Genomic DNA, 115,343 nt, shown 5'->3' with positions numbered 1-115,343 from the left:
CCGGGAGTATTCAAGACAGGACTGAATTCGACATCGGCAAAACGTTCGCCGCCGATCACTTCATGCGTCAACCGGCTTCCGGTCGTCACATCGGTCAGTGTGACCGTAACATTGCGTCCCTCGTAGCCATTTGTTGTTGCCCGCACACGGATCAGTGGCTGATCTTTCTTATAAACCGATTCCGGATGATCGGTCGATTCAATCGCCAAATCGACCGGCTGAGAAACCGAGCCTGCCAGGATGCTGAAGATGGATCGCGATTGCCCCGAAAGTTGTTTCAGCTGAGAAAGCGGCTTTTCACCGGAAGTGTCGACCCCATCACTGACGACAATGGCAGCCGTGCAGTTTTCGCGAGCCGCAATTTCATCGAGGAGTTTTGTAAATGATGTCGATGCCGAGGTAACTCCATCGGCCAGAGCTTCGCGGGATCCAGCCAGATCTTCCCCAGCAGTTCCTTTGACCGAGCGGCTAAACAGAACAACTTCAACTCCAGAAATATCTTTGAGCCGGTCCAGCAAACCGATTTTTGGAGCCGACAAAAGTTGCCGAGCCAGATCGAACCGACTCATGTGGTGCGTTGTTTCATTATAAGAAATCGGACTATCGGTTTCATTGCTTTCAATAACTTTCTGGCCTTCTTCAGAGTCCGCTTCAGCCACAGAAGAAACGCTCGAATCTTCCAGCACATCCTTCTTAATCATCCCCAGACCAACAGCCCACTGTTTGCGTTCTTCATCGGTCGCATGCTCATCGACCAGATCCATACTTTGAGAAACATCGAGCGCAACCAGTACAGACATCTGCTCTTTGAACGAATTCGTCCAACTCATAGTCGGCTGTAAGGCCATCAGCAGCAGAACCGCCAGCAGCAGGACGCGGAGAGACATCAATGTCCAGCCAACTGGAGCAGAAACGAGCTTGCGTTCGTACTGGTATAACCAGACCACCAGACCGACAGCCGTCAGAAAACAGAGGATGAGCAAAGCTGCCCAGCCGTAGGATTCGAGGCCAATGTATGTCAGTCGCTGTGAAATCATGCAGTTATTCTGCTGAAGATGGAGGAACTCCCTGAGAAACGTCTATTATGGCGATTCTTCAACAATTTCGCAGCTAAGAAATTGCTCAAAGACAGGAAACATATCATTATTCGTGCTTATCGCACCAATTTCAATGCGTTTCTTAAAGCCGATGTCGCGAAAGACAGCGGATACAGTTTCTCGTAATACCACAACTTTGCAAAGTAAAAGCCAATTGGAGACGACTCAGCAATTTTCCCCAGTTCCACCTGATGAACCAGCCAGTTCACGCCCCGCTGGATAATTTCGGGATCGGATTTACAAGCGATCAGGGCATCGACAGCCAGAGCAGTCTCTTCGACGGATGAAATCACATCTTTTGCCCCGCCCCAGCCTCCATTCTCATTTTGAATCGAACTTAGAAACTCGCAACCTTTTTGCATTCGCGTTTTACGCTCAGACGAATTCGTTTCTTCATGCTCGACGGCATAAGCCAGTAAGACTCGGGAAGTTCCATAGACTGGATTTTCATCTTCTTTGGCAAATTGATTCCCAAACCAGAGTGGCAGCCACGCTCCATCCGGGCGTTGTTGACGATCCAGAAAACGAAAACCACGAGCGATTTGACTCTTCGATCCCGGTTGAGTCTCCATCAAGGCTCGCAAAACATGGGCAGTAATATCGGGAGAACTTCGATCAAAGGGCAATTTCCCCCATCCTCGACAAAATGTCGGCCAGCCGCCATCACGATTCTGCAGTGAGAGCAGCCAGACATTCGCGGCAATAATAGCCGAGTCAATCCGATTTTGAGTCGATGAATCAACTCGCACTTTCAAATGTGAGAGGGCAAGAATCGCTCCCGGAGTGTCGTCGGCATCGGGAACGCCGCCCGATAAATCGGTCCAGGCCCAGCCGCCGGGATCGGCATTTGTGTAAGGATGCACTTCCTGATATTGCTGATCGAGCAGCCACTTAACAATTGGCTCGACAGCTTCTTCAGGCAAATCATCATTCAGAGCATTCAAGCTGAGTGTCGTGGTCCAGGTCGCCAGATTTGTATCAATTGGCCAACTGCCATCCGGACGAACGGAGTCCTGTAGAAATCGAACCGCTTCTTTGACCACGGGTGATTCATGATGCCCGGCTGCGACCAGACTCATCGTCACAAAACTGGTCAATGGCGTGGCTTCGAGAAATCCGCCCGTCGTCGGCTGAATTTTTCTCAACTTTTTCAATGAAGAAGCTTCGGAGAAATTACGAACGAATCGCCACGGCAAAAACCAAGTTGGCCGTTTTCGATGTTTCAACACTCCAATCGCAATCAAAGCCGGCAGCGCATAACTGACAACCGGCAGGTTGGCCCACTTGTACCAGTTCGCAGGCAGACAAGCCATTTCAAAAGGGAGCTGATTAACCTCTCTCCAATCGACCATCCCACCAAGAGCCGCCTGCATCAGGATGGGAACGGAAAAAGTTCGGTCCCTGCCGTATCGCTCCCTAACAGCCTTTACCCCACCAATTCGCTCAATATATTGATCAGTGTTTATAAGATACGACTCATCAATCATGGATTTGAGCGAATCCGTATTCTTCGTAATCTCAAGCACAGCTCGAACGAGCATCGTCGTCGAGATATTGCTCAAACTTTTCGGAGTGTCTCCCCAGCCACCATCGTTATTGCGTTCAGAAAGTAACCAGCGTATGCCATTCGAAATCAGCTCTGGCAAAGCATTCAATTCAACGCCGGAACATTCCGCTCGCTGCACCTGAATCAATGCCATCACCGCAGTTGCGGTCGAAAGAGCCGAGGTCGATAACTCACCTTCCCAATGCCCCTGTTCAACACGTTCATTCAACAGGAGTTGACGACACGTGAGATACGCTTCCTGCAGACGAGAGTCTGAAGAATGTTGAGTGGTCAGATTAACGCCGACTAAGTCTGTCATGATTGCATAATAAGTTAAGGCGAGCCGTGCCAGTCATGGCACGGGTTTTATCATGATCTTTGTGCATAAACAATCGTGATAAACAGATCAAGAATGACTCGTACCCACCCGTCGCATGACTGCGACGGCTCGCCTGGTTTAATATTGTCCCGGCTTTCCGCTTTCCGCCATCCGCTTTCGTCTCAGAGAGACAACTCATCCAGACTATCCATCAAGTCATCAAGTTCATCTTTCGGTTTAGAACCTTTATCGGCCTGCCGTTTTCTCAATCCGACCTCTTCGCCCACCGCATCACGACCATCGGCGACCAGCTCCCGGTCGCGTTCCCGCACCGCGATATCGATACTGTTTTCCGCTCCGAACAACTTGGAAAGATCGATCTTAAACCCAGCGACTTCGCCGGGAGCTCCCGCAATGGCGGGGGTTTTGTGGCCGGGGAAAATAATCGCATTCTCGGGACAGACCCGACTGCAAGCCGGGCAGCCTTTTTTGCAGTTGTCCTGCGTTTCGACGAGAATCAAATCGCTGTCGGTCACGCCATACACACCGAACAGACAAAAATCGATACACTCCAGACAGTTCGTACAACGTTCGTAATCGATGACCGGATACCAGCGTCGCTTCACCGGTTCCGGCTCTTCGACTGCAGGTGCCTGTCCATTTCCATTTGTCTGGGCTGCCGGCGCCTCCGGTGTTCGCAGATATCGCTGCAACTGCTCCGGTTTCGGGCTCCCCTGAATCCAGCCCATCAAATCAACCGTCTCCACCGACTTCTCTTTGGCGATCCGCTGGATTTCATTGAAGTAGTCATCGACTGAAGAACTGACTCGCAGATCGATGCAATACAGTTTCCGCTTCGGCAATTCACCCATCCCAACACCGCGACCGGGAGATTCTTCAGCTTCGTCTCCCATCTCGTCGTCATCGACCTCTTCTTCAAGCAGCGTCATCCCTTCCTGACCGCGAACTCCCTGACGATGCAAAACCCAACGGGTTGGACGAGGGTATAACCAGGAGAGAACGACCAGATCGCCCGGCACCGATTTCAGAAAGAGCATCCCCGTATGTTCAGCATGCAAATCGTAAAGATGCGGCACGACTGCGACTTCGACCGTGCCGTCCATTAACAGACGGGCGGCCAGCGTTTCTTCCAGATCTTTATTTTTCGGATTCTTACTTTGCGACTGTGAAATCACGACCGTCAGTTTTTTACCAGCCATAGGTGGGACCAATTGGGGATTGAAGTTTCAATGTTAGATATTATCAGAGTATGCTGATTGTACGCGAGAATCTACCATTTCGGGAAATCGATCAGCCCAGAACCGTAAAAAGGCACTATTAATCATGAATTCTCCCACATGGGCTCTCTTTTCACTTCTGCTTGCAGGCATTTTCACCAATGAACTGCTGGCGGAATCGTCTGCGGTCATTCAACTGGGCAGCCAGTTTCAGGCTCAGGACACCGAAACCGACTATTCCAAGGCTGAAAACGAGGATCAGAAGGCTGGACTGGAGAATTTATCCTGGACACCTCAGCCCTTTTCCGTAGATCTCGAAGCAGCCGAGGAATCTTCTGCAGATTTTCTAGTCCGGTTTCCCTCTCCAATTTCCAGTCAACATCCGGAAAATGATCGAGCCTGCCTGGAATGGTATGCCGCCCGCGATGAAGCCGGACAGTTATTAAACCGACCGGCTATTGTCGTCGTTCATGAATCGGGTCGCAGCATGCCCGTCGGACGCCTGTTTGCCCGCACACTCAATCGACGGGCTTATCACACATTCCTGTTGCATCTGCCCAGTTATGGAAAACGCAGCTGGGGAACTAAGCCGACACCTGAGGAATTACTCGTGCTGATTCGGCAGGCGATTATGGATGTCCGTCGCGCTTACGATGCCGTGAAGAGTATTCCGATTATCGATCCCCACTGCATCGCCTTGCAGGGAACCTCTCTGGGCGGACTGGTCAACGCGACCGTTGCCGGAGTCGATTGCCAGTACGATGCGGTCTTCCTGATGCTCGCAGGAGGCGATTTCATGAGTATCATTGCCAACGGCCAGAAAGATGCCGCGAAAATGCGAAAGGAACTGGAAAAAGCGAATATCGATCCCAAAATCCTGCAGCCAGTTATCCACCAAATTGAACCAAACCGCTTCGCCTCGGGAGTTCAGGCCGAGAAAGTCTGGCTATATTCCGGCAAATACGATCAGGTCATTCCACTGGAGAACGCGATTTCATTCGCCAAAGCCGCAAACCTGACACCCACTCATCACATCCTCATGCCCGCCAACCACTACACCGGCATCATCTACATCCCCATGATCATGCAACACATTCACGAGCAGATGGAAACGGTTATGAAGTCGAATTCGTTACCAAATCAGCAATAATGGTGACCGTGTAACAAGCACGAAGCGCTAGCGAGTGAATCTGAATCGCCAGTATTGAGTGGCTGGAGGCCAGAAAATCACTGCATTATTTTTGCTGATCAATGAATATGCTGAAACTGATATTCCTTCAGCCATCAATGCCGGTCGATTCAAATTTTCGGCAATCCTATTATGATACGCACAGGGAAAATCCGTTCCGTTGTTCGTTCAGAAAACAAGTGCTGCCATGCTTTGGGAAATCGAAATCATCGCTCAACAACCGTATGTTGATCGTGAAGCCAGTCGTGTTGTGAGTGAAAGTGGCGGATTGGGCTGTTCCACGATCACAAAAGTCGCTTCCGCTCGAGTGTTTTTGATTGAAGGAGAACTGGAGCTGGCACAAGTCGATTCCATTCAACGACTCCTCACAGACCCCGTTACCGAACAGGCGACCATCAAAAGGCTCGATCTCGAAGGCTCTAGCGACAGTGCAGAATCTGAACAGACACAGGTTAACGTCCTCTTCAAGCCGGGCATGACCGACAATGTCGCCTACAGCACTCGCCGCGAACTTCAGGAGCGGGGCTTACCCGTGACTGATGTCGCCACCTGCCGGCGTTACTGGTTCGATGCCTCAGCCGAGAATAGCGAAATTCAACGCACAATTGCCAAAACACTCGCCAACGATGCCATCGAACGCGTTGTCCGCGGACCTCTTCAACTAAAAACCATTGCGATCGGGCACGATGTTCCCTTCGAATTGAAGACCGTCAAACTGGCCGGGCTGAGCGATGAAGAACTGATGACTATCAGCCGGGAGAATCTACTCTCGCTATCTCTGGTTGAAATGCACACCATTCAGGACTATTTCGCCAAACTGAATCGCGATCCGACCGATATCGAACTTGAAACCGTCGCTCAAACCTGGAGCGAACACTGTTCTCACAAAACCCTGGCTGGCCGCATTCGCTACACCGAAGGAGGACAAACCCGGCAATTTGAAAACATGCTCAAGGAAACCATCTTCGCCGCCACCGTGCAAATCCGGAAACAGCTCGGTGAAAACGACTGGTGCGTCAGTGTGTTCAAAGACAATGCCGGGATCGTCACGTTCAACGATAAATACGACGCCTGCTTCAAAGTTGAAACTCACAATCGCCCTTCTGCACTCGAACCTTACGGCGGAGCCAACACCGGCATTGGTGGCGTGATTCGCGATTGCCTCGGCACAGGATTAGGCGGACGTCCGGTCGCGAATACAGATGTCTTCTGTTTTGCTCCTCCCGAAACACCACACAGCGAATTGCCTCCCGGTGTTTTGCATCCCAAAACAATTGCCCGGGGCGTGATTTCCGGTGTTCGCGATTACGGCAATCGTATGGGTATTCCGACTGTCAACGGAGCGGTTTACTTCGATGACCGCTACATCGGCAACCCGCTCGTCTTCTGCGGAAATGTGGCTGTCATTCCAAAAGGAAAATCGGAGAAAGTCGTTTCGCCAGGCGAATATATTGTCGCCATCGGTGGCCGAACCGGACTGGACGGTATTCATGGAGCGACATTCTCCTCGGCAGTGTTGACCGATAAAAGCGAAGAAACATCTGGCGGAGCCGTGCAGATTGGGAATGCGATCACCGAAAAAATGGTGGCTGATGTCGTGCTCAAAGCTCGCGACCGCAATCTCTTTTCCGCAATAACCGATTGCGGAGCTGGCGGTTTCAGCAGTGCCATCGGCGAGATGGGCGAAGAGACCGGAGCCGAAGTCTGGCTCGATCGGGCTCCACTCAAGTATTCCGGACTTTCCTACATGGAGATCTGGATTTCCGAAGCTCAGGAACGGATGGTTCTCTCGGTCCCAAAAGAAAAATGGGAAGAGTTTGAGCAGGTTTGTGTCAGCGAAGGAGTCGAAGCTGTCATCCTGGGTCTGTTCACAGATACGAAACAACTCGTCCTCAAGTATCAGGATCAACTCGTCGGCAATGTCGCGATGGCCTTCCTGCACGATGGTCGGCCGCCCATCATTCGCGATGCAACTTATACACCGAAACAGTCCACTCCCGTTTCACTGCCGGAAGGAATCGACCTCAATCAAACGCTCCTCAAAACATTGGGTGCACCAAACGTCTGCAGTAAAGAGTGGATCATCCGCCAGTACGATCATGAAGTTCAGGGGGGATCGGTCGTAAAGCCTCTCGTCGGCGTGAAACACGATGGCCCATCCGATGCTGCCGTCGTTCAACCCGATTTTGATTCTCCGAAAGGGCTGGTCATTTCCAATGGAATGAATCCACACTACGGCGAGATCGATCCCTATTGGATGGCCATTTCTGCAGTCGATGAAGCGATCCGAAACTGCGTCGCCGTCGGAGCTGATCCGCAGAAAATCGCCGTCCTCGATAACTTCTGCTGGGGCAATACCGATCGCCCCGAAACTCTCGGTGCATTGGTTCGCTCGGCTCTGGGATGCCAACAGGCCGCTCTCGAATTCGGCACACCATTTGTCAGCGGGAAAGATTCCCTACACAACGAATTCACCTACGAAAAAGACGGGGAAACTCAGGTCGTTTCTATTCCTTACTCCCTGCTTATTTCCGCACTCGGCCAGATCGATGAAATTGAACATTGCGTGACAATGGATTTGAAATCAGCCGGAAATCGCGTCGCAATTGTCGGAACGACTCGCAACGAACTGGGCGGCAGTCATTTCAATCTGGTGGAGAACCTGAGTGGCGGCGAAGTTCCGATTGTCGATTTCGCGGAAGCCCGAAATATTTTTGCAGCAATCTATGCAGCTCACAATCAACAACTGATCCGCAGCTGTCACGATTTAAGCGAAGGTGGACTGGCAGTCACTGCAGCTGAGATGGCGTTTGCAGGAGAACTCGGCCTCGACCTCTCCCTCGAAAACATGCCTCACACAAGTGATCTTGAAGACATCGCCCTGCTCTTTGCAGAAAGCAACAGCCGCTTCCTGATCGAAGTGACGCCGGAAAATGTCGACCAAATTGAAACCCTGTTTAATGAGGTTCCTTTCGCCTGGCTGGGTGAAGTGACCGATTCCTCTGAAGTTAGCATCCGAAATGCATCTGGTAATATCGTGATTAATCAGAGTCTCGTCGAGCTGAAATCCGCCTGGCAGAAAACACTCGCTTGGGGATAGAACCAGGATTAAACGGGTAGCCCAGATAGCTCCGCTATCTGTGTGGACGAAGTCCACAAGAAGTCATCAGTTTGAGGGAGAATTTTCCCCGAAGTCTTTGTCCTTTAAACCTGTACGATTCCGGAATCGTCGTCGTCACTCTGCTCGGAGTCCACTTCTGTAGATTTTTCCTCAAGCACTGCGACAGGATTTTTCTCCTCGCTACGGCAGGCGACGTGTAGTGGAACGAAGGCTTCAGGAGGATATGTCAGCTTTTCAATTTCATCGTGGGTCACTTCCCCATTTTCGCCAAGCTTGACTTTCTGCACGTAAACATCCACCGGCACTTGATCTTGACAATTCGGACAAGTCCACAAGCCGAGCGTCCAGTCTCCTGCCTGAATCAATTCATCTCCGGATCTTAGGGGTAGCGTACTCAGATGTCCGGATTGAAGCTCGCTCAGTATTTCATATTCGGGGCGATACGGTCCGAATATCGCTTTCTCTTTCCAGGAATGACATTCCACACAAAAAGGCTCGGCTGCTGCTGATCGCATCATGGCAAAGGAAATTCCTGCGACAATCAACATTTCGACAAGCCAGTAAATGATGCTGCCCGTATATCCCAGATTTGCTCCTTCCCGACCGGCTCGCCCCGAAAGTTCCACTCCCTGCTCTGCCGAGTAGTTCATGAAATCAGGAAAGGAATCAATCTTAAACAATCGCAGGGCTTGCTCGTCTGCCTTTAAGCCATTGACCAGCTCCTGAACATCCTCCGGCTGATTCTCCAGATCTCTGCTAAGTTCATCGATATGAGTGGCGACATATCGGATCTCAGCAACTTCTTCGGATCCCACGGCAGATTCAATCGATGAATTGAACGATCGATAGTCCATATAGTGCATTGTCAGCATCGCAATTACGCCCGCAGCAAAACCGGCGATCGCACAGATCAGCGGATTGCGAATGCGGAATTTTTTAATCAGTCCCGAACCAACAAGTCCAACCCCCAATCCAATCAATGCGGGGAAAATTATTATGAACCAGAAAAACTGCCCCACAAAATGGGCAATCACACCGAGAATAATCCCTGTGAAACCCAACCCACCACATAACTGCATTAACGATCCAAACGACATCCCTCCGTCAACCTGATACATATGCACTTCAAATGTACCGAGCGGTTTAGGGATAAAAGAACTCTCAACTGCAGTGGATTCGCTCATAATCGATCACTTTCTTGAGACTTTGATTTGTCGAGTCGAAACATCCTCAGGGAATGTGTTTCCAGAACCGGAAATAGAACTTGACTGAGAAGAATGTATCAGAAAGTGAACCAGTATAAATTGCAACTCTCAGTTCAAATTAATCAAAATTCAAACCCAAAATTGTTCAACTCGATAATACGTAAAATCACAAGCACGAAGCGCAAGCGAGTGTGTCAACGGAATACGGACACACTCGCTTGCGCTTCGTGCTTGTAAAAAACTTTAACGGCTAAGCATTGACTGAAATCGACTCACCCAGTTGAAAAGCACGATTTCCAAGATGGCAGAAATCGGAACTGGCACGACCTGTAGCAAAGTCGGATGCGAGGGGTACATTCTGGCGAATGGCATCCACAAAGTTTTGCACGTGCGGTTCCAGGGTTTTGCTGGCTGGTTGTCCGACGGAATTTTTGCTGTCGTAAACTTTCCAGCCACTGCGGTCTATTATAAGAGTTCCCTTTTCACCATAAAACGCGACCCCATGCGGACGGCCTTCGTGACCTCTGCTCGACCACTGACGATGTTCCCATACGATTGCAGCATCGGGAAAATCGTATTGAACGTGCAAGGTATCGGGGGTATCGCGACCATCGTTGAGATGATAGCTTCCACCAGTTGCGGTCACACGATTCGGCAAGTCGACCTGCAAGCCCCAGCGGGCGATATCGAGTAAAGGGACGCCCCACGAGCCGAGTTCACCGGAACCGAACGGCCAGAGACAACGCCATTGAAAATGCCAGTCGGGACCTGCCAGTTCGCAAGATGATTCCGGCCCCAGCCAGAGCTTTTGCTGATGTTGAGAAAGCGGATGAGGAATCGATTTTTCCGTCGTGATCAGTTTCTGACGTTTCACACACGCCCAGGCTTTGACGTAACGAATCGAACCGAGTTCTCCAGAATGTAGATACTCCATCGCAGAGTGATAATGCTGTCCACTGCGATGCTGCAGTCCGACTTGAACCAGCACACCAGTTTGCGAAAGCATCTGTTGCAAGCGTTCGCCTTCTTCCGATTTGTGTGTGGTCGGAATTTCCAGATAGAGATGTTTCCCGGCGTTAGCCGCCATGGCGGACATCCAGGCGTGGTGATGATCGGGAGTGGCAATCACCAGTGCATCCAGATTGGGATCGTCGAACAAGAAATTCGCATCCTCTTCGCTACGAACCTTATTGCTCTCCAGATTCAATTCCCGTCCTGCCCGTGCACGCACGGCGGCATCGACGTCGCAAATAGAGGCAATCTCACAGCCGCTCGTTTGCTGAAAAGTCCGAGCCAGTTCCAATCCCTGATTTCGTAATCCGATAATTCCAACGCGTACTTTATCCGCCTTGGAAAGATCACCAGAGAAGGCGCTCACCCTTGCCTGGGAAATATGCGATAAACCGACAACTCCCGCTGCAGCGGTGGCGGCATTGCGGGCACTGTCCCCCAGAAACTGGCGGCGATTGAGTGGTGATGAGGTTCGATCTGGATTCGACATAAATTACTCAGCATCTTCCCGGCGTAACACCAAGACAGGACAATGGGCATGACGAATCACGCGTTCGGCAACCGATCCCAGCAAGGCTCGTTTGATTCCATGATAACCATGCGAAGGAATCACAATCAAATCCGCATTGATCGACGAGGCATAATCGGCAATTTCCGTTCCCGGATCACCCACACGATTCAGGACGGTTACGCCCGTGAAATTGTTCTCTTTGATATATTCGAGTGTATGAGCACGAGCCGCATTTTCTCGCTCGACTTCATCCACTGCTCCCCAAGCTGCTCCCGGACTGACGATATCCAGCGGAAACATCACATGAATGGCATGCACCTGTTCGGGAAGAGAAACCAGTTCGAGAGCCGTTTCGACTGCCCGTTTGGATTCTCCCGAGAAATCAATCGGTACAACAACAGATTTTTTTGGTAACCAGGTCATTATTCGCCGCTTACCTTTCATTAGATTGAGGATTGCAATACAAAATGTCTCATCGACATCTTCTTATATTCTCTCATGAACGGGCCATTTTTCAATCAGCAGCGACCGTTTCTGCATATTCTTTTTCAGAAATTGGAAAGCAAACAGAGATTATGACGATTCCCGCCACGATATCCCGAAAATTACTGGTTTTCCCTGCGATCGATTCTGCCCGATTACAAACAATTCAGAACATTTCCAGACACCTGAACGTCGTGAATGCGACCGACAAAGCAGAGGCCCTGCTTGAAATATCCGATGCCGATGCCTTCTATGGCAAGATGACACCTGAGTTATTGAGCCGTGCAAATGCCCTGCAATGGATTCAAACACCCACCGCCAGTCTGGAGCATTATCTATTTCCGGAACTGATCGCCCATCCCGCACAACTGACCAATATGCGAGGTCTGTTTTCGGATGTGATTGCAGATCATGTGTTGGGCTTTGTCATCACTTTTGCCCGAAACCTCCATCTTTACCGAGATGCACAGTCCCGAAATCATTGGGGACCAATTGGCGACGAGCACGCTCAAACTGACTTCCTCGGTGGCCCGGGAAATGTGACACCAGTCGATCTGGCTCACAAGCATCTTTCAGATTGCACGATGGGAATCGTTGGCGTCGGTGAAATTGGACGGGAAATTGCAAAACGAGCTCATGCATTTGGAATGAAGCTATTCGGAGTAGATCCAAAGCCGACCCCAATCCCCGACATTCTGGAAGAGATCTGGCCACTTGATCGCTTGCCGGAATTACTGCAGCAATCCGACTTCGTCGTCATCGCCGCTCCGCACACGCCGAGTTCCGAGAAACTGTTTGATGCTGACATGATTTCGCAGATGTCACCAGAAAGTTATCTCATCAATATCGGTCGAGGAGCGATTGTCGACCTGGCTGCACTGACAGACGCATTGCTGAAAAAGCAAATCGCAGGAGCGGCATTGGATGTTTTTGAGATTGAACCACTCCCCTCTGGCCATCCCCTTTGGGCAATGCCGAATGTGTTGATCACACCCCACATCGCAGCCGCTTCACTTCGAGTTCCGGAACGACATCTGCAAATGCTGCTGGAAAACATTCGGCGGTTTCTCAATGATGAGCCGCTATTAAATTCAGTCGATAAGCAAGCTTGGTGTTAAATATTGATTAGAGTGATGGGCAATAAATTACAGCCTGAGTGAAGCCAGTGGGATTTTGTCAAATTCAGATTTCACTCAAAAATGTCCGAACCTTTCCTTTTAAGTTTACGTCTCCACTGCAGATTCCAGTTTCATTTTTTGATCAATTTATAAATTAAAGTCCAATCCCATGTCATTTATTGCTCTGCTCGAATTTCTGCACGGTGAAGTATTTCACGGTGAAGTATTTCATTGTGAGGAATGCGGTATTCATCGTATGCGTAGATGACAGCAGTTAAATACTGCCCGAGAGCGATCAGGCTCGATGTCACTGCGATATCGAGCCTTTTTTATTGACTGTTTTCAGGGCGCGTTCGACTTCTGGTGAGGTCATCGGTCTTTCACACCGATCAGGCTGGGTTCGAATCCCGCACGCGTCAATCAGCAGATCGTGAGTGATTATTCATTAAATCGATGTCAGATCCTGTATCACAATTTTGATCAAGTCGATTCACGAACGACCAGTTCGGGTAGAATGACCCGAATTCTTTTCGATGAGGGGATGGGGCCTGCCAGCGATTCCTCGACCAGATTCAGAGCTTCCTTCGCGTAAGATGCATGACATTGGTCAATCGTTGTCAGCCCCGGTTCTATGACATCTGCGATATCCAGATTGTCGTACCCTGTTACCGCAATGTCCTCGGGAACCGAAAGTCCGTGACGATGCAAACCTTGAATGATTCTCACGGCCCATTCATCATTGGAGGCGATGATTGCATCAGCCTTGTTTTTCAAGACAAGATTCTGAATACAGTGATCCACAGCTTCAGAGGTCGGCTTCTGTGTTGCCTCGGGATTGGTCCAGATCAGTGAATTGGCAACTGGAAGCCCCCATCCTTTGACATTTGTCTTCCACGCATCACTGCGGATGGACATCAGTAGGTCGGAAGGAGACCATAACTGGAGGGCGATTCGCTTTCTGCCTCGCTCAGCAAGGTGGTCAACCAGCAGCTTGATCGCGTAAGACGTTTCAACACGGATACAAGGCTGGGTCTTCAGGATGGGTGATGAGTGCAGAATGATATTTTTCCGCTTCTCAAAAACTTTTTTCAGTCGCGGCCGGGTATCCTGCATCACGTCAAAGAGACACAGGATGGCATCCATCCCATGATCAATGAAATCGTCGAGATACGTTTTAATTTCATCCGCATCGTGATGGACCTGACCGATCATCAGTCGATAGCTACGAGCATGGGCTTCTGCTTCAATCGCAGCCAGACGTGCGGAGAAAACAGCCATATTGACCGTGTCGAGCAGGACTCCGATGAGCCGGGTGGGCATTCCCCGAAGCCTCTGAGCAGCACGGTTAGGACGATAGTCGAGCTCTTCTGCGATCTTCAGAATTTTCTTTCTGGTCGCTTCCGATACCCGTACACAGTCCAAACCTGAATTATTCAGGATATGTCCCACAGCTGCCCTGGAAACCCCTGCTTTTTCAGCGATATCCTGTAACCGGACCTTCCGTTCTCCATTCACCATGCGTCGCTTTTCGTCACTGTACGGTCAGTGATGTCGAGCAACAACAATGTGCTCCACCAGTGAATTTGACCGTTCTGATGCAAAAATTTCATCATAGAGAATAACTGAACGAATAATCAAGCCACAGACAAATGGACTTTGTCTTCCTAAACCTGTTCCGGCACTATGAACGGAGATCTGTACTCCCTTCGCAACAATTGATTGGCTGCATCATCGTTTGGGAAAACCTCTTTTGCCGGATCGATTTCCAGCGTCCGTCCCAACTGCACCGATGCTGTCTGAGAATTCACACCATTGGCTGCAAGATGTTCGTTCATCCGCTCAGAGGCCTCAGCAATGAGTGGCTGATCCTGAACTCGTTCTGGCAGTGATGAAAGGGCAATTGGCTCTCCCAACTGGTGAGAAATATTGCCCAGATGACAAAGCGCGGAAGAAAGATGGCCTGTCCGGACGCTGCAATTCAGATCTTTTGTTTTACGAGACCGAACGCCTTTTACAAAATTCTCGCGATGCAGTTGTCGCCCACCGTCCGGCCCTTTATCTCCAGTAATTTCGCGAATCGTTTTTCCGTTGTGGTCGATCACTTTACCAGTATCAAAACCGAGATAGGTCGCATCTTCCCCTTCGACAACGATTCCGTAACTAAGCCCCCTATATTTGCAGGAATCCCGTTTGCCTTCCGCTGTGGGCAGATCACGAATTTCAAATGTGATAGGGGCAGTGGCATAATCATAACTGAGAATGTGCGTATTCGGAGTCTGACCATTATCATCCCAGGCATATCGCCCGCCCACGCTCGTTACACTGGTCGGGAATTCCTCGGCTCCTACGACCCAACGGCAAAGATCAAGAATATGGGGGCCATTGTTACCAAGTTCCGCATTGCCATAATCCCAGAACCAGTGCCAGTCGTAGTGATAACGCAAACGCTCGAGTTTTGTTGAGCCAGGCCCGCACCAGAGATCATGATTGACCGTTGGCAATGGCTTCGGAGCGACTTCCGGTTTGCCAATCGATGCTCTGCGGGACAAGTAGAGACCTTTGACGCTTTTCAGTTTGCCGAGGACACCCTCTTCACGAATTTCTCTGAAGAACTCCTGCAGATGTGGAAAGCTTCGGCGTTGAATACCTATTTGTACAATTCGCTCATATTTCTGCGCGGCTTTCTCCATTTGACCTGCTTCCCAGATATTGTGGGAACAGGGCTTTTCGGTATAAACATCCTTCCCCGCCTGACAGCCCCAGACCGTTCCCAGTCCATGCCAATGATTCGGCACAGCCAGGACAACTGCATCGACATTCGGGTCATCATAAACGCGACGCAGGTCATCGTATTTTTTGAGTTGATAACCAAATTTCTTATCAAAATTTTCCGCCCTTGTCCCCAGGACTGCACTGTCGACATCACACGCCCCAACCACACGTACACCGGGAATCAAAGGGAAACCTTCCAGATGTGTCCTGCCGATCCCATTCAGACCAATGACGACCACCCGGAGTTCCTCATTAGCCATTGCTGAATATGCAGGAGTTCCCATGGATGTGAAGGCTGTTGCTGAGATCGCAGCCATAAACTGCCGACGATTGATTGAAACCATGCAATATTCCTTTTGACATAGGATTATGGGTAATGCAGCTGACTGATAAAAAATGGAGAATCGATCATTGATCGACAATCTTCAGAACACTTTCGAGATCGAATTCGTTGTTCACTCTACCTCAAGATATCACGTGGAATCATCATTGCATAGTGAAAAATTTCGAGAATCCGAGATCAGGTCATTGAAACAGAATATTGCGGGCCTCTCATCAATGACCTTAAAAACGATACCACAATGCAAAAACCGGAGGAAAGCGATTGCTTCCCTCCGGTTATACTTCGATCGAAATCAGCAGCCGAGATTACTCGTCAACTTTTTCGGTTTCTTCAGTCTCATCGGTACCTTCAGCTTCACCAGAACTCTCTGCGGAAGCTTCTTCAGTCGATTCAGCTTCTGCAGATTCTGTTTCTGTCGGAGCCTCTTCGGCTGCCGTTTCCTCGGCAGCAGTTTCGGCTTCCTGCTCGGCAGTTGGCATCTGGAAGAGTGGTCCGCCACTGGCTCCCATGCCCCCTTTGAGCTCGCCCGGAGTTGCGATCGGTTTGCCGGTTTCATCAACCTGCTGAACATCGTCCAGCTCGGCATCGAGACGTCGGCTCAGGCCGATCTTGCGATCGTCGAGGTCGAGTCGCAGAACGCGAACTTCGATTTCTTCGCCAACTTTGACTTCCTGTTCGGGATCGTCCACTTTGTGGTCGGCCAGTTCAGAAACGTGCAGCAGGCCTTCGAGTTCCGATTCCAGTTCGACGAACACACCGAAGTTGGTGATCTTCGTCACTTTGCCAGTCACAATTGTGCCTGGGCCGTATTTGTCTGGAATTGTTGTTTCCCAAGGATCGCCTGCGAGCTGTTTCAGGCCAAGTGCGATACGGCGACGGTCTTCGTCGACAGAGACAATCTGACATTCGATTTCGTCGCCCTTCTTCAACATTTCGCTGGCGTGCGAAATCTTGCGTGTCCAGGACATATCACTCACGTGCAACAAGCCATCGACACCTTCTTCGAGTTCGATGAAAGCACCGTAATTCGTGAGGTTTCGCACTTTTCCAGTGACGGTGGCACCAATTGGATATTTCTCGGTGACGTTGTCCCAAGGGTTGGGTTGCGTCTGCTTCATGCCGAGTGAAATTTCCTGTTTGTCGGTGTTGATATTCAACACAACCACTTCGACCTGATCGCCAATATTGACCAGTTCGCTCGGGTGATTAATACGACGTGTCCAAGACATTTCGCTGATGTGAACCAAACCTTCGATACCATCTTCAAGTCGCACAAACGCACCGTAAGACATGACGTTGGTCACTTCGCCGGTTACGCGACTGTTGAGCGGATAACGATCTTCGATGTTCTCCCAGGGACTTTTTGATTTCTGCTTCAAGCCGAGAGCGATTTTTTCTTTTTCGCGATCGACATTCAGAATCATCACTTCGATTTTATCGTCGATATTGACCATATTCGACGGATGATCGATGCGGCCCCAGCTCATATCAGTAATATGCAGCAGGCCATCGATTCCGCCCAGGTCGACGAACGCACCGAAATCGGCAATGTTCTTGACAATACCTTCGCGAAGTTGACCTTCTTCGAGTTTCTCGAGCAAATTGCGTTTCAAGTCGGCTCGGCGATCTTCGATCAACTTACGACGAGAGACAACAATGTTTCGTCGTGGCTCATCGATTTTGAGAACGATACATTCGATATCCTGACCGATGAAATCGGCGATATCGTTAGGACGGCGGATATCGACCTGAGAAGCTGGCAGGAAGACGTTCACGCCGATATTGACCAGCAAACCACCTTTAATTTTACGCACAACGTTACCGGTGACGATATCACCTTCGTTGCATTTCTCGATAATGCGTTCCCACTCGCGGATTCGGTCCGCTTTGCGTTTCGAGAGCAGGATCACGCCGTGAATGTCTTCCAGGTCTTCCATCAACACTTCAACAGTGTCGCCCGGTTCCGGCTGCTTTTCGTCTTCTTCCCACTCTTCGAGAAGGACCAGACCTTCGCTTTTTGCACCAATATCGACCAGAACTTCATCGTCATCGACGCGAATCACGCGCCCTTCGATGATTTCATTGGCGTCAAAACTTCGGGAGGTCTCATCGTATACCGAATCCATATCGGCATCTTCGCCAGTTAAATCGGCAAAGGATGTTCCCAGGAAGGAGTCCAGTTCATCATCTGTAATGGAAAATTCGCGGAGTAAATGCCTGTCAACCATGTGTTTCCCAAGCCAATTCCATATCGATTCCCAGAAAACCGATTGATTGGCCTAATTCGTTAAATAAAAGGTGAATTTCAATATGCTGTCAGAGACACATGCCTCTGAAAAAGACAGCAACTCGCTTTGCCTCTTTCGATGAAAAACCGGCTCGGGAGCAACGGTCACTTGCTGCAGGAGAGCGACCGGAGCCACGTTTCGATCAAAAAAAGAGTCGAGTGATGCAGTGTTATACCACAACCCCGTTCCCTCTGAACAGTCGACCCCGCCAGAACTGCAATGAAAATTAGTGGTTTTTTATAAAAAAGTCTTAACTTTTCCAAGAACTTTCTGCAATCGGGTGGCTGGGGTTGTAGCGAAATGCAGCCACAAGACCTTCGACTTTCTAAGGGCTTCACTACGCTCGATCCCTGCCACCCTTTTCTCTTGACAAGTAGTTGTTCTCATTTTATCGGTTGTGAGGCCCCCCTTATATCTCCCCCAATTTAACTCAGCCGCACTTTTTCACTCGGATTGATCGGCTTATCCGCTAAAGCCGTTAAAAACGGACACCCGTATCGATCGATCCGCCGATCAAACCACCAAACGGCGTCTGTATCGAGGTTTTGAGGTCAACTATGCGAATTGTCATACTGGGAATCTTCAGTGGTCTGCTCCTGGGATTGAGCGGCTGCCAATGCTATCGCACGACGGCCATCTACTCCTCAATCATCGATGCATACGCCGATACCAAGCTCGCTCTCGATCCGCTTTATGTCCCCGGTTTGGATGTCAGCCGCATTGGGATGCCCGACTGGAGACGATTCGGCTTCAATCGCGCCCTCTGCCCCTGCTCGAAGGATTGCAAGTGCCCAACCTGCCGCGGCTGCGATCCCGTTTATTATCCCGCTGAGTATCGCATGAAATACTGGGCCGCACTCTCTGAAAAACAGGATCGGGAGCAACGCGGCGAAATTGCTTTCCCAGAACCGTCAGAGACTCCAGAGGCAGAACTCATCCCGCTACCAATGCCCGTCAAATAGTAAAAACAAGCACGAAGCGCAAGCGAGTGAGTCAATCCGTCTTCAGTCACACACACTCGCTTGCGCTTCGTGCATGTGTAATAATTTCCCGAAATGCTTTTTCTGGACTGTCTGGTAGAACATTCCCCTCATTCGCTACACTCTCGAATTGAAGGTCAGGACCAGTGAAACTTCACCAGAGTTGTAAAATGTTTGCAATCCTGTCGGATTTACCACTTCTCTAAGATCAGGATTGCCCCTTAGAATATAAAATTGGTCGAGCCTTCAATGAGAAATGTGATAAGATCGACTGATTGAGTGTAGAACAAGGGAGGATACGCGTGGATTTGGATTCGTTACTTTTTGTCACGAGCGGCTGGCTCGAAGGGACAGGGAAAGAGTCGGACGTTGTCGTATCCAGTCGAATTCGACTGGCACGCAATCTGGCCCAGTTTCCGTTCCTGACGAAAGCAGACGATCCAACACGCAAGGAAATCGAAGGTCTCCTGCGTGATGCCGTTTCCAAAGTTCGAAAAGAGAACAAGAAGGCGAAAAAAGCGGCTGCCGAAACGGAAGGCGATCAGGGCTCACGAATCGCCAGCGAATCGGATCAACCTCCCGCCAAACCGCACTACTCCTACAGCGACCTGACCTATATCGATGTCGACACGCTTTCGAAAATCGACCGTCAGTTTCTGATGGAACGTCAGCTCATCAGCCGGGAGTTGTCCGAATCCTCTGGCCCCCGCGGTGTTGTCGTCGGTAACTCTCAGCAAACCAGTGTGATGATCAACGAAGAAGATCATCTCCGTATGCAAGTCCTTCGCAGCGGGTTCAATCTGGATGCCTGCTGGGAAGAAATGGATCAGCTTGACGATGCCATCGAAGCCCGTGTCGCTTATGCCTATCATGAACAGTTCGGATACCTGACTGCCTGCCCAACCAACGTCGGCACAGGTATTCGAGTTTCCGTTATGGTGCACCTGCCGGCTCTGGTACAGACGAAGGAAATTCAAAAAGTCTTCCAGGCGATGCAGAAAATGGGACTGGCCGTCCGTGGACTTTACGGCGAAGGCAGCCAGGCAATGGGAGACTTCTATCAAATCTCCAATCAAATCACGCTCGGCAAAAGTGAGCCGGAAATTATTGAGCTGATTAAAGATGTCGTGCCGAATGTCATCGACTATGAACGCCGCATCCGCAAAGCCCTCATCACCGAAAATCATCAGCAGTTACACGACCAAATCTCCCGCGCTTACGGTATCCTCCGCAGCGCCCAAACGATCAGCTCGGAAGAAACCCTGCACCTGCTTTCGAGCCTCCGTATGGGCGTCAACCTCGGCCTGATCGAAACCCCCGACTTATCCCTGGCCAACGAACTCTTCATCCAGACCCAACCCGCCCACCTGCAAAAACGCTACGCCAAAGAACTCTCGTCGGCCGAACGAAACACGGCCCGGGCAGGGTATTTGAGAGAACGGCTTGAGGCATCTGAGGAAGAGTGATCAGGACTTTGTAGGGTGCGTCTCGACGCACCTTTCCCGGTGAGTTATTATCACTGAATGAGCATCTATCGCCGATCACGGGACGGACGATATCTTTTCTTTTTTTCGGTCGTTACGCACAAGCGTCGACAAATTCTCGCGACTCAATTAGGACGAGAATGCTTGAGAAATGCAATTGAAGAAGTTCGAACACAACATCCCTTTGATCTGACAGCGATTGTCCTTCTCCCAGATCACCTCAATACGATCTGGGAATTGCCACAAGGTGATCAAGATTATTCCATGCGATGGAGGTTTATCAAATCACAATTCACCAAAAACTGGACTGCAGCCGGAGGTACAGAGGCTGCTGTTTCGCAGAGTCGCATCCAACGTAGAGAACGGAAATCTGACAGCGCCGGTTCTATGAGCATACCATCTCAGGACGAGGCTGATTTAAAAGATGTTTGGATTATCTCCACGTGAATCCTCTGAAGCATGGCTTGGTGAAAAGGATCTTCGAATGGCCTTGGTCCTCATTTCATCGATATGTCAAACTCGGAGAGTATCCAGCGACTTGGGGCAGCCAGGCGGAATGGTATGGAGATGAGTTTAAGAACTTCGAGTGAATGGTGCGTCAAGACGCACCCTACTTGGCTTCAAATCAATGGAAACAAAAGCCTTGCTGATTCGAGTCCCCTGAGGATCACGCTTTTTAGCCTCAGAGCCACATGTAACGTGATTGATAATTACATGAGTGAACAGAATCGGAATTCTTAGTGTGGCTGATCAGAATTTTTTTGTTTCTCTTTCGATGATTTTGTGGAATCATCTCTGAGCATGCGGATTGCGGGGGTTTCCAAATCATCGAGTTGGCCATTATTGACCGACCAGATAAATGCAATCACAGCTGATGCACCCAGTAAAAGAGCAATGGGTAAAGCGACGTAAATCACACTCATGACTGATTTTCTCGAAAAGCGGGATTGAGAAATGCAATTGTCAATACAGACAGAGAGCTCAGAGGCATGAGTATGGCGGCGATAATGGGATTGATCATCCCTGACATCGCCAATCCCGCAGCAATGATGTTGTAAGAGAGGGAAACGGCAAAGTTAAAGCGAATTGTCCTTACTGTTTTTTTGGCACCCTGCATCAATACAGTAATTCCCAGCAGGCCGGGGCGGTTGATGTAGACATCAGCTGCCTGCAAGCTAACTGCGGCTCCTCCATGGACTGCTATTCCCATAGAAGCCGCTGCAAGAGACGCACTGTCATTCACGCCATCTCCAACCATAATCGTCGTTTCCTGCCTGGACGAATTCTGGATAATCTCAAGCTTCTGTTCGGGAGAGATTTGGCTAAACGTCATGCCTGCAGGAATTCCCAACTGACTGCCGACTAAATTGACGACCTCAGTATGGTCGCCAGAAAGTATCCCCACTTTCCAGCCGGCTGATTTGAGTTGCTCAATGGCTATTGAAGCATCAGGACGAATCTGATCGCTGATCGCACAAATCGCTTTGACGGTTCCATCCACAGCAATAACGATCCCTGTCAATCCCGACTGATGGAATTGGTTTAATCGAACATTCAAGTCTTCGGAAATCGAGAGTGTCATTTTCTCGATCAGCTTTTCAGAACCAACAGCTATCGTCGCACCATTGATCTGTCCACAAACTCCGTAGCCGGGCAGCGAGTTCACGTCTTCAATGCGGTCTGTCAACGAGAACTCCTTTTTTGAGGCAAGGTCTCGTACGAGAGCAGTCGCGATGGGATGAACAACATTCTTTTCGATGGCGAAGATGATTGGGATTAACTCTGCCTCTCCCTGATACTCAACGACTGAGATCTTCCCCTCGGTAATCGTGCCTGTCTTATCGAGCCAGACTGTTCCCCGGTTTTGCAGTTGTTCGAAGACATCTCCGGATTTGACAAGAATCTGCTGACGGGCAGCTCGGGCTTGAGCAATCGCGATTGTAAAAGGTGTCGCCAAACCAAGTGCACATGGGCAAGCCACGATTAGTAATGTCATCGCATGATTAATTGCCAGCTCCAGACTGAAAGCAGCCCATCCCAAAAACGTGAGCCCTGCCAGCAGAAGTACGATGCTCACAAAGTATCCACCAATCGCATTTGCGAATTGAACGATGGGAGTCTTGGATTGAATTCCCGCTTCCACCAGACTGGCGATCTCTGATAATCTGGAATGAGCCACCAGGCATTCCGCCTGAATGACCAATGGACTGGAGATATTCATCGTTCCGGCTGAAACGTGATCACCAGCGATCACAGGTACACCGATTGATTCCCCAGTCAGGATCGAGCAGTCGACAGAAGATTTCCCGGAACGAATCAAACCGTCCACTGGAATCAAATCACCTGCTCTGACTTCGAGTTCGTCACCAATTTCAATGGCATCAAGCGGGATCGATTCCGTGATCTGTTGCCCCAGATTCTCTTTATTGATACGACGTGCATATTGGGGTGTTAGCGCCTTGAGCAGCGAAATTTGATGCACTGCTTTTCGCTGCTGCCAGAACTGAAGGTATCGGCCAATCAGTAATAGAAAAACCAGAACCGAAATCGAATCAAAATAAATTTCTCCACGACCAAGAACAGTATTAGCCAGGCCCAGCCCGTAACCAGCCAGCAAGCCGACGGCGACTGGCACGTCCATGTGCGATGTCCGAGTTTGCATTGCACGCCAGGCCGATTGAAAAAACAGAGAGCCTGGCCCAAACAGAGAAACCGTGGCAACGATTAAACTCGTCCAGCGGAATAAATGAAGGTGCTCGGTTGCCATTCCCGAAAACACGCCACTGTATAACGCAAATGCAATCATCATTGCATTGCCAGCGCAGGCACCGGCGACGGCCAGATTGATCAATCGTTTCCGATTTTCCTTCCGACCAATTTCTGCGAAGCGATCATCATCAACTGGATGTGGAGAGTAGCCCAGCCGATGCAATGTTTGTGCAATAACAGAGAGGGAAACGATTTCAGGATCCCACTCGATTGTGACTGTTGAATTGGTCAGGTTGACGCGTGAAGAAATCACCCCATCCAGGTATTGCGAAAGCTTTTCAATTGCAAAGACACAGCTCGAACAGTAAATCCCCTCAAGCAGCAGCCGAATTTGTCGCCGCTCTGGTGAAAGGGATCGAACATAACGCGTCTTAAACGCGTCGTGGTCCATCGAGGTATAATCGAGATCCCGATTGGAATGTTGCTGACGTTCTTGCAATGTATTTCTGAGTTCGTCGTCATCCTGCAAAATCAGATAAGCCGTTTCACAACCGTGACAGCAGAACATCCGGGTATTCTCGGGATGATACATCGAAGCTGGAACGGGCAATCCACAGTGCGCGCAACTGCAGTGTTGTTTTTTCTGTTCAAGATCGGTGCTTATTGATTCTGACAGCATGGTGGTAGCGGCTTTTCATTGGGGAGCTCTTCATCGGCTAGATCCTGATGACAGCAGGGCAGCGGTTGATTCTGAATCTCTTCAAGTGCCTCTATTGTCTTTTCGGAATGAACCTTCGTTTGATCCAGCGGGCTTAGGTCTGCAAAAGAGCGCACGGAAACCGTAAAAAGACCTCCAAGAATGAGAATCGCTGCTGTGCAATAGGGCACGATCGCTTTTGCAGAATCGGACAGTTGACTCATACCTATACTGAGTAACGATAGCGCGGGAATTGTTCCCATCCAGAAGGCCAGCATAATGATTGCGCCTGAAAATGGATGCGACGTTCCTATCGCCAGAATAACAAACGCATAGAGCCAGCCGCACGGCAGGAATCCGGTGATTCCTCCTATTGCCACGGCTCGAAACCCTGCAGAGAGAACTCGCGTTTGCTGATAGAATTTGCGAATAGTCGTTGTCAAAATAACGGGTAAAGAGAAATGGACGGAGCCTCGTTTTCGCAAATTCAGGATGGCAATGATTCCAAATAATATCATGGCCAGACCTGTCAGCCAGGCAGCAGTCTGTTGCCAGCCGAGAAGACGACCGCCCACATCAAGCCAACTTCCTGCCCAGCCTGCCATCACGCCAATTAAGGCATAAGTCATTCCACGGCCAGCATGATAACCTGTCAAATTTCTCAAACGAAAACGCACAGACGCTTCACTCGATCCTGCTGCCAGGATAACGAAAGGTCCACACATACCGACGCAATGCGCACTTCCGACCAGACTGGCCGTCAGTACTGCAATCGCGATTGAGATCAAATTTGGTTCCATGAATTATCGAGTCGCAATTTCCAAAGTGAATGAATCGAGATAGGAGTCGGAATCTCGATTTGCCTGAAGTTCAAATTGCCACAAACCAGCTTTCGTTATTTCCGCTTGTGCCTGATACGTCCCCGGAGCAATTTCTTCCAGAGGGATTGAAATCAATTGAGCCGCGTTGGCATGTCGATAGGCCTTCAAATGGATTTGATCAGCCAGGACCGGGGCCGATGTCGAATCATTCAGCCAGAGAGTCACTGTTCGATTTCCGTAAACATCGATCGGATCACTCACGTCAATCCTTTTTTGCCACCCGAGTTGTTCACTCGCATGTATTTCGTTACGAGTCTCATCCCAATTCAGAGCTTTCTGATGATAATCCGGGATGATTGCCATCGAAGGAGACGTTGTTGCCAGAAAAAATGCGATCATGCAGCAGAAAATCTGCAGACTCAACAGCCCGACAATCATTCCACTCCAGATCCAACGACTCGTACGTTCCGCTTGCTCGGCGGAGACGTCTATGGTCCCAGCAGTTTGCATTGCACCACTCTCCTGTCACCCGATTGACTCACGATTTCAAGATCTGCAGTCAACTGGCCGTATGTAAATTCATTCTTGGGGATTGTTACCAGAACTCCCACAGTTTCTGTGGCTCCACTTTCCAATACAATTGGTTGAGTTCGATCGATATGAACAGATTCAGGAGACAGAACATTGATTAAGAACTGATCGGTTTCATCCAGTCTATTCACCAGTTTTACTCGCATGGAATTTTCAACTTCGCCTGACTCCGTCACTATGAATGGGCTACCCAGATTTCGCATTAACGTCACATCGAAAGACTTTCTCGTCACGATATTGTAAGTCAATAAGCTGACCAAAATGAGTATTAAGGTCGGATAGATGACGACACGAGGTCGCAAGAACCGCTGCGACTCTCCATCCATCTCATTCTGGCTGGAGTAGCGGATCAAACCTTTGGGGCGTTTCACTTTATCCATCACCGCGTCGCAGGCATCCATACATTGCGTGCAATGAATACATTCCATCTGCAAACCTTCACGAATATCGATGCCGGTTGGGCAGGTTCGAACACACAAACCGCAATCCACACAATCTCCCTGCGTTTGATTCACGATGGGGAGCGATTTATTGATCTTACCTCGAGGTTCACCGCGGGTTCGATCGTAAGCCACAATCAAAGAACTGCGATCTAGTAGTACGGATTGGAATCGTCCATAAGGGCAGGCAATCAAACAAAGTTGCTCGCGGAAGAAGGAAAAATCGAACATCATCATGACGGTTGTGACCAGCATGACCAGAAAGGGCCCTGGATGTTCAAAAGGGGAAAGGCGGATCCACTGGGACAACTTTTCAACGCCAACAAAATAAGCCAGGAAGGTATGAGCCAGCAGCATCGAAAGGACAAGATAGATTGCATACAGGACCACATACCGCCAGCCACTGATGTTCTTGCCGGGAACCCCACCCCGCCCTTTGGTCAGCATCATAAGTCTTTCGATGGGACGATAGACAAATTCGAGGTAAACCGTTTGTGGACAGGCCCAGCCACACCAAACCCGACCTAATATCGCTGTCAGCAGAAAAATGGTGAGAAACAGACTCACCATAAATAATGCCAGTAAAAGTGTATCGGTTGGTAAAAATGTCAGCCCAAATAATGTGAACTCACGGCCGGTAATGTTTAGTAGAATTGCGGGACGGCCGTTGATTCTGATGTGGGGAAGAGCGACAAAGAGTGCAATCAGTAAATAGCCCACAATTCTTCGCGCATGCCAGAATCGACCGAGCGAAACTCGCGGATACAACCACCTGCGCGTCCCGTCTTTGTCCAGTGTCGAGAGAACATGTTCATCAGCATCCAAGAGCGCGTCATTCATCGTTTCGCTCCTCTGAAGATGCCATGACAAGGCTTTCCATAGCAATTCCAATCAATGGTTGTCATAGCAATCATGACCATTCGTATTTCAACCTGAACCCCGTTCCAAATGGAAAACGGATTTTCAATAAAATATTGAAGAATGATCTCCCGGGTGGCGGGGGCGCTCCGCTTTAGCGGAAGCCCCCGAAAGTCCAACGGTTCGGGGGCTTCTCTTCGAGAGCGCCCCCGCCACCCGTCGAAATTCCACTCATTGGTTTTCATAGAAATCATGCCTTTTGCATTTCCATTTAATTTTGTGGTTCGTCCCACGGTGGAATTGGTTTTTCTCCCTGTATGGGACTTTTCGCGGCTGCAGGATTCGTGCCTCTTAACGAGGCAACATAAGAGGAAACCAGGACCAGTTCGTTGGGGTGCAATCGAGTTTTCCAGGCAGGCATCGCATTGTTACCCGCTCCCTCACTGACCACCTTGGCGATGTCTTCAATCGTCTTTACGTTCTTCCATTTGTCGTCCGTCAGGTTCGGACCGATTTTTCCTTCCCCATTGGAACCATGGCAGGAAATACAGTGTGTTTTAAAGACAGATTCACCAACTGCAGACCATTTTGGATCGTCCATGTATGTCAGCAATGTTTGTCGATCTGGATTCAGTTCACCAATTTCAGAAAACTGCAAACGCAAGTTCGCTGCGACCGCCTGCTGGTATTCAACCAGCATTGAACGATCAACCTGACCGTTGTGGTAATAAATCATGTAGAGCACGCCGTAAAAGATGGAACCGATAAATATCATCTTCCACCAACCGGGCAATGGATTATCATACTCCTGAATTCCATCGTAATTATGGCCGGTCAATTCGTTGTCAGCATCAGGGGTCAATAAATTATCACTCATGCTTTGCTCCGTGTTCCATCCGACAACGGAATGTCGGCCTGTTTGTCGGTCGTTTTCTTGTCCGTAAAATATGTCTTGATGCTGACTGCTACAAAAACGAGTACGAAAAGAACAAGTGCACTCGTGGCAAATAAGCTGTAATCGACGTTGTTTAGAATTTCTCGAATCATTCCTGCTCCTCAATGACTTCTGTCGTCTCTGCCGGATCCATCTGGGGTTCTGCTTCTTCCAAAACTGCCGGTGCAGGAGTTTTGTAAATATCGGTGCCCAGTCGTTGCAGATAGGCAATTAGCGCAATGACCTGTTTATCCTGCAAATTATCTGGACCATTTTGAGCGACGATGGCTTTCGCAATCTCAGCAGCCTGCTTCTTTGCGATCACAATGGAATTCTCAAGGGTTTCCTCAGGATAAGGAGCTCCCAGATAACTGGCGGCTTTCACGCGATCGGGGATAGTCCTGAAATTCAGATCCTGTTTCTCCAACGCAGCAAACGATGGCATAATCGAACCTTTAATCACCGCTCCTGGATCGCGCAGATGGACGAGGTGCCAGAAATGCGACTGTTTGTTTCCTTCACGTGCCAGATCGGGACCAATTCGGCGAGAGCCCCATTGGAACGGATGGTCGTAAATAAACTCCCCAGGTTTTGAATATTCGCCATACCGTTTCGTTTCAGACAGCATGGGGCGGATCATTTGGGAATGACAATTGTAACATCCTTCGGACACATAAATATCCCGTCCTGCCAACTCGAGTGGAGTGTAAGGCTCGACAGTCGAAATCGTGGGGACGTTGGAACGAATCAGGAAGGTTGGAATGATCTCAAACAATGAAGCGGCGACCACTGCGACAATCACCCAGAACGTGAAGTAGATGGGCATACGTTCCCAGCGGCGATGCCAGGCCATTTTCGACCAGACATCAATTTTCTTACCAATCTCGAGCACAGCTGTTAATTCGGATTGGGGAGTCGGATCGTCCACATAATTCTTTGAAAGTGCCGGAGCCTGATAGACAGGTTCATCGTAGACTTTGGGGCGATTCATCCAGGTTCGGTAAAAATTGATAGACATCATCACGCCACCGGACAGATAGAGAATACCGGCCAGCACTCGCATCCAGTAAAACGGCATCAAAACTTGCGTGGTTTCCACAAAATCGGGATACATCAACTGGCCCGTTTCCTTGAGTCCAAACCACATCAACCCCTGAGTAATTCCTGCGACATAAATGGGAAGAATATAGAGCAGAATCCCCATCGTCCCGATCCAGAAATGCCATTCTGCGAGTTTTTTACTGTAGAGCGGCGTCTGAAAAATCCGCGGCATCAGCCAATACAACATGCCGAAGGTCATAAACCCGTTCCACCCAAGTGCACCACTGTGGACATGGGCGATTGTCCAATCCGTATAATGGGAAAGGGCATTGACGGCTTTGATCGAAAGCATCGGACCTTCGAATGTCGACATGCCGTAGAATGTTATTCCCACGACGAAAAATTTCAGCACGGGATCTTCAGTGACCTTATTCCAGGCTCCTCTGAGAGTCAGCAAACCATTGATCATGCCTCCCCAGGATGGCATCCACAACATGACAGAAAAGACAACCCCCAGCGAACTTGCCCATTCCGGTAGCGCCGTGTAATGCAAATGATGGGGCCCGGCCCAAATGTAAATAAACACCAGTGACCAGAAGTGCAGAATACTCAGCTTATAAGAGAAGACCGGGCGATCGGCAGCCTTGGGAAGAAAGTAATACATCAATCCCAGAAAGGGTGTCGTCAGGAAGAATGCAACTGCATTGTGCCCGTACCACCATTGCATGAAGGCATCCTGAACGCCTGCATAAATCGGATAACTTTTGAATAACCCGACTGGCACCACAAGATTATTGAACACATGCAACAAGGCGACCGTAACAATCGTCGCAATGTAAAACCACAATGCGACATACAGATGTCGTTCCCGCCTTTTGATGAGCGTCATGAAAAAGTTGACGCCGAAAAAACCGACCCAGACAACCGCAATCAACAGATCAATCGGCCATTCCAGCTCTGCATATTCTTTACTTTGTGTAATCCCCAGAGGCAGCGTAATAGCGGCACAAACAATGACGAGTTGCCAACCCCAGAAGTGCAGCTGGCTCAACAAATCACTCCACATTCGTGCTTTGCATAAACGCTGAGTCGAATAATAAATGGCTGCGAAGATGGCATTTCCTGCGAACGCAAAAATCGCAGCGTTGGTGTGCAAGGGGCGTATTCGACCGAATGTCAGATATTCCAAGCCAAATGTCAGTTGCGGCAGCACCAACTGCAGAGCAATGTAGATTCCAACCACAAATGCAACCAACCCCCAGACCAACGTTGCTGTGGCAAACTGTCTTGTGATTTTATCGTCATACTGAAACGACTCGATTACCTCATGTCGCTTAGTCTGTTCAGGTGATGAAGATTCCGTATGGCCGAAATCATCATCCGGTACTGCTGTCGCATTCATTTTTTGCCGTTCACTTCTTGAAAACGAATTCTGAGAATTTGAGTAAGGGCTCTATTCGCAAGCGACGTGCCAGTGCTGCGACTAGCTGACGCAGTTTGAATTTTGGCACAGGAATTCAAAAATCCTGCTCAAAATGTGGATTCGGGTACGCTTTGTCCAGAAATTTCCTGAATGATTTACACCGCTTCTATCAGACATGCATTAAGCGTTATGCGAACTGTGCCAGATCCGCACACCACTGTGCGGAAGGGCGCGCATACCAGTGTGCCCAAGCTGGTGTTCTGCCAATCAGAATTTGATTTGCGAAAGCATGTGTAGTGCTCTCGCTGACGCGTTTTGAAGTTGCCCTATTTTGATTTATTCCCGATCTCTGGGGCCTCCAGGGAAAGATTCATATTAGCAGGGTGCGTCTCGACGCACCTTTCCCTGTCTCCGAATTTGACGGGTATTGTTTATTCTCGTGCAATAACACTCGTAGAAAGGTGTGTTTAAACGCACCCTACTATTCCAACTATCGCAAAATGTCGTGTAAGTTCAACATCAGGGAGCAGTCAAGCTGAATGCGGAATAGCGATTTGAGAGCGACATTTAAAGCTCGAAAGAGCATTACCATTCTAAGCATCTTAACCCGACGCGTCAGCGAGGGGACGGCTCCCGAATAGGAATTGGGTTAAGCGATGATACTTAAAGCATGTCTGTTATTTATGAAAAAGCTGGTCAGCGAAGCAGAAGTTTTCATAGACAAGATGTCACTAATAATGAATTCCACGCTGGCCCCTCGCTGACGCGTCGGGTTATGATTTACCTTGATTTAATAATAATACGAACAGAATTTATTTGATCTCATCGCAGATTTCGTATTTTTCAAGGAGCCGATAAAGCGTACGTCGACTCACTCCCAATGCACGAGCAGTCATGGTTTTATTATGGTGATTGAGCTGATAAATCTGCTCGATATGCTGACGTGTCAGCACTCCCAGTTCGACCGCATCAGATGAGGGGGAATGAGTGCCTGCCTCCTGGTAATGAATGATATCATCTGGAAAATTTCTCAGTTCAAGAACATGATTATCTGAGAGAATTTTTGCACGTTCCACAGCATTCTTCAGCTGCCGGATATTTCCAGGCCATGGAAAGTTTTTTAACTTCTCCAACAGACCTTGCTCGCAAGTCCAATCAGGGCCAGCAAATTTTGCAATCAACAAGGCAATATCATCTTCACGTTCACTTAAAGGAGGCAATGAAATCGTCAGAATATTGATCCTGTAAAACAGATCTTCGCGAAATCGTCCTGCCTCCACCTCAGCCGCCAAATCGCGATTTGTCGCTGCAATGATACGAGCATTTGCCCGTCGCATTTTTGTCGAACCGACTCTGCGAAACGAGCCATCTTCAAGAACTCGCAGCAACTTGGCCTGCAATGTAATTGCCAGCTCTCCAATTTCATCGATAAAGAGAGTTCCACCATCAGCGATTTCGAATAACCCCTGTTTCGCAGTGGTCGCGCCAGTGAAAGCACCTTTCTCATGACCAAACATCTCGCTTTCAATCAACTGATCGGGCAGAGCCGCACAATTGACCGCGATAAAAGGCTGATCAGAGACTTTACTGGCCGCGTGAATCGCATTGGCAATGACATCTTTTCCCGTGCCACTTTCTCCTTGAATCAGAATCGTTTTATCGGTTTTGGCAACCCGCTCGACGAGTTGAAGAACTCGTTTCATGGCGGCGGAACCACCAATGATGTGCCCTTTCTCTGATGCCTGCCGCTGTAAGGCTCCCTGCAACTGTCGATTTTGCCGTTTCAGCAAATAGGTGGAATGAGCTTTCAGTGCAACCGCTTCTAGCTCTTTTAGTCGCACTGGCTTGGTGAGAAAATCGATCGCTCCAATTTTCATGGCTTCGACTGCGGATTCAATTGTCCCCACTCCAGTCAGCATAATCACTTCACATTCAGACTCGAGACGGTTCAACTGAGTCATCAATTCCAATCCAGATAAATCGGGGAGTTGCATATCAACAATCGCGACCGAAAATACCTGATTCTTAACTGCAGTTAACGCATCTTGAGCAGTCCCTACAACGTGTGGTTTAAAGCCACGTTGACTGAAAAATAGTTGGAGATCCTGCTGGATGTACTTGTCATCATCGACAATGAGCAGATCAAATTTTTCTGAAATGGTTGGCATAACTTGCTTGGAGCCTGGAATCGATCAGATCGAGTCCAGGACTTCTTTCAACTGGATGCGGTTAATCGGTTTATTGAGGTAGCGAAGGGGCGGATGAGGGGTGTTAAGTAACAAGTCCTCCGGGCACTGAAAAGCAGAGACAATCACGACTGGGATCTTCATTTTGTCCCAGATCAGTTCAATGGCTTTATCTCCATTCATAACCGGCATGTTCAAATCGGTGATAATTAAATCCGGTGACTCTAACTGGCATATCCGCACCAACTCTTCACCATCTTTTGCAATAGCTAGCACTTCATGCCCCAGGTGCGTGAGCATCCGCAGAAAGTATTCCCGCATATCGGGTTCGTCGTCCGCTACGACAATTTTCATACTGACTCCCGAATCATGCCTGGGGATTATTCCATTGAAAACTTTGGGTTATGCACCACCGGCTTCGCCAGTGCAAGTCAAGGCTATTTAATAAGTTACGATGCACTGGCAAAGCCAGTGCCACCCTCATATTCAATTGGTACGGACAACTGGAAATTCTCTGTTTAGTTATTGCTCAGGGGAAAATAAAGGCGAAACGAAGCTCCACCGAGTAAGCTGGGCGCAGTTTCGAGGACTCCTTGATGAGCCGTGACGATCCTTGATGCAATTGCCATGCCTAATCCTGAACCTTTAGGTTTCGTCGTATAAAATGGCTCAAAAATACGTCCCTCTCCAGCCGAACTGAGACCAGGACCATTATCCGAAATTGAAATTTCCACTCCCGATCGATCCGTTTCTTTAATCAATCGAATGTCAACCTGAATGATCACGGGATCGGAACAGGCTGCCAGCGAATTCTCGAGAAAGTTTCTCAGCACTTGTACCATGCGAAATCGATCGACTTCGACTTCGAGACCCTCAGGATCAATATTGATCAACAATTTCGCATCGCGATCCTTCCAGTCATGTTCTAACTGCCCCCAGGCTTGCTGTAGCAAAGTCTCCAAACTCCACCAATCCTTTGAGAGAGAAAGTGGAGATGCATAATTCCGCACTTCATCGTAAAGCATCTGCAAATCATCGATGGCCTGTTGGGATCGAATGATCAGACTCATGGCTGATTTATTGTCTTCTAACTCTAGCTCCAGCATTTCTGTGCAAGCCTGAATTCGCTGCAACGCATTTCGACTCTCGTGTGCCAAACCCGTAATCATTTGACCAATAGCAGCAAGCCGTTCTGACTGTAACTGACTTTTGTAACGTTCCGCTTCTTCGGTAATGTCGTGGAGAAGCCAGACTTCATCGGCTCCTGATTGAAATTTGACCTGCGAGATCAGTCGCTCCTGTCCATCGGCGCGTCGCAATCTCAATTGCCGATGATGAGTTCGTCCTTCTTTACCTGAACGGACCGAGTTTTCCACTCGATCTTCCACAACCGACTCATTCAGCACATGCTGATTCCATTCTTTCAGGTTTGTCAGTTCCTCTTTTGAGTATCCCGTCATCTGCTCGACGGCACTGTTAATTTGCATCGCATGATTCACAACATAGACTGCACCTGCTGGAAGGCGATCGACAAGTCGGCGAAGTTGCTGAGCTTTTTGAGCACGCATGAATTCGACCCGGGAGCGATGAATCGCATTGGCCAGCAGATTGGCAATGGAAAACAGAAAGTCATGATCGGACGATTGGAATCGATGTGGCTGGCGAAAATGGACTCCCAGCAACCCATAAACATCTTCTTCGCCGCGAACAACAACCTGTAGACTGCTCACGACACGTTCATCCACCAGAAGTGTAATCGGCTGAATTTTAGGCTGCAATTGCCAGTCGCTCGTTTCCACACAGCCTTTTTGTTTCAGTAGTTCTGTAATTCCGGGATCCACATTTCCAAGTTCAATCACTGATCCATTTGACTTTGTCACCCATCCCGACATGGATTCCATTCTCAGTTGATCGGCATCGGGTTCAAAAATGAACAACTCACACAAATCAGCCCGAAAGGCCTGAGACAAGTAAGCAATTGCCTGATCGTAAATCTCATTCAGACTCGCACCTGCCAGCGCTTCCTTACTTAACAGGGCTAACAGTTTTTGCTGATTCAGTCGCGCCCGATCAACCGGAACCTGACTCGATTGATACTCCTCCTGATAGGCATCTACCATTATCGCAAGATCGAGATCGAGCCTCTTATGCAAAGATTCATGCAGTTGTAATTTAACTTCTTCTGAAATCGATTCCTGATGGCATAAGATCCGACTCAAACAGGAACGGACACGAGCAAAGGCCGCGTTGACATAAAGTTGCTCTAAACCAATCTCGACATGCTTTTGCCCAATCTTCCAGCGCCTGTGCACGTAATCTTCATCATGTTTCGATTGCAGCATATCTGCCAGCCACAGAGAGAGGCTCTGTTTCAATCGCTCAATTTGAATCTCACCCCCCGTAATAACACGGGATGAAGCTGGATGCTTTTGGATTTCACGATAGAAATCCTGCAAAATCTCCTCCGTATGAGGAAGTAATATTCTGGACAATTGGTCGGAACAATCATCATCCGCCTCTGTCCATCCCACATAAGTTTTTAAATCTAAAAAACGAGTTAAAATGGATTCGGGTATTGCCATGACACAAATGGGACTCAAATTATTTGAAACGTACTTAGCCGATGACTGTCACTGAAAATGAAATAGAGTATAGCGACTCTTTGGATGAGAAAGAGAGTCGGAAAAAAATATGCCCCTCGTAAGGGGCATGCGTAGTCGGCAATGCGAGAGTCAAGAGAATTCATCGATCACCATATTAGCATCCGGAAACATAATATTCGTCAATTCCCAAGTGGAACATATGAAAACCCATCTGCCTGGAGGTTGACCAGAGAAGTTAATGCCGACACGGCTACGTCCACAAAGACAACAACCTCGTCCTGCTTAGCGTTTTTTCCGATTAACGACTGGCCGCACACTAATATCTCGACGCCCGCCTCGTGGAGTTGATGCAAACAATCGAGATTCGGATTGCCATTTGTCTCAAATCGTTTGCTGTAAATATCGGAGTTCAAAATGGTCAAAGTAGCCTCGCCATGCAACACGATTGCAATCTCGACCTGAGCCGGTTTCTTTCCTGCACCCTTGTAAATATTGACAAAACGAGCGACTTTCTCGATACCCGGATTCAATTTGTCCGGCGTGCCACCTTTGGTCACATCGACTAATATCTTACTGCCATCTCGAGGCTGTTGCGCGGCATTGGGGAGTTGAACGACTTTTCCGTACTCGGCAATCGCTGGGTAAGAGTACTCTGGATCGCCGATCTCTGCAGTCTCTGGAACAGAATGGTTTTTCATCGCTTCTGCAAATCCCCGCTCTACAAATCCAGAGACCGCTTTAGCATGAGCCTGAATTAACTTGACTACATACGGATCGTCGGAAGTCTCAATGACTTTCACTCCCTTTTCTGTGTCCTTATGAACGATTTTGATCTTATCCGTATGCTTGAACAGTTCCGCGAACAATGGGTCTCGCATACGGATTGGCTGCCTGTTCTCCACGCGATAGGCCATCCACTCAACATGATCTTTAATCTTTTCTGCGACTTCGGGCACATCCGACTCAGTCAGCGTCTCCACGCCATCTGGTAATTCTTTGACTGTGCGGACGATTTTGTCATGGTTCTGGAGCAGGTACTGAAAGACTTTGTGATCGACCTCGTGGCGTCCATCCGATTGGTGCATTCCGCGTCCATGCCCATAGCCCGGTTGCTTCTTTTTCGCTTGACTCCCTGGATCATCCTGTGACCATGCGGGATTGCTCAGGAACAGGAAAATAAGAGACGTTACCTGGAAGATTTTGGAAGTATTCATTGAGTTTCCCTTTAATCGGTTGCATTGTTGTCATGAGCCGAATAATTCGACCACAATTGAAATCCACCACTGATATTTGCGGCATCAAAGCCAAGCTGATCTAAAATTCGAGTGGCATAGTAACCTCGTTGACCGACCTTGCAGTAAGTTGCAATTTTTCTGTCACGAGGCAGTTCTGAGACTAGTTCGCGTAACGTCTCGATTGGGATATTCTTCGCCCCTGGGATATGCCCCGCAGCAAATTCTGCTGCAGTGCGAACGTCGAGCAACAGGAGACTTTCGGCTGAGTAAGAACTGAGAGTATCGACTTGAATAATTGGTTGATCTCCCCGGAGAACACCTGAAGCGACAAAGCCCAACATATTAATGGGATCTTTGGCATGGCCATATTGGGGTGCATAGCAAAGTTCAACTTCTTCCAAATCATAAACCGTCATGCCAGCCTGAATCGCGATTGCGAGCACGTCGATGCGCTTGTCAACTCCAGTTGTGCCGACACCCTGAGCACCGAGAATAATTCCCGTCTTAGGATCGAAGAGTAACTTCAACACCATCTGTTGTGCATCAGGAAAATATCCTGCGTGATCGGAAGGATGAATATAGATTTTTTCATAAGCCAATTGATTACGCTTCAGTGATTTTTCGCTCAACCCTGTCATGGCAGCGGTCATTCCAAAAATGCCGACCACTGCCGTTCCCTGTGTGCCTCGATAGGTCGAATCTCTCCCGAAGATATGGTCTGCTGCGATACGTCCCTGACGATTCGCCGGACCGGCAAGCGGAATTTGGATGGGTGTGCTTGAGACAAAACAACTGGTCTGAACGACATCACCGACAGCGTAAACATTGTCATCGCTCGTTTGCATATGTTCGTTGGTAATAATTCCACCACGTTCGCCACACTTGATACCGGATTCTTGTGCCAAGCGACTTTCCGGGCGAACGCCAATACATACGACTGCAAAATCAACATCCAGAGTTCCACCAGATTTCAGTCGGATTTCCAAGCCGATCTCTGTTTCGTCAAACGCTTCGACCGAGTTTCCCAGAAGCACATCAACTCCCTGTTTTCTCAGATGCGAATCGACTGGACCGATCATTTCCCGATCCCATGGAGGAAGAATCTGATCGGACAATTCCACAATGGTGACATCAATGCCACGACGAACCAGGTTCTCCGCAACTTCAATCCCTATAAACCCGGCTCCAACAATGACAGCTCGACGAGCTCCAGAGGTTGCATAGGTATGCATCCGGTCGGCATCATTCAGATCCCGGAGTTCCAGGATCCGAGAGCCATCGATACCGGGAACGGGCGGTCGGAAAGGTGAAGCTCCCGTAGCGATGATCAGTTTATCATAAGACTCCTCATACGATTCGCCGGTCTCCAGATTCTGAACACGAACAGTTTGTTCGATCCGATTGATCGACATCACTTCGCTGCGGATGCGAACGTCAAGCCGATGTCGTTCGCGGAGCATTTCGATCGGTGCAACAAGGAGTTTATCTCGTGACTTGATCTCGCCACCGACGTAATAGGGAAGACCACAGTTCGCAAACGAAGGATATCGCCCTCGCTCCAGGATAATAATCTCCGCATCCTCGCTGAGTCGTCGCGCACGTGCAGCAGCCGATGCTCCCCCAGCAACTCCACCAATAATCACTATTTTCATATTTAGCACCTGATCTATTGAAATACGGGATTCAACTCTGAACATTATGAAGTGTTTAGACTCGACCACGTAGCATTCCGTGCCAATACAGGGCTGGCAGACCAAATTTTTTCAGCAGGAACATACTGAACCGTTCTCTTGACTGGTCGAATGGAAACGTCTCGGCTGGTTGACCGCTGTAATCGAACTCGGCCAATACCAGACTATCGTATCCTGTTACGACAGGGCATGACGTGTAGCCATCGTAACTCGCTTGGCAGGGTTCCTGTTTCATTGTCGCGAGTAAGTTTTCGACCACAACAGGGGCCTGCTTTCGAATCGCGGCTCCTGTCTTCGATGTCGGTAAACTCGAAGCGTCGCCCAGGGAGAACACGTTGGCAAATCGCGTGTGTTGCAGCGAGTGCTTATCAACTTCAACCCAACCCCCCTCGCCAGCCAGTTCACTCTGGGAAACGAAGTCTGGTGCGCTCATTGGCGGTGTTACGTGAATCATGTCATATTTGATAACGATTTCATCATTCGTATCCATGTGGCGATAAATCGCTTCTTTGGAGGCAGCACGAACCTCGACAAGATTGTGGCGGAATCGGGTTTCGACTCCTTTACGGGAAGCGACTTTCTCAAGCACTTCGCGATATTTATCGACTGCAAACAGACGCGGTCCAGCCAGTGTAAAAATGACTTCGATGTTTTTGCGGACACCGGATCGTCGGAAATGATCTTCAGCCAAGTAACAGATCTTTTGGGGAGCCCCTCCGCACTTCACCGCCCCTGCCGGTTGCGTGAATAAGGCGACTCCTTCCTTCAGTTCACTGATAAACTTCCATGTGCTGGCGACTGTATCAATCGAGTAATTACTGCAGACACCGTCCTTTCCGACAGATTCTTTCAGGCCTTTGACCTGATCCCAGTTGACCTGAATTCCCGGAGCCACGATGAGATAATCGTAACCGATTGTCTCGCCCCCACGTGTGAAAAGGCTGTTGGCACCAGGTGAGAAAGAATCGACACGATCCTGAATCCACTTCACGCCGTAAGGAATCAGATCTGCTTCGTCACGACCCGATTCTACTGGCTTAAACATTCCTCCGCCAACCAAAGTCCACAGTGGTTGATAATAATGCTTCTCGGAAGGTTCAATAATGGCAATATCTAGCGAGGGATCTGCGTTTTTCAGTCGAGCGGCTACGGTAATCCCGGCAGTCCCTCCGCCAACGATGACGATTTGATGATGATCCATGACACGGGTTCCTTTAAGATTTTACAAATGATAAACAGGAGAATTACTTCTGCTCTTGGCTTGACGGGCTATGCTTTTCTGCAAGGACTCCTCCATAACATTTCGCAAACTGCAAGCCGAAGGAGAGTGCACGCTGAGTGTCTGGATCCCGCATCGCTCTCAACAGTCCAAATAAACCAACTCGTTTCGGAAGTGGATGCTCACAAGTTCCGCTCCGGCAACTGGCAAGTGCCGAACCAGCCATACCAACCGATTCAATCGAATGTTCGTTCATGACATCAGACTTAACCAAATAACCGATTCGATCGAGTTCCTCCCGTCGAATTTGCCCGCCTAAATACAAAACGGCATACAATCCCTGACGAACACTCTTTTCCAGATCAATGCCATCGTCCTTCAAGTCTCTGGCCCATTCGTCTAATACATCCACTGCTGTCGCAAACAATTCAGGAAATTCATCCAGCAAGGCGGTTCCGGCTTCCAGATTCGGCAAGCGGGAAATCAATCGCTCAATCGCCTGCAGATTCGCTGGCTCAGTGATCTGCACGAACAACTTCAGCAATTGACTCGCCCGATCTTCCAGATCGATCCCGTCTAGTGAGGCTTTGTGGCAAACGGCATCGAAGAAATCTGTGGCGATCGCAACCAGATTGGGCAGGTCGCCAGCTACCTGGAGCATCTGATCGAGCGATTCAGCTCGATCCAGCAGGCGATGCAAAGCTGCCGTCGTATGAGGATCGCTCAGCCGGTCGGCAAGCGAAGGTCTTTCGTGTGTCGTTTCCATGGAAATCTCATTGATGAATAGTGAATGAAAAGAGTGTCTAGCCAGTTCAGTGCGCTACTCGTCGTTTATGCCTTTGTGCTTGCCAAATCCTCTGCTTTCCACGCCGTATATCCACCAGTCAGATTCACGACATTCTTGAAACCAGCCGCCTGCAAAACGCTTGCGGCAATCGCCGAGCGTGCACCGCTACGGCAATGCACAATGAGTGTTTCGTCATGGGGAAGATCATCTAAATGATTCGGTAATCGACCAAGAAAACGATGTTCGGCTTGTTCGATATGCCCTTCGTTCCATTCATCGTTCGAACGGACATCGATTAACTTCACTTCGCCAGACTGGATTGCAGACGACAACTCTGCAGGGGTTCCGGATATGTATTTTTCATTTGCCTTGCCTGACGATTTGACTTCCGACGCATCGAAACCACCGATAATTTCTTCCACACCAATTTTATGCAGAACGCGTGCAGCTTCTTCAAGCTCTCGCGGTTCACAGATCAGGTAAGTCGGCTTGTCGTAGTCCACGAGCCATCCTGCCTGAGTTGCCAGCATTCCGATCGGAATATTGATGGTGCCTGCCACGTGGCCTTTGGCGAACTGCGGAGAGGGAGTCAAATCGATAACCGTTCCGGAAGTCAAAGCCTCATTCAGTCTGGACAGTTCCAGCATCTCATGATGGTGACCTTCGCCAAGAATGGTCGGGCCGGCTTTGTTGACATGCTTCATCACCGCGAAATACTTCGGAGCTTCCGGCTGATCCGACAGGATGTACTTCACAAATTCTTCTTCGTCTGTGAATTGCAGTGCAGGATTGAATAGTTTTTCGTATCCAACTGTCGACGACGGAATTGCACCCAGCCCTTTCCCACAAGCACTTCCCGCACCGTGTGCAGGCCAGACCTGTAAATAGTCGGGCAGTGATTTGAATCTTTCAGCAGATTTGAACAGATCGCGAGCCCCCGGCTCGGCTGTGCCCATGAGACCGGCTGCTTCTTCCAGTAAATCCGGTCGTCCGATCGACCCGACAAACACGAAGTCGCCAGTAAAAATCCCCATCGGCTTGTTAGCTCCCCCACCCTGATCGGTCAGCATGAAAGATATACTTTCCGGTGTGTGACCAGGAGTGTGCAGGACATCGAATTTGATGTTTCCAATCATGAAATGATCGCCGTCGTGCATCAGTTGGTGGTCATAGTCATCCAGATAAAGGTATTTCCACTCTGCCGGGCCTTCATCGGAAACATACAGTTTCGCTCCGACACGATCCGCCAGTTCCCGGGCACCGGAAACATAGTCAGCATGAATATGCGTCTCAGCAACTGCGGTAATTTTCAAACCTTCGCGATCTGCCATTTCAAGATACTGTTCGATGTCGCGACCAGGATCGACAATGACGGCGGCTTTGGCGCGTTGGCAGCCAACAAGATAAGAGGCGTGAGCGAGTTTCTGGTCGTAGAAGTATTTGAGTAACATGAGTCGATCTCCTTAAATAGTATGAACTGGACCTAGACAACAACTGATTTGAAAATCACGAATGCCGCAACCGCCACAACCGCGATCGAGAATATTTTTTGAAGAGTGGAGCCATTTAATCGAGTAGCGACGATCCCCCCCAGCCACATGCCAACACCCCCACCGACCAGAAACAGTAATGTTGTGTTTACCGGCAACGGGTTTCCATTCACCATGTGCGATACCACCCCGCTGATGCTGATGAGTACGATCACAAATAACGATGTTCCTACAGCACGATGGATTGCCATGCCGCTAAGCAAAACCAATGCCGGCACGATGATAAAACCACCGCCAACACCGAACATTCCGGAGAGCACGCCAGTCATCAAACCAACCAGCACCAGCAGTCGAGCACATTTGGAAGTCAATCGTAGCCTGCCGTCTTCATCGCGCTGGCAGGCACTACGGTCGGTAATATTCTTTGATTCCGAATTGCAAACTCCGCTGGCAATGCTCGGATTCTTGCTTTTAATCCACATCCGATAGGCCACAACCAGCATTAGCATTGCGAACATGACCAGCAAGACATTCTCTGGAATGAGCTTCGAGAGGTATGAGCCGAACGGTGCACCGATCATGCCTGCAACGGCAAACAAGAGGCCCGTTGGCAATTCCACTTCTCCACGAATTAATCTGTCCGTGGCACCAAACAAAGCAATACCGCCTACGGATGCTAACGAAATTCCAACGGCTTCCCGCGGCGCAATGGATAATCCGTAGACAAGCAGTGGAACAGCAAAGACCCCACCGCCACCTCCCGTAAGGCCTAATGCAAAACCAACGATACCGCCGAAAAGGATCGCTAGACCGAACATGTCTCACCATCCTTGCCTGGATTCAAAGTTAGATACCTAATCATCTTGACGACCTCGCAAAACCCGGCAATCAGTTACTCATCCATCACACGCACAAGCAACGAATTCTCTTTGAACCGCCAGTAATACGCACATGTATCCATAGCTATAAACATCCCAATATTGCGATATATACGCCCAAATAAATGGAATTTTGACTACAACCAATTTAACGATATTTAGCCCCATAAGGTAAAAAACGCCCCTCGATACATGCCATCAATTTTTCCAGATGCGGCTCGGCAACACTGTAATAAACGCGTCGCCCCTCCCGCTCACTCACCAGAAAACCACACCGCTGGAGCAAACGCAAATGTTCTGAACCGACGTTGTCTTGAATTCCGCAATCAGCAGCCAATTCTCCGACTGTGTAGCGACCGTGCAGCAGCATTTGAACAATGCGCAGTCGAACTGGGTGCGCCAAAGTTTTCAGACATTCTGCAGCTTCAGCAAAGTCCTCAACAGTGCCAGGAGGCTTGGAACCTTTGTTCTTATTCGTTTTCGTAGCCACTGAATTCTCCACATTAGACATACCTATTATATCGTTACCTCACGACATGTCAATGAGTCAAATTTAATGTTTTCATGACGATATTAAATTTTAACACTCTTTGACCACTCCGATTCGTTCACACTCCTCTCGCCAATAAATGGCAAACGATTCCCATAGTCGAGTCTTTTGAGACGACCTCCCAGCAGTGTGTAACCGCTATGAAATAAAATAAAAAATGATTTCCGAACACACTGCATGGTGTTCTCAATGAACTAATTCTGTCCACTGCTGTGAAAAGAACTCACCTCGCAATACATCAATGCCCCGAATAAACACGAATCATGAGTCCAATGGAGTGATTGGTACAAATCGTGCATAGTAGATACTCGGTTATTTTTCACGTCATATCCGACATTGCATTGATATGAACCGCGTATCTAGATCACCCAGAGCATATTCAAAAAAACTGAAGCGTTCAGCAGGAGCAAACACAGCGTTTTGGGGACATTTGGTGTTCAAGGAACTGCAGTCACCATTTGAAATTGGTCTAAAAGTCTATGGGACTGCCTGTACTTGATCCGAAAGTGTCTGTTTCTACGCCCAGTTTATGCAGCATGGTCAGGAACAGATTGCTCAGCGGTTTATTGTTATCGTGTTTGAAGGCCAGATGTTGACCGTGCTTGAAGTCGCCTCCGGCCAGAAGAATGGGAAGGTTTGTGTTGTTGTGGGTATTGGCATCGCCCATATTGCTGCCAAAGAGAATCATCGTTCGATCGAGCAAGCGGTCTTCGCCTTCGATGGTTTCAGAGAGTTGCTGGAACAATTTTCGAAGCAAAACCATCTGCTGCAGATCGGCATCTTCGAGTTGTTTCATTTTCTGCTCGGATTGGCCGTGATGACTCAAGTTGTGATAACCATCGGTCGTATTCTGGCCGGGATGTAACAGGAACGCGGGTGTTGCAAAGGCATCGACCATCAGCGTGACAATACGAGTTGAGTCTGTTTCCAAGGCAAGCCGTCCCATTGAGAGCATGAGGTCGAATTTTTCAAAGAACAGCTTGGGGTCGCGGATGTCATTCGGCGGCGTCTGATCGGTTGCAGGTTTAGCGCGCGTTTCCCACTGCCGGGCAGTCTCCAAACGTTCCTCAATTTCTCGGACAGAAGTCAAATATTGATCCAACCGAGATTGATCGTCGCGACCCAGGTTTTTTCGAAATTGTCGAGTGTCATCAAGCAACGTATCCAGGATGCTGCCCCGCTCCTCTAAGTGATAGAGTTGTCGTTGAACCTCAGCCGCGTTGCCTTGCAGGAACATTTTTCGGAACAATGCATTCGCACTGTCTTCTGCCGGCAGCAGGACACCATCACGCGTCCACGAAAGACTGCGGTTCGCTTTATCAATATTGACTCCCAGATTCAGTGTCGGAAAGCGAGTGACTGGTCCCATCTGCTCGGCTGCGAACTGATCGAGCGAGATCGTATTACGGAATCCACTTTTTGTGGGACCACGTGCGGCTGTTAGAAAACAATTCTCCGTGCTGTGTCCCCCCTCGACATCCGGGTGCGAAAGTCCGCTGAGGACCGTGAAGTCGTTCCGGAACTCGGTCAACTCTGCAAGGTACGGCGAGAGTTCGTACCCTCGACCTGTCCCTTCCGGAAAGAATGGTTTGGGGAGCACACCAAGATTATTCGAGATGAGCAGCATCCGCTGAGGGGGTTGTGAATCAGAGACCTTGGCCGAAGCGGACTGCAAACTGTCTAGCAGAGGCAGTGCCAGCGACACTCCCACTCCACGAAGAAAGCGACGTCTATTGATTTTCCTGTGGTCCATCAAAGACAACCCTCCTTGCCGAGAAAGATCCGGCTTTGCACCAATGCATGTATCAAATCGCGAACGCGAAAGTTGTTCGGTTCGCAGGCATCCAGTATTAATTCAATCTCATCTCGATCTGCAAACCGGACCGGAGTTCCAGTCGCATAGACAGTGAACTGATGCACGAGATTGCGGGCAAGTTGGCGGGGATCTTCTATTAAAAACTTTTTCAAGTCGTGAATATTTTCAAAACTGCGACCATCCAGCAACTGACCACTGGCATCGACATTCTGAGTTAACATATACGCAAAATCGTGACCAGCGCGATCGATTCCTGTGACGGGTTTCCCTGTCTCGAAACCTCGATATTGTGTTCGCCAACCTCCCAGGATGTCGAAGTTTTCCAATGCCAGGCCGACGGGATCGAACCGTGCATGACAACTGGCACAGGACTCCGATTTTGTGTGCAGCTCGAGCAACTCTCGAATGGTCTTCGCACCACGAATATCCGGCTCAACAGCGGGGACACTCGTCGGTGGCGGCGGGGGTGGTTGACCGAGCAATCGTTCCATGATCCACGCCCCACGAATGACCGGCGAAGTCGAAGTTCCGTTGGCTGTTACCTTAAGAATGGCTGCCTGGGTCAACAATCCCCCGTAAGGGCTGTCATCTGGCAACGTGATTTTTCGCAGGTTCGAACCGGAAATTGTTTCCAGCCCATAATGCTGGGCGAGTCGATCATTCACAAAAACAAAGTCTGCATCGATCAGCACTGTTGCAGGCAGATTATCGCGAATCATTGCTGTGAAAAATGTACGCGTTTCGCGATCCATCGATTCAATCAGATAATCATCAAAGCGATATTCGGGATGTAGTCGGATATCTGGTTCGTCACGACGAATATGTCTTAGATTGAGCCAATAGTCGGTAAAGTTTTGCACGAACCGTTCGAAGCCGGAACTGGCGATCAATCGATCTGTTTCCAAGCGAAGAGTTTCTGTATTGCGAAGCTTGCCCGTTTCGGCAAGAGACATTAATGAGGCATCGGGACGCGTATTCGTCAGAAAATGTGAGAGCCGGGAGGCAATCGCGTATTGATCGGAATTACTTGTCGCGGGATCTGATGGCTCTGGAAGATAAAGGAAATGACTGGAACAGAGGAAGGCTTTGTATCCGGTAAGCATCGCCTCTGCGAACGGACTTCCCATTTCAAGTCGTTCGAGAATCAGTTGTTCGTACCGGAGAATGGCTTCTTCCGAAACAGGTTCACGGGCAGCGATTTTCACAAAGCGTCGCAAGAGTCTCCGGGCATCATCGATCGGATTCTGTGAGACGACTTCAGTTCCAAACTCATCAAACAGCACATGGTGTGATGGGGGAGGCCAGGTCTCGGGGGAGATTGGACCTTCCACTTCCAACCACTGGAATGCGACTCCGGGTTGGCCACCTTCTGGAAACGGCGGATAACGATAGGTCGGCGGTCCCCCATTGACATTACGAGCCAGCGGAACCGGTAACCCAAGTAGACTGTACTCGAAGGTTTCCGTTGGGAGCAGTCGGATGGTCGTCTCGTAGACCTGAGATTCCGGCTCAATATCCATGATGCCTCCAGTTGCTCGGACATCCCCTGAGACATCTGCCCCGGATGGTTTCCTCGCGCGGAATGTCATCGGGACTGATCGTATCGCCGGTTTGAGTTGATAGCCTTCCGTTTGCAAAACAGCCCGAGCCGAAAACCGGACTCGATACTCCCCCGCAATCCTAGCGACGAAGCTGCGGGGATAGCCATAATACGGCCAGCTGGCCGATCGAAATAACGCCAGCTCGAGTGCCGGGTCATCTTTGAAGTCATTGAGTTCATTCGTAGCAACTGCCTTGTTATCTTTTGCAAAGAACATCGCTTCGCGCTCGCCGAATGTGCTTGTTGTAGAGAATAACTGCGTGCTGATCGCCCGATACTTCGTCACCGGTGGCGGTTCTGCACTGCTGATCATTGCCTGTCTTAAGGCCGCATCGGCCGCATCCAGATATGCTGTCAGTTGCACCCAGGACATATCCAGTGAAGTCGCTGATTTATTAAAACGATGTTCTTCGCGATCCTCTGGCAGCATGTCACGAATATCCAGATTTGGTAACTGCAGCACATCGCGAAGATTCTGCTGATACTCATCCCGATTCAGGCGTCGCAGCGGGCCGCGACCATTCGCGAGGACATCCTTCCGATCTTCCTCAGCAATCGCATCGCCAAGGATAATCACAAGATGATTGCGATCATCAACGGACAGAGTTCCCGCTTCGGGTGGCATCTCGCCTGCATCGACACGATCAAATATCCTCATCCAGCGATTCCGAGAATTACGATCCTTAAGATCGAAAGTCAGCGACTCCAGATCCAGTCCACTTTCTGCTGAGTAACTGTTGTGACAATCGAGGCAGTGATTTTCAATTAATGTGTTCAGTGCGGCTGGAAGTTCGGCAGCAGAGGCAGATCGACTCATGAAGCAGACTACGATCAACGCGACACAATCCAGACAGAGCGACAAATTGAAACGATTTAACATCGCTCGTCTAATCGGCTGAGGAAGAATTCGGATTATCACAGCAGTACTTCGACTCAAGCAATTATCTCCTGAATCACGTGCCCATGCACATCGGTTAAGCGTCGTTGTATTCCATTGTGGTAGTAGGTCAATTGCGTGTGATCGACACCCAACAGATGCAGAGCAGTGGCGTGAAGGTCGTAGCAGTACGTGGGTGATTCGACCGCTTTGAATCCCAGTTCATCCGTCGCACCGTAACTCATTCCTCCTCGAATCCCTCCCCCGGCTAACCAGCTAGTAAACGCTCCGGCATTGTGATCACGCCCCTTGCCTTTGCCTCCCTGGGCACCGGGTTGTCGACCAAATTCAGTCGTGCAGATGACGAGTGTATCTTCCAGCATTCCCTGTTGTTTCAGATCTTTCAGAAGGGCAGAAGCACCATTGTCCAGCACTGCTCCCCAGTATCCATGATCGCGGACAACATCCTCATGACTGTCCCAGTTGGGACGGATCTTCTTAGCGGTCGTGTTCTCAGCACCACAATAGATTTGTACAAAGCGAACGCCCCGCTGAACCAGTCGGCGAGCCAGCAGGCATTGTCGACCGAAGGGGCCAGACTCGGGATGCTCGATGTCATACAAATCCTGGACCGCTTCACTCTCGCGGCTGACATCGGTGACTTCCGGGGCACTCAACTGGAGCCGAGCCGCCATTTCATAAGCCTTGATGCGGGCTTCGAGCTCGCTGTTGGTCTGTCGCGACTTCTGATGCAATCGATTGAGTTGTTGTAAAAACTGAAGCTGCTCAGGATCGACCTGTCGAGAGTTCCCCGCAAATTCTTCAGGAGGGAACAGATCTGCTATCGGTTGTTTGGGATTCGAAGTCTCCAGCATCGTCGCCTGATGTTCTGCCGGCAGAAATCCTGCGCCCCAATTAATGATACCGCCCGGTGGCAAACCGCGAGGATCGGGCAGCACAACAAAGGCGGGCAAATCTTCAGCCTCGCTGCCAAGTCCGTATGTCACCCACGAACCCATGCTGGGAAATCCTGGCAGTGTGAACCCGGTATTCATCATGAAGCAGGCCGGACCATGCAGAGCGGTTTTACTGTGCATCGAATTGATAAATGCCAAATCGTCGACACACGTGGCAAGCTTGGGAAACAGATCGCTCATCCATAATCCCGATTCACCATGCTGCCGAAACTTCCAATGACTCGGCTGGCAATTGCCCGGCTTCGATGCGAAGAATTGAAGTTTCCCATCGGGATCAAACGGCTGACCGGCTCGTTTCTCAAGTTCCGGTTTGTAATCGAACGTATCAACCTGACTCATTCCCCCCGGGCAGAAGATCTGGATCACCCGCTTGGCTTGAGCCGGATGATGAATTTCCGCACCGGACTCACCCGCAATCATTGCAGAAAAAGCCAGAGCACCAAAGCCCCCGCCTGCTACTTTGAGGAAGTCTCGCCGCGAAGGTATTGCAGAGTGGTCATCTGGTTGATGTCCCGGTGTGTAACTTTTCATAATTTAGCTTTGTTAAGAATACTGGTCTCACTTCAATGGTGATTGACATTGAACCGCTAAAATCTATTTCCTTATGCTGGATCAGACCTCATAAACCGAATGAACGAATCTGAGAAAGATTAAAACCACAGAGACACAGAGTGCACGGAGAATACTTGTTTAATCAAAGCTTATACCCATTTCGAATGCTTGGTCATTACGGATCTTACTCCTTCAAAATTCTCTGTGCCCTCTGTGTCTCTGTGGTTCAAAAAATCAGTTCTGCTAAACATTCCTTATCTGTATGAGTTGCCTTCTAAGCCAGGACATCTCGAATCACATGGCCGTGCACATCGGTGAGTCTGCGTTCAAAACCATTGTGGTAATAAGTCAATTGTTCGTGATTGAGACCCAGTAGATGCAGAATTGTGGCATGGAAATCGTAAACCGTGGTCACGTTTTCGACGGCTTTGTAACTGAACTCGTCAGTTGCTCCGTAAGTGAAGGGAGCTTTCACGCCTGCTCCCATCATCCAGGCCGTGAAACCATCGGGATTATGATCTCGACCACTTGCCCCCGCTTGAAAAGTGGGCATCCGACCGAATTCTGTCATCCACACCACCAAAGTATCTTTCAACAAACCACGACGCTTCATATCACGCAATAACGCGGCACATGGCTGATCAAGAACAGGACCATGTTTATTGTACTGGTCGACAATCGCCTTATGACCATCCCAGTTACTGACCCCCTCCCCTCCAGTTTGATAGGCACCATTAAACAATTGCACAAAGCGGACTCCTTTTTCGATCAGGCGTCGCGCCAAGATGCAGTTATTGGCAAACTTGGCTTTCAGAGGATTGCTCGAATCATCGGCTCCATATTCTTTCAAAGTGGCACTGGTTTCTGTCGATAGATCGGTCACTTCAGGCACACTCAATTGCATGCGGGCTGCCAGTTCATAACTTGAGATCCGGGCAGCCAATTCCGAGTCTCCGGGGAACTGCTCCAGATGCCGTTCGTTGACACTCTTCAGAAAATTGCGTGTTGCTCGATCTGTTTTTGTGCTGGTACCCGGTGGGACCGATAAATTCTGTAACGGCTTGACGGCATTAAACTCAGTTCCCTGAAAAGCAGCTGGTAAAAAGCCGGGTCCCCAGTTATTGACACTCGCTTGCGGCGTGCCACGGGGATCAGAAATGGCGACATAAGCGGGCAAATTCTGGTTTTCAGTCCCCAGTGCCCACGTCGTCCACGCTCCCATACTGGGGAATCCATCGAGGGTATAACCCGTTGACATGAAATTCTCGCCGGGGCCGTGAGTGTTTGTTTTGCCTGTAAGTGAATGCAGAAAACACATGTCGTCGGCAAATTCGGCCATCTGCGGTAATAACTCGGAAATCATCTTTCCCGATTCCCCACGAGGTTTGAATTCCCAGGGACTCTTCGTCAACATCCCCTGCTTGCCCTGGAACGTCACAATATCCTCAGCTCCCGGCATCGGTTGACCATGTCGTTTGATCAACTCTGGCTTGTAGTCGAACGTATCGATCTGACTGCAGGCTCCCGAACAGAAGATAACGAGAACATTCTTTGCGGCAGCCTCATGATGCGGCTGCCGAGCGGCGTACGGATGAGCCGCATCAACCGCAGGACGAATAGGACCACTCGATGCTGCCAGCAATTTCTGATCGTGCAACAGACTGGCCAGCGCGATACTGCTCAATCCTGCCGTGGTGCCAGTGAGAAAGTTTCGTCGATTTAATAGTGAATTCATCGTTTCACCTCAGCTATTTATTGCAGACAGAGAATATTCTCTCGCCTGACTTCAGTATTTAATTACGGAATGAACACGAACTCGTTTGTGTTCAACATTGCCCGTGCAAATTGCACCAGACCTTCCTTTTGAATGAAGGCTGCACTCTCGTTGACCTCAGCTGCAGTTGGAGTTCGCTGAAAACAGAGTCGCCAGGCGCGAACGATTTGATCTTCCGGCTGCTCGGCTTCCTGCTGCAATCGCTCGGCGAAGAACTCAGCCTGCTGCATGATAAACGGGCTGTTGAGCAAGTTGAGCGCCTGTAAAGGAGTTGTCGATCGACTTCGCTGCGGTACCACCATGCTTGCATCGGGACAATCGAAGGCCCCGAATACGCCATCTTTTTCCTGACGAACTTTGGTCATGTAAATCATGCGTCGCCAATCTTCAGGCCCGAAGCTTTCTTTCGGGTGATAGTGACGCACGTTTTCCAACTCGACTTCAAAAGCACTGAAACCCGGGCCTCCCGCACGGTCCAGTTGAATCTTCCCGCTGACCGATAAAATTGAATCGCGAATAGGCTCGGCTTCCAAACGTCGCGGAGGAAACCGCCACAACAGTCGCGAATTCGCATCGACGTGCAACGACTGGCCCCGAGGTTTGTTGTCTTGCCTCCAGGTTTTGGAATTAAGAATCAGTCGATGAATATGCTTCAATGACCAATCATTTTCGACAAGTTCACTGGCAAGCCAGTCGAGCAATTCGGGATGAGTTGGCGGTGTGCCGTTCAAGCCAAAATCGCTTGGCGTATCGACAATTCCTGTACCAAAATGAAACTGCCATAATCGATTGACGATCACTCGAGCAGTGAGCGGATTCTCGGGGTCAGTCACCCAGTTCGCAAACGCCAGCCGACGCTCCTTCTCTTTGGCACCGACCTCCAAGTTCAAAGAGGTAAAGACTTCAATGGCATCCGGCCCAACCACTTCCCGTTTTGCATCCGGCTCGCCACGATACAGCCGATGCGTCTTCCCAGGTTGAGAAAAACGACCAATCCAGGCTTTGTTTCCCGTTTTAAAATTCACCATGCGTTTCTTGATTTCCGCCAATCGCTGCAACGATTGCTTCCCCGTGCGTGATTCGGCTTCAGAAACATTAGAGAAATCATATTTTGTTTCGCTCGAATTTCCGGGTGATAAACGATCTTCTGATGAAGCGACGAGTTGCCAAGACTCTGAATCGACGGCTGATTCGATTCGATAATCAATCGCTACTCGATCAGAATATTTTTCCTCTCGATCGCGCGCCCATTCGATCCGATCAATCAGAACAGGTTCAGGAAATTCAATCTGAACCCATCCGTCACGCACTTGTGCTGAAATCCAGCTGTTCGCGTTGCCATATTTTCCATCATTAATGTGTTCAAGACTATGCAAAGGATGCACGAAATCACCGGACGAAGTGGCTACTGCTCCGCGACTCGCCAGTGCGACGTTTTGCTGATCTGAAAATACTTCGAGTTCATCAATGCAAGCCTGACCCCCATTAGTCCCATTAATCGTAAAGCGAACGAATTTGGCTTCGCGTGGAGTAAATATCTCCACATTGTGCTTGGCTGAAACTGGAGGGAGTTGATCCTTGGGGATGAATTTTGCCAGAGAGGCTTCCAACTCTGTTTTCTCCCGCTGCAGCGAATCAACTTCCTGCTGCACGTTTTCAGCTAGAGGCAACGCAGCTTCCCCATGATTGACACCCGCGAAGATGGCCTGCATCGCGTAATAATCTTTCTGGCTGATCGGATCGAACTTATGATTATGACATCGCGCACATCCAGTCGTCAGGCCCAGCAACGCAGTGCCAGTCGTATTGATCATGTCATCGAGTTCATTCATCCGCTGGATTTGCGACAACTTCGGGTCCGATCCTTTAACCTGATCGTATGGCCCCGCAACCAGAAAGCTAGTTCCGACAGGAGAGCCGAGCGAATCTCCGGCAAGTTGCTCACGCACAAATTGATCGTACGGTTTGTCCTGATTCAATGCAGAGATCACCCAGTCCCGATAGCGCCAGGCACCGGGGCGCTCGCGATTCGTTTCGAAGCCATGCGTTTCCCCAAACCGCACCAGATCCAACCAATAGCTCGCCCAGCGTTCGCCATAATGTGGGCTGGCCAGTGCTTGTTCAACGAGATTCGACCAGGCCCGCTCATCGGTATTGTTCACAAAGTCATCCACCTGTTCCGGTGTTGGTGGCAAGCCGAGCATGATGAGATACAACCGACGAATCTGCACCCGGCGTTCTGCTTCAGGCGACATCTCCAAAGCGTTCTCTTGAAGTTGATGCTCAATGAATTCGTCGATGCTGTAGAATTTGTCTGAGCGTTTGACGGGCTGGAATGACCAGTGAGTGAGTTCCTGAACGTCTTCTGGAGGCCCATAATGATCGGGGGTTTTTGCTCCGGCTTGAATCCACTGGGCAATCAGATCAATCTGCTGATCGGATAGTTTGTCATCCGGAGGCATCGTGCGTTCCGGTTCCTCGTGCCGGATCAGTTTCAATAAAAAGCTGGCTGCGGGATCGCCCGGCACGACCGCTGGTTCCCCGGAGTTCCCGCCACGGAGTAAGTTCGCCAGTTTGTCGACTCGAAACTGACTGCTTTGATCGTCCGGCCCATGACAATCAATACAATGAGCCTGCAGAATGGGCTCGATATCATTGACAAAGTCCACGGCTTGCGTAGCCCCTGAAGTCACGAACAAAGATAGTGTCGGAATTAAGATTACGATTGCAGTTTGCCACCAACATCGCTGATGGCACTGAATTGAACAGGTTGTCCGCTTGGAGTTGTTAATCGACATACAAAAACTCATTGGTGTTAAAGAGTGATCGACAAAGAGCGAATAGTCCGTATTGTTTGACAAATGAAATCGCGAATTGCTGCTCCTGCCCCTGCGGCAGTCGACAAAGTGACAATTCAAAAGCCCGGTTCACTTGCCCGGCAACATCCTCGCCCGCTTCTGTTTCAACGCGTCGGGCAAAATATCGCGCCTGCCGCAGCATGAAATCGTTGTTGTACAGCGCAAGAGATTGCAGCGGCGTTGTCGTTGTCATCCGCTTAGCCGTCAAATTGGCGGGATCGGGGCAATCTAATGTCGTCAAAAAACGATCCGGCGGCGTGCGGACGATATAACGGTAGATACTGCGTCGAAAGAGAGCCGGCTCATCTGCGGTGATGTATTGATAGATCGGTGCGTAAGCTTCCTGGTAAGTGAAGTCTTCAAAACCGGGACCACCACGCTCTGAATTCAGACTGCCACTCACCATCAAGACAGCATCCCGAATTGCTTCGGCTTCGAGTCGCCGTGGGTTCTGTCGCCAGAGAAATCGATTGTCAGAATCGATCATCATGCCGGCTGCATCCTCATTATGTCGTGATCGTTGTTTGTATGTTTCGCTGTTGAGAATCAGCCGGTGCATCGCCTTGAGCGACCAGCCTTCCTGCTGGAGTCGCATCGCGAGCCAGTCGAGCAATTCAGGATGCGAGGGGCGATCGCCGCCGAAACCGAAGTCGCTGGGTGTATTGACGATTCCCTGCCCAAAGTGCCAATGCCACAACCGATTCACGATCACCCGCGGCGTGAGTGGATTCTCTGAATGCGTGATCCAATTCGCCAAAGCCACACGGCGTTCGCCTTCCGCTGAATCAAGAGTCCCTAAATCAGGCTCCAGCATCGAAAGCGATTTCAGTGCTCCCGGCGCAAGCGGTGGACCTGAGGGCGACTCGGAATCACCACGAGTCAGTAAGTACACTGGAGTTGAGTCTTTCTTTGCAACCACACCATAAAATTTCGGCGGTGCTTTGAGCGAAGAAAGTTGCTGCTGAGTCGAGATTCGTTCGAGTCGCAGGTCTGTTAATCGCTGCTGATCTTCCGTACTCAACTCAGCGGATTCATCCGGCTTCAAAACGGGATCGCCAAACCCGATTTGATCGTGCCCGTATCCATTTCCACCATCTGTGGAAACGAGCGTCAGGAATCTTGACGTGAGTGGAATTTCGAGATCGATCTCCTGCAGGCCCTGATCGCGTCCCAGTTGCAAAAACTTCTTGACCAAATTTCCGTCAAGAAAAATCCATGCATCAGCGCGAAAGCCACCCGCAGCACCAAAATATCCGACCTTTGCTGTGAATCGCAGATTTGTTTTCCGATGAACTTTGCGGATGGCTTCAACATCAAAGGTAATCCCCGAGTTCGCATGCAGTCCAAGCAGACTGTGTCCCTCTTTTGTGAAGTCGATGCCGCCCAACTCTGGCGAATGCTGACTGGCAACGGGTCCATTTCGAATGAGATCCCATGCGGCACCCGATGTTTTATTCAAACGGGAAACCGTCAGCCCAGTCGAACTGACAGTGATTTCAGTATTACCATCTTGCCCATCTGGAATGAAAACTCCATCGATGAATTCTGAACTGGTGGTAACAAAATTGTTTGTCACAACGTTTTCAAGACCACTTAAGTTGCGGACTTGAATTTCACCGCTGCGTGCATCAATTCCCTTTCGGAAAGTTCCAATACCCAGTCCATTGCCGCCACCGACCATGTCGGCGAGATTAAGGCCGGAACCTTCCAGTCTGCCAATTTCATTGTCAATTTTATTTAATTGTCTGGTCAATTCGGTTTTGCTATTTTCATAGCGACGCATTGCTCCATCACTGGCGACACGATCTTCACGCTTAATCCCCGCGAATACCGCTCGTAGCTGGTAATACTCTTCCTGGGTAATGGGATCGAGCTTGTGATCGTGGCAGCGACAGCAGTTGATCGTTGTGGCCATCGTGCTGGTCATGACTTGCGTCGCCATATCATCCAGATCGAGAGACCGCGCCGACCTTCTCAGTTCCTCGCTTTTTGTTTCAACCTGACCGACGAAATCCCAAGGCCCTGCTGCCAGAAAACCTGTCGCGATGACAGCATGCTCATCCTCGGGCCATAAGACATCCCCGGCAATTTGTTCTTGCAGGAATCGATCGTAAGGCTTGTCTTTGTTGAGGGAGTTAATCACGTAGTCTCGATACCGCCACGCACTATCGCGGCGTTTATCGCGTTCAAAACCATGCGTATCGGCATAGTGTGCCAGGTCCAGCCAGTGCTGCGCATAACGCTCGCCGTAGTGCGGCGAGTCCAACATACGATCGACTAACTTCGTGTAGGCATCCGGATCCGGATCGTTCACAAACTCTTGCACGTCCTCGGGTGTGGGAGGCAGGCCGTGCAAATCGAAAGAGAGCCGTCGTATTAATGTCCGACGATCAGCCTGGGGACTCAACGAGAGACCATTCTCACTGAGCTTCGCTTTTAAGAAATCGTCAATGTGTAACTCTGGCGAATTTTTAATATGACGAAGCGGCTGTAACGACCACCAGGAATAATCCGCTTTAGACTTCTCTTTCAACACAACGTCATCCGGCCAGATCGCTCCCTGTTGAATCCATTTTCGAAGCAAGGTCACATCATCATCGGAAAGCGGCTCTGCCCCCTTTGGCATTGTAGCGGGCTCACCATTGTGTGAAGTGACCAAATCCATCATATAGCTGCTGTTGGGGTCGCCAGCAATGAGGTAATCATTGGCTTTCAGATCCTCAATCGTATCCAGCGAAAGATCTCCCTTATCGATACCGGGAGAATGACAGCGGAGACAATGTTCCACAAAGATAGGTGCAATCTGCTTCTTAAAATCGATATGCGTTTCGTCAGCGATGAGCGAAGAACAGATTGTCAGGGTCGTTGAAACGCAAATTGCAAGAACGCAAAGAGTCCGATGAAACTTCATACCCCGGCCTCCTTTTTTAATCGATTCAAGACGACTTCCATGTGCTCTCGCATTACCCGTTCTGCGGTATCGGGGTCGTGAGATTCGATGGAGGCAAAAATCTCGCGATGGAGACGACGCCCCAATTTATTCTCACGAGGAGATGGTGTCGTCTTAGCCATTTGAGTGACGACAAATTCGTAGATCACTTCCATCAGATTCTGCATCAACGCGTTTTGAGCAGTTTCTAATATTCGACGATGAAAACGGAAGTCGACATCAAGCAATTCTTCGTAGGGTCGGTCAATAGAATCGAGTTCTTTGAGGAGCGTTCGCAAATCTGATAGATCGTCTTCACTAGCACGCTCGGCTGCCAGACGAACGGCTTGCACTTCAATAGCTGCCCTGAGCTCGGCATAAGAAAGTAATTCCCGAGGTGCAAGGGTGACGGCAGATTGCAACAATTGCACGCAATGAGCCAGTTTTTCTTTTCCAGCAACAAAAGTCCCGTTGCCTCGTTGAATTTCGACCAGCCCTAAACCCTGCAACCGGGCAAGCGCCTCACGCAACACCGAACGGCTTACCTGCAATTGTTCAACCAGTTCCAATTCACCCGGCAAGCGTGCTCCAGCAGTCAGCTTTTGCTTCTGGATCACATCGCGAATCCGCTCAACCACTTGATCGACAGAAGACTTTCGCCGAGATGGCTTTAAGCTTGAACTCATGATGATCTCCAATAAACCGCCTGTATAAAAAGATTATTCCTGACTACTGATACATCATGCCAGTGATTTGAAAAGGACCTCTTTCAACTTTTTACTCAAGTGTGCCTGATGAGCGACAAGGCATGTTATTGCTATTCAGTATTGTATTGTTTTAAACAGAATTAATTATTTAAGTGAGAATTCAGAGGAAGTGGACATTTTAAAGAATGTCTAAAGTCAATATTCCGAAGCAGTTAGCTTGCGTAGGGATTTATGAGGAACTAATGACGGCAGTGAAAACTGCGAGGCAGTAGTCACTGACATGACCATTATTTTGTGGGGACGAATGGTTTGATTGAAGCATTATACGTCGTCACCTCTTTGGGTAAGAGATTTACGACTTTCATCTAAACAGGGAGCGTGTGAGAACAATAATTTCTCACAGAATCCTCCATTTAAAGTCCTCCTTAAGCTCCCAGTTAAAGAACTGTTACAAAACGTTATTGGACGCTGTAACCAGCAATCAATCTTTAAGTTCAATTGTAATCTCAGAATTATCTCCAGTGTTAATCGATTGTTTCAAAGGTGATGTTTTGAGTTCTCCATACTTTTCTGGAACCAGCGACTTTCTGGTCGCATAGGGATCATTGGGTGAAGCGGGCTCTAACTTAGTCACCAGCACCTGATGCTCTCCAGGCTGGGCTCCATCACCACTTGTGTATGTTGTCAATGTGAACTCACCCTGATCATCACTCGTACCAGAGGCTGGGCGTCCATTTTCAGGCACAAACATGACATTTGCCTGAGCCACCGGAGAACCATTATAGATCACTTTCCCCTTAACGGAGTAAGTCGCATCTCGATCAGTTGCACCACCACAGCCAGCCAGGAGCAGAATCCCCAGACTTAGAATCTTCAACTTCAACACCTTAGAAACTCCCCTACACAGCGTGAAATTTAAATGCAGACTCAGAATTCACATTCTGACCTGTCGCTAAGCGACTCCCATTAAAATTCACCAAGCGGTTGAGCATCTCGGCGGTCGCCCAACTTCTGATATGTCACCATATCAATATTTTCGCTCAGAAAATGTACAGAGCCGTCGCACAAAAGGAATTGGGCTCCTCCATCATGACTGGATTTGAATCCCTGGGAAGCCCCCCACTGCCCTGTATACTGATTACACCCGGTTCCCGTGCCCGGCTCTCCCTCGCAGGTATTGAAATTAATTGCGACTCCTGTCCCAGTATACAATGCGTTTTCTGCCATCCAGCCATCACGAGTATGATTTGCACATCGGGGGCGAATTTCGCCCAGCGCGATCGTATTGGATGTTCCATCACGCACATCCTTGAATTTGGCAGCCCAAGCCCAGTGGCTGAAGACTCCGGAAATATTCTTACTGTCCAGTGAGTCTCCTCGTACCGTTGGACCATTCCCAAAGTAATTATTATGAGTACCACACGGGCTGTTGGCCTGACTTCCCATACTGAAAGAGTAGTTCGCCAACGCACGCCGCTGCCCATTGGAATCGGTCGTATGTGTTGCACCACCAGTCCAGATGCCGTCATGATCATCCGAGGGGCAAATCAATGCCGAAATGACAACAGAGTGAACTGGTTTGCCATCCGGAGTCACGCTATGAAGTACAGTATCCCGGTCGAAATCACAACTATCGAACAATGGTCCCTGCTCTAGAAAAGGAAGCAATTTTACGAAGGGGCTCCCCTTGTGAGTTGCATGATCAACTCCCCAAGTTCCTGATGCAATAATGCAGTTCATCGGGAACCGTCCGTGGGTGTCATGATAATTATGCAGCGCCAACCCAATCTGCTTCAGATTATTCTTACATTGGCTTCTACGAGCCGCTTCCCTGGCCTGCTGCACTGCTGGCAACAACAAGGCGACCAGTATGGCTATGATTGCGATCACCACAAGAAGCTCGATTAATGTAAAGCCGAGCCGGGCTTTGCTTTGTTGATACGACATGTGAGTCTTTCACTTTCAATGAATTATACGGAATAGTAATAATAATCTTGCCGTAGAATTCGGAGCGGCAAAGCTCGCAAACTCAAGACTATTTCGTCAAGATAAAATCAATCGTATTCTTTTCGCCTGAACTGAGATTAGCCTTCAGTTCTGAGTTGGTGTTATATTTTTCTGGCACGGCCTCCTCAAAGGAGGGCTCCATCGTAACGCCATCGGTCCCCAATACCTGCTTGCCTGTTGGACGCGGGGATCGTATCTCGACCCGATACTCACCAGGACCTGGCGCTCGGTCACCAAGTATGGAGTACTGATCGCCCTCGATCACAGCTCCAGCAGCAGGCCCTGACCCTATTGGAATAAACGTCACCGATGCGCCTTCGTTTAAGGGAGCACCATCGAGCGTAACCTTGCCTTCGACATCCACGCGATTGATACCATCTCCGCCACAACCCATAAACAACATCGAGCACACAGACAGAAGTACGCCCCATACGCAACTATTCACGATATCGACTCCCCTGAAATTTACTTGGACAAACCCGCCAGGATCTGACTACCCCGGCTCCTCACTTGAGAATGAACCAGCGAGCAATGCCATGGCGAATTAAAACTCACCGATCACCTCTTTGCCGTTCATTGTCGAGAGCCCCTGATAAATCTCCAGAGAGATATTGTCAGAAATGAATCGAACTGCTCCATCACCCAGTAGAACCTGAACACCACCGGCATGCATACTCCTGGAGGCGACGCTCACAGAATTTGGGTTTGAGCTAGCGGTGACACAGGGCTGATTCTCCAAAGGCCGGTTCACACAGCGCGGAACGATATCTGGAGCGGAAGTGTTTGGCGTCAATCGCGTATAAATACTGTAGGCATCTGGCTCATCATTCCAGAACCAGCCTCGAAAATCATTATCCCCAGAATACATCTGAACCATTTCCATCACGAGCAGCGTATTGCTTGTCCCATCCCTCATGTTAGCAATCCTTGCCCCAAAACAGTTACCGAAAGGAGGAGAACTTGGACGAAAACTATCAATGGTCCCGCCACTGCTCTCGGCAGTGCCGTCGCCGTCACGGTCTGACCATGTCCCCTTGCCCCAGTTGAGCCCGTAATTTCCCCGAATACTTGTGCTAGCATCAGTCGTCCAGAGTTCAGTCTTGTCGGTTGGACAAATCATTACAGGGACATGCAGAACTCGTACGGGCGTATTAGTGGCGTCATGCCAATTCACATTGAAGTTATATTGATCATAAGCCGCAGACTGCTCAAGGAATGGATAAAGGTGAATAAAGAAAGACTGCCGAATATTCGACCTTGATGACGTCACCCGATATTGCATTCCAGGGGGAAACTTGGAATGGGAATCAGGTGGATTCAATTTTGAAATGCACGGGTTTTGGGTTCGAACAGTTCGTGTGGTGATTTGAATTGGTACTTTTTGCGAGGCCGGTTGTTCAACTCCATCACAGCCGCTTGAATATCCTCGGCTTTCAGTTTACGGAAATCGCTCCCCTTCAGGAAGTATTGCCGCAGAAGCCCGTTGGTGTTCTCATTCTGGCCGCGTTGCCACGGCTGGCGAGCCGGAGCAAAATAGATCGCACAATGCAGGGCTTGCTCCAACTCTCGATGACCCGAAAACTCACTCCCGTTGTCCGTCGTCAAAGTTCGAATCAATGACGATGGCAACCCCTCAAACGCAAACACCGAAGCCGCGTTCAACGTCGATGCTTTCTTGTCCGGCAGATAGCTCGCCACAAGATAGCCGGTCTTGCGTTCGACATGCGTGACAATGTAGCCGGTCCCCTTTTGACCCTCGATGGTATCCGATTCCCAGTGCCCGATCCGCGAACGATTGCGTGCAGAAACCGGTCGCTGATCCATTGGCTTTTTGGTCGGGTCGCATCGTCTGGAGATCCCTGTGCCGTAGCGTTTGCGGCGTTTCTTTCTCGATTGACGCAGCTGCCTGTAGATGTTGCCGCCCTGCTTTTTGTTTGCTTTGATCCAGGCGTAAATCGTCTCAATGGATATTCGCATTCTGGCCTCCCGAGGATGCAGTCGCAAGAGTTGACCTGCAATCTGTTCCGGCGACCACTTGAGAGACAACTTATCGAGCAGGAATTCTTTGAGCGGAGCGTGGTTGAGTTTCCAGGGGAGTTTGCAGAGTTGTCGACGCCGTCGCGCTTTGCGGTCGGCTTTCCCGGCGAAATACTTCCCGGTCGCATCCGAATTCCGCCGCAGTTCTCGGGAGATCGTGCTGGGGTCTCGGGATAACTCGCGCGCAATTTCTATTCGAGAGTGTCCCAGGGCGTGCATGTGCGCTATGGAATCACGTTCCTCAGCAGTAAGATGCGTGTGTGACATTCGTGATTTCTTCTTAGTAGGATTGATGGTCGTTTGGTCAAAACAAACCATCTCACGAATGTCACTCTTTTTCCATCAACCCGTGCATTTCAAAATTGAATCCACCTCATGGTAGTTATGCAGCGCCAATCCAATCTGCTTAAGATTGTTCTTGCATTGACTCCTCCTCGCTGCTTCTCTAGCTTGTTGTACTGCCGGAAGTAGCAATGCCACTAATATAGCAATAATTGCTATAACAACGAGAAGTTCAATCAGTGTGAACCCTTTACGCGACCAGAATTGCTCTGAAGCCATAACTCTCCCTTCACAAAACTAATTGAAATATACTGAATATTTGACGTCGGCATCTGCCTTCTAAAATTCTTCAAAGACATCTTTACAGATGTCTGACATCCTAATATTGATATCAATATATGTCAATTGCTTGTGTGGAAAACTTGCCAATACCCAACAATTTTACCCTTAGAACGCCTAGCAATACTCCTGTGTTGAGATGTTTTGAGAACTCTTGAACAGACAACACATCAAGAAAGTTTGATAATCGACTCTAGTTGGCTCTTATCTGTTCTCGCCTACCCCGTTCAATAGTATCGAAATTTTAAGAGATAAGGGGACTTCAATTCAACAGACACTCACCCCATCATTTACTTATCCTCATCGACCGTATACTGCTATTATGAATTCTCTGGTTTGGGAGATGACCCCCAAAGTCCAATCACAATCAACGTCAGTTGACTGAAGACAAACAAGGACAGATTGAATAACACACCTTCGGTGAAGCCGTATGCGTGTAGTCCAACTCCAAGTTCGTTGACTCCAAACCAACTCCAGGCAGTCGTAATATTTCCACCAATGGCCAGTAACGCCAGCCCACGATCTCCCACGATGCGATCCCAGCGGGCGTGCAGGACCAAGGCATTCCAGAGAACAATAATCAAGGCTCCGTTTTCTTTCGGATCCCAGCCCCAGAAACGACCCCAGGAATCGTCTGCCCATAGGCCACCCAGAACGGTTCCTACAAAGCTGAACCATAAGGCGAAGCAGAGTGTGCCGTAGATCATGCGTGGCAATTGCTTCTCCAGCGAGGTCGGCAATTTTAACTGCGGTGCGCCCGTAAGGAGGGCCAGTGGAATGATACTCAGGGGAATTGCCAGCAGGAATGGTCCCAGGTTTCGTAAAACGAGAGGGATCGAATTGTATTCTTTAAGACCGACCGCACATCCGGCTGCAGCGATCAGCGCCAGCATCGCCAGAGGATTTCGTCGACAGACATAATACATGCCAAGTAATCCAGCAATAAAAGTTGCTGTGTATCCCAGAGTAATACAGACAACATGTGTACTGAGCCAGAATTGCGTATCGAGTACGGCCTGCAGAACCGTAAAGGTATCACCATCACCTGCCAATCCATGAGCGATCCAAAGCGAAGCAAATCCGGCCACTGCAGCGACGACATTTCCGATACCCCGCTTGAAAATCCATTCACTGATCAGACCAAACAGCACGCCTGCCCAGCCAATGAAGACGGCAGAGGAATATAAATTCGTAACGGGTGGTCGCCCAGAAATCTGAATTCGCATCCAGATCGCCCAACTGTGCACTGCAAATGTGAGCAGGATCAAGCCCATCGCAGCACGGTTTGCCGGTCGATCGATCTGAGGCAACATCCAACTGACTGCTGTCACAACGAAAGCGAAAATGTAAAGGAAACCGGGATAGAAAAACGGTGAGAAATTATTGAACCGTGCTTCATTGGCCAATTTAGGCACGCTGACTTTCTCAATTTTATATTCCTTGAGCAGCTTCTGATAATCCCGCACAGCCTGATTAAATGCCTGAGGATCCTGATCCTGGTACGCCAGAATAATTTCCGAGAACTTCCCCGAAAACGGATTTGGTTCCGACTTGAATGCACCCGGATAAATAATGTCGCGTAAGAATGCCTTGGAATAGGTTTCCCACTGATCCCGCTTGAGATTCGCATCCTCTGGTCCCATGGCCTCGGGAACGGGAGGAATCAACAAGGGGGGCTGACGTTCATCCAGTCGTTTCGTTTGAGCGAGTGCGAACATGAATTGCTCAGTCACTTTGTCGCTGGAGAGATCAATCGCTGGTGAAATGAATGAAAGCGTTACGAGATCGACTCGGCCGATTTTGTTTTCCAGTTCGAGCAATTTTCGTTGATAGATTGAGAGAGATTCCGGCGACTTGGCTTGCAGTTCCCGAGCTTCCCCAGCTGCCTTGGCCAGTTCCTGGATATTCGGTTGAATTTCTGCCAGCGAAAACCGATGAGACTTTCGACGTTCGAGTTTGAGTGTTGAAAGAATCTCGTCGTTGTCGATGCGAATTACTGGGCGTTCAAGAGCTTTGCGTGAACCGGAAGCGAGTTCGAGCAGCCACTGCGTTCCGAGAATCGTCTGGGCTTTTTTGCCTTCATCATCGGACTTATCTTCACCGTCTTCGTATTCCGGTTCAGTACGTATTGTTTCACGGTTACTGAGAATTCGCAATGTGTTGCGAGCGAGGGTGTCGATTGGTTTTATTCGTCCATCATAAACGACGGGGATTTTCCCGAACTCATAATAGTTAAATTCATCAGCCGCAGGAGCCGGTACTTTCGAGAGTGAAACCAACCAATAGCCGCACAGAACCATCAATACGACTGCAGGGATATAATTAGTCACGAATCCGGTAGAACCGAAATGCTCGTCTTCATCGCCAGCTTCGTTCATACCAGAGAGCCGACCGGAAGCGTAACGATTCAGGAATCGCAGCAAGGTGAGCGTGAACTGATACAACATCCCAATCGCCACAATCATGCAGGCGACATACGGAATCATCCAGCCTTCATTGGTGACGACTTGCAGGGTCGTCACTTCTTTGTCCCCAAGCATCTGATATCCACTCTGGTAGAATGTTTCGCCTGCAAAACGCAGAGGATTATTCATCCAGATTTTGATGTGCCGATCTTCATTGCGAGTTTTATCGACCAGGCGAATTTCAGACGAGTAGTTCATTGGCGTTGAGGTGCCAATGTAATCATCTTTGCGAACGTCGATCAGGTGTATTGAAAACGGTTTGTAGTTCTGCTTGAAACGCAGAGCCACTTCGTATTCTTTGTCGCCGATCATAACCGTATCCCGACGATCGACCTGAGAGGCGAGAGCCGATACGAGTAATGTGTGAATTGTTTCGCCAGTTTTCTTATCGATTAAATCGATGTAGGCCCCAGCGTAATCGGCTGAGCTGTCCATGCCGGAAGAGGGCTTCATTGGTTCGATTGTATGCGTCAAACCAAATCCGAAGTCGGCTGGATTATCATCCTCTTTCGTGCGAGGCTTCAGATCCGCATTTTTGACGAACTCGCGAACTTTAATATCGAACGGCAACTGCTCACTGGAAATCGGCGTCTGTGCATCAACATTTTTGACCAGTAGTTTATCCGGGACAACAGTTTGCCGATCTTCCTTCGGATCGGAATGATCGATGACAGCCAGTTCGGAAGAGCGGATATCTCGAACAAAATTCGTAGTCTCACCCTCTGCAATCACCATATTGGCTTCATCGTGCAGGGAGTAAACAACAACTTCGTTAGCCATCAACAACAGCACGCCGGCATGCAACAACACGATCCCGGCTCGCTTCTTAAACAGCAGCAAACAGCCTCCCAATAAAACGCCACCCGCAACAGTTGCTTGAATCAATTGCCATAAAATACGCATGGCGGAATTGTTCAAACGGACCGATTCCCCACCAGCTATCAGAAATGATGAGACACCCAACAGGATGAGTCCAATGACGGAATATGTGTAGAACTCAGCTCGTTTGGATTTGTCATTCGCCTGGTAACTGGCTGCTATTCCGCACCCGATGGCGGGAACGAGCAAACCGTAACAGAGCAGATTCCAGTAAGTCGAGAAATCCAGACCAGCCGTTTCGTAGACCGCTTCGCGCGCGGTCCCAAATTCAATCATTGCCCATGTGAGGACGATCCCCAGTGCCGTGACAATCAATCCCCATACCATGCGGGTTCCTTTAGCCTGCACTTTGAATCGCAAAGCATGAGCAGTCAGGAGATTGATCGCCATCAAGCCCCCAATCATCCAGCCACCGGGAAACCAGAAGCCCCCCGGAATGTTCTGCATATTGGGAACCCAGGTCTTCGGGAAGAAAACCTGGAAATCGATCCAGGCGACCCAGCAGCGGAAATAGCCGGCGACGACATCCCAGATATCTTTCTCAACCTGAGCGAGCGTACCCGCCAGCACCAGAAAGATGCCGCAGGCGAAGAGAAAGACGCTCAACTTGAGTGAGGCGAGCGGTTTAACGGCCTCGCGAAAGGCAGCGACACCCTCCGAGAATTGCGTCTCGTCGAGCGATGATGATTGAGTTTCCTGAACACTGGCCATGAGTCGTTCCCGAACTGGCTAACATCGATGCGATGATCGATGTGAATTATGATTTATGTCCTCGATGGCATTGAATGACTAAATATCAGATAAGACAGGCTTCCAGCCGATCTAAGTCAACCATAAAATTAAGTCATGCCGAGTCGATACAGACAGGCTGGAAGCCTGTCCTACATGTTATTGACTATCTTGCAAACGGTGGTCGCCCCATGCCGCCTGAACTTTGTTCGCCAACAATATTGATGCTGTAAATCGCCTGCTCACCAGATTTCATTTTCGCAAGCTTGGCAGTGGGATCTTCTCCGGCTGATTCGAGATCTGAAGTTGTAATTTCTCCCAACCCCAATTGACCATTCCAGCGATTGATATTAATCACGACATCGGTCGTAATATCTCCCGATGCTGGCAATGCCGAAACCGTAAATTCCTGCGTGGCATCCCCGACTGGCACAACTAATGTCGCATAACGAAACTGATTGCCCGGCTGTTCCTGCCAGCCCTCCGGTAAAGTCCACACCGGCTTTCCCTCATTATATGTGACCGAACTGACGAATTCAGCCAGTTGTGGGACAATTTGTCCAACGGATTCAACGGGACCAGTCATCTTGTAAAACCAGTTTTGATCGCCATTGGGCACGATAGCCGCATACATTCGAGCGGGCTTGGCTGCTTGTTCTGCTTGAGCTGGCGGAGTCATCGCCGGAGCGGTTCGCTCGGGACGTTCACTTTCTGCCAGATGATTCTCTGCATGCACATCTTCAGGTTTTGGTGTTGTGTAAGAACTGATTTCCGCTTCGTTAGCGCATCCAATCATCAGTCCAAATATTAAAACCGTGGCGAGAGAGAGCAGAGAGAACATTTTCATCTCTGCAAATTGTGTGAAAAATACATTCACTGTGAAATAACCTCCAAATATTTTGTAATTTCCAGAATGGAGACGAAGCTGTTGTCGTCAAAGGCAGGACAATTCAGGAAGGATTGATGCATCCTATCGCCAAAAGACTGTCGAGAACAGCAATTTTGCAGCGATATTTGCAAGTTTCGTCCGGTTTGATCAATTTCCTGTCAAATCGGCACTGGTTCTGCATACTAACCTCTTAATCTGCAATTTAATGAACGTCAATAAATTGCGTAATACGTGTAAGTAATTGCTAGGCAAGGAGTTAAAATTTTATTCGCCTATTGTCGGATTTACAAGTTCCTCTTTTCATGGTTTGAAAATTGTAATAGTGTCCGCCAAGGCGATGTAAAGTCTACAAACCGGTGATGGATCATCGGCTTTACAGACTCTGATGAAAATCAGTCTTGGAAATTATTTCAGAACAGGTTTTCATCAGCGATTGAATTTTTCGAAACGACGTAACCATCGCTGTCGATTCGATGCAAACTTACCAGTCTGCCGCTCCTGGCGAATGGATTCCCGGAGAAATCTATGAAATATACTGCCCGTCCGATCGTTTTCTCGATCGCCGTCTTGTCTGCTCTCGCAATTGCCAATCAGGCTCATGCTCAAAAAGCAGTTCTGTACGATTTCACCGCCACGTGGTGCGGTCCCTGTCAGCAAATGAGTCCCATTGTTCACAAGTTGGAACGAGAGGGATTTCCGATTCAGAAGGTCGATATTGACCAGAATCCGAATCTGGCTCGACAATACTCCGTCACCTCCATCCCGGCTTTTGTCCTGGTTGTTGATGGCCGCGAAGTTGGCCGCGAAGTCGGTCGCACTTCAGAACATCAACTGCGACGCATGCTCGCTTCCATTCCTCAGGAAAAACCAGCTGCTCAACAGTCGATGATTGCCTCCAATTCTGCTCAACAGGGAAGCGGACTGCAATCACAATCGCGCGGGAATACGGGTTATGAACAACCCAATCTTGGTCAACCAGGAGCTTTCCCGAACATGAATCCACAGCCACCACAACAGACAATGGCTGCTCAAGCTCAAACTCAAACTCCTGCAGTCTTAAACTCTCCTCAACCTTTCCCGGATATGAATACCACTCAACCTGTCGCCCACTCGGCTGTGGTAGCCTCTAATACTCAAAACAATCCCGTCATTCGTGCTCAATTCGATGAACGAACTAACGTCACCAGTCCGACACCCCATGTCAACTCCGCTGCTGCCAATGTCCGCTTAAGAATTCGCGATGAAAAGGGAATCAACTACGGTTCCGGCACAGTCATCGAGTCAAAGCCCGGCCTCACATATGTATTAACCTGCGGCCACATTTTCCGCTCCCTTTCCGAATCTTCCAAAGTCGATATCGATATTTTTGTCGACGATCGCTTCGAAAGCTTCGTCGGCAAAGTCGAGAAGTACGATCTTGACGCTGATGTCGGTTTGGTTTCACTGCCCACTGACGGAGTTCTTCCTGTCGCAAAACTTGCCCAAGCCCCCACTTCACTGAAACAGGGACAAAACGTGATCAGTGTTGGCTGCAGTGGCGGTCAGAACCCGACCGTCGAAAATCTGCAGGTCACTTCCCTGAACCGTTACACCGGCCCAGACAACATCGAATGCACTGGAGTTCCCGTACAGGGACGCTCTGGCGGCGGATTGTTCAACGAAAACAATGAAATTGTGGGCGTCTGCATTGCAGCTGATCCTAAAGAAAAACGAGGTCTGTACTGCGGTTTGAATCCCGTTGTGGAACTGCTCGAAGGTTGCGGGCTGACTCATATTATTCGTCGTAATAATGCGACCGGTGAAAATCAAATTCTGGTCGAAACGAATGCCAATCAACCCAACGCCCCCGCTGCAGCTTTTCTTTCCAGTAACTCGACTGACCAGGCATTCGCAAACACGATGGCTTCGAGCAATAACGCTTCTGCCAACAATGGCGGAAACGGTTCCGTCAGTGCACCAGCAATTGATCCCCAATACACGAACCAAATGCTGCAGACTCTGAATAATGCTGAAGGCGCAAAGCTGACGATCATCATCGAAAAGCCAAATGCACCTGGCCAAACTCAGGTTGTCATCATCCCAGCAGCCACCGCTCGCCTGTTGGCTGATCTGACAGGAGAAATTAGCCCGTCACAATCTGTGGCGACAAATCGTCCACTCTCAATGGAACCGCCTGTCACCCGACCAGTCGGCTTCACCGCAACCATGCCCGTTGCTCCCGTGACACGTCAACTCCGCGAAGAAGACCGCTCAGAAACGCTGCCAACAGAGTACTCAGTCGCACAACCTTATCGCCGACTTCGCCAATAATCACTAATATACAAGCACGAAGCGCAAGCGAGTGTGTCTTTCGATGATGAGTTGTTGACTCACTCGCTTGCGCTTCGTGCTTGTAAATCTTTTCTCTGTTCTTGCGGTAAAACGAAAACGACTGGAAAATATTTGCCTTTTCTGCCGATTATGCCGATAATCCGGAGAGACAGCCGTTCGGAATCACATTGCCTGGATGGACTCAGATGATAAAAATGCACTGAACAGGCTGATGATCTCAGGATAGACAGTATTCGCTTGCCAAAGACACGGAGGAAACGCAGTGCCAATTTTTGAAGACAATTCGCTTACAATCGGACGGACACCACTCGTCAAAATCAACCGACTGACCGAGGGACTTGAAGCCACAGTTCTGGCGAAAATCGAAGGGCGAAACCCCGCCTACAGCGTGAAGTGCCGAATTGGCGCGAACATGATTTGGGAAGCCGAGCAATCCGGCAAGCTCAAACCGGGTATGAAAGTCGTCGAACCGACCAGCGGAAACACCGGAATTGCTCTGGCCTTCGTCTGTGCCGCCCGTGGCTACGATCTCACACTCTGTATGCCAGACACGATGTCTGTTGAACGTCGGATGATGCTGCGTGCCTTCGGAGCCAATCTGCATCTCACTCCCGGAGCAGACGGCATGAAGGGCGCAATCAATACGGCGACCGAAATCGCAGAGAACCCTGAATACTTCATGCCTCAGCAATTCAAGAATCCTGCGAATCCTGCCATTCACTTTAAGACAACAGGCCCGGAAATCTGGGAAGATACCAATGGCAAATTCGATATCTTTGTAGCAGGCGTCGGCACCGGAGGGACGATCACCGGCGTGACCCGCTATCTCAAAGAAGAGAAAAAGCACCCCGTGAAATCGATCGCCGTAGAACCAACAGGCAGTCCGGTCCTCTCGGGCGGCTCTCCCGGCAAACACAAAATTCAGGGAATCGGAGCCGGCTTCATTCCCGATGTCCTCGACATGTCGCTCGTCGATGAAGTCGTCCAGGTGACTGATGAAGAGTCTCTGGAAATGGCTCCCCGAGTTGCAATCGAAGAAGGAATCATCTGCGGCATTAGTTGTGGAGCCGCCATGGCAGCCGCACTGAAAGTCGCTGCCCGTCCGGAATCCAAAGGCAAAACCATCGTCGTCGTCCTACCCGACTCCGGCGAACGATACCTCTCGACACCAATGTTCGACTTCGCCCGCGAATAAGAGTATTCAGCTCCAAATGATACGAAAAAAGGGACGGTTCAAAGCAGAACCGTCCCTTCCATTTTATGGTCAATGGATGAATCGTTGGGTTACGCTTCGCTAACCCAACCGACCATTCAAATTCAAACACCCGCCTTCTTCGACAGCTTATCCAACGGCATACGCACATCTTTAAGCAATTGCGTAATCACATCATCCGTCGAAATCCCTTCACTGTCCGCCTGAAAAGTCGTCACAATGCGATGTCGTAATACCGGATGAGCGACCGCTTTGATATCTTCAGTCGTTGTATGAAAACGACCATGCAATAACGCGCGAGCCTTGGCTCCATTAATCAGATTCTGCCCGGCTCGTGGTCCCGCTCCCCAGCTGAGATATTCTTTCACAAACGAAGAAGCCTCCGCTTCTCCAGGTCGTGTCGCACGCGCCAGGTCGCGAGCATACATGAAAACATGCTCGGCGACTGGGACCTTACGAACCACATCCTGCAAAGCCAGAATTTGCTTATCATTCAGAATCGGTGTCAGCTTGGGTGGAGCATCGCCAGTTGTCCGAATGAGAATTTCGAGTTCTTCCTCGGCGGTGGGATAATCGACAATCGTATTGAACATGAAGCGATCAAGCTGAGCTTCAGGTAGAGGATATGTTCCTTCCTGCTCAATCGGGTTTTGAGTCGCCAGTACAAAAAATGGAGCCGGCAATCGATAGGTGTTCGTGCCAACAGTCACATGCTTTTCCTGCATCGCTTCCAACAGAGCCGCCTGAGTCTTCGGTGGTGTTCGATTAATTTCATCGGCCAGCAGGATATGCGAGAACATCGGTCCCGGCATAAACTGAAATTGCTTGCGGCCTGTTTCAGGATCGTCCTGCAGAATATCCGTCCCTGTAATATCCGAGGGCATCAGGTCGGGAGTAAACTGAATACGGCGAAACGACAAATGCAACAACTGAGAGACCGTACTCACGAGCAACGTTTTTGCCAGTCCGGGCACACCAACCAGCAGACAATGCCCCCGGCACAGCAGAGCAATCAATAGTTGCTCAACCACATCCTGCTGGCCGACGATGACTTTGCCGATTTCTTCCTTCATCCGGCTCGAAGCGTTCACCAGACCTTTAATCGCCTGCGCCTCTTTTGCTTTACTGTTGGAATCCAAATCAATCGGTTCAGAAGTGAAGCCGGGTTCAATCATGTGACTCATTCCGTGTTGAAGTACTCATCCAGATTGGCCCTGAGTCGCCTCGAAATCGTGCGTCAGGAATCAACTGGTTTGGAATCGAAAGGGTATTTTCAATATAATACCGGGAATTCACTCATCATTTCAATTCCTCTCCTGAAAGCATATTCATGTCGGACATCGGCTGGCTGATTTTTGATGTCGAAGCCGTCGCCGATGGCGACCTGATCTCCAAGCTGAAATATCCCGATCAGGAACTCTCAGGCGATGCCGCGATCGCACGTTATCGTCAGGAATTGATGGAGGAAAAGGGGAGCGATTTTATTGCCCACACCTTCATGCTGCCAATCTCGGTCGCAATCGCTAAAGTCACTCAGGATTTCCATCTGGATGATATCGTCGTGCTGGATGATCCCGATTATCGCCCCGCTTCGATTACGAATCTTTTCTGGCAGGGATGGCGACACTATAAGCGCCCAACGTTTGTGACGTTCAACGGTCGGGGTTACGATCTTCCCTTAATGGAACTCTCCGCATATCGATTTGGGTTATCGCTGCCCGATTGGTTTCAGGTGAGTGGTCGCTCATTCGATCAGGCCCGCAATCGCTACAACACGAGCAGCCATCTCGATTTGATGGACATGATGTCCAATTTTGGAGCGAGTCGGCTACAGGGAGGACTGAATGTCCTGGCCAATATCATTGGGAAACCTGGAAAAACGGGAATTGATGGCTCCCAGGTTCAGGATATGTACGACAATGGCGGGGTTCGAGAAATCAACGATTACTGCATGTGCGATGTGCTCGACACCTATTTTGTGTTCCTGAGAACCCGCGTCCTCACCGGACAACTGACATTGGACGAAGAGCATGAGCGAGTTGTCGAAACAAAGAATTATCTGGAAAAACGAGCAGCTGACTGCAAAGCTTTTGAGCATTATCTGAGCCACTGGGGGGATTGGCAGCCGCCTGAGAAGGAGAGTACTGAAAATAAAGAGTCGGTTTAATTGGCTCACCTACCCCTTTTTTGCTTGACCAAATGACACTCATCCACAAAAAAAGCCGATGGTTCAAAAACCACCGACCATATAAATAAGCCGACAGTCAGAAACTGCCGGCTCATCGTTTTTTCACAGTCTCAACGACTAGACCACGCGGACGTGCTCTGCTCGTGGCCCTTTAGGACCTTGACCTTTTTCAAAGGAGACTTGCTGACCTTCCTGCAGGTCGTCGTAGCGGACACCTTCCAGGTTTGACATGTGGAAGAAAATATCCTTGCCTGAATCAGTCTGGATAAATCCGAATCCTTTGTCAGTCAGTCGTGTGATTGTACCTTCAGCCATAACGTTCCGATCTCGAAAATGTGTTTCAAAGCCCCGCCCGAGCCGCAACCTAGACCTCAAAAAAAGTGGCGGGTCTTCTTAACGGAAGATATTACGGTTGACGAAATCGATTTGTCAAAGGCACTTTGACATTTTCCTGATTTTTTTTACAGATTTAGTGTACGCCTTCCCTCTGGTGAAGATTGTGTCAATTTCTTTTGAATTTGCTTTGCTGATAGAGAATCAGTTCCATTGAGCACTGAACAAAGTCCATCAGCTGTAGGTCAGGCACTGCCTGACGACAAACAGCTTGGCACCCACATTTCGTCAGGCAATGCCTGACCTACGGCTTTCCATCACCCATTTGCACTTCCAATTTGTCGCATGAGTAAGACGAGTCACATGCCGAAAGATCGCCTATTCTCTATAGTAACAAAGCAAGAATGACTCCCAGCCGAACATAACGAAGGTCGAATTCAATGGATGTCCTGCTGCTCTCACGACTGCAGTTTGCGTTTACCATCATGTTTCACTATCTGTTTCCGCCATTAACAATCGGGCTGGGAATCGTTCTCGTGTTTCTGGAAGGTCGCTATTTGTGGACGAAGGAAATCATCTATGAACAGGCCGCCCGTTTCTGGACGAAAATCTTCGGATTGAATTTCGCCTTAGGTGTCGCGACCGGCATTGTGATGGAGTTCGAATTCGGCACAAACTGGGCGGCTTATTCCCGCTACGTCGGCGATGTTTTCGGCTCGGCTCTGGCAGCTGAGGGAATCTTCGCGTTTTTCCTGGAATCAGGATTTCTCGGCCTGCTGCTGTTTGGCTGGGATCGCGTCGGCCCGAAAATGCATTTCTTTGCCACACTCATGGTCGCGATCGGCGGCATCTTTTCGTCTGTCTGGATTACGATTGCCAACTCCTGGCAGCAGACACCGGTCGGCCATGAAATTCGTGATTATGTCGTGAATGGCAAGGTCTATCAGCGGGCAGAAATTGTCGACTTCTGGGCGATGGTGTTTAATCCTTCCACAATGGACCGCCTGATCCACGTCTGGCTCGGCGCATTCATCCTGGGTGCCTTTTTTGTAATGAGCATCTCGGCATGGTATCTGTTAAAAGGCCGTCATCTCGAATTTGCCAAACGTTCATTTACTGGCGGACTTTTGCTCGCGACTGTTTCTTCATTGGCTCAATTACTATCAGGACATTCCAACGCAAGAATGGTCTCCGAATATCAACCCGCGAAACTGGCAGCGATGGAAGGCATCTACGAAACCGAAAACAGCACCGGCCTCTACATTCTCGGCTGGCCAGATGATGAATCTGAAACCGTGAAATACGGCATCGAAGTCCCCGGCATGCTCAGCTTTCTGGTCCACGACGATTTCAAAACCCCAGTACCAGGTTTCGACCAACTCGAAGAAACCTGGGGACGTCCTCCCGTGTGGATTACGTTTCAGGCGTATCATCTGATGATCGGCATCGGCATGACGTTTATCGGAAGTACCTTACTGGCCTGCTGGTTGTGGTGGCGGGGAACTCTGTTCGATCAACGCTGGCTGCTATGGTACTTTGTCTTCGCGGTGATCCTGGCTTTTGTCGCCAACGAAGCCGGATGGGTCGCCGCAGAGGTCGGAAGACAACCTTGGATCGTCTACCCCTCATTGGTCAACGGAGAATTGACAGGCGGCCTGCGTACTTCAGCCGGGCTTTCTGAAGCCGTCCGAGCCGAGCAGGTGTTGGGATCAATCATCTTCTTTGGCTTAATCTACTTTCTGCTCTTCGTACTGTGGGTCACACTATTACATCAAAAAATTTCCCATGGCCCCGAGATTGATGAAGTCGATGAGAACGACGAGTATCCGTCGATGAAAAAAGCCTTCGAGTAAATAGAGAGAAATAATAATCATGGACTGGCAACTTCTCTGGTTTGTTCTGCTCGGCATTCTTCTGGCCGGCTACGCAATTCTGGACGGTTTCGATTTTGGCGTCGGCATGCTCCATCCGTTTGCCAAAGGGGATGAAGAACGCCGTATCGTCCTCAATTCAATAGGCCCCCTTTGGGACGGAAATGAAGTCTGGCTGGTCACCTTTGGGGGAGCATTATTCGCCGCCTTTCCAGAAGCATACGCCACCATTTTCTCAGGCTACTATGAAGCCTTAATGCTGGTCCTGGGATGCCTGATCTTCCGTGCGATTTCCATCGAATTCCGTAGCAAGCGACCGGAAGCGTGGTGGCGTTCGACTTGGGATTCTCTTTTCTTTATGTCGAGTCTGACAATTTCTTTTGCGTTTGGTCTGGCAGTTGGAAGTGCTCTTATTGGGATTCCACTGGATGATCGTGGGATCTTCCGGGGCTCCATTCTCGATCAAATAGGCATCTACCAAATCCTCGTCGGCTTACTCTCTGTTTCAATGTTCCTGATGCACGGAGCAATCTTTTTGGTCTTCAAAACCCGAGACGATTTACAACAACGAATGATCCGCTGGACGCGACGCGGGTTCGTCGCCTTTTTAACGATGTATCTCGTAGTGACCACTGCAACATGGCTCTGGATCCCGCGGGCCGTCGCGACATTCGAACATTTTCCGTATGCGTGGATCGTGGTCGTTCTGAAATTTCTGGCAGTTGCCAACATTCCGCGATGTCTCAAAAACCATAATTATCTCCAGGCCTTTTTCTCATCGTGTTGCGTGATCGCTGCTCTGGTTTTTCTGCTGGGTGTCGCCCTGTTTCCGAATCTGGTCACCTCTTCACCGGTCAGCGAAAACAGCCTGACGATTTATCATGCTGCTTCCTCAGAAATGACATTAAAAATCATGAGCCTGTACGCCTTGATTGGCATGCCCTTTGTTCTGGGATATACATTTATGGCATATCGCACATTTCGCGGAGCCGTCAAATTGGATAAACACAGTTATTGATTCACTGGCGAGCCGAGTCAGTCATGACTCGGGTGGGTTCGATTCATTCGATATCGTAATCACAAACATCGCACAATAATCGTGACAATATCCGTGCCATGACAGCCTCGGCTCGCCTCAAAATTAGCAATCTGCTAAAACACGTTGGACCGCATTGCGATTACAATTTTGCAATGTGGGATATCAAGGATGAAATTCAACATCAGGATAAGTAGTCTTGCGAATACGAAGTCGATTTCTGGAGCCGATTGTTGCATGGATTGCCGTTGTGACATTCAAAATGCTATATGCAACACTTCGCAAGGAAATCCATTTTTCCGATGAAGCCGTGAATCCTTATGTACCAGTGACGAACGGGACATACACTTTTTGTGTCTGGCACGATTCCCTGCTTACACCTTTATTCCTAGCCCGTCAACCAGCGACAATGGCGCTGGTGGGAGGACATCGGGATGGGACGTTTCTGGCGGACTCTCTCAAGCAACTTGGTATCGGCACGGCACGCGGCTCAACTTCTTCTGGAGGAACTGCTGCCGTCAGATTCCTGATGAACGAAGGTAAAGATTCTCATCTGGTCCTCACACCGGATGGTCCTCGCGGCCCGCGACGTGAGATGAAAACAGGCTGTGCATTTCTCGCAGCTAAAACCGGTAAGCCAGTCGTTCCGACTGCATTCCTTTGCAAAAGTTACTGGTCAATCGGTACCGGCTGGACAAATCTGATCATTCCGAAACCATTTACTCGCGTCATTGCTGTGACATCTCCAGCACTGGTCATTCCCGAGTCCATTTCCAAGGAAGAACTCAAAGAATGGACTGAGAAGATCCAAGCGGAAATGGAGCGAGTGGACCAACATGCCCAAGATCTGCTGAAGCAGAAACCTTCAAAAAATAATATCGACTCAAAAGCATGAGAATCTACTTGAATCGATTTCTTTCCCAGACCATGAGTTGATGCCAGAATCAATTTCTAACTTGATTTAGACTCACTTTCTTTGGGTTTAAAATCCAGAGCAGCCGAATTGATACAGTAGCGTTTTCCAGTCGGTTGGGGGCCATCATCAAAAACATGCCCGAGGTGAGCTTCGCAGCGGGCACATTTGGCTTCTGTTCGAGTCATAAAGAAACTGCGGTCTGTATTAAGTTCCACATTTTCTTCATCGATTGGCTGATAATAGCTGGGCCATCCCGATCCAGAATCATATTTTGTGCTGGAATCAAATAGCGGCGTGCCACAACAAACGCAGTTATAAATCCCCTCTTCTTTGTTGTCCCAATATTTTCCGGTGAATGCTCTCTCTGTGCCTGCTTTGCGGGCGATATTGTATTGCTCCGCGGTCAACTGCTTCTTCCATTCCGCATCAGTCTTATGAACTTTGACTGACTCTTCTTCAGAATTACTCATTTTTACGTTCCCCCTTCAATTTCTCAGCAAAATTCTTGCGGAATTTTTCAATTTTGGGAGCAATCACAGCCCTGCAATAAGGCTGAAACGAGTTTTCAGCAAAGTAATTCTGGTGATAATCTTCAGCTTCGTAGAACTTAGTAAACGGAGAAATCTCGGTGACCAGTGGTTTGGAAAAAGCCCCCGATTTATCGAGTTGCTTTTTATATTCTTCTGCAACTTTCTTCTGGTCTTCGCTGTGATAGAAAACGACCGATCGATACTGCGGACCAATATCGGCTCCCTGTTGATTCGGAGTTGTCGGATCGTGAGTTTTCCAGAAGACTTCCAGGAGTTCGGAGAAGGCAATTTTTTCAGGATCGAATTCGATCTGAATGACTTCGGCATGTTTTGTCAGGCCGGTACAGACAGCCTTGTAGTTTGCCGTTTCTGCTTTGCCCCCCGAATATCCGGGCAGAACTTTTTTCACACCTGCTAACTCTAGAAACACTGCTTCTGTACACCAGAAACATCCACCGCCAAAAGTTGCTAATTCTACAGATTCCGAAGCCGACATCGTTTGCCCTTCACTCTCGAACTGGGGTATCGCGTGAGCAGCCGTTTCCTGAGGAGAGCTGCTACGCCATCCCCACGCCACTAAGCCAGAGACTGCGACCCCAAAAAAGAAAAATAATACGCGACCTGTTGATGTTGAATACATAAATCAATGCCTGACTACGGGCTGTAAATAGACTCGTTGAAGGATACCATCTTCTCAATTCTACAAATCAGTACGCTTTGCAGCCATGATCTGTTGGCTGGAAGGATCTTGCACAAATGCAATCAATTCCAGTGGCTCATTGTTAATATTGTAGGGGACTCGGATCGTTTGCTGACCAGTAATCTGGATATTTTTAATCGTTTCCAATTTCTGCACGACATTCACGTGAGCCAGTGTCCGACCACGATTTTCACCGGAGTCGACCCGATTCCCTGCCCGATTTTGAACGATTGCCAGCACAAGAGTCTTACCTTTGGAATTTGCTGTAGCATTATAGCGGAAGGTTATCGCATCTCGACTTTTATTCCACTTAGCTGAAATTTCCAGAGGCTCTTTCTGGGTACTATTCAAAGAATTTTTGATCGCCTCGTTTGACTTGGTGACATCTGAACCGACGAATTCAGTCTGACCATTAACAACCATTTGAGGCGTATAAATTCGGGTCGAGCCGAATGCCTGCGCGTAACCTCTTTGACGTTGAGAAAAAACCGACTGGCTGAAAGGGTCTTCCCATCCCAGGCGATTCCAGTAATCGACATGCATTGAAAGTACGTAAATTGGTAAATTTTTCTCAGCCGCCAGTTCTTGAATTCGCACGAGATTCTCGTCAGCGGCTGGACAACTGCTGCATCCCTGCGAGGTGAACAATTCCACGACGACGAATCCATGTTGTGACGTTTCGTCAATTCTCTCTCCTGCCGTCAGTCTGTTTTCCGCCTCACTCCGGATCGCCCGCAATCCGCACAGCAGCAAAGTAATTGCCGCCAGAGACAGCACTGCTTTCGACATAACTCACTCCTTTTCCCCAGAATAATAGATGTGCAAAAATTTATTGAATCTGTAAGGAGTTGTTTGTTAAGTAGTTAACAATGTGGATAAACATGCAGAATTCCTGAAAGCCAGTCACATATCATTTTAAGAATAGGTTTGCACTGGCCAATCAGGAATATGAAGTTTCGGTAGACTTAAAAACGTACTCAAATGAATTTCGGAACCAGTTTCCGAAGGAAAATATCGCATAGTCGACTTTTGATGGGAAATAGGGCACAATGATGCAAACTCCATTGATCGTATTTCACTGGAATCTGCCGTGTCACACTATTCCCCATTTCCTATTCGCATAATCAGGATCACATTCTTATGCTTCTCCGTTATTTGATTCTGTCACTCACGATTGTCGCTCTCGCACAAACAGGATTTGCTCAAACTCTGGTTTACGATGGCACAACCCCAGACAAACCTGGAAAACATCTTGTGTTCCTGGCGGGCGATCATGAATATCGATCGGAAGAATCCCTGCCTGCAATGGCGCGAATTCTTGCCAAACATCATGGCTTCAAATGCACGGTGCTCTTTTCCGTCGATCAGAAAACTGGAGAAATCGCTCCGGGTTCCAGCTACATGCCTGGTACAGAAGCCCTCGACGATGCCGATCTGATGGTCATCTTTCTGCGGTTCCAGGACTTCCCTGCAGAGCAAATGCAGCCGATTGTCGATTACCTCGATCGGGCAGGGCCAGTTGTCGGAATGCGAACTTCAACGCACGCCTTTAAAATCCCGAACGATTCCGAGTTCGTACGTTTCGATTACCGCTCGAAGGACCCGGATTTCAAAGATGGCTTTGGACGGCAAATCCTCGGCGAGACCTGGGCTGGTCATTATGGGCAGAATCATGTCATGAGCACGCGACTGGATTTGATCCCGGCTCAAAAGTCGCATCCCATTTTGAAAGGAGTGGAACATCCCTGGGTCCACGCAGGGGGATACTGGACTGAGCCAACTCCGGACAGTGTCGTTCTGGCAAATGCTCAGCCATTGCAGGGCATGACGCCAGATTCCCCTCCTGCTGAGGGAAAACTCCCCTGCCCCGGTGTCTGGACGCGAACCTATTCCAATGAAGCGGGAAAATCAGGTCGTGTATTCACAACCACATACGGTGCCTCTGAAGATATCCTGAATGAGGATTTTCGCAGACTGATGATCAACGCCTGCTTCTGGGCCTGCGGCGAAGAAGATGAGATCAAACCGAATCTCAACATCGAATTTGTCGGCCCCTACAATCCGACAACATTCAAATTCAACGGTCATCGCCGCGGAGTTCTTCCGAGCGACCTAGCGGGATGGGAATCACCGATTATGCCGATCACGAAGCCTGTCACAGAGTGATCGGCATAATCGAGACAAGACGAGCACGACTGGCATGACTCGTCTTGCAGAATCTACTTATACGCCGGGATCGCTTTGCCCAAATCGTGAGCCATTCGAGAGGGCGATGATTCTGGTGCTTTCACTTCAACCTCTGGAAATGGAGAAGGCTGGCTTCGTGTTGCATTTTCAGGTGACAACATCTTCATCGACGTTTTACCAACAGGCAACGATGGCTTTCCCGCTTTAGGAGCTGATTGCCACTCCATATTCGCATTTTGAATGGTCGATTGCTCTTTATCCATATGCCCCAGAGCATTCTTGATTCCATTGGTCTGCATAATTTCCGGCAGTTGCACTCGGCCTCGTTTCTTAGAAGCTTCGGGAATCTGACTGACTGATGTTGCCTGGAAAGATTCCGTTTCTTTCAAAACAGGCACCACAGGCTTCTGACTTGTCACACTCTGTTCTATTGCAGGAGTCTTATTCTCCATACGAACATCCTGGCCTTCAATCGGATTGGGCTGAATTAACTGTGGCGACTTGTCATTCTCAAAATAATTCGGCTTATCGGATTCTTTTTTCATCTCCCCTGGAGCCGGAGGAACTTCCAGATTGTCCATCGCTTCGGCTTCCTGAGGATTCAAAGCATCAATTGGTAATGGCAATTCTTCTGGATACGGCTCCAGTCCCATTTCCGGATTCCACGGCTGTTGACTCGCTTCAGGTGCCGCAAAACCAACTTCGTCATTATGTCCATCTGCGGCAAAGGCTTCAGGAACGGTTCGCAAGTGCGGTGCAGGGATCGCATGAGCACGCGATTTGGCTCGGGCAAAGGCCTGCCGATAAGCCTCCGGATCCCACTTGCCTTCCATCAGATGAATGTTGTCCTGTTGCAGCAGGGTTCCCTGTCGGAAATACATGTTGACGATCGCTTTGTTGTAATCAACCAGACTTTGATGATAGGAATTCTCAGCAGCCGCCAGAGATTCCTGGGCACGAAGATAGCGGTCAAGTGTATTCGACCCCGAACCGACTTCGAGTTCCTGACCAATCATGCGAACTCGTTCGAGTGCTGCACTACGTCGGCTGAAGTTTGAAACTGCTGTCGCATACGAAGTTTCGAGTTGCTGGAAAGAGACGGCAATTTCATGACCGACTTCCAGTTCCTGAGCCGCAAGAACTTTACGGGCTTTCGTCAGACGCAGTTCGATATTACGGACCTGCGATTTCGCCTGTCGTAATCCGAATGGCATACTGAATTCAAGTCCATAGGTATAGCCAGTTTCTTCACCTTCGGCGATCTTACCATAAAACGAATTCAGGTCTCCGCCGTTCTTATCCAAGTCGCTATTGGCAAGCAGGTGATCTCCGAATCCATTCACTTGATACTGGGCAATCAAATCGAGCCGTGGCCGAGCCAGATTTTTAGCGGCTCCTAACTGAAGTTCCAGGCTTTTGATATTCCATTTTTGACGTCGAACTTCCACTCGCTCCGTCAACCCGAGAGCCAATGCCTGATACCAGTCTGCTTGCAAACGAGCAGCGATCGGATCATCTGCAGGACGAATGACCTTGCGATCATTCACCGGCAATCCCAAAAGTTCGCGCAGTCGCTGTTCGGTAACATACAGTGTTCCCAGTGAATTTTCTGCCTGGGCACGAGTTTCAAAATAACGATCGCGAGCCTGAGCTTCTTCCGAGTTCGTAAATCCTCGCACACCCCCTAAGTCTCGCTTCGCTTTGGCGACACGCCAGGTATCCAATGCGGTGTTTCGAGCAGTGACGGATGTATCGAAGTTTCGATACGCCAGATACAAATCCCAATACGTGTCTTCCACGTCCTTAATAAGATTTCTGACGTTGGCTTCAAATTGTGTGATCGAAATATCGGCATTGATACGGGCAATTAACACCCCGTTGGAAACCCCGGTAATCCCTGCAAACCCATCGCTGAGTGGACCAGCAACTCTCACGAAGTCGGCTCCAGAACCCGACAACAATTGCTGACGATACCGAGCCTGCACATTCCCCGTATAGGTCGAGGGAAACAGTAATCCCTGAGCATTTGAGGATGAATAATTCACCTCATGAGCCAGTGAGAAATTCGCACCGTAAGCGAAGTTTTTTGTCAATGCCGTGTTAAATGCTCCGGTTTCCTGCTCAAGAACTCCTCCAGGGGCACCGCCGAAGAATGGATTGTTCTGGACTGTTTCGTTGCGTCCGTAAGTCAAGCTACTCGTTAGTGTCGCGTCGAAATCTGCGAGAGCCGCTTCGGTACCAACACCGCCGAAGAGCACACCGGAATCCTGAATCGCAGGGTCGTAAATACTGGCGGTCTGTGTCGGGTTGGCCAGTAAAGAATTATTGGGAGAAAGAAACTGTCCTGCAGAGCGAATGACATCGCTGTTGGCCAGTGATAGATGTACTGCTTCCTGCAGGCCAAGATCCCAGATTTCATCGCGAGCCGCATCGGAATTGGCGACCGTACGTGGGGGAGCGGTTGTCTCGATTTCCGGAGGATGTGCCTGGGCAACATTCGGATAGTCGATTTCCTGACCCGTTTCACGATACTGTTCAAGTTGAGGTTTGGGTTTCCCAAGAAAATAATACTTGGGAAAGCCAACCTGACATCCTGAGGAGACGGGCACGAGTAATGCCAACATTAATTGGAGACTCTTCCAGCCTCGAAGTCGATTCATTCCAGCCATTTCCCACCCCATCAAACATGACTCGCTTGAGTATCCCCACGATGTTCAAGCTGAGAATTCATCAAAGTTCTCCAGAACGCTAACCCTGCACATCACGAATATCGTGAGAACTTCAATGATCGATACCTTGATAATCGGAATCCGCGCACGAATTCCTACAAGCGTTATCGGCGGAACAACCGGCATTATTTGAATCTGGTCTGAAAGAAACTGCGTTTTCCTGAAACTGGGAAGGAGGAGTCAAGAACTCCAATTTGTCGTAATTAATTACTAATTAACCACTTATGTCTCCATTACACTTAGTGTACTTCGGATTTGGCAATTTTGAAATCACTTTCAAAAACTCAAGAACTATGATTCTCACTTCAGAAATCAGTGATCATAAAGTCATCGGGTATTGTACGAACAACTTCATTTTTGAATGACTGGCTGATCAAAATCCCTTAAGTCTTGCCAGAAATTACTCGACTGTTAGAATGTGTGACACCTAAACAACGCTTATTCACTAACAGTTCGAGACATATCGGGAGCCTAAAATGGCAAAAACACAGCGAAAATTGAAAAAAGCAAATCATGGCAAGCGACCTGCCAGTGCTAAGGCACGCAAGGCAAAACGAGCAAACCTACGATTGTCTTAATCGTATTCAATTCTGAACACGAGAGCACATGACCCGCTATGTTGGCGGGTTTTCTTATGCGCCGATGCTGAATGAGCTAGTTTCCCCTGAAATTGGGATGATCACATTGAATCAATCAAAAATAGCCATCAAGAATTATCTGCTGGAAACCTGCACCGATGCCGCCATTGATTACCCAGCTGAGGTTTTTAGTGCTCGTCGAAAATTCCTAGACCTGGATTCGGCTTCTCATTCCCAACAGCTGGCAACTCGTTTCCATGAACAACTCGAAGGAAAATTGCAAAGAATTGCCGGACGTTTCTGGTCTGAATCGCCAGAGACCACGAAAAAGCAGCTCCAAGACCTTGAATCCAAAAAGCTCACAAATTCTCCAAATCTTCAGAAACGACAACTGCAACTTCTGCAACTGACACAACTCCAGAAACAGTGGCCGGAGATTTCAGCGCATGTTCAAATGGATTCTCATTTTCTGGCATGGGTTCAACGCCTGCTGATCGCTACTCCAGCACAAGCACAGGTTCAGCTCACCAACTTGCTGCACGATACGAACCTGGAAAATCGAGATCGAGTTCGATATCGAAATTCGGCTCAACTATTGTTGACCTATATCCCAATGGATTGGCACGATATGCGTCGGCTCATTTCTCCAGTGGCTCACTTAAAGTTGAAATCCATTCCTCAAGAGTCGATTCCCCAGGCAGATTCTTCACCACGAAGCAGGGAATTGAGTGGATTGCAATATTTTGTCATCATTCTGGGAATCGTCTTCGTGATTCGGCTGCTCTCTGCAATTGTACAATCACAGTAAAACGACTTCCTTGGCCTCTCTTAACTACTTAATCAAGCCATGACCGAACCGGACTGGAAATTATTGCCTCATCAGCCAGTTCAATTTTTTGAATTACCTGAAGACTACGACCGCCGCGATTTGAAACGGGCGTATGGTCGTTTGATTAAAGTGTATCGTCCGGAACAACAACCGGAAGAATTCCGGAAAATTCGTGATGCTTTTGAGCAACTCGAAAGTTGGCTGAGTTATCGTGACCTGGACACTTCAGCTGAAATTACGCCGCTGGACATTAACATTCCTGTTGACCTGTCTGAAGATCACCTCAGTGGTTCATTCAGTTCAGAAACACAGGAACCTTCCAAACCTGCCGTTAGACCATCCCTCAAGGAAATCCTGGAAACTCACACACCCGAAGAGTGGTTCCTGCAACTCACTGCAAAAGCGGAGAAAGATCCGACAGACTACATTCATCTGGCGATCGTCAGCGAAGTGATTGAAGGACAGCCTGAGCAATCGTTTTTAAACTGGCTGTGTGTTGGATTGAAAACTTACCCTCACAATACCAACCTGCATAGGTTTGTTAACCAGTATTGCCGTCAGGTCGAGACACGTGAGCAATCTGCAGAGGTCTTAAATCTGCTTTGTCTGACATTACCTCCCGCAAAGAGACTGGCTCTGACAGAACCACTTTGGGACGATTTGCTCAAAACAGACTTTGTGACATTCCAACGATTGTGGGAAGATCACCTGCTACCCTATCGCGATTATTTTCCCGAACAGTTTGTGCCTTTTCTATCAGCATGGTTGATCCCTGCGGTTTGGACATCATCACCTCAATGGCTCGACGATCAGGTCCAGTATCTGGAAAGTCATGCGGATCTGATCAACCACCATCTGGAGTTTTCGTTTGAATTTTACGAGCTCTTAAAGAACTATCTCAACTCGATAAACGAACTGGATATTGAGCACAATGAAGAGTTCCCCTATTTGCAATTCCACAAAAACTTGCGTGCACTGTGTCTCGCAGATGGTGAAAAAGAGATGGAAACCTATTGGGAATTTCAACGCGAGTTAAGTCAGACATTTTCGGAATGGTCTCCCAAATTTCAATCACAGAAAAAACAATCTTCTTTACAACAGCAATTGGCAATCGTCTGGGAATGGTCTGCTCATTATGCGAAACAGCAGCGTCAAAGATATGTGCAACAACTCGATACTGATCAAGCCACAATTTGCTCGCGAGAATGGATCCGAAGCTTGATTGGCTCTTTAGTCCCTCAGGTTGTCTCTCAACTTTCCTATGCAGGGTGGATGTTTTTGCAATTGATCATCTGCATGACGGGATTGTTTTTGTTCAATATGGATGAAGACTCCTTTCTCTTCACCTTGTTGATCATCCTCGGCATGATTTCTGCTCTGTTTCTTTCCTGGGGACTGCAGAATCATATCGAACAAACGCTGACGAACTATCGCTATCGCCACAAAGTCCGACCGCAGGCACTGCAATTCTTACAGGAAAAACGTCCCACATTCTGGCAAATCCATCGGGCATTTGATGGCTGGTTAGATGAAGAAAATCCTCGCGTCACAGATTTCCAAGTCTATTATGGGACTCTTCTACTAAAAGATCCCGCGCTACGCATCTACCGCACTGCTCTCGATTTTGAATAAGCAAATCAGAACGAACAGCAACGATATCTTACTCCGATTTCAAATGTCGCAACTCTTTCAGTACCTGCACTCCCCGTTCGAGAGTCTTCTGCGGGGCGGCGTAGGAGATGCGGAAGTGGGTGTCTTTGCTGCTGAAGACATTGCCAGGGATAATCAGCAGATTGCGGGCAATCGCCTCTTTGACGAACTCAGTCGCCGTTCCCCAGGGAGCTTTGACGAATAAATAAAATGCCCCCCCGGCTCCGTGGATTTCGTAGTCGCTTAACGCTTCGACCATGAAATCCCGCTTCTGTCGATACTCGTCCACTTCAGTAGACATGTCGACATCGCAAGCCGCTAGTGCCGCCCATTGAGCCGGGTGAGGAGAGCAGACGAACGTAAACTGCTGCAACTTCAATATCTGTTGAATGATGTGTTGCGGGCCATGACAAAAGCCGACTCGATGACCAGTCATCGAGTGCGATTTACTGAAGCCATCAATGACAATCGTTTGATCGTTCCATTGAGCAGGGCTGCAGAACGGTTCGTCGTAACAGAACTGCCGATAAATTTCATCGCTGATCAATGCAATATCGTGCTTAATCGCCAACTCAGCCAGTTCCTGCATTTCTGCCGGCGACGCAACATAACCGGTCGGATTGCTCGGGCTGTTGAACAGAATCACTTTCGTTCGAGAAGTAATCGCTGCCTCGACTTTGGCGATATCGATTTTGAAATCCGGGTAGGTATCGACTTCAACAACTTTCCCGCCAGCCAGTGTTGTCAAATGCTTATACATGACAAACCAGGGATCGAACACGATCACTTCATCACCCGGGTTGACCAGCGTGCAAAGTGCCATCATCAACGCGCCGCTCGTCCCACTGGCGATGAAGACTTTCCGATCTTCATGACCAAACTGCTGATCGATATCCCCTTGGATTCTCTCGATTAACGGCTTAATCCCCTGCGTTTGACTGTAGGCATTCTTACCTTCATCAATCGCCTTTTTAAAAGCCTCTTTAATCGGTTCCGGCGTGTCAAAATGCGGCTGACCAATACTCAGATTGATCGGATCGGTCATGTTCGCCGCCAGATCGAACACCTTGCGAATCCCTGAGGCATCGATCTTCAACAACCGCTCAGAAATCCACTCTTCACTCATGGGATGGTCTCTTTAGAAAGTAAACGCTGAAATCGAATGTTTACGATGAAACTGGAATCAAAATGAGACAAGCACGAAGCGCAAGCGAGTGTGTTATTTTGGATTCGACTCACTCGCTTGCGTTTCGTGCTTGTATTTCAACTCGCAACTACGCAGTCAAGGCACCCCGTTTTTCGCCAATCAATTTGATAAGGGCTTTCTGCGGGTCGGCAAATTTCTTAAGGCCTTCTTCCATGAGTGTCGATTCGAGATTTTCAAAATCGATCTTCGTGTGAATTTCTTCGAGAACTTCCGCAGAGGGTAAAACGTCGACCTGTCGAGTGAAGACTTTGCCGGTCATTTCCTGGACGGCTGCGTTCGTACCGGGAGGATTCGTTTGAATGTCGGAACCGGCCAGTGCAGACACATATTTATCTTTGGGATCTTCCGGCTTCTTCGTACCCGTGCTGGCAAAAATCATTTCCTGGTCAAGAGGCAGATTTTTGTCAGCCCAGAATGTCTCATTCAATTTCCAGATTTCCTTGGCATTCACAATACCGACAAGACCTTGAGCATCGGACGAAAGATCAGCCGCGTGCTTATCGGTGTAAACATCGATGCGGCTGATGAAAATACTGTAAACCGATTTCAAAGTGCCAGGGTTCTCGCGTCGTTGGGCTCCCCGCCAGACGGCATCCCGAGCCGCTTCATATTGGCGCTGGGAAAAAATGAGCGTGACATTGAGCGTGACACCCGCAGCCGACAATTCTTCCAAAGCGGCAAGACCACCGGGAGTTGCTGGAACTTTAATCATGCGGTTGGTGTGACCGGCAGACCATTTTTTACCGAGTGCGATGTACTGCTCAGCTTTCTCTTCGACAGACAATTCACAAGAAGCATCTTCGAGCAGCGGATCGAGTTCGAAACTGACGTAACCATCATTCCCTTTGGTCTGCTCGAAAACATCAGCAAAAACAGACTGGGCGTCTTTGACGAGTTTGTCTGTCATGGTCCAGGCGACACTGGAATCGTCGGCATCATCGGCGAGCAGGGTTTCGAGATCGGAATCGAATCGGCCGGTTTTCAGCAAATCGGAAACGATAATTGGATTCGAAGTTGCACCCGTGGCACCCAGAGCACGGTTTTCGCGGACGAGGTCTGGGTCGATACTATCCAACCAGAGTTTCGTTCCTGTTTGAATCAAACTTTCAAGTGGCGATGACATCGTTTCCTCTTCCCGTATTCATAGTAATTGAGTTCACTTAATACGTTTTAACATGCCCGGAAAATGATGACCAGTGTCAGCCAACATTTCCTCATCACTTGTTGCAATATGACATCACAATCCGCAACAAATGATGCCTTTTCGACTCTTGTGTTAAGTTCTCTTCACATTGCAAAACAAATGACTTTCCTTTTCGATTCTTCTTAAATTCAAGCAGTTTTACCGACAAGACCAATGAGAAAATGCTCGCTCAAAATTTTTCGAGGTCTCTCGGTATCAGATTTGTATTGATGGAATAAAGAATTCAAATTCGGGTGGCTTCAATGAAAGCACCCAGCTTTCATCAATTACTGGGGTCGTAGCGAAGTGAAGCCCCCAGATCGTTGTTGATTCTGGGGGCTCTCTAAGTTCGAACCCAGCCACCCTGCAACATAAATGGTACTGATCCGCTTCGCGGATTCTATGGAATATACAACATGGTTGAATTTGGACATCAGGAAACGCGGATCGTTCAGAATGATCCGTATTTGCAGGAACTTCGCAGGCTCGCAGATCGCAATTCTGTGTTACTGATTGTGGGAGAATCCGGAACAGGCAAGCAGACGCTGGCTCGGAAGTTTCATCATTTCCGGACGGCTAAGACGGGAACATTCCGAATTCTGGTGGGGAAGTCGATTTCTTCAAATTCGGGATCAAAGCTGGCTCGATTGCGAGTTGCCAACTGGAAGCGGCAACTTAACAGTCAATCCGCAGGCACGTTACTGATTCCGAATATTGATCGTCTCAGTCGTTCACTTCAGCTCGATTTACTGAAACTTATTAAAAGTAGATATGATCGAGAAAACCAGGAAGCCTGTGAGCCTCTAGTGATGATGACTGCGAATCCGACCAGTCTGCTCGAACCAATGACACAAGCTGCTTCAAAAGAATTCATCATCCGTCAAAAGCTGGAAAGATCTCAATTCGACTTGCCACCGCTCAGAGAATACTCCCAGCAAATTACTCAGCTGGTGCGTCAATTCCTGAGTTCACAAACAGCTGCAGGTCATACCCCGATTCATTACATCGAATCGGCTTATCTTCAAAAACTGCAGCAACATAGCTGGCCAGGAAATCTACGAGAACTTAACGCGGTCGTTTCAGATACACTCGATCAGTGTTCAGGACCAACCATAACCATTGCAGACTTACCCGCATGGTTTCAGCCCAAAACCTGTACAAACCGAGTTGTTGAGCCGGAACATCTTCCTAATGGGGATTATCTCACACGATTAGAAATCCCAACCCGGCATCATCGATTTGGCGAAAAAATTGCAAAAACCGAGCAGGAGCTGATTACCAATGCTCTGGCTGACTGCGAACACAATCGGACGCAAGCCGCTCAGTCTCTGGGGATTAGTCGCGTCACGCTTTACAATAAGATGAAAAAACTGGGCATGTCGTCGCATCGCAGTTCACGAGTGGATGAAAACTGATCCGGCCCTCGGTTTTCATTCCCCGCCCGAGTGACTAACATCACTTCTTAGTTTCCAATCAAACAATTTGAAGTGATATTTTTGAGCCGGGAAGAGAATTTTCGTATGTCTGCACGACCTGAAGTTTTAATCAGTGCTTTTGGCGATGAAGCTGCTAACACGAAGTCCATCATTGAACAGTTGGCTGTCTTGTCGAGCCTGGGGCTGAAATATTACAGCCCTCGTTTTGTCGATGTGACTGGCTCCGGCGAAGTGAAGCACGTCGTCGATTTGTCGACTTCCGAATGGGAGCAGGTCAAAAAAACTCAGGATACTTACGGGATGACGGTCACAAGCATCGGAGCCCGCCTCGGCAAGGTGAAGCTGATCGATGTCGAAGATGGTTCGCACAATAAATATGTCGATCCGAAAACTTACCTCAAAGGCGAAGTGCAAAACACGATCAATGCCGCTCAGGCACTGGGAGCCAAACTGATTCGCGGCTTCTCGTTCTATCACCCACAAACTGAAAAGCCGGATGCTTACATTTCTCAGGCGGTGGATCGACTCGGAGAAATTGTCGATGCCTGTGAAAAAGCGGGTGTGGTTTATGGATTGGAAGTCGAAGCGAATCTGATCGGGCAGAATGGGCATTATCTGGCGGAACTGGCTGAGAAAGTGAATCATCCGAATATGGTTTGCATTTTCGATGGCGGAAACCTTTCCACGCAAAACATGACTCCCGTGCAGGTCTTTGAAGAATACAAAGCGATGCGGGATCATATTGGCTGGATTCACGTCAAAGACTATCGGATCGATCCTTCGCTTGTCTGGACGGGTGTGGTCGATGAAAACCGTTTGAAAAACTTTGTGCCAGCCGACATTGGCGACTCTGGTCACGAAGCGATCTTCCGCGATCTGGCCGAACATTTACCAGAACTGACGAAAAAAGTAACCAAGCTCGGCGTCCCCGGCTTCTTCCTGGAACTGGAACCACACCTCAAAGGTGGCGGACAGTTCGGTGGATTCAGTGGGCCCGATGGAATGGGAGTGGCCGTCAGAGGACTTTGCAGTCTGCTCGATTTCACTAACATCGACTACCAACTCCGCACGATGGATGACATCATCGAATCACGTGGGTTTTAATTTAACAGGTTGAATCAAAGTACAAGCACAAGCGAGTGTGTTTATTCCGGTCGATTTGACACACTCGCTTGCGCTTCGTGCTTGTATCGTTAAAACTTCAATTCATTCGCGCTCACAGTATTATCACGGACGAAATGAGCATTTCATGGAATCATTGATCGTCTTGATTTCCGGAACGGCCACCGGAATCGTAGCCGGTCTGTTTGGAGTGGGGGGGAGTTTTCTGCTGGTCCCCCTGCTGAGTATTACGACGTCGATTCCGATGGAATTGATCGTAGGCAGTTGTGCCTGCCAAGTGCTTGGGCCTGCCACTGCTGCATCGCTCTCATTTCGGCAACGGCGGCGCGACTTGCGGATTCCCTTCATACTGATGGGAGGAATTATCGCAGGCACGCTGTGGGGATCCGCTTCGCTCAATCAATTGAAGGAACAGATTGGCTCGAATGCGGATTCGTTGTCGAATATCGTGCAAATCACGTATCTGGTGCTGCTTTGGTCACTGGGGCTCTTCAGTTTATGGGAATCGATGCTGCATAAACGTGGAAAACTGATTCCAATCGGCTGGGCTCGTCTGAAATGGCTGCGTCCAGTCTGTGAGGTTTTTGGAAGAAACCGTCGGCATCAGGTTTCGATTATTTCCCTCAGTTGGTTCGGCGTCTTTGTCGGTTTTCTTTCCGGTTTCATCGGCTTGAGCGGCGGTGTGATTCTGCTCCCCGGTTTGCATTACGCTTATGGCATTCCCACAAAACGAGCGGCTCGAATGTCGATGCTACTCGTCTGGCTGATTGCGATTCAGGCCACCGTCATTCATGCCACTTATCAGCGTGTCGATCTCCAAACGGTGGTGGTATTGCTGCTTGGCGGAACCTTGGGAGCAAAACTCGGCGTTCAATTGAGCGAGCGGATGTCTGGCGGAGCCCTCAGACAGCATTTTGCCTGGTTACTCCTGATCACGGCTGCCGTGCTGTCGATTTACTCTCTGACAAAATAATTTTTCCTGTCTGAATCCCCTATTTCCTCACTGAATTTTTAAATCGGAATCTCTGAATCCCAACGAACTTTGAATTTCAAGATTGAATAACGCCTCAAGTCATCATAAAATCAAGAGATACCGATTTATCCGCTTCAGGCATTTTACATGCAGCCTTCACATAGCCCATTATTCTGGTCATTTCCCGCTGGTTCGCTATTTGCCACCCGCATTCGGGTCAGTCTGTGGTTTCCGCTGTTATTGTTGATTCTGCTGGTTCGCTTTGATGCGAAAATAGCGATTGCTTTGACAGGCATCTTCCTGTTCAGCACTCTACTTCATGAATTACTGGGGCATGTCCTGGTCGCTCGTTCGACAGGGGGAGACGGCTCGGAAATTATGCTCTGGCCATTTGGAGGACTGGCAACGGTTCGCCCCGCCAATACCTTCAAGTCCCAATTCCTGACAGCATCTGGTGGCCCGTTCACTAACTTTATGATTTGCCTGGTCCTGTTGCCGCCCTTGCTGGCAATTTCTGGTGGCTCTGAAGCTTTCAATCCATTTGTGCTACCCGTCGGTGAATTTACCGCGAAATGGGGTCAGGAGTTAATTGTCCTGATTTTCTTCGTGAATTGGGCTTTGACAATCGTGAACCTGCTGCCCATTTACCCACTCGATGGTGGTCGAATGGTGGAAGCATGCCTGATTGGTCAGGGGACGGCTACCGAGCGAAAAACAATCTGCCTGAAAATAGGAACGGTTGCCGCCATCATCTTTTCAGCGATCGGCTTGATGACCGACAACGTCTGGATTGTCTTTCTGGCTTCAACCTTGCTGGTCATGAACATTCTCGAGGGGGTGAGCGTTCAATACGGCGAAACCTTCGACGATTCCTTCATGGGGTACGACTTTTCCCAAGGATATACCTCACTCGAAAAAAGTGTGGATACGACTCACAAACCAGCCAGAAAAAGTTTCTGGGAACGCCGTCGGGAACGTCGTGAACAGGAGAAAGCCAAGGTTCTTGCCGAACAGCGGCGACGCGATGAAGAACATCTCGATGAACTGCTTGCTAAAGTTCATCAGCAAGGGATGAACTCATTGACTGCCCAGGAAAAGAAATTCCTCGAACGCAAAAGCAAAACCATGCGAACGAAAAATGGCTAACACAGTAGGACAGGCTTCCTGCCTGTCTTTTTTTGGGAAGAACATCCTTGTAAAGACGCGGTAGATGCCATGCTCACGCTTGCCTGAACATCCAATTGGGGATCGCTTTCATTAAATACGCAATCGTTCAGCGGCGTTATAACACATGGCTAGAACGATGAATTTTAATGTCACCCGCAATGCATGCTTGCCCTGCTGCGCGATGCAAGCATGGCACCCAATTCCTCTTCATGAGAATTTGCTACTACAATTTACCCGAGGACTTTTTTGTTTCCAGAGAAGTCGTTAGTGGTATTATCCATTTAATTAACAACAAGATGACTATCGCCGTGGCAGCACTATGCAACAATGGAATTTCGTCTTCCACAAAAAGGGTATATAAACAGTACAGAAGGAAATATATTGTCACGATAGGCAAAATGTGAAAATACCTTTCTCTGAAGAATCTGTTTAGATTTTCAATCCTACTCATCATTCGCCCCTGAACACATTTCACTTCTTTTCAAGGTAGATTGTTCGAACTCTTCGTCCAACAATATTTCGTTGCAACTCCGTTTAAACTGACTATACATTCAATCACATCAATTGTCAGTAGGAATCCGTAGAAACCGGTATCGGGATGCGGTCTTTCGGAAAATTGTCGAAGTCAGGGTTCTGCTTCATCAGTGCAAAGATGGCGATGACCATCAGTACGAGTGGTATCAGACAGATCCCAACCAGATAGGCCATGAACGTCCAGTCACGGGACGTGATATTCTCGGAATGAGGATCGAACTCGAGTTTTGAGGATTTCGCATCCTGAGGTTGAGAACTATTCATCGAATGTCGATTTTCTGCGAAGGATGTGGTGGTAATGCTGGGCGAAACGGTGAGATTCATCGCGCACATATTGCAGCAGGCGGAGTCCGTAGGAATGTCGGGAGACTTTTTTCGGTTGGGATTCGCCGGGGATGTAGATTTCTTCTTCGCGCTTAGCGAGAGAAATTGTCATCGGAGGTTCGATATCAATCGCCCGCATCGCTTCCAGAGCGGCATTCAATTGGCCTTTGCCGCCATCGATCAGCAGTAAATCCGGGAATGATTCTCCAGCTTTTTGCAGTCCCCGCATGCGTCGAGAAACCACTTCTCGCATTGAGGCAAAATCATCCACACCGGCGACAGTCCTAATTTTGTAGCGACGGTATCCATGCTTGAACGGCAGACCATCAATAAACTGCACCAGAGAGGCCACCGTTTCACCTCCCTGCAAATGTGCGATATCCATCCCTTCAATTCTGCGAGGAAGTTCCGACAGATTGAGGATTTTCTTCAGCCCCGCCATTCCCTTTTTCGGATCGATGTAGAAAACTTCAGGTTGTTGATCGGTTTGAATATCGCCGCGTAATTCAATCTTTTTGAGCGAGTTGATCTGGTCTCGAATCGCAGCTGCTTTTTCGAACTGCAGATCTTTAGAGGCCTGCTGCATCTCTTTTTCCAGATCGCGATAGAGTTTTGTTCGTTGACCGTCGAGAAAAAGTTTCAGCTTTTGAATATCTTTGCGATATTCTTCTTTGCTGATCCGAAAATTGCAGGGAGCAGTGCATTGATGAATGCTCGCCAGCAGGCAGGGCCGATACCATTTCCACTTTTCATCACTGGCATCGATATCCAACGAGCAGGTGCGGAACTGAAAGATTTTCTGCAAAACGGTAATCGTTTCGCGAAGTTGACCAGCGGAGGTAAAGGGGCCGTAGAGTTTGGAATTTTTGTCTCGGGGGGCCCGCGTAAATTCGACCCGTGGGAAATCTTCCCGGGTTGTAATCTCCAGATAGGGAAATGTTTTGTCGTCTTTGAGTTCTGTGTTGAAGCGGGGCTGGATATCTTTAATGAGCCGGGCTTCGAGTAAGAGGGCATCGACTTCCGATTCGGTTGAGATGTAGTCGATATCGACAATGGCGGTCACGAGTTCAGCCGTGCGTCGTTCTGTCTTAGCCGCAGCCAGAAAATAACTTCCGGCTCGACTGCGTAAATTGACTGCTTTACCGACGTAAATCACACGATCCTCAGCATCTTTCATCAAATAGACACCGGGAGTGGTTGGGAATTGCCGTACTTTTTCATTCGGCAAGAGCACCAAATTCTCAGAGCTAACCGTTTCGCCCGTCTCCGCAGGCAAATTGTCTTTGGGCAAATTGTCTGTCGTTTCATCCATGTCAGTATTATAGACAATAATAGTGAAGAGAGAATCTTGAGTCTGAAATTCGATATTTTGGGAAGCTTATGTCTGGCGTGTTGCTCAGTGAGTAGGGAACCATTAAAAGTATTCTGACACGACAATTAACGATTTAAGGATAATCAGACATGCGACACGATGGACGCCAGGTGAATCAATTACGACCGATTGAAGTACGACGACAATTTACCGATTCCAGTCCGGGATCAGTTTACATCAAAGCGGGACGAACAACATTATTGTGCACAGCCAGTGTCGATCTTGAAGTCCCCCCATGGAAGAAGCACGAAGAGAATCCTTCGGGCTGGGTGACCGCTGAGTACAACATGCTGCCGGGAAGTACTTCTCCACGAAAACGTCGAGATCGGACCAAAGTGGATGGACGTTCCACTGAAATCCAACGGCTGATTGGTCGCAGTTTACGCGCGGTTGTCGATTTTCAGGCCCTTGGCCCGCGAACGATTACTATCGACTGTGATGTTCTAGAAGCCGACGGCGGAACCAGGACTCTTGGAATCACAGGAGGTTTCATCGCTCTCGTCGATGCGTTGCTCTGGTTACGGAAACAGGATCCAACATGTGATATCCAGAAGATTCTGGTTGATACCGTTGCCGCTGTGAGTGTTGGAATTTGCGAAGGCGTCCCACTGCTCGACTTGAATTATATCGAAGACAGCACCGCTGAGGTCGATTTGAATGTTGTGATGACCGGCTCAGGTCAGTTTGTAGAGATTCAGGGAACTGCTGAGCAGCGGACTTTTTCGCACGATCAACTGCAAAAACAGCTCGCGCTGGCTGGGGATGGGATTGTAGAATTGACACGAATTCAGCGGGATATCTTCGGGGAAAACTGGCCTCTGGACCAAAATCCCTCAAGTTGATACAACTCGCTTCATTCACTCAAGCAGTTTCTTTGGTGAACCCCACCCACCCGAGCCATCCTGGCTCGTCTCGTTAGAAGTTTACCTCGTCCATTCCGCCATCGCCAGAACGGAGTCTGTCATGCGCGTCCGCATTATCTGTATGTTCTTCGCCGCATTAATCAGCGTCGCCGGAGCAAGTCCAACCCAGGCCGGCATTGAAGCTGTCAAAGGGAAAAAATACACCTTGACCAAAAAACATGGCCCCTGGATGGTCATGGTCGCTGTGTTCAGCGAACTCCCTGAAGAGTTGCGCAATGAAGGAATGAATTCTGAACAAGCAGCAGATGAGCTCGTTTATGAATTACGCACTAAAGGAATTCCCGCATACACCTATCGTCGGGATCAGAAGTTAGAATCGATTGATACTACGAATCGCCTGAATCAAGTCGAGAAACGTCAATACAAACTCGATACAGAAATTTGCGTTCTGGCAGGCAATTACAGCAGCATTGAAAGTGAAGACTCCTTAGGAAAGCGAACTCTAGAGTGGATTAAGGATTATAATCCGTCTTGTCTTAATAATACTGCAGTTTACAGACCAATCCCTGGACAATCTGGCCCGTTGGGAGGAGCGTTTTTGAGTGTGAACCCAATGCTGAATCCAGAAGAAGTGAAACGCCGTCAGCGGGATCCTGAGATCATTCGATTCAATTCGAAGACGGAATTTTCCCTCTTGGACAATCCTGGGAAATACTCAGTGGTCGTAGCATCATTCTATGGAAATTCAGTAACACAAGTCGGTGGCGACTCTTCAAGCTCTAAAAAAGAACTCGGACGTGGCGGGCTCGATCTGGCCGAATTCCAGGCTTGGCAAGTCATGAAAGCATTGCGAGAACGAGGCATGGATGCGTATGTCTTTCATGATCGAAAAAAATCGATTGTCACCGTTGGTGAATTCGATTCCTCAAATGATCCTGGTGTGCAAACTGTCTTCAAAACATTTACGGCTCAGTGGAAGCCTGATCCCGCAACTGGTCAGCCAAAATTGCTGGCAGAATCTCTGGTGTTATCAACGCAAAGCGGCGAGCAGTGGTTGTGCACGTTTGATCCAAAACCGAAAATGATTGAAGTGCCTTACAAGCATTGATCAAACATAATAAATAAGAAAAGAGCCGGATGACGCTATGTGTCAGCCCGGCTCTTTTTATTGTTCACGCAAAAATAATTCTATTATGGAGCAGGTGTCTCGGCAGGTGCTGGTGTCTCAGTCGGTGCTGGAGTCTCAGCAGGTGCTGGCTTATCAGCTGGAGCAGGAGTTTCAGCCGGTGCAGGAGTCTCTGTCGGAGCCGGTGTTGCTGCAGGAGCCGGAGTTTCGGCTGGTGCTGGTGTTTCCTTAGGTGCAGGTGTCTCAGCAGGAGTCGGTGTTTCTGCAGGTGGTGTTGTCACGGGAGCAGGTGTTTCTGCTGTGGGCGGTGGTGTCTCTTTTACTGGAGCAGGAGTTTCAGTAGTTGCAGCTGGCTTGGGCATATCGGCATGGTCGTGATCGTCATGACCTTCATCGCCATGGTCGTGATCGTCATGACCTTCATCGCCGTGATCGTGATCGCCATGATCGTGGTCGGCGTGGTCGCCACTCGGGTGGATGTGTGCAGAATACTCTTCGTCAGCAATCGTCACTTTAAGATTTCCATGCAGCGTTTCACTAGACACGCCTTCGGGAAGAGCTCCATCGAGTACAAACTGAGAAGCCATGCCTTCTGCTTCGCCTTCCTGTGGCATCGCTTTGAGGGAAATCGGACCAGCTTCTTCATCTACAAGAGTAATGCTGTCCGCTTTAGCAGCAGCTGCATTTTCTGCGTGAGCACCCAGGATATATACGGTCATTTTGGGATCGGCATCCGCAAAAACAATCTCTGCTGAGTAGGCATGTTCGCCCAGTTCGACGAGAAAACCGCCGTGAGGTGCAGTGTGAGCATGGTCGTGATCGTGATCGTGATCCTCGACCATGTCGCTGTCGGTGACTTCACGATATTCTTTGGGTTTGCTGCAGCCAATCAGGCTGACGGCCAGTAAACCACAACAAAAAAGTTCAATCCCATGATGGAAGCGCATCTCAGTCTCTCCGGTGCAAATTTCGCAAAGTCAGGTTCGTAGAATCAGGCAACACACCGTCACCTTCACAGTTGATCATACCGACACTCTTCTGCACATACAAATTCACAATCGTGTATTCGTCATGAAATCGAAAAGTGGTATTGGTTATGACGTTGTGTTCACAGATTCGATTATCTCAATGTGTTGTGATAACGCAGCAGCGAACATTGCAGTCTGATGAACTGTCGATATACTGACATGCGACACGGGTGCCTGCCGGCTTGTTGCCAGAGCGGGAGAATAGGGAAAACGGTGCAATTCCGTTGCGGTGCCGCCGCTGTAACCGGGGATGCGATTCTCAATCCACTGCCTTCAATCGTGAGGTGGGAAGGGAGAACTCGCAAACGAACCGGGAGCCAGAAGACCTGCCCGAATGTTGGTTTTATTCTGCCCTTTCGAGCAAAAGGATGACAGCTATGCAAACTGAGTACTCAGAATTTGGATCTTCCTGAGAGTTTCGTGCTAACGAATTTTCGTTGGCAACCTGTCGTTCATAACGACATCGAAACTCGAATGGCATCTATGGAGATGCTATTCCGCGCATTGTATGCGCTCTCATTCCTCATCAATGATTTGATGAGAGATTTATCTTTACAGGAAGACCTCTCATGCAGAACAAGAACATTGCGCAGAACAACTCTGCGTCCCCCCGCGCGTTTACACTGATTGAACTTCTGGTCGTGATTGCGATCATTGCTGTGCTGGTCGCGTTATTACTCCCAGCCGTGCAGCAGGCCCGAGCTGCGGCTCGGAGAACACAATGCAAAAGTCAGCTCAAGCAAATTGTCCTGGCTATGCACAACTATGCCGATGTGTATAACGAACAACTCATCGCTTACAAGATCGATGATGCTCAGGAAATCGCCTACAATACGGGCGCTTCCGGAACTCGAGGTTCCATCAATTACTGGTTCGGCAAAGTCGATTACACGCTCCCAGCCGATCAGCAATACGATTTCGCTGCTGGACCTCTGGCTCCGTATATCGAAAGTAACAGTGCAGTATTTCAATGTCCCGATTTAGGGCCGAGTCAGATCGACCATCTTCGTTTTGGCAAACCCGCCTGTGGCTACGCCTATAATGGACACTATCTGAGCTACGGCATCAATTACGACTATTCTGCCTACCCGGCCGTGACGGTCTCTAAAGAACCTGTCACTCGAAAATTCCGCGATGTCCAGTCGACAACGCAAACAATCGCCTTTGCCGACTCGGCTGTCTATAATACATGGGACTATTTTCCCGATGAACATCTCGTCGAAAATCCCTTACTGGAACCTCCTTCAAATACTCAACCTTCTGTGCATTTCCGACATCACAATTCCGCGAATGTTGCGTATCTGGATGGACATGTCGAATCCGAGATTCCGAGCCAGATTCAATTGCCCGTCTGGTTCACGACTGCACAGGTCGAAGCGAACCGGAAAAATCATCTGGGCTTTGTCGGCGATGATGATTCGAAATACGATCGTGAGTAATTGAATGTTTATTGTGGAACACTGTGTTTTGAGCACTGTGTTCCACATGATTTCAATTAACCGCAAAGATCACAAAGGACACTTAGCACAACCAATGGCTCATCGCATCCTTTGCGATCTTTGTGGTTATCAATTATTCTGTACTCTGAATCAAACTTTATTATCAGGCATTGTCCTGATTAGTAGATAGAACTGAATAAGAAATCATTGTCATGAAAAACGAAAATATAAAAACACCACTAACCGCTGGCCGAATCATTTGTCTGGCTGCTCTTGTGCTGCTCGCATTGGTTGCCAAAGTGATGCCCTATGCAATTTACCGGATGGGTTGGCAGTTGGATCCTACCGATATTGGTTCCTACATCTGGAATTTCTCCCCGTTGATGCCATTAGCAATTGTGGCTGGCGCGAGCCTGCCGCGAAATCTGGCGATCGCTTTGCCATTGGGAACCTGGTTTGCGGGTGATTTGCTGATCGGGGTTGTCTCCGGCCATATGGAATGGGCATTTTATCCTCATCAACCTCTCATTTATGGACTGGTGATTGGTCTGGTTGCACTTGGTCTACTGGGAGCGAAATATGTTCGCAGCGAAACGTTTAGCGAGCGAACACTGGTCAATGTTTCGAGTGGATTAATTGGAGCGACACTCTTTTTCCTGGTGTCGAACTCGTTGATCTGGGCTTTGGGTGATGAAATGAATTACTCGAAAACCCTCGGCGGTTTAATGGAATGCTTTATGATGGCGGTGCCGTTTTATCGGGCTTCCTTAGTCAGTATGGTTGTGTTTGTTCCGATTTTCATGGCGATTCTAGCTCCGAGCCGTGAACTGGAAGCTCAGAGAGAGGCAGAATTGAACCGTCAATTGGCTGACTCTTGAAAAATTTTCAAGACTTATCTTGAATTTATTGATTTTGTCATCCATAATAATAGATATGAACCTGCCTGCCGAATTGAGTGATTCGGCTACCGCACCTGTTGGGGCGTTCCGTAGGCGAAATTAAAGATTCTTTGATTTCGTACTCGCCAAATTCAGGTCACCCACTCCCGTGCCGCAATTGAGAGGACCTCAACCAAAGCGCGGACGCCTTGCAGCGGATCGGCATTACTTAACGACGTTTGTTTCGTACGATCTTCGTTAGATGAGTTGATGTCCGTTCCCGATGCCTGCTTAAATGCGTGCCTGTTGCTGCACGCACCTGCATCCACCGGACAGTCGCTCGCTGCCGAAGTTTGGATAACGCCAATGATTAATGCACGCACACCTTCCCTCCTGCTGTTGATCGCTGCCATTGCGATAACGCCCCGCCTTCATGCTGAAGAGACCCCCGGAGCCGACGCTGCTCAGCAATCTGTCAGCTATCACACACAAATCAAACCGATCTTCCAGGCTCATTGCCAGGGCTGCCATCAGCCTGCCAAGCCACTCGGTGACTATATTATGACCGATTTTCAATCGCTCCTTAAAGGGGGCGAATCGGAATCGGCTGCGATTGTTGCTGGGGATGCCACGGCCAGTTATCTGCTGGATCAGATCACGCCGGTTGACGGTGTAGCCGCAATGCCGAAGGAAAAGGCTCCGCTTTCCCCCGAACAAATTGGATTGGTGAAAAGCTGGATTGAGCAGGGAGCAATCGACGATACTCCTGCTTCAGCCATTGCCGTGTACGATGCCGCCCATCCCCCTGTATACAGCCGACCTCCAGTCACGACAGCGATCGATTATTCACCAGATGGCAAGTTGTTAGCTGCTGCGGGACATCATGAAGTGCTGATTCATCATGCCGATGGCAGCGGAATTATGGCGCGCTTGATTGGCGTTTCCGATCGGATTGAATCGGTCAAGTTCTCTCCTGATGGAACGAAACTGGCCGTCACTGGCGGTGCTCCCGCTCGTATGGGAGAAGTTCAGGTTTGGGATGTCGCGACTAAGAAACTGATGACTTCCGTGCAGGTGACTTTCGATACGGTTTATGGAGCCAGCTGGTCTCCGGATGGAACAAAAATCGCTTTTGGTTGTGCAGATAACACTTTGCGTGTCATTGAAGCAGCCACCGGTAAAGAAGTTCTCTTCCAGGGTTCGCACGGCGACTGGGTTCTCGATACGACTTTTTCCATTGATGGTGAACACGTCGTTTCAGTTGGCCGCGATCAAACAGCTAAGCTCATCGAATTCGAAACCCAACGATTTGTCGATAACATTACTTCCATCACGCCGGGAGCCCTCAAAGGGGGATTGGCGGCTGTCGAAACCCATCCAGAACGAAATGAAATTCTCATCGGGGGAGCCGATGGAGTGCCGCGAACGTATCGCATGGAACGCTTGACGAAACGCGTGATTGGTGACGATGCCAATCTGGTTCGCGAACTCCCTGCAACCTCCGGTCGAATCTTTGATGTCGCTTACAGTCCCGATGCGTCTCAACTGGCGGTTGTCAGCAGCGATAACGGGACGGGTTATCTGACAGTCTATCAGTACGGCGTCGATGGCGGACTTCCCGATGAGATCAAAAAGATTCTCGAAGAGCGTGTTGCCAGCCGAAAACCCGAACAGAAGAAGTTGATCGAGGAGTTACGGGGTGAAGGCGTTAAGTTGATTTCCAAAAAGCAGATTCCCGGAAGCGGTTGCTATGCATTAGCTTACAATCCTGATGGAAAGCAGATCGCAGTCGCCAGTACCGATGGCAACCTGCGAATTTTCGATGCGGGTACGGTCGAGCAGACTCAGGAGTTTGCCATTTATCCGACGACAGGCGAGCAGACTCAACTGGCAGTAAGCTCTACCGACTGGAAGTTCGGAAACTTGAATCCAGCAACGGATGAGAAATCAGAAGTGACTGCTGAGATTGCATCGATTGCGATCACTCCAGCTGAAATTCAATTCAACGATCCTCTCGATTATGCTCAGCTGGTCGTGATGGCAACATTGAAATCGGGCGATCAAATTGATGTCACTCGCTCGGTGAAATTCACCGTCAATGAGAAGTTTGCCTCTATTGATTCCCTTGGCTTGCTGCAACCTCGATCTAATGGTCAAACAGAAGTTAAAGTATCCATTCAAGGTCTTGAAGCCTCTTTGCCAGTCACGATTTCTCAGCAGGATGCAGGCTTAAATGTCGATTACGTTCACGATGTCATGCCAGTGCTTTCCAAGCTGGGCTGTAATCAGGGGACCTGTCACGGTTCTGCCCAGGGAAAAGCCGGTTTCAAACTTTCCCTGCGGGGTTACGACCCCATTTTCGACGTGCGGGCATTGACCGACGATCATGCCTCACGCCGTATGAACGCCGCTGCTCCCGATGAATCGTTGATGCTTCTCAAAGCGATTGGTGGAGTGCCGCATGTGGGCGGGCAGTTAATCACTGCCGATCACAAATACTATCAGCTCCTCAGAAACTGGATTGCCGGCGGAGCCGAACTTGATCTGAAAACACCGCGTGTGGTTTCGATTGATGTCTTCCCGAAAAACCCGACGATTCAGTCGATCAACTCCAAACAACAGGTCCGCGTTGTTGCCACCTATGCCGATGGGGCACAACGGGATGTCACTTATGAATCGTTTATCGAAAGTGGAAATACGGAAGTGGCCACGATCAACAGCAGTGGACTTTTAACTTCCATTCGCCGTGGAGAAGCACCGATTCTGGCTCGACATGAAGGCGCCTATGCCGCGACGACTTTAACCGTCATGGGAGATCGAGATGAGTTTGTCTGGCAGGATCCGCCAACCTTTAACGAGATTGATGAACTGGTGGCCAATAAATGGCAGCGTATGAAGATTCAGCCTTCTCAACTGACTTCCGATGCAGAATTCATGCGACGAGTTACGCTCGATTTAACGGGACTGCCTCCGACAGCGGAAGCCGTAGAAGCGTTTATCGCCGACCAGCGTCCGACTCAGGAAAAACGGGATCGCTATATCGACTATCTGGTCGGTTCAGAAGACTACATCGCCCACTTCACCAACAAATGGGCGAACCTGCTGCAGGTGAATGGAAAGTTCCTCGGACGTGAAGGAGCCAATCTGTTCCGCGAGTGGATTCAAACACAAATCGCAGAGAACCGTCCTTATGATGAATTTGTTCAGGAAATCCTGACGGCATCCGGTTCCAACAAAGCGAATCCTCCTGCCTCATATTTCAAGGTTCTTCGAGATCCTGAAAACACGATGGAAAATACGACACACCTGTTTCTGGGAGTGCGTTTCAACTGCAATAAATGCCACGACCATCCTTTTGAAAAATGGACCCAGGATCAATACTATGAAACGGCAGCCTTCTTCGCTCAGGTGGGATTAAAAGCCGATCCGGAAGCCAAAGGCAAAAAATTAGGTGGGACAGCTGTGGAATCGGGCAAACCACTTTATGAAATTGTCGTCGACCAGAAACAGGGAGATGTCACTCATCAACGAACAAACGAAATCGCTCCTCCGACATTCCCCTATGAAAGCACATTTGAAACTGCAGAAGACGCGACCCGTCGTGAACAACTCGCAGCTTGGATGATCGCTCCCGATAACCGCTATTTTGCCCGCAGCTATGTCAATCGTTTATGGGGGCATCTGTTCGGAATGGGAATTATCGAACCGGTCGATGACATACGAGCAGGCAATCCACCGACGAATCCGGAGTTGCTCGACTATCTGACTGAAGAGTTCATCAATTCCGATTTTGATGTTCAGCACGCTTTGCGTCTGATCTGCAAATCGAGAACCTATCAATTATCGATCGCAACAAATCGCTGGAATGAAGATGACACCATCAACTTCTCCCACGCCCAGGCTCGTCGCCTGCCAGCGGAGACGTTGTTCGATGCCATTCATCAGGTGACGGGTTCACAAAGTCATATTCCAGGAGTTCCAGCAGGAACACGGGCTGCGGCTTTATCGGATTCCCAAATTAAACTGGAAGATGGTTTCCTGAGTAACTTCGGGCGCCCGAATCGCGAAAGCGCTTGCGAATGTGAACGCTCCAACGAAGTTCAACTCGGACCGATCATGGCGATGGTTAGCGGAAAAACAGTCGCGGATGCGATTGCCGATCCGAATAATGCGATTCCGAAACTTGTTAACTCGATTCCCGGTAATCAGGAATTGATCGATGCCCTTTATCTGAAAATTCTGAATCGACCTGCCACCGTCAAGGAAATTGAAGTCGCACTGCCGATTTTCGAAACCGTTGCTGAGTCCCATCAGGAACTTGAACAGAAGCTGGCAGAGAAAGAAGCCTGGTGGAAATCAATCCGGGATCAGAAAGAGCAGGAACGTCTTGCTAAAATTCAAAAAGCTGAGAAGACACTTGCAGATTATAAAATCGAATTGGCTCCCAAACGGGAACTCGCCGAGCAGGAACGCCAGAAGAAGATTAAACAAGCCGAGGCGAATCTGGCCAAACATTCCGAATCGATTGAACAGCCTCTGCAGGAGTGGATCGCCAAACAACAGTCTGAAGCCAGCGTTGAGTGGCAGGTGTTGCGTCCAACTTCTCTGGTCGCTTCCAATAAAGCCGATCTGAAACTTCAGGAAGACGGTTCGATTATTGCCTCTGTTAAGCCAGGCTTGGGCTCTTACGAGTTGATTGCTCAAACAGATTTGTCAAAAGTGACGGCCATTCGACTCGAAGCACTCACTGATCCTTCACTCCCAGGGAATGGTCCGGGGCTGGGTGGCGGAAACTTTGTGTTGACCGAATTCGAAGTCTTCAAAAGTGACCTTTCCAAAGAGAAGCCTGTTCCGCATCAATTAATGTTGCAGAATGCTCAGGCTGATTTCAGTCAGGGAAATTACGATGTCAAAACGGCTATAGATGGTCAAATCAAACCAAACGCAAATGGATGGGCGGTCTCGCCACAGCAGGGAAAAACTCACTGGGCCACGTTTGAAATTAAAAATCCTACACCTGTGTCGGGTGCGTCTGAGTTTAAATTTATCCTCAAGCAAAACTATCAGGATAAAAATCACTGGTTGGGAAGATTCCGTATTTCGGTCACGTCGGCGGAACCGAAAATTCCGCTCGGCTTACCGCACGAAGTCCAGGCTCTTATCAAACTGGCTCCTGAAGAACGTACTCCCGAACAGACTGCGACTCTGGTCGAGTTCTATCAGCGATTCGATGACAAATACATCGCCCTCAAACAGGCAGTCGCTGAAGCGAAGAAACCTCTTCCTCCCGATGCACAATTGCAGAATCTGGAAGCAAGTTTAGTCGCCGCGAAAGAGCCCGTTAAGGATGCACTGAGCGTCGTTCAGCTTCGAGCCGACTTCGAGATGAGTAAAAAACTGACTGAGAATCAACGCCTGACTGCTGCTCAGGATTTAACCTGGGCCTTGATCAATAGTCCTTCATTCCTGTTTAACCGATAAGACGTATCGAGCCGCTTAACACCTGACAATTCAACCATTCAATTCATTGGAGAAAACGATGTTTACTGTCAAAGGCCAAAAAGGTAAGGATGTCTGTGATCGCAATCTCGGACCAACCCGGCGCGATGTCCTACGAATCGGCGGATCGGGAATGCTTGGCTTGAGTCTTGGCTCAATGCTGGAATTGCAATCTGCCTCTGCCAACGAACCAATTGCCCACCAATCAGCTCCCGGCTGGGGCAAAGCCAAAAGTATCATCATGGTTTACCTGCAGGGTGGACCGAGTCATATTGACCTGTGGGATCCAAAAGAAAACGTACCCGACAAAGTCAAAAGTGAATTCGCGTCCATCGACACCGTCGTGCCGGGCGTCAAAGTGACGGAAATCCTGCCGAAACTCGCCAAGGAACTCGACAAAACCACACTCATTCGCTCAATGAGTTACACACCAAACGGCTTGTTCAATCACACTGCTGCCATCTATCAGATGATGACCGGTTATACGACTGATAAAGTCAGTCCTTCCGGGCAGTTGGAACCACCATCTCCGAAAGATTTTCCAAACTTTGGTTCGAACATCATTCGTATCAAACCTTCTGAAGTCCCGATGCTCCCCTTCGTTATGCTGCCTCGCCCACTGCAGGAAAGTAATGTTGTTGGTAAGGGAGGGACTGCAGGATTTCTCGGTAAAGCGTTCGATCCTTACACGCTCTATCCCGATGGCGATGACATGGATATGAGCAAGATGGAGAAGATCAAGATCGACGATCTGAAACTCCGCCCGGAAGTTTACGCGTCACGTCTCCAACGCCGTGCCCGACTTCGCGATCAGATTAACGACTTGATGCCCGAGATCGATAAAGCGGTCGCTCATTCCAGTCTGAACGAGTATTACGACCGGGCACTTGAACTGATTGTTTCAGGCCGTGCCCGCGATGCGTTTATGCTTGATCAGGAAGCCTCCGACTTGCGAGATCGATACGGTCGCAATACGTTTGGGCAAAGTTGCCTTCTGGCTCGTCGTCTTGTTGAAGCAGGCACACGAGTCGTCGAAGTTATCTGGCCGAAGGTCGCGAACTCCAACAATCACTCCTGGGATCATCACACCGGTTTGACTAAACGTATGAAAGATCAATCTGGCCCAATGCTCGATGGCGGATTATCCACTCTGATTGCCGATCTCAATGAGCGAGGCATGCTGGAAGATACCCTCGTCGTCGCTGTCGGTGAATTCGGACGAAGTCCGCAAAAGGGTGTCAGTACTTCCGGAAACGGAAACAGTGCTGATGGTCGCGATCACTGGCCTTATTGTTACACCGCATTGATGGCTGGAGCCGGCGTACAGCGAGGAAGTGTCTACGGCAAGTCCGATAAAACGGCTTCTGCTCCATTAGATAAACCAGTCCATCCCGGCGAACTACTCGCCTCGATCTACCACGCCTTCGGCATCAATCCGGAATCGATTGTCTACAATCATCTCAATCAGCCACGGGAGCTTGTCAAAGCCCAGGCTATTCCAGGATTATTTGCCTAAGAATTTAAAGGTTTGCCTGTATTTCCATGTCGACTCACTGATCAATTTGATCAGTGAGTTTTTTTATTGCACGAATTGATATTTAGACCAAGTCTACTTTTGCGATATCAGCTGGCGACGCGAAAACATCTGTATTGGTAGGCTGGAATGTGATACAATTAAGCGGAATGCGTTCTAAGTGTTCTTTTCGGCTGAGAGCATAGCCGCGGTCCCAATGATGGCTGTTGCTACCCAGGCCGTGATCCCCAGCGAGACCTCACCGGACACGACCGCAGTCACTGTGGCAGCGATCGCTACGCAAATTGTCGTCACTCCTGCCATCACAATCTTTAATTTCGCGACCTTCTGACATGTGGTATTTGATGCTGAGTTTTCCGTCATCATTTCTCCAGTAACGTCTGATAATTGTCAGGTCACAATTTTTATCATAACCCTGTTAAAAGGATCTCCCAGTTCAGTCTCTTCCTGGCTGTTTCATTCACCCCGCAGGTGCACAAGCTACCACGACGGGAGTTTCTCTGGTGGAGTTTCCTTGCGGATTGATTTAGAATAAACGTAATCAACTGACCAAGCACACTGACAATAATTATAGAAACCACAAGGCTCATCATGACTGCTATTGAAATGTGCAAACTTCTCAGCGCAATCCTCATCAAAAAAGGGATGTATGCGGTTGAGTCGGATATCGTCGCTCAAAGGATGATTGATGCCGACATCATGGGACGGAGTGAATTTGGATGTTTGAGCATCATCGAATCGGTGAAGTCGATCGATTTGGGCGATATTGACCCTCGGGCACTCTCGATGATTAAATCGGACACTCCCGCGACCGCCTGGATCGATGCCAATGAAGGTATGGGACATGTTGCAGCCTCAAAAGGTTCTACGGAAGCAGTCCAGAAAGCCAAAGCCGTCGGAATTGGAGCGGTTGTCATTTCGAACAGTCAAAATCTGGGAAGCCCGCTCGTTTATGCCCGACTGATCGCTCAAGCAGGAATGATTGGCTGCTGCCTGACCTGTCCTCCGGCTTCGCCAGCTGTTGAAGATGAACTGGAAGAACAGACTTTTTTTGGTCGGCAGCCTGCCGCTTTTGCTGTCCCAGCACATGAGGCAACCATTGGCTATGAATTTTCCTTTGGAGCGGACCGCCCGCTTCGACATCAAATTCCAGCCGAACTCTCTACATCTCTTGGCCTATTGCAATGTCTGCTAACCAGTGGTTTGTCAGGTGCAAAAACGCCTCCGGAAAAAACTCGCGGACCGCTTCACGAACGATTCGAGCATTTTATTATTGCCATCGACCCGGCTGCCTTTGCTGGTCCCGAAAAACTGGCGAAAACCGTTGAGTCGCTGGTGAAGCATGTCGACTCTCAGGAAAATTCTCCTGCTTATCGAGCAGCCATTACAGAAAGTCCCTTCCTCCCTGAGGAAAGTACGCTCCTGCAAATTAACGAACTGGCAGAACGACTCCGTATTTCCATCGTAAAATAGCCAAATGTATTCAAACAAATTCCGGGTGCAATCTTATTTCTCGATTGATAAACTGCTTCCTTTATGGATGTGTTGAATTGGAATCACAATGATTCCGTCTTGCGCCTGTAGCTCAGTAGGATAGAGCGACGGTTTCCTAAACCGTAGGTCGTGGGTTCGAATCCCGCCAGGTGCATTTGTAACAATCGTGTTTGGAATGGACCCAAATGTTTTTTATGGGGTTCTATTGAGAATAGGGTTTAGACCATTTTCATATGGATACTGCACTCGCATTGGCAGCAAATGTAAGCAAAATGCTGTGTTTGCTTCTGCTGAACGCTACAGGTAATTTTGAATATGCTCTAGATCTGAATACAGACCGATTTTGTCTGCAGATAATTCTCCAGTGAGGCATGCCCCATTTCCCGCCCCCAACCGGATTGTTTATATCCGCCAAAGGGAAGAGCCGCGTCGAAGATGCTGTAACAATTGATCCAGACGGTTCCTGCCTTGACCGCTTTAGCAAGTCGATGAGCTTTGGAGATATCGCGAGTCCAGATTCCAGCTGCCAGTCCGTAAGCAGACTCGTTGGCTCGACAAGCGATTTCAGAATCGTTTTCGAAGGACATCGCTGCTACCACCGGACCGAAAATTTCCTCACGGACGACAGACATTTCAGCAGTGGCATTCTTTAACACTGTTGGCTGGACGAAGTAGCCGGGGCGATCCAGACTGGCTCCTCCTGCAGACACTTCTGCACCTGCTTCGAGACCTGCCTTGAGATACCCTGTCACACGTTGAAATTGCTCTCGGGAAACCAGTGGCCCCATTTGTGTGGATTCGTGAAATCCGTTGCCTACTTTGAGGTTCTTTGCGATTTCACTAACCCCAGCGACAACGTCGTCGTAGATACCTTTCTGAATAAACAATCGCGAGCCGGCACTGCAAACCTGGCCTTGATTGAAGAAGATCGCGTCGGCTGCGCCGGCAATGGCGAGGTCGAGGTCGGCATCATCGTAGACGACATTCGGGCTTTTTCCGCCCAGTTCCAGAGTCACTTTCTTAAGATTGCCGGCTGCCGAGTTGATAATCAACTTGCCGACTTCCGTTGATCCTGTGAACGCAACTTTGTCTATCTTTTCATGGGAGGCAATTGCAGCGCCAGCTGTCTCGCCAAATCCAGTGATGATATTGACGACTCCATCTGGGATTCCCGCTTCCTGCAAAAGCTCCCCCAGTCGAATAGCAGAAAGTGGTGTCTGTTCTGCTGGTTTCAAAATGATTGTGCAACCAGTCGCCAATGCCGGCCCCAGTTTCCAGGCTGCCATCAGTAAAGGAAAATTCCAGGGAATGATCTGTCCGACAACTCCGATGGGTTCTTTCAGAGTAAAGGCATGAAATTCCTGATCGGGAGCATACGGAACATTCAGGGGAATCGTATTCCCTTCAATTTTTGTGGCCCAGCCAGCCATATAGCGAAACATATCGGCTGCTAAAGCGACATCGGCCGCTTTGGCAATGCTGAATGGCTTTCCGTTATCCAGTGTTTCCAGCTGAGCCAATTCAACGGCATGTTCTTCAATCAACTCGCCAACTTTCCAGATGAGCCGACTGCGGTCAGAAGCGGTCATCTTCGACCAGGGACCATCATCAAAAGCCTTGCGAGCAGCCGAGACTGCCAGATCCACATCAGCAGATTCCCCTTCTGCAACTTGAGCAATGACCTGATCGGTCGCAGGATCATAAACATCAAATGTTTTTCCACTGCCGGCAGCGACCCACTGACCATCGATTAAGAGTTTCTTTGGGGCGCTCAGAAATGATTGAAGGGATTCCGGAACAGATGATGAGACAGACGTCGACATGAGGTTCTCCTGTTAACTGATAACTACGCGTGGGTTTTCCCAAGCGGAATGGATCGGTGGATATTGATCAGTATATCAGAGATTGACGTGAAGATTAATTCTGTCCTACAGATTATTGAACAATCCAAGTCTGATTGCATCTTCGTTTTATTGTAGACGAGTCGCTGGGTGGCACGTCCCAAAACGAAGTGATGGGCGTGGGGATTGAACAAGACGACACTCAGTTCTCCCATGATGAGGCTTTTTCTCGTTATCAGAAGTCCAGTTTCCATTATGATTCTGGTTTAGCTCCACAGAAGGCTCATCAGGAGTTCCGGAGTGACCTCCTCCAGATGATCAATCAGCAAATCAGCGGACTTGAGCTCTTCCTTTGTTCGACCCCGGCTGACAAAACCGATCGACTTCATCCCCGCAGCTCGAGCCGCTTCGATTCCATGTGTTGCATCTTCTATGACTACGCAATTCTTTGCAGGGACCTGTATCCGTTCAGCAGCGATGAGGAAAACTTCGGGATCGGGTTTGCCACACGAGACGTCATTTCCAGAAATTGCAGCTTGAATTTGATCCTGAATCCCCAGTTTTTCAATTGCCAGATTCACATTTTCCAAAGGTCCTGAAGAGCCCAGTGCGATATGCCAGCCAATTTGATGCAGATTGTGTATCAATGCTCTTGCATGTGGCATTTCCGGGAATTCGGTGGCAATAATTTGACGATAAAGATCTTCTTTCTCGTCATCAAGCTTACGATAATCGTCTTCGCTCAAATTCGCATCCGCCCATTGAGCCTCGAGGACTTCTCGAGTTGTTCGACCGAACTGATCAGCAAACTCTGTTTCGCTGCAAGTCCGACCGTGGTTTTCAGCAAGCAAATTCCAGCTCTGATAGTGAGATTCATATGAATCGACAAGAACGCCATCAATGTCGAAAATCACCGCATGATTGTGCATATCATTCGCTTTCTCAGGGGCATTATGTTGATACGATCAAAGAAGTGTAGAATTCTTAACAGAAAACACTCCGTGTGTTGGCAATTCTACTCAAAAAATATTAGTTTGTACTGACATCCTTCGAGATCCAACTTTTGGAATGCCCGCCATGAAGATACTGATGACAGCCTCTGAAGCCGTCCCGTTTGCAAAGACCGGGGGATTAGCAGATGTTGCCTCAGCACTTTGCCGCTCACTCGATCAGGCGGGACACGAAGTCCTGCTCGTTCTGCCGCATTATCCACAGTTATTGCCACATGGGGCACGCCAGAGATTTCAAATTGAACCGATTGGCGAAGAATTCAGTTTACCCGTTGGTCCCAGAAAGTCGAAAGGCTCCTTTCTTTCTGCTAAATTACCCAACTCAAATGTTCAGGTTCTCCTGGTCGATCAACCCGATTATTTCGATCGCCCCTCGCCTTACGTCTACGAGAACATTCCTTACGAGGATAACTGTGAACGATTTGTCTTTTTCAGCCGGGCAATTGTTGAGGTGATGAAACAGTTCGGTCCCTACGATATTGTCCACGCAAACGATTGGCAAACGGGACTGTTACCTGCATTGATCGATATTGAAGCCCGCAAACAAAGTGCAGCCATTCAACGTACCGGGACCGTCTTTACGATTCACAACCTTGCCTTCCAGGGAAGATTCTGGCACTGGGACATGGTTCTTACCGGCTTGGACTGGAAGTATTTTAACTGGAAGCAAATGGAGTTCTTCGGGGATTTGAACCTGCTAAAAACGGGGATCGTGTTTGCCGATATGGTGACAACCGTCAGCCCGACTTATGCCCGTGAAATTCAATCCCCCGATTTCGGCTGGGGACTCGACCCTGCCCTTTCCGGACGTGGAGATTCGCTGGTGGGGATTCTCAATGGTGTCGACACCGACATCTGGCATCCTGAAAATGACCGCTTCATCAAGTGCAACTACAATGCAGAGACGGTGGAAGAGAAGAAGGCAATCTGTAAGGCTGATCTGCAAAAGACATTAGGATTACCTGAAAAGCCGGACGCTCCTATCGTAGCCATGATTTCCCGCATGTCTCAGCAGAAGGGATTCGATCTGCTCAAAAAAGCAGGCGACCGATTACTCAATAACGATGCTCAGTTCGTTTTCCTGGGCACGGGAGAACGGAGCTTCGAGCAGTTCGTCAAAGAACTTTCGCAAACTTATCCGAATCGAGTTGCCAGCTTGGTTCGCTTTGACGAAGAATTGGCTCATAAAATTGAAGCGGGTTCGGATCTGTTTTTAATGCCCAGTGAATTCGAACCATGCGGCTTAAATCAACTGTATTCCATGCTCTATGGCACGGTCCCTGTTGTGCATGCCGTGGGAGGACTAGCGGATTCTGTCGTTCCTGTCTCTCCAGAAACACTGGCAGAAAAGACGGCAACAGGCTTTAGTTTTGAACGCTACAGCGCCGAAGCGTTTTTAACCGCTTTTGAAGCCGCCTTGGCCGCCTATCGTGATCCTGAACTCTGGCAACAAATTCGACTCAACGGTATGAAACAGGATTTATCCTGGGATAACATCGCCAAAGAATATGTTCGAGTTTACGAACGAGCCATCAATAAACACGCGAAATAAGATACAAGCACGAAGCGCAAGCGAGTGTGTCGTCGTACCGTTTTTGCACACTCGCTTGCGCTTCGTGCTTGTATGATTCTCACCGTCAAGCGGCCTTCGGCCCGATTGATTTTATCCCTTTCGAGGCTCTGGCTTTCAAATCGAACAGTCCGAAGACTTCCGCGGCGTTCATGGAAAGTGATGTCGTTGAAGTGTCTCCCTCGCCAAGGACTTTTTCGAAGATCTCCCGCTTTTGCTGCAACACGAGATCGATCCTTTGTTCAATCGTATTTTGACAAATAAAGCGTGTGACAATCACCGGATTCTTCACCCCGATTCGATGAGCCCGGTTGATCGCCTGATCTTCAATCGCGGGATTCCACCAGCGATCGTACAAAAACACATACTGTGAAAATTGCAGATTCAAGCCGACCGCTCCTGTGCCATAGCTCATGAGCAGAAGATGACTGTTCGGATCTTCCTTGAACTGTTTCAGAATCGGCTCCCGTTTTTTCGTCGGCACACCACCATGGTAAACCAGCGTTCCAAACTGCTTGGTTCGTTCATACAGCCAGTCGATTGTTTTCGTCCATTGACTGAACAAAATCGCTTTCGCACCGCTGGCTGCGATTTCTTCCATGTCTGCCAGTAAACGCTCCAGCTTGCATGATTCTCCCGTCAGCGGATCGTAATTTGTAATCTGCTTCAATCGCATGACGAGTTCAAAGACATGCTGAATCGTGATCTCATCTCCTAGGTCATTCAACTGCACCACGCCATCACTCTCGGCAATTTGATAAGCAGATTGCTGAGCCGGGGAAAGATCGAGCAAGGCATCTCGATCCAATCGGGGAGGCATATCCGGTTGGACGAGATCTTTGGTCCGCCTGAGGATATACACTTCGGCCAGTTTTTTGAGTTGTCGCAAATCGGGGTTCGAGCGGGGCGGGACAACGCCCATAAACTCAAACAACGAAGCCAGCTCTTCCGGTCGGTTTTCAATCGGTGTTCCGGTCAGTGACCAGGATCGTCGTCTTGGAATTCGCCGAATGACCTGTGACGTGACAGAATCCCGGTTTTTGATGCGCTGCGATTCATCAAGCACCACCAGATCAAACTTCGGCATCTCTTCGTCTTCAAGATTCTGCAAATCCCGTGCGAGGATCTCGTAATTTGTCAGGAGAATTGGGATCGAGGACATCTGCCACAGCATTTTGCGACGAGCACCATCCCCCTCCATCTGGGTAACCGGCAACTCCTCTGCCCACAATTTGAATTCTCTCTGCCAGTTGGGAATTAGTGGTTTGGGACAAACCATCAGCACACGCCGCACCTGCCCGCTTCGTAGCAGTAAGCGGACAGCGGTAATTGTCTGCATTGTTTTCCCCAGCCCCATTTCATCAGCCAGCAGGGCCGATTTCTGTGCGAACAGCCAGGCAATTCCTTCATACTGGTAGGAAAAGGGTTCAAAGGGCATGACCAGTTCCTGACCAGACAGCCAGTTTTCCAGAGGCGGTTGCAGAATGTAGAAGAGCCTATCTTCCATCGAAAGCAGATCATCCGGCGGCTTGATTCGCGTCGGCTTCTTAGTGGGGCGTTTCTGATCGCCCTCGTTCTCCGCCCCCGGCGGCTTCAAACTCCGCAAAGGTTCGCGTTCTTTACCTTCAGCCTTGGGCTGCTGAAACTCGATGATATCGGGAAACGCAATCTGCAGTGTCTGTGGCTTCTGCCAGTAAGGTTTCCAGGAAGGGACAAACCCGGGGCGAGTCAAGAGTTTCTGCTCATTGACTCCGACTTGTGGCCAGCGTTTCAGAGCTCCGTTGGCTCCACTGGCCAGTGATTGGACTTTCAACTCTTTGCGGATCTGATCGACACGCGGAGCTGGCAGGAGCAGGGGAGATTTTTCATTCGTATTGTTCAACGTGGCTGCCTCATCCTTGAGTGCATTGATCGTGTTTTTTGCTGGGTCAAAGTCTGCTTATGCAGCCTGTCCCATTGCTTCATCAAGAGCCTGCTCGACCCTGATCAGTGGTTCCTGCAAACTGGCTGACTCCGGCAGATACTCCTTCAATTTCGGCTGCATCTTCTGAAAGACGGCTGTGAGAGATGTCGACAC

General features: G+C 49.1%; 85 protein-coding genes, 2 tRNA genes, 1 pseudogene and 1 riboswitch (2 of these 89 cut by a window edge). Of the genes and pseudogenes, 30 read left to right on the top strand and 58 right to left on the bottom strand.

The window, feature by feature from the left end; all coding sequences use genetic code 11:
• From Pan54_RS03780 to Pan54_RS03770, 3 genes are all read right to left on the bottom strand, one after another.
• Window positions 1–1,037: the 5' end (the start) of a hypothetical protein gene (locus Pan54_RS03780; protein WP_146502236.1), read on the bottom strand. It extends 1,465 nt beyond the left edge of the window; the window shows 1,037 of its 2,502 coding nt (coding positions 1–1,037); its start codon is at window positions 1,035–1,037; its stop codon lies beyond the left edge, outside the window.
• Between the two features lie 116 nt (window positions 1,038–1,153).
• Window positions 1,154–2,962, bottom strand: coding sequence for a prenyltransferase/squalene oxidase repeat-containing protein (locus Pan54_RS03775; protein WP_146502235.1), 1,809 nt, complete (start codon window positions 2,960–2,962; stop codon window positions 1,154–1,156).
• Between the two features lie 182 nt (window positions 2,963–3,144).
• Window positions 3,145–4,182 carry an ATP-binding protein gene (locus Pan54_RS03770; RefSeq protein ID WP_146502234.1) on the bottom strand — a complete coding sequence of 346 codons (1,038 nt, stop codon included), beginning with the start codon at window positions 4,180–4,182 and terminating at the stop codon, window positions 3,145–3,147.
• 124 nt (window positions 4,183–4,306) lie between these two features.
• Between Pan54_RS03770 and Pan54_RS03765 the strand changes: the two genes are divergently transcribed.
• A complete protein-coding gene (locus tag Pan54_RS03765) occupies window positions 4,307–5,350 on the top strand; it encodes a hypothetical protein (protein WP_146502233.1) in 1,044 nt (347 codons plus the stop codon).
• Window positions 5,351–5,576: 226 nt separating this feature from the next.
• Window positions 5,577–8,489, top strand: a complete 2,913-nt coding sequence (gene purL / locus Pan54_RS03760; RefSeq protein ID WP_146502232.1) for a phosphoribosylformylglycinamidine synthase subunit PurL — start codon at window positions 5,577–5,579, stop codon at window positions 8,487–8,489.
• 104 nt (window positions 8,490–8,593) lie between these two features.
• Here purL and Pan54_RS03755 read toward each other — a convergent pair whose 3' ends face one another.
• The 3 genes from Pan54_RS03755 to Pan54_RS03745 form a co-directional block, all read right to left on the bottom strand.
• Window positions 8,594–9,694, bottom strand: coding sequence for a hypothetical protein (locus Pan54_RS03755; protein WP_146502231.1), 1,101 nt, complete (start codon window positions 9,692–9,694; stop codon window positions 8,594–8,596).
• Window positions 9,695–9,965: 271 nt separating this feature from the next.
• Entirely contained in the window at window positions 9,966–11,216 is a 1,251-nt protein-coding gene (locus Pan54_RS03750; RefSeq protein ID WP_146506292.1) for a Gfo/Idh/MocA family protein, read from the bottom strand.
• 3 nt (window positions 11,217–11,219) lie between these two features.
• Entirely contained in the window at window positions 11,220–11,660 is a 441-nt protein-coding gene (locus Pan54_RS03745) for a universal stress protein (protein ID WP_146502230.1), read from the bottom strand.
• Between the two features lie 152 nt (window positions 11,661–11,812).
• Between Pan54_RS03745 and Pan54_RS03740 the strand changes: the two genes are divergently transcribed.
• A complete protein-coding gene (locus tag Pan54_RS03740) occupies window positions 11,813–12,838 on the top strand; it encodes a D-2-hydroxyacid dehydrogenase (protein WP_146502229.1) in 1,026 nt (341 codons plus the stop codon).
• 346 nt (window positions 12,839–13,184) lie between these two features.
• A tRNA-Glu gene (locus Pan54_RS25715) sits at window positions 13,185–13,257 on the top strand.
• Window positions 13,258–13,318: 61 nt separating this feature from the next.
• On the opposite strand, the gene Pan54_RS03735 is transcribed toward Pan54_RS25715, so the two are convergent.
• The 3 genes from Pan54_RS03735 to rpsA all read right to left on the bottom strand — a co-directional run bounded on the left by Pan54_RS03735 (window position 13,319) and on the right by rpsA (window position 18,181).
• Window positions 13,319–14,356, bottom strand: a complete 1,038-nt coding sequence (locus tag Pan54_RS03735) for a LacI family DNA-binding transcriptional regulator (protein ID WP_146502228.1) — start codon at window positions 14,354–14,356, stop codon at window positions 13,319–13,321.
• Between the two features lie 146 nt (window positions 14,357–14,502).
• Window positions 14,503–15,954 carry a Gfo/Idh/MocA family protein gene (locus Pan54_RS03730; protein ID WP_146502227.1) on the bottom strand — a complete coding sequence of 484 codons (1,452 nt, stop codon included), beginning with the start codon at window positions 15,952–15,954 and terminating at the stop codon, window positions 14,503–14,505.
• 304 nt (window positions 15,955–16,258) lie between these two features.
• Window positions 16,259–18,181 carry a 30S ribosomal protein S1 gene (rpsA, locus tag Pan54_RS03725; protein WP_146502226.1) on the bottom strand — a complete coding sequence of 641 codons (1,923 nt, stop codon included), beginning with the start codon at window positions 18,179–18,181 and terminating at the stop codon, window positions 16,259–16,261.
• A gap of 617 nt (window positions 18,182–18,798) precedes the next feature.
• Here rpsA and Pan54_RS03720 point away from each other — a divergent pair.
• The 3 genes from Pan54_RS03720 (at window position 18,799) to Pan54_RS26240 (ending at window position 21,152) form a co-directional block, all read left to right on the top strand.
• Window positions 18,799–19,203 carry a hypothetical protein gene (locus tag Pan54_RS03720; protein ID WP_146502225.1) on the top strand — a complete coding sequence of 135 codons (405 nt, stop codon included), beginning with the start codon at window positions 18,799–18,801 and terminating at the stop codon, window positions 19,201–19,203.
• A 320-nt stretch (window positions 19,204–19,523) separates the two neighbouring features.
• Window positions 19,524–20,687: a protein arginine kinase gene (locus tag Pan54_RS03715; RefSeq protein ID WP_146502224.1), complete on the top strand. Its 1,164-nt coding sequence runs from the start codon at window positions 19,524–19,526 to the stop codon at window positions 20,685–20,687.
• 57 nt (window positions 20,688–20,744) lie between these two features.
• Window positions 20,745–21,152, top strand: a complete 408-nt coding sequence (locus Pan54_RS26240; RefSeq protein ID WP_449314304.1) for an REP-associated tyrosine transposase — start codon at window positions 20,745–20,747, stop codon at window positions 21,150–21,152.
• A 290-nt stretch (window positions 21,153–21,442) separates the two neighbouring features.
• Here Pan54_RS26240 and ccoS read toward each other — a convergent pair whose 3' ends face one another.
• From ccoS to Pan54_RS03550, 33 genes and pseudogenes are all read right to left on the bottom strand, one after another.
• A complete protein-coding gene (ccoS, locus tag Pan54_RS03705) occupies window positions 21,443–21,628 on the bottom strand; it encodes a cbb3-type cytochrome oxidase assembly protein CcoS (protein WP_146502223.1) in 186 nt (61 codons plus the stop codon).
• Window positions 21,625–24,093 carry a heavy metal translocating P-type ATPase gene (locus tag Pan54_RS03700; RefSeq protein ID WP_146502222.1) on the bottom strand — a complete coding sequence of 823 codons (2,469 nt, stop codon included), beginning with the start codon at window positions 24,091–24,093 and terminating at the stop codon, window positions 21,625–21,627. The genes ccoS and Pan54_RS03700 overlap by 4 nt, the downstream gene beginning before the upstream one ends.
• Entirely contained in the window at window positions 24,075–24,911 is an 837-nt protein-coding gene (locus Pan54_RS03695; RefSeq protein WP_146502221.1) for a sulfite exporter TauE/SafE family protein, read from the bottom strand. The genes Pan54_RS03700 and Pan54_RS03695 overlap by 19 nt, the downstream gene beginning before the upstream one ends.
• A 3-nt stretch (window positions 24,912–24,914) precedes the next feature.
• The gene (locus tag Pan54_RS03690; RefSeq protein WP_146502220.1) at window positions 24,915–25,442 is read right to left on the bottom strand and encodes a FixH family protein; all 528 of its coding nucleotides are present in this window, start codon (window positions 25,440–25,442) and stop codon (window positions 24,915–24,917) included.
• Window positions 25,421–26,803: a cytochrome c oxidase accessory protein CcoG gene (ccoG, locus tag Pan54_RS03685; RefSeq protein ID WP_146502219.1), complete on the bottom strand. Its 1,383-nt coding sequence runs from the start codon at window positions 26,801–26,803 to the stop codon at window positions 25,421–25,423. Before ccoG ends, Pan54_RS03690 begins: the two co-directional genes overlap by 22 nt.
• Window positions 26,804–27,092: 289 nt before the next feature.
• Window positions 27,093–27,698: a cbb3-type cytochrome c oxidase N-terminal domain-containing protein gene (locus Pan54_RS03680; RefSeq protein WP_146502218.1), complete on the bottom strand. Its 606-nt coding sequence runs from the start codon at window positions 27,696–27,698 to the stop codon at window positions 27,093–27,095.
• Entirely contained in the window at window positions 27,695–27,868 is a 174-nt protein-coding gene (locus Pan54_RS25710) for a hypothetical protein (RefSeq protein ID WP_165441566.1), read from the bottom strand. The genes Pan54_RS03680 and Pan54_RS25710 overlap by 4 nt, the downstream gene beginning before the upstream one ends.
• Window positions 27,865–30,198: a cytochrome-c oxidase, cbb3-type subunit I gene (ccoN, locus tag Pan54_RS03675; protein WP_146502217.1), complete on the bottom strand. Its 2,334-nt coding sequence runs from the start codon at window positions 30,196–30,198 to the stop codon at window positions 27,865–27,867. The genes Pan54_RS25710 and ccoN overlap by 4 nt, the downstream gene beginning before the upstream one ends.
• A gap of 833 nt (window positions 30,199–31,031) precedes the next feature.
• On the bottom strand, window positions 31,032–32,387 hold the full coding sequence (locus tag Pan54_RS03670; RefSeq protein WP_146502216.1) for a sigma-54-dependent transcriptional regulator: 1,356 nt from the start codon (window positions 32,385–32,387) through the stop codon (window positions 31,032–31,034).
• 24 nt (window positions 32,388–32,411) lie between these two features.
• The gene (locus tag Pan54_RS03665) at window positions 32,412–32,759 is read right to left on the bottom strand and encodes a response regulator (protein WP_146502215.1); all 348 of its coding nucleotides are present in this window, start codon (window positions 32,757–32,759) and stop codon (window positions 32,412–32,414) included.
• A gap of 164 nt (window positions 32,760–32,923) precedes the next feature.
• Entirely contained in the window at window positions 32,924–34,987 is a 2,064-nt protein-coding gene (locus Pan54_RS03660) for a protoglobin domain-containing protein (protein ID WP_146502214.1), read from the bottom strand.
• A 200-nt stretch (window positions 34,988–35,187) separates the two neighbouring features.
• Entirely contained in the window at window positions 35,188–36,222 is a 1,035-nt protein-coding gene (locus Pan54_RS03655; RefSeq protein ID WP_146502213.1) for a DsrE family protein, read from the bottom strand.
• Window positions 36,223–36,233: 11 nt separating this feature from the next.
• Window positions 36,234–37,895: an FAD-dependent oxidoreductase gene (locus tag Pan54_RS03650; protein WP_146502212.1), complete on the bottom strand. Its 1,662-nt coding sequence runs from the start codon at window positions 37,893–37,895 to the stop codon at window positions 36,234–36,236.
• Between the two features lie 55 nt (window positions 37,896–37,950).
• On the bottom strand, window positions 37,951–39,135 hold the full coding sequence (locus Pan54_RS03645) for an NAD(P)/FAD-dependent oxidoreductase (protein WP_146502211.1): 1,185 nt from the start codon (window positions 39,133–39,135) through the stop codon (window positions 37,951–37,953).
• A 43-nt stretch (window positions 39,136–39,178) separates the two neighbouring features.
• Window positions 39,179–39,919, bottom strand: coding sequence for a DUF1641 domain-containing protein (locus tag Pan54_RS03640; RefSeq protein ID WP_146502210.1), 741 nt, complete (start codon window positions 39,917–39,919; stop codon window positions 39,179–39,181).
• A gap of 65 nt (window positions 39,920–39,984) precedes the next feature.
• Entirely contained in the window at window positions 39,985–41,391 is a 1,407-nt protein-coding gene (locus tag Pan54_RS03635; protein ID WP_146502209.1) for an MBL fold metallo-hydrolase, read from the bottom strand.
• Between the two features lie 32 nt (window positions 41,392–41,423).
• Complete coding sequence (locus Pan54_RS03630) at window positions 41,424–42,248, bottom strand: sulfite exporter TauE/SafE family protein (protein ID WP_146502208.1); 825 nt, start codon at window positions 42,246–42,248, stop codon at window positions 41,424–41,426.
• Window positions 42,249–42,456: 208 nt separating this feature from the next.
• Complete coding sequence (locus Pan54_RS03625) at window positions 42,457–42,819, bottom strand: ArsR/SmtB family transcription factor (RefSeq protein WP_146502207.1); 363 nt, start codon at window positions 42,817–42,819, stop codon at window positions 42,457–42,459.
• Window positions 42,820–43,327: 508 nt separating this feature from the next.
• Complete coding sequence (locus tag Pan54_RS03620) at window positions 43,328–44,611, bottom strand: DUF1552 domain-containing protein (protein ID WP_146502206.1); 1,284 nt, start codon at window positions 44,609–44,611, stop codon at window positions 43,328–43,330.
• Entirely contained in the window at window positions 44,611–47,211 is a 2,601-nt protein-coding gene (locus tag Pan54_RS03615) for a DUF1592 domain-containing protein (protein ID WP_242631206.1), read from the bottom strand. The genes Pan54_RS03620 and Pan54_RS03615 overlap by 1 nt, the downstream gene beginning before the upstream one ends.
• Window positions 47,208–48,659 (bottom strand): DUF1501 domain-containing protein, encoded by a 1,452-nt coding sequence (locus tag Pan54_RS03610; protein ID WP_146502205.1) that lies wholly within the window; start codon window positions 48,657–48,659, stop codon window positions 47,208–47,210. Before Pan54_RS03610 ends, Pan54_RS03615 begins: the two co-directional genes overlap by 4 nt.
• 295 nt (window positions 48,660–48,954) lie before the next feature.
• Window positions 48,955–50,415, bottom strand: coding sequence for a DUF1501 domain-containing protein (locus Pan54_RS03605; RefSeq protein ID WP_146502204.1), 1,461 nt, complete (start codon window positions 50,413–50,415; stop codon window positions 48,955–48,957).
• A 62-nt stretch (window positions 50,416–50,477) separates the two neighbouring features.
• Window positions 50,478–53,123 (bottom strand): PSD1 and planctomycete cytochrome C domain-containing protein, encoded by a 2,646-nt coding sequence (locus tag Pan54_RS03600; protein WP_207310030.1) that lies wholly within the window; start codon window positions 53,121–53,123, stop codon window positions 50,478–50,480.
• A 118-nt stretch (window positions 53,124–53,241) separates the two neighbouring features.
• Complete coding sequence (locus Pan54_RS03595) at window positions 53,242–56,223, bottom strand: DUF1553 domain-containing protein (RefSeq protein WP_146502202.1); 2,982 nt, start codon at window positions 56,221–56,223, stop codon at window positions 53,242–53,244.
• On the bottom strand, window positions 56,220–56,927 hold the full coding sequence (locus Pan54_RS03590; RefSeq protein ID WP_146502201.1) for a FadR/GntR family transcriptional regulator: 708 nt from the start codon (window positions 56,925–56,927) through the stop codon (window positions 56,220–56,222). The genes Pan54_RS03595 and Pan54_RS03590 overlap by 4 nt, the downstream gene beginning before the upstream one ends.
• Window positions 56,928–57,429: 502 nt before the next feature.
• Complete coding sequence (locus Pan54_RS03585; RefSeq protein ID WP_146502200.1) at window positions 57,430–57,834, bottom strand: carboxypeptidase-like regulatory domain-containing protein; 405 nt, start codon at window positions 57,832–57,834, stop codon at window positions 57,430–57,432.
• An 80-nt stretch (window positions 57,835–57,914) separates the two neighbouring features.
• The gene (locus tag Pan54_RS03580; RefSeq protein ID WP_146502199.1) at window positions 57,915–58,895 is read right to left on the bottom strand and encodes a DUF1559 domain-containing protein; all 981 of its coding nucleotides are present in this window, start codon (window positions 58,893–58,895) and stop codon (window positions 57,915–57,917) included.
• 88 nt (window positions 58,896–58,983) lie between these two features.
• On the bottom strand, window positions 58,984–59,349 hold the full coding sequence (locus Pan54_RS03575; protein ID WP_165441565.1) for a hypothetical protein: 366 nt from the start codon (window positions 59,347–59,349) through the stop codon (window positions 58,984–58,986).
• 150 nt (window positions 59,350–59,499) lie between these two features.
• Complete coding sequence (locus tag Pan54_RS03570) at window positions 59,500–60,276, bottom strand: DUF1559 domain-containing protein (RefSeq protein WP_261343166.1); 777 nt, start codon at window positions 60,274–60,276, stop codon at window positions 59,500–59,502.
• Complete coding sequence (locus Pan54_RS03565) at window positions 60,273–61,259, bottom strand: IS30 family transposase (RefSeq protein ID WP_165441826.1); 987 nt, start codon at window positions 61,257–61,259, stop codon at window positions 60,273–60,275. Before Pan54_RS03565 ends, Pan54_RS03570 begins: the two co-directional genes overlap by 4 nt.
• 93 nt (window positions 61,260–61,352) lie before the next feature.
• Window positions 61,353–61,553: pseudogene (locus Pan54_RS26525) on the bottom strand (type II secretion system protein); the annotation flags it as partial.
• A 380-nt stretch (window positions 61,554–61,933) separates the two neighbouring features.
• Window positions 61,934–65,668, bottom strand: coding sequence for a cytochrome c biogenesis protein (gene ccsA, locus Pan54_RS03555; protein ID WP_146502196.1), 3,735 nt, complete (start codon window positions 65,666–65,668; stop codon window positions 61,934–61,936).
• 184 nt (window positions 65,669–65,852) lie between these two features.
• Window positions 65,853–66,527, bottom strand: coding sequence for a hypothetical protein (locus tag Pan54_RS03550; RefSeq protein WP_146502195.1), 675 nt, complete (start codon window positions 66,525–66,527; stop codon window positions 65,853–65,855).
• Window positions 66,528–67,100: 573 nt separating this feature from the next.
• Between Pan54_RS03550 and Pan54_RS03545 the strand changes: the two genes are divergently transcribed.
• Entirely contained in the window at window positions 67,101–68,885 is a 1,785-nt protein-coding gene (locus Pan54_RS03545; RefSeq protein ID WP_146502194.1) for a thioredoxin domain-containing protein, read from the top strand.
• Between the two features lie 283 nt (window positions 68,886–69,168).
• The gene (gene cysK, locus Pan54_RS03540) at window positions 69,169–70,101 is read left to right on the top strand and encodes a cysteine synthase A (protein ID WP_146502193.1); all 933 of its coding nucleotides are present in this window, start codon (window positions 69,169–69,171) and stop codon (window positions 70,099–70,101) included.
• 122 nt (window positions 70,102–70,223) lie between these two features.
• Here the strand turns inward: cysK and Pan54_RS03535 are convergent, their stop codons facing one another.
• Window positions 70,224–71,294, bottom strand: a complete 1,071-nt coding sequence (locus tag Pan54_RS03535) for an AAA family ATPase (RefSeq protein WP_146502192.1) — start codon at window positions 71,292–71,294, stop codon at window positions 70,224–70,226.
• A gap of 155 nt (window positions 71,295–71,449) precedes the next feature.
• Here Pan54_RS03535 and Pan54_RS03530 point away from each other — a divergent pair, with 155 nt between their 5' ends.
• Window positions 71,450–72,286 (top strand): 3'-5' exonuclease, encoded by an 837-nt coding sequence (locus Pan54_RS03530; protein WP_146502191.1) that lies wholly within the window; start codon window positions 71,450–71,452, stop codon window positions 72,284–72,286.
• Window positions 72,287–72,424: 138 nt separating this feature from the next.
• On the opposite strand, the gene Pan54_RS03525 is transcribed toward Pan54_RS03530, so the two are convergent.
• Window positions 72,425–72,622 (bottom strand): cold-shock protein, encoded by a 198-nt coding sequence (locus tag Pan54_RS03525; protein WP_146502190.1) that lies wholly within the window; start codon window positions 72,620–72,622, stop codon window positions 72,425–72,427.
• Window positions 72,623–73,080: 458 nt separating this feature from the next.
• On the opposite strand from Pan54_RS03525, the gene Pan54_RS03520 reads away from it, so the two are divergent.
• From Pan54_RS03520 to Pan54_RS03510, 3 genes are all read left to right on the top strand, one after another.
• Window positions 73,081–74,493 (top strand): cytochrome ubiquinol oxidase subunit I, encoded by a 1,413-nt coding sequence (locus tag Pan54_RS03520; protein ID WP_146502189.1) that lies wholly within the window; start codon window positions 73,081–73,083, stop codon window positions 74,491–74,493.
• A gap of 19 nt (window positions 74,494–74,512) precedes the next feature.
• Window positions 74,513–75,529, top strand: a complete 1,017-nt coding sequence (gene cydB, locus Pan54_RS03515) for a cytochrome d ubiquinol oxidase subunit II (protein WP_146502188.1) — start codon at window positions 74,513–74,515, stop codon at window positions 75,527–75,529.
• A 217-nt stretch (window positions 75,530–75,746) separates the two neighbouring features.
• A complete protein-coding gene (locus tag Pan54_RS03510; RefSeq protein ID WP_146502187.1) occupies window positions 75,747–76,442 on the top strand; it encodes a lysophospholipid acyltransferase family protein in 696 nt (231 codons plus the stop codon).
• A 56-nt stretch (window positions 76,443–76,498) separates the two neighbouring features.
• On the opposite strand, the gene msrB is transcribed toward Pan54_RS03510, so the two are convergent.
• The 3 genes from msrB to Pan54_RS03495 all read right to left on the bottom strand — a co-directional run bounded on the left by msrB (window position 76,499) and on the right by Pan54_RS03495 (window position 78,482).
• Window positions 76,499–76,933, bottom strand: coding sequence for a peptide-methionine (R)-S-oxide reductase MsrB (msrB, locus tag Pan54_RS03505; protein ID WP_146502186.1), 435 nt, complete (start codon window positions 76,931–76,933; stop codon window positions 76,499–76,501).
• A complete protein-coding gene (gene msrA, locus Pan54_RS03500) occupies window positions 76,926–77,489 on the bottom strand; it encodes a peptide-methionine (S)-S-oxide reductase MsrA (protein ID WP_146506290.1) in 564 nt (187 codons plus the stop codon). Before msrA ends, msrB begins: the two co-directional genes overlap by 8 nt.
• A gap of 204 nt (window positions 77,490–77,693) precedes the next feature.
• Window positions 77,694–78,482 (bottom strand): DUF1223 domain-containing protein, encoded by a 789-nt coding sequence (locus tag Pan54_RS03495; protein ID WP_146502185.1) that lies wholly within the window; start codon window positions 78,480–78,482, stop codon window positions 77,694–77,696.
• 351 nt (window positions 78,483–78,833) lie between these two features.
• On the opposite strand from Pan54_RS03495, the gene Pan54_RS03490 reads away from it, so the two are divergent.
• Window positions 78,834–79,859, top strand: a complete 1,026-nt coding sequence (locus Pan54_RS03490; protein WP_146502184.1) for a ThuA domain-containing protein — start codon at window positions 78,834–78,836, stop codon at window positions 79,857–79,859.
• Between the two features lie 53 nt (window positions 79,860–79,912).
• Here Pan54_RS03490 and Pan54_RS03485 read toward each other — a convergent pair whose 3' ends face one another.
• Window positions 79,913–82,540 carry a TolC family protein gene (locus Pan54_RS03485; RefSeq protein WP_165441562.1) on the bottom strand — a complete coding sequence of 876 codons (2,628 nt, stop codon included), beginning with the start codon at window positions 82,538–82,540 and terminating at the stop codon, window positions 79,913–79,915.
• 545 nt (window positions 82,541–83,085) lie between these two features.
• Between Pan54_RS03485 and Pan54_RS26715 the strand changes: the two genes are divergently transcribed.
• From Pan54_RS26715 to Pan54_RS03475, 3 genes are read left to right on the top strand one after another with little or no spacing between them, the layout of a single operon-like run.
• Complete coding sequence (locus Pan54_RS26715) at window positions 83,086–83,187, top strand: 50S ribosomal protein bL37 (RefSeq protein ID WP_390621919.1); 102 nt, start codon at window positions 83,086–83,088, stop codon at window positions 83,185–83,187.
• Window positions 83,188–83,215: 28 nt separating this feature from the next.
• The gene (locus Pan54_RS03480) at window positions 83,216–83,995 is read left to right on the top strand and encodes a hypothetical protein (RefSeq protein ID WP_146502182.1); all 780 of its coding nucleotides are present in this window, start codon (window positions 83,216–83,218) and stop codon (window positions 83,993–83,995) included.
• Window positions 83,996–84,034: 39 nt separating this feature from the next.
• Complete coding sequence (locus tag Pan54_RS03475; protein WP_146502181.1) at window positions 84,035–85,648, top strand: hypothetical protein; 1,614 nt, start codon at window positions 84,035–84,037, stop codon at window positions 85,646–85,648.
• Window positions 85,649–85,676: 28 nt separating this feature from the next.
• Here Pan54_RS03475 and Pan54_RS03470 read toward each other — a convergent pair whose 3' ends face one another.
• Together Pan54_RS03470 and Pan54_RS03465 are read right to left on the bottom strand one after the other, a co-directional pair.
• Complete coding sequence (locus Pan54_RS03470) at window positions 85,677–86,792, bottom strand: pyridoxal phosphate-dependent aminotransferase (protein ID WP_146502180.1); 1,116 nt, start codon at window positions 86,790–86,792, stop codon at window positions 85,677–85,679.
• Between the two features lie 148 nt (window positions 86,793–86,940).
• On the bottom strand, window positions 86,941–87,996 hold the full coding sequence (locus tag Pan54_RS03465; RefSeq protein WP_146502179.1) for a transaldolase family protein: 1,056 nt from the start codon (window positions 87,994–87,996) through the stop codon (window positions 86,941–86,943).
• 476 nt (window positions 87,997–88,472) lie between these two features.
• Between Pan54_RS03465 and Pan54_RS03460 the strand changes: the two genes are divergently transcribed.
• The 4 genes from Pan54_RS03460 (at window position 88,473) to Pan54_RS03445 (ending at window position 92,733) form a co-directional block, all read left to right on the top strand.
• A complete protein-coding gene (locus tag Pan54_RS03460) occupies window positions 88,473–89,471 on the top strand; it encodes a helix-turn-helix domain-containing protein (RefSeq protein ID WP_146502178.1) in 999 nt (332 codons plus the stop codon).
• Between the two features lie 105 nt (window positions 89,472–89,576).
• Complete coding sequence (locus tag Pan54_RS03455; RefSeq protein ID WP_146502177.1) at window positions 89,577–90,596, top strand: sugar phosphate isomerase/epimerase family protein; 1,020 nt, start codon at window positions 89,577–89,579, stop codon at window positions 90,594–90,596.
• A 145-nt stretch (window positions 90,597–90,741) separates the two neighbouring features.
• The gene (locus tag Pan54_RS03450) at window positions 90,742–91,587 is read left to right on the top strand and encodes a sulfite exporter TauE/SafE family protein (RefSeq protein WP_146502176.1); all 846 of its coding nucleotides are present in this window, start codon (window positions 90,742–90,744) and stop codon (window positions 91,585–91,587) included.
• 147 nt (window positions 91,588–91,734) lie between these two features.
• Window positions 91,735–92,733, top strand: coding sequence for a site-2 protease family protein (locus Pan54_RS03445; protein WP_146502175.1), 999 nt, complete (start codon window positions 91,735–91,737; stop codon window positions 92,731–92,733).
• A 588-nt stretch (window positions 92,734–93,321) separates the two neighbouring features.
• Here the strand turns inward: Pan54_RS03445 and Pan54_RS03440 are convergent.
• Both Pan54_RS03440 and Pan54_RS03435 read right to left on the bottom strand, forming a co-directional pair.
• On the bottom strand, window positions 93,322–93,552 hold the full coding sequence (locus Pan54_RS03440; protein ID WP_146502174.1) for a hypothetical protein: 231 nt from the start codon (window positions 93,550–93,552) through the stop codon (window positions 93,322–93,324).
• The gene (locus tag Pan54_RS03435; RefSeq protein ID WP_146502173.1) at window positions 93,545–94,924 is read right to left on the bottom strand and encodes an excinuclease ABC subunit UvrC; all 1,380 of its coding nucleotides are present in this window, start codon (window positions 94,922–94,924) and stop codon (window positions 93,545–93,547) included. The genes Pan54_RS03440 and Pan54_RS03435 overlap by 8 nt, the downstream gene beginning before the upstream one ends.
• A 149-nt stretch (window positions 94,925–95,073) precedes the next feature.
• On the opposite strand from Pan54_RS03435, the gene rph reads away from it, so the two are divergent.
• Entirely contained in the window at window positions 95,074–95,826 is a 753-nt protein-coding gene (gene rph / locus Pan54_RS03430; protein WP_146502172.1) for a ribonuclease PH, read from the top strand.
• A gap of 121 nt (window positions 95,827–95,947) precedes the next feature.
• A complete protein-coding gene (locus Pan54_RS03425; protein WP_146502171.1) occupies window positions 95,948–96,955 on the top strand; it encodes a hypothetical protein in 1,008 nt (335 codons plus the stop codon).
• An 83-nt stretch (window positions 96,956–97,038) separates the two neighbouring features.
• On the opposite strand, the gene Pan54_RS26025 is transcribed toward Pan54_RS03425, so the two are convergent.
• A complete protein-coding gene (locus Pan54_RS26025) occupies window positions 97,039–97,920 on the bottom strand; it encodes a hypothetical protein (protein WP_207310028.1) in 882 nt (293 codons plus the stop codon).
• 232 nt (window positions 97,921–98,152) lie between these two features.
• Window positions 98,153–98,349, top strand: a riboswitch (cobalamin riboswitch).
• A gap of 221 nt (window positions 98,350–98,570) precedes the next feature.
• Here Pan54_RS26025 and Pan54_RS03415 point away from each other — a divergent pair.
• The 4 genes from Pan54_RS03415 (at window position 98,571) to Pan54_RS03400 (ending at window position 107,333) form a co-directional block, all read left to right on the top strand.
• On the top strand, window positions 98,571–99,440 hold the full coding sequence (locus tag Pan54_RS03415) for a DUF1559 family PulG-like putative transporter (RefSeq protein ID WP_146502170.1): 870 nt from the start codon (window positions 98,571–98,573) through the stop codon (window positions 99,438–99,440).
• Window positions 99,441–99,652: 212 nt separating this feature from the next.
• Entirely contained in the window at window positions 99,653–100,318 is a 666-nt protein-coding gene (locus tag Pan54_RS03410; protein WP_146502169.1) for a DUF6580 family putative transport protein, read from the top strand.
• Window positions 100,319–100,684: 366 nt separating this feature from the next.
• Window positions 100,685–105,799, top strand: a complete 5,115-nt coding sequence (locus tag Pan54_RS03405) for a DUF1549 domain-containing protein (protein WP_146502168.1) — start codon at window positions 100,685–100,687, stop codon at window positions 105,797–105,799.
• Between the two features lie 58 nt (window positions 105,800–105,857).
• Entirely contained in the window at window positions 105,858–107,333 is a 1,476-nt protein-coding gene (locus Pan54_RS03400) for a DUF1501 domain-containing protein (RefSeq protein ID WP_146502167.1), read from the top strand.
• 174 nt (window positions 107,334–107,507) lie between these two features.
• On the opposite strand, the gene Pan54_RS03395 is transcribed toward Pan54_RS03400, so the two are convergent.
• Window positions 107,508–107,714 (bottom strand): hypothetical protein, encoded by a 207-nt coding sequence (locus Pan54_RS03395; protein ID WP_146502166.1) that lies wholly within the window; start codon window positions 107,712–107,714, stop codon window positions 107,508–107,510.
• Between the two features lie 228 nt (window positions 107,715–107,942).
• On the opposite strand from Pan54_RS03395, the gene Pan54_RS03390 reads away from it, so the two are divergent.
• Together Pan54_RS03390 and Pan54_RS03385 are read left to right on the top strand one after the other, a co-directional pair.
• On the top strand, window positions 107,943–108,824 hold the full coding sequence (locus Pan54_RS03390; protein ID WP_146502165.1) for an Ldh family oxidoreductase: 882 nt from the start codon (window positions 107,943–107,945) through the stop codon (window positions 108,822–108,824).
• A gap of 101 nt (window positions 108,825–108,925) precedes the next feature.
• Window positions 108,926–108,999, top strand: a tRNA-Arg gene (locus Pan54_RS03385).
• A gap of 166 nt (window positions 109,000–109,165) precedes the next feature.
• Here the strand turns inward: Pan54_RS03385 and Pan54_RS03380 are convergent.
• Together Pan54_RS03380 and Pan54_RS03375 are read right to left on the bottom strand one after the other, a co-directional pair.
• The gene (locus Pan54_RS03380; RefSeq protein WP_146502164.1) at window positions 109,166–110,668 is read right to left on the bottom strand and encodes an aldehyde dehydrogenase family protein; all 1,503 of its coding nucleotides are present in this window, start codon (window positions 110,666–110,668) and stop codon (window positions 109,166–109,168) included.
• 284 nt (window positions 110,669–110,952) lie between these two features.
• The gene (locus Pan54_RS03375; protein ID WP_146502163.1) at window positions 110,953–111,615 is read right to left on the bottom strand and encodes an HAD family hydrolase; all 663 of its coding nucleotides are present in this window, start codon (window positions 111,613–111,615) and stop codon (window positions 110,953–110,955) included.
• A 148-nt stretch (window positions 111,616–111,763) separates the two neighbouring features.
• Here Pan54_RS03375 and glgA point away from each other — a divergent pair, with 148 nt between their 5' ends.
• Entirely contained in the window at window positions 111,764–113,248 is a 1,485-nt protein-coding gene (glgA, locus tag Pan54_RS03370) for a glycogen synthase GlgA (protein ID WP_146502162.1), read from the top strand.
• A gap of 85 nt (window positions 113,249–113,333) precedes the next feature.
• On the opposite strand, the gene Pan54_RS03365 is transcribed toward glgA, so the two are convergent.
• Both Pan54_RS03365 and Pan54_RS03360 read right to left on the bottom strand, forming a co-directional pair.
• Entirely contained in the window at window positions 113,334–115,148 is a 1,815-nt protein-coding gene (locus Pan54_RS03365; RefSeq protein WP_146502161.1) for a DEAD/DEAH box helicase, read from the bottom strand.
• A gap of 57 nt (window positions 115,149–115,205) precedes the next feature.
• On the bottom strand, window positions 115,206–115,343 hold the final stretch of the coding sequence (locus Pan54_RS03360) for a hypothetical protein (protein ID WP_146502160.1). It continues 372 nt past the right edge of the window; 138 of the gene's 510 nt are visible here — the last part of the coding sequence; its start codon lies beyond the right edge, outside the window — the gene reads right to left on this strand; its stop codon occupies window positions 115,206–115,208.

The sequence above is a fragment of the Rubinisphaera italica genome, assembly GCF_007859715.1.
GTDB classification, from domain to species: domain Bacteria; phylum Planctomycetota; class Planctomycetia; order Planctomycetales; family Planctomycetaceae; genus Rubinisphaera; species Rubinisphaera italica.
This window is presented reverse-complemented; position numbering and strand designations above follow the sequence as displayed.

What these genes read in the sequence shown, in the direction of transcription:
- Pan54_RS03775 (WP_146502235.1), bottom strand. Translation starts at nt 2,962, where the DNA reads ATGACAGACTTAGTCGGCGTTAATCTGACCACTCAACATTCTTCAGAC.
- Pan54_RS03770 (WP_146502234.1), bottom strand. Translation starts at nt 4,182, where the DNA reads ATGGCTGGTAAAAAACTGACGGTCGTGATTTCACAGTCGCAAAGTAAG.
- Pan54_RS03765 (WP_146502233.1), top strand. Translation starts at nt 4,307, where the DNA reads ATGAATTCTCCCACATGGGCTCTCTTTTCACTTCTGCTTGCAGGCATT.
- purL (WP_146502232.1), top strand. Translation starts at nt 5,577, where the DNA reads ATGCTTTGGGAAATCGAAATCATCGCTCAACAACCGTATGTTGATCGT.
- Pan54_RS03755 (WP_146502231.1), bottom strand. Translation starts at nt 9,694, where the DNA reads ATGAGCGAATCCACTGCAGTTGAGAGTTCTTTTATCCCTAAACCGCTC.
- Pan54_RS03750 (WP_146506292.1), bottom strand. Translation starts at nt 11,216, where the DNA reads ATGTCGAATCCAGATCGAACCTCATCACCACTCAATCGCCGCCAGTTT.
- Pan54_RS03745 (WP_146502230.1), bottom strand. Translation starts at nt 11,660, where the DNA reads ATGACCTGGTTACCAAAAAAATCTGTTGTTGTACCGATTGATTTCTCG.
- Pan54_RS03740 (WP_146502229.1), top strand. Translation starts at nt 11,813, where the DNA reads ATGACGATTCCCGCCACGATATCCCGAAAATTACTGGTTTTCCCTGCG.
- Pan54_RS03735 (WP_146502228.1), bottom strand. Translation starts at nt 14,356, where the DNA reads ATGGTGAATGGAGAACGGAAGGTCCGGTTACAGGATATCGCTGAAAAA.
- Pan54_RS03730 (WP_146502227.1), bottom strand. Translation starts at nt 15,954, where the DNA reads ATGGTTTCAATCAATCGTCGGCAGTTTATGGCTGCGATCTCAGCAACA.
- rpsA (WP_146502226.1), bottom strand. Translation starts at nt 18,181, where the DNA reads ATGGTTGACAGGCATTTACTCCGCGAATTTTCCATTACAGATGATGAA.
- Pan54_RS03720 (WP_146502225.1), top strand. Translation starts at nt 18,799, where the DNA reads ATGCGAATTGTCATACTGGGAATCTTCAGTGGTCTGCTCCTGGGATTG.
- Pan54_RS26240 (WP_449314304.1), top strand. Translation starts at nt 20,745, where the DNA reads ATGAGCATCTATCGCCGATCACGGGACGGACGATATCTTTTCTTTTTT.
- ccoS (WP_146502223.1), bottom strand. Translation starts at nt 21,628, where the DNA reads ATGAGTGTGATTTACGTCGCTTTACCCATTGCTCTTTTACTGGGTGCA.
- Pan54_RS03700 (WP_146502222.1), bottom strand. Translation starts at nt 24,093, where the DNA reads ATGCTGTCAGAATCAATAAGCACCGATCTTGAACAGAAAAAACAACAC.
- Pan54_RS03695 (WP_146502221.1), bottom strand. Translation starts at nt 24,911, where the DNA reads ATGGAACCAAATTTGATCTCAATCGCGATTGCAGTACTGACGGCCAGT.
- Pan54_RS03690 (WP_146502220.1), bottom strand. Translation starts at nt 25,442, where the DNA reads ATGCAAACTGCTGGGACCATAGACGTCTCCGCCGAGCAAGCGGAACGT.
- ccoG (WP_146502219.1), bottom strand. Translation starts at nt 26,803, where the DNA reads ATGAATGACGCGCTCTTGGATGCTGATGAACATGTTCTCTCGACACTG.
- Pan54_RS03680 (WP_146502218.1), bottom strand. Translation starts at nt 27,698, where the DNA reads ATGAGTGATAATTTATTGACCCCTGATGCTGACAACGAATTGACCGGC.
- Pan54_RS25710 (WP_165441566.1), bottom strand. Translation starts at nt 27,868, where the DNA reads ATGATTCGAGAAATTCTAAACAACGTCGATTACAGCTTATTTGCCACG.
- ccoN (WP_146502217.1), bottom strand. Translation starts at nt 30,198, where the DNA reads ATGAATGCGACAGCAGTACCGGATGATGATTTCGGCCATACGGAATCT.
- Pan54_RS03670 (WP_146502216.1), bottom strand. Translation starts at nt 32,387, where the DNA reads ATGCCAACCATTTCAGAAAAATTTGATCTGCTCATTGTCGATGATGAC.
- Pan54_RS03665 (WP_146502215.1), bottom strand. Translation starts at nt 32,759, where the DNA reads ATGAAAATTGTCGTAGCGGACGACGAACCCGATATGCGGGAATACTTT.
- Pan54_RS03660 (WP_146502214.1), bottom strand. Translation starts at nt 34,987, where the DNA reads ATGGCAATACCCGAATCCATTTTAACTCGTTTTTTAGATTTAAAAACT.
- Pan54_RS03655 (WP_146502213.1), bottom strand. Translation starts at nt 36,222, where the DNA reads ATGAATACTTCCAAAATCTTCCAGGTAACGTCTCTTATTTTCCTGTTC.
- Pan54_RS03650 (WP_146502212.1), bottom strand. Translation starts at nt 37,895, where the DNA reads ATGAAAATAGTGATTATTGGTGGAGTTGCTGGGGGAGCATCGGCTGCT.
- Pan54_RS03645 (WP_146502211.1), bottom strand. Translation starts at nt 39,135, where the DNA reads ATGGATCATCATCAAATCGTCATCGTTGGCGGAGGGACTGCCGGGATT.
- Pan54_RS03640 (WP_146502210.1), bottom strand. Translation starts at nt 39,919, where the DNA reads ATGGAAACGACACACGAAAGACCTTCGCTTGCCGACCGGCTGAGCGAT.
- Pan54_RS03635 (WP_146502209.1), bottom strand. Translation starts at nt 41,391, where the DNA reads ATGTTACTCAAATACTTCTACGACCAGAAACTCGCTCACGCCTCTTAT.
- Pan54_RS03630 (WP_146502208.1), bottom strand. Translation starts at nt 42,248, where the DNA reads ATGTTCGGTCTAGCGATCCTTTTCGGCGGTATCGTTGGTTTTGCATTA.
- Pan54_RS03625 (WP_146502207.1), bottom strand. Translation starts at nt 42,819, where the DNA reads ATGTCTAATGTGGAGAATTCAGTGGCTACGAAAACGAATAAGAACAAA.
- Pan54_RS03620 (WP_146502206.1), bottom strand. Translation starts at nt 44,611, where the DNA reads ATGGACCACAGGAAAATCAATAGACGTCGCTTTCTTCGTGGAGTGGGA.
- Pan54_RS03610 (WP_146502205.1), bottom strand. Translation starts at nt 48,659, where the DNA reads ATGAAAAGTTACACACCGGGACATCAACCAGATGACCACTCTGCAATA.
- Pan54_RS03605 (WP_146502204.1), bottom strand. Translation starts at nt 50,415, where the DNA reads ATGAATTCACTATTAAATCGACGAAACTTTCTCACTGGCACCACGGCA.
- Pan54_RS03595 (WP_146502202.1), bottom strand. Translation starts at nt 56,223, where the DNA reads ATGAAGTTTCATCGGACTCTTTGCGTTCTTGCAATTTGCGTTTCAACG.
- Pan54_RS03590 (WP_146502201.1), bottom strand. Translation starts at nt 56,927, where the DNA reads ATGAGTTCAAGCTTAAAGCCATCTCGGCGAAAGTCTTCTGTCGATCAA.
- Pan54_RS03580 (WP_146502199.1), bottom strand. Translation starts at nt 58,895, where the DNA reads ATGTCGTATCAACAAAGCAAAGCCCGGCTCGGCTTTACATTAATCGAG.
- Pan54_RS03575 (WP_165441565.1), bottom strand. Translation starts at nt 59,349, where the DNA reads ATGGGTTGTGGCGGAGATGGTATCAATCGCGTGGATGTCGAAGGCAAG.
- Pan54_RS03565 (WP_165441826.1), bottom strand. Translation starts at nt 61,259, where the DNA reads ATGTCACACACGCATCTTACTGCTGAGGAACGTGATTCCATAGCGCAC.
- ccsA (WP_146502196.1), bottom strand. Translation starts at nt 65,668, where the DNA reads ATGGCCAGTGTTCAGGAAACTCAATCATCATCGCTCGACGAGACGCAA.
- Pan54_RS03550 (WP_146502195.1), bottom strand. Translation starts at nt 66,527, where the DNA reads ATGTTCTCTCTGCTCTCTCTCGCCACGGTTTTAATATTTGGACTGATG.
- Pan54_RS03545 (WP_146502194.1), top strand. Translation starts at nt 67,101, where the DNA reads ATGAAATATACTGCCCGTCCGATCGTTTTCTCGATCGCCGTCTTGTCT.
- Pan54_RS03535 (WP_146502192.1), bottom strand. Translation starts at nt 71,294, where the DNA reads ATGATTGAACCCGGCTTCACTTCTGAACCGATTGATTTGGATTCCAAC.
- Pan54_RS03530 (WP_146502191.1), top strand. Translation starts at nt 71,450, where the DNA reads ATGTCGGACATCGGCTGGCTGATTTTTGATGTCGAAGCCGTCGCCGAT.
- Pan54_RS03525 (WP_146502190.1), bottom strand. Translation starts at nt 72,622, where the DNA reads ATGGCTGAAGGTACAATCACACGACTGACTGACAAAGGATTCGGATTT.
- Pan54_RS03520 (WP_146502189.1), top strand. Translation starts at nt 73,081, where the DNA reads ATGGATGTCCTGCTGCTCTCACGACTGCAGTTTGCGTTTACCATCATG.
- cydB (WP_146502188.1), top strand. Translation starts at nt 74,513, where the DNA reads ATGGACTGGCAACTTCTCTGGTTTGTTCTGCTCGGCATTCTTCTGGCC.
- msrB (WP_146502186.1), bottom strand. Translation starts at nt 76,933, where the DNA reads ATGAGTAATTCTGAAGAAGAGTCAGTCAAAGTTCATAAGACTGATGCG.
- msrA (WP_146506290.1), bottom strand. Translation starts at nt 77,489, where the DNA reads ATGTCGGCTTCGGAATCTGTAGAATTAGCAACTTTTGGCGGTGGATGT.
- Pan54_RS03495 (WP_146502185.1), bottom strand. Translation starts at nt 78,482, where the DNA reads ATGTCGAAAGCAGTGCTGTCTCTGGCGGCAATTACTTTGCTGCTGTGC.
- Pan54_RS03490 (WP_146502184.1), top strand. Translation starts at nt 78,834, where the DNA reads ATGCTTCTCCGTTATTTGATTCTGTCACTCACGATTGTCGCTCTCGCA.
- Pan54_RS03485 (WP_165441562.1), bottom strand. Translation starts at nt 82,540, where the DNA reads ATGAATCGACTTCGAGGCTGGAAGAGTCTCCAATTAATGTTGGCATTA.
- Pan54_RS26715 (WP_390621919.1), top strand. Translation starts at nt 83,086, where the DNA reads ATGGCAAAAACACAGCGAAAATTGAAAAAAGCAAATCATGGCAAGCGA.
- Pan54_RS03480 (WP_146502182.1), top strand. Translation starts at nt 83,216, where the DNA reads ATGACCCGCTATGTTGGCGGGTTTTCTTATGCGCCGATGCTGAATGAG.
- Pan54_RS03475 (WP_146502181.1), top strand. Translation starts at nt 84,035, where the DNA reads ATGACCGAACCGGACTGGAAATTATTGCCTCATCAGCCAGTTCAATTT.
- Pan54_RS03470 (WP_146502180.1), bottom strand. Translation starts at nt 86,792, where the DNA reads ATGAGTGAAGAGTGGATTTCTGAGCGGTTGTTGAAGATCGATGCCTCA.
- Pan54_RS03465 (WP_146502179.1), bottom strand. Translation starts at nt 87,996, where the DNA reads ATGTCATCGCCACTTGAAAGTTTGATTCAAACAGGAACGAAACTCTGG.
- Pan54_RS03460 (WP_146502178.1), top strand. Translation starts at nt 88,473, where the DNA reads ATGGTTGAATTTGGACATCAGGAAACGCGGATCGTTCAGAATGATCCG.
- Pan54_RS03455 (WP_146502177.1), top strand. Translation starts at nt 89,577, where the DNA reads ATGTCTGCACGACCTGAAGTTTTAATCAGTGCTTTTGGCGATGAAGCT.
- Pan54_RS03450 (WP_146502176.1), top strand. Translation starts at nt 90,742, where the DNA reads ATGGAATCATTGATCGTCTTGATTTCCGGAACGGCCACCGGAATCGTA.
- Pan54_RS03445 (WP_146502175.1), top strand. Translation starts at nt 91,735, where the DNA reads ATGCAGCCTTCACATAGCCCATTATTCTGGTCATTTCCCGCTGGTTCG.
- Pan54_RS03440 (WP_146502174.1), bottom strand. Translation starts at nt 93,552, where the DNA reads ATGAATAGTTCTCAACCTCAGGATGCGAAATCCTCAAAACTCGAGTTC.
- Pan54_RS03435 (WP_146502173.1), bottom strand. Translation starts at nt 94,924, where the DNA reads ATGGATGAAACGACAGACAATTTGCCCAAAGACAATTTGCCTGCGGAG.
- rph (WP_146502172.1), top strand. Translation starts at nt 95,074, where the DNA reads ATGCGACACGATGGACGCCAGGTGAATCAATTACGACCGATTGAAGTA.
- Pan54_RS03425 (WP_146502171.1), top strand. Translation starts at nt 95,948, where the DNA reads ATGCGCGTCCGCATTATCTGTATGTTCTTCGCCGCATTAATCAGCGTC.
- Pan54_RS26025 (WP_207310028.1), bottom strand. Translation starts at nt 97,920, where the DNA reads ATGCGCTTCCATCATGGGATTGAACTTTTTTGTTGTGGTTTACTGGCC.
- Pan54_RS03415 (WP_146502170.1), top strand. Translation starts at nt 98,571, where the DNA reads ATGCAGAACAAGAACATTGCGCAGAACAACTCTGCGTCCCCCCGCGCG.
- Pan54_RS03410 (WP_146502169.1), top strand. Translation starts at nt 99,653, where the DNA reads ATGAAAAACGAAAATATAAAAACACCACTAACCGCTGGCCGAATCATT.
- Pan54_RS03405 (WP_146502168.1), top strand. Translation starts at nt 100,685, where the DNA reads ATGATTAATGCACGCACACCTTCCCTCCTGCTGTTGATCGCTGCCATT.
- Pan54_RS03400 (WP_146502167.1), top strand. Translation starts at nt 105,858, where the DNA reads ATGTTTACTGTCAAAGGCCAAAAAGGTAAGGATGTCTGTGATCGCAAT.
- Pan54_RS03395 (WP_146502166.1), bottom strand. Translation starts at nt 107,714, where the DNA reads ATGACGGAAAACTCAGCATCAAATACCACATGTCAGAAGGTCGCGAAA.
- Pan54_RS03390 (WP_146502165.1), top strand. Translation starts at nt 107,943, where the DNA reads ATGACTGCTATTGAAATGTGCAAACTTCTCAGCGCAATCCTCATCAAA.
- Pan54_RS03380 (WP_146502164.1), bottom strand. Translation starts at nt 110,668, where the DNA reads ATGTCGACGTCTGTCTCATCATCTGTTCCGGAATCCCTTCAATCATTT.
- Pan54_RS03375 (WP_146502163.1), bottom strand. Translation starts at nt 111,615, where the DNA reads ATGCACAATCATGCGGTGATTTTCGACATTGATGGCGTTCTTGTCGAT.
- glgA (WP_146502162.1), top strand. Translation starts at nt 111,764, where the DNA reads ATGAAGATACTGATGACAGCCTCTGAAGCCGTCCCGTTTGCAAAGACC.